The 114747-nt window shown below is 69.7% G+C and carries 94 protein-coding genes and 1 other RNA gene (2 of these 95 running past the window's edge); 49 read left to right on the forward strand and 46 right to left on the reverse strand.

The window, feature by feature from the left end; genetic code table 11:
* Together JYK02_RS02785 and JYK02_RS02790 are read right to left on the reverse strand one after the other, a co-directional pair.
* Window positions 1–759, reverse strand: partial view of a FecR domain-containing protein gene (locus tag JYK02_RS02785; protein WP_207048286.1) — the start only. The gene continues 1098 nt to the left of window position 1, outside the view; the window shows 759 of its 1857 coding nt (coding positions 1–759); the start codon lies at window positions 757–759; its stop codon lies off the left edge, out of view.
* Entirely contained in the window at window positions 746–1414 is a 669-nt protein-coding gene (locus JYK02_RS02790) for a sigma-70 family RNA polymerase sigma factor (protein ID WP_207048287.1), read from the reverse strand. The genes JYK02_RS02785 and JYK02_RS02790 overlap by 14 nt, the downstream gene beginning before the upstream one ends.
* A gap of 236 nt (window positions 1415–1650) precedes the next feature.
* On the opposite strand from JYK02_RS02790, the gene JYK02_RS02795 reads away from it, so the two are divergent.
* On the forward strand, window positions 1651–2844 hold the full coding sequence (locus tag JYK02_RS02795) for a Dickkopf N-terminal cysteine-rich domain-containing protein (RefSeq protein ID WP_207048288.1): 1194 nt from the start codon (window positions 1651–1653) through the stop codon (window positions 2842–2844).
* A gap of 17 nt (window positions 2845–2861) precedes the next feature.
* Here JYK02_RS02795 and JYK02_RS02800 read toward each other — a convergent pair whose 3' ends face one another.
* On the reverse strand, window positions 2862–3851 hold the full coding sequence (locus JYK02_RS02800) for a class I SAM-dependent methyltransferase (protein ID WP_207048289.1): 990 nt from the start codon (window positions 3849–3851) through the stop codon (window positions 2862–2864).
* A gap of 51 nt (window positions 3852–3902) precedes the next feature.
* Between JYK02_RS02800 and JYK02_RS02805 the strand changes: the two genes are divergently transcribed.
* The 4 genes from JYK02_RS02805 to JYK02_RS02820 all read left to right on the forward strand — a co-directional run bounded on the left by JYK02_RS02805 (window position 3903) and on the right by JYK02_RS02820 (window position 8306).
* Entirely contained in the window at window positions 3903–4664 is a 762-nt protein-coding gene (locus JYK02_RS02805; RefSeq protein ID WP_207048290.1) for a crotonase/enoyl-CoA hydratase family protein, read from the forward strand.
* A gap of 63 nt (window positions 4665–4727) precedes the next feature.
* A complete protein-coding gene (locus JYK02_RS02810; RefSeq protein WP_207048291.1) occupies window positions 4728–5873 on the forward strand; it encodes a cystathionine gamma-synthase in 1146 nt (381 codons plus the stop codon).
* Window positions 5874–5958: 85 nt separating this feature from the next.
* On the forward strand, window positions 5959–7782 hold the full coding sequence (locus tag JYK02_RS02815; RefSeq protein ID WP_207048292.1) for a discoidin domain-containing protein: 1824 nt from the start codon (window positions 5959–5961) through the stop codon (window positions 7780–7782).
* A 74-nt stretch (window positions 7783–7856) separates the two neighbouring features.
* Window positions 7857–8306: a MaoC family dehydratase gene (locus JYK02_RS02820; RefSeq protein WP_207048293.1), complete on the forward strand. Its 450-nt coding sequence runs from the start codon at window positions 7857–7859 to the stop codon at window positions 8304–8306.
* Window positions 8307–8320: 14 nt separating this feature from the next.
* Here the strand turns inward: JYK02_RS02820 and JYK02_RS02825 are convergent, their stop codons facing one another.
* Window positions 8321–8893 carry an FHA domain-containing protein gene (locus JYK02_RS02825; RefSeq protein WP_207048294.1) on the reverse strand — a complete coding sequence of 191 codons (573 nt, stop codon included), beginning with the start codon at window positions 8891–8893 and terminating at the stop codon, window positions 8321–8323.
* A 51-nt stretch (window positions 8894–8944) separates the two neighbouring features.
* Here JYK02_RS02825 and JYK02_RS02830 point away from each other — a divergent pair, with 51 nt between their 5' ends.
* The 3 genes from JYK02_RS02830 to JYK02_RS02840 all read left to right on the forward strand — a co-directional run bounded on the left by JYK02_RS02830 (window position 8945) and on the right by JYK02_RS02840 (window position 10355).
* A complete protein-coding gene (locus tag JYK02_RS02830) occupies window positions 8945–9403 on the forward strand; it encodes a hypothetical protein (RefSeq protein WP_207048295.1) in 459 nt (152 codons plus the stop codon).
* Window positions 9404–9554: 151 nt separating this feature from the next.
* Window positions 9555–9950 (forward strand): hypothetical protein, encoded by a 396-nt coding sequence (locus JYK02_RS02835; protein ID WP_207048296.1) that lies wholly within the window; start codon window positions 9555–9557, stop codon window positions 9948–9950.
* Between the two features lie 3 nt (window positions 9951–9953).
* On the forward strand, window positions 9954–10355 hold the full coding sequence (locus JYK02_RS02840) for a hypothetical protein (protein ID WP_207048297.1): 402 nt from the start codon (window positions 9954–9956) through the stop codon (window positions 10353–10355).
* Window positions 10356–10447: 92 nt separating this feature from the next.
* Here the strand turns inward: JYK02_RS02840 and JYK02_RS02845 are convergent, their stop codons facing one another.
* Window positions 10448–11815, reverse strand: coding sequence for a pyridoxal-phosphate dependent enzyme (locus JYK02_RS02845; RefSeq protein WP_171421367.1), 1368 nt, complete (start codon window positions 11813–11815; stop codon window positions 10448–10450).
* Window positions 11816–12076: 261 nt separating this feature from the next.
* On the opposite strand from JYK02_RS02845, the gene JYK02_RS02850 reads away from it, so the two are divergent.
* Entirely contained in the window at window positions 12077–13117 is a 1041-nt protein-coding gene (locus tag JYK02_RS02850) for an aminoglycoside phosphotransferase family protein (protein WP_207048298.1), read from the forward strand.
* A gap of 4 nt (window positions 13118–13121) precedes the next feature.
* A complete protein-coding gene (locus JYK02_RS02855) occupies window positions 13122–14150 on the forward strand; it encodes a nucleotidyltransferase family protein (RefSeq protein WP_207048299.1) in 1029 nt (342 codons plus the stop codon).
* Between the two features lie 18 nt (window positions 14151–14168).
* Here JYK02_RS02855 and JYK02_RS02860 read toward each other — a convergent pair whose 3' ends face one another.
* Together JYK02_RS02860 and JYK02_RS02865 are read right to left on the reverse strand one after the other, a co-directional pair.
* Entirely contained in the window at window positions 14169–14933 is a 765-nt protein-coding gene (locus JYK02_RS02860; protein WP_207048300.1) for a Stp1/IreP family PP2C-type Ser/Thr phosphatase, read from the reverse strand.
* An 84-nt stretch (window positions 14934–15017) separates the two neighbouring features.
* Window positions 15018–15386: a DUF192 domain-containing protein gene (locus JYK02_RS02865; RefSeq protein ID WP_207048301.1), complete on the reverse strand. Its 369-nt coding sequence runs from the start codon at window positions 15384–15386 to the stop codon at window positions 15018–15020.
* A 17-nt stretch (window positions 15387–15403) separates the two neighbouring features.
* Here JYK02_RS02865 and JYK02_RS02870 point away from each other — a divergent pair, with 17 nt between their 5' ends.
* The 5 genes from JYK02_RS02870 to rsmA all read left to right on the forward strand — a co-directional run bounded on the left by JYK02_RS02870 (window position 15404) and on the right by rsmA (window position 27193).
* Entirely contained in the window at window positions 15404–15907 is a 504-nt protein-coding gene (locus JYK02_RS02870; protein WP_207048302.1) for a tRNA (cytidine(34)-2'-O)-methyltransferase, read from the forward strand.
* Window positions 15908–15941: 34 nt separating this feature from the next.
* A complete protein-coding gene (locus JYK02_RS02875) occupies window positions 15942–22346 on the forward strand; it encodes a J domain-containing protein (RefSeq protein WP_207048303.1) in 6405 nt (2134 codons plus the stop codon).
* A gap of 143 nt (window positions 22347–22489) precedes the next feature.
* Entirely contained in the window at window positions 22490–25261 is a 2772-nt protein-coding gene (locus JYK02_RS02880; RefSeq protein WP_207048304.1) for a response regulator, read from the forward strand.
* Between the two features lie 44 nt (window positions 25262–25305).
* A complete protein-coding gene (tsaD, locus tag JYK02_RS02885; protein WP_207048305.1) occupies window positions 25306–26304 on the forward strand; it encodes a tRNA (adenosine(37)-N6)-threonylcarbamoyltransferase complex transferase subunit TsaD in 999 nt (332 codons plus the stop codon).
* 10 nt (window positions 26305–26314) lie between these two features.
* A complete protein-coding gene (gene rsmA / locus JYK02_RS02890; RefSeq protein WP_207048306.1) occupies window positions 26315–27193 on the forward strand; it encodes a 16S rRNA (adenine(1518)-N(6)/adenine(1519)-N(6))-dimethyltransferase RsmA in 879 nt (292 codons plus the stop codon).
* Window positions 27194–27201: 8 nt separating this feature from the next.
* Here the strand turns inward: rsmA and JYK02_RS02895 are convergent, their stop codons facing one another.
* Window positions 27202–27492, reverse strand: coding sequence for a hypothetical protein (locus JYK02_RS02895; RefSeq protein WP_207048307.1), 291 nt, complete (start codon window positions 27490–27492; stop codon window positions 27202–27204).
* Window positions 27493–27674: 182 nt separating this feature from the next.
* Here JYK02_RS02895 and JYK02_RS02900 point away from each other — a divergent pair, with 182 nt between their 5' ends.
* The 5 genes from JYK02_RS02900 (at window position 27675) to JYK02_RS02920 (ending at window position 31342) form a co-directional block, all read left to right on the forward strand.
* The gene (locus JYK02_RS02900; RefSeq protein WP_120527230.1) at window positions 27675–28316 is read left to right on the forward strand and encodes a deoxynucleoside kinase; all 642 of its coding nucleotides are present in this window, start codon (window positions 27675–27677) and stop codon (window positions 28314–28316) included.
* Window positions 28317–28489: 173 nt separating this feature from the next.
* A complete protein-coding gene (gene panB, locus JYK02_RS02905; protein WP_207048308.1) occupies window positions 28490–29398 on the forward strand; it encodes a 3-methyl-2-oxobutanoate hydroxymethyltransferase in 909 nt (302 codons plus the stop codon).
* Between the two features lie 2 nt (window positions 29399–29400).
* A complete protein-coding gene (gene panC / locus JYK02_RS02910) occupies window positions 29401–30255 on the forward strand; it encodes a pantoate--beta-alanine ligase (protein ID WP_207048309.1) in 855 nt (284 codons plus the stop codon).
* A gap of 17 nt (window positions 30256–30272) precedes the next feature.
* Complete coding sequence (gene smpB / locus JYK02_RS02915) at window positions 30273–30758, forward strand: SsrA-binding protein SmpB (RefSeq protein ID WP_014398822.1); 486 nt, start codon at window positions 30273–30275, stop codon at window positions 30756–30758.
* Window positions 30759–30793: 35 nt separating this feature from the next.
* The gene (locus JYK02_RS02920) at window positions 30794–31342 is read left to right on the forward strand and encodes a ClpXP protease specificity-enhancing factor SspB (protein ID WP_207048310.1); all 549 of its coding nucleotides are present in this window, start codon (window positions 30794–30796) and stop codon (window positions 31340–31342) included.
* 21 nt (window positions 31343–31363) lie between these two features.
* Here the strand turns inward: JYK02_RS02920 and JYK02_RS02925 are convergent, their stop codons facing one another.
* The 6 genes from JYK02_RS02925 to JYK02_RS02950 all read right to left on the reverse strand — a co-directional run bounded on the left by JYK02_RS02925 (window position 31364) and on the right by JYK02_RS02950 (window position 37832).
* Window positions 31364–33412, reverse strand: a complete 2049-nt coding sequence (locus JYK02_RS02925) for a protein kinase domain-containing protein (RefSeq protein ID WP_207048311.1) — start codon at window positions 33410–33412, stop codon at window positions 31364–31366.
* A gap of 31 nt (window positions 33413–33443) precedes the next feature.
* On the reverse strand, window positions 33444–33785 hold the full coding sequence (locus JYK02_RS02930; RefSeq protein WP_207048312.1) for a gamma-butyrobetaine hydroxylase-like domain-containing protein: 342 nt from the start codon (window positions 33783–33785) through the stop codon (window positions 33444–33446).
* Window positions 33786–33887: 102 nt separating this feature from the next.
* On the reverse strand, window positions 33888–35606 hold the full coding sequence (locus JYK02_RS02935) for an HD domain-containing phosphohydrolase (protein WP_207048313.1): 1719 nt from the start codon (window positions 35604–35606) through the stop codon (window positions 33888–33890).
* Window positions 35607–35632: 26 nt separating this feature from the next.
* Window positions 35633–36490, reverse strand: a complete 858-nt coding sequence (locus tag JYK02_RS02940) for a peptidoglycan-binding protein LysM (protein WP_207048314.1) — start codon at window positions 36488–36490, stop codon at window positions 35633–35635.
* The gene (locus tag JYK02_RS02945; protein WP_207048315.1) at window positions 36487–36897 is read right to left on the reverse strand and encodes a FecR family protein; all 411 of its coding nucleotides are present in this window, start codon (window positions 36895–36897) and stop codon (window positions 36487–36489) included. Before JYK02_RS02945 ends, JYK02_RS02940 begins: the two co-directional genes overlap by 4 nt.
* 131 nt (window positions 36898–37028) lie before the next feature.
* Window positions 37029–37832 carry a carbon-nitrogen hydrolase family protein gene (locus JYK02_RS02950; RefSeq protein WP_207048316.1) on the reverse strand — a complete coding sequence of 268 codons (804 nt, stop codon included), beginning with the start codon at window positions 37830–37832 and terminating at the stop codon, window positions 37029–37031.
* A 210-nt stretch (window positions 37833–38042) separates the two neighbouring features.
* Between JYK02_RS02950 and rimP the strand changes: the two genes are divergently transcribed.
* The 16 genes from rimP (at window position 38043) to purB (ending at window position 57237) form a co-directional block, all read left to right on the forward strand.
* The gene (gene rimP / locus JYK02_RS02955) at window positions 38043–38528 is read left to right on the forward strand and encodes a ribosome maturation factor RimP (RefSeq protein ID WP_207048317.1); all 486 of its coding nucleotides are present in this window, start codon (window positions 38043–38045) and stop codon (window positions 38526–38528) included.
* Between the two features lie 70 nt (window positions 38529–38598).
* Window positions 38599–40299, forward strand: a complete 1701-nt coding sequence (nusA, locus tag JYK02_RS02960) for a transcription termination factor NusA (protein ID WP_207048318.1) — start codon at window positions 38599–38601, stop codon at window positions 40297–40299.
* Window positions 40300–40316: 17 nt separating this feature from the next.
* On the forward strand, window positions 40317–40613 hold the full coding sequence (locus JYK02_RS02965; RefSeq protein ID WP_207048319.1) for a YlxR family protein: 297 nt from the start codon (window positions 40317–40319) through the stop codon (window positions 40611–40613).
* A 120-nt stretch (window positions 40614–40733) separates the two neighbouring features.
* Window positions 40734–43943: a translation initiation factor IF-2 gene (infB, locus tag JYK02_RS02970; protein ID WP_207048320.1), complete on the forward strand. Its 3210-nt coding sequence runs from the start codon at window positions 40734–40736 to the stop codon at window positions 43941–43943.
* Window positions 43944–44091: 148 nt separating this feature from the next.
* Window positions 44092–44694, forward strand: a complete 603-nt coding sequence (locus JYK02_RS02975; protein ID WP_207048321.1) for a DUF503 domain-containing protein — start codon at window positions 44092–44094, stop codon at window positions 44692–44694.
* On the forward strand, window positions 44691–45050 hold the full coding sequence (rbfA, locus tag JYK02_RS02980) for a 30S ribosome-binding factor RbfA (RefSeq protein ID WP_120523869.1): 360 nt from the start codon (window positions 44691–44693) through the stop codon (window positions 45048–45050). Before JYK02_RS02975 ends, rbfA begins: the two co-directional genes overlap by 4 nt.
* Window positions 45051–45060: 10 nt before the next feature.
* Window positions 45061–45924 (forward strand): tRNA pseudouridine(55) synthase TruB, encoded by an 864-nt coding sequence (gene truB, locus JYK02_RS02985; protein ID WP_207048322.1) that lies wholly within the window; start codon window positions 45061–45063, stop codon window positions 45922–45924.
* A gap of 1 nt (window position 45925) precedes the next feature.
* Window positions 45926–46255, forward strand: a complete 330-nt coding sequence (locus JYK02_RS02990) for a hypothetical protein (RefSeq protein ID WP_207048323.1) — start codon at window positions 45926–45928, stop codon at window positions 46253–46255.
* A 125-nt stretch (window positions 46256–46380) separates the two neighbouring features.
* Window positions 46381–46650, forward strand: coding sequence for a 30S ribosomal protein S15 (rpsO, locus tag JYK02_RS02995; RefSeq protein ID WP_014398807.1), 270 nt, complete (start codon window positions 46381–46383; stop codon window positions 46648–46650).
* 403 nt (window positions 46651–47053) lie between these two features.
* Window positions 47054–49210 (forward strand): polyribonucleotide nucleotidyltransferase, encoded by a 2157-nt coding sequence (gene pnp / locus JYK02_RS03000; RefSeq protein WP_207048324.1) that lies wholly within the window; start codon window positions 47054–47056, stop codon window positions 49208–49210.
* Between the two features lie 302 nt (window positions 49211–49512).
* Complete coding sequence (locus JYK02_RS03005; protein WP_207048325.1) at window positions 49513–50310, forward strand: hypothetical protein; 798 nt, start codon at window positions 49513–49515, stop codon at window positions 50308–50310.
* A gap of 11 nt (window positions 50311–50321) precedes the next feature.
* A complete protein-coding gene (locus tag JYK02_RS03010; protein ID WP_207048326.1) occupies window positions 50322–51332 on the forward strand; it encodes a M23 family metallopeptidase in 1011 nt (336 codons plus the stop codon).
* 75 nt (window positions 51333–51407) lie between these two features.
* Complete coding sequence (gene dut, locus JYK02_RS03015; protein WP_207048327.1) at window positions 51408–51863, forward strand: dUTP diphosphatase; 456 nt, start codon at window positions 51408–51410, stop codon at window positions 51861–51863.
* Between the two features lie 114 nt (window positions 51864–51977).
* Window positions 51978–54971 (forward strand): protein kinase domain-containing protein, encoded by a 2994-nt coding sequence (locus tag JYK02_RS03020; RefSeq protein WP_207048328.1) that lies wholly within the window; start codon window positions 51978–51980, stop codon window positions 54969–54971.
* Complete coding sequence (locus tag JYK02_RS03025) at window positions 54968–55927, forward strand: ABC transporter substrate-binding protein (protein ID WP_207048329.1); 960 nt, start codon at window positions 54968–54970, stop codon at window positions 55925–55927. Before JYK02_RS03020 ends, JYK02_RS03025 begins: the two co-directional genes overlap by 4 nt.
* Complete coding sequence (gene purB, locus JYK02_RS03030) at window positions 55924–57237, forward strand: adenylosuccinate lyase (protein WP_207048330.1); 1314 nt, start codon at window positions 55924–55926, stop codon at window positions 57235–57237. Before JYK02_RS03025 ends, purB begins: the two co-directional genes overlap by 4 nt.
* 28 nt (window positions 57238–57265) lie before the next feature.
* On the opposite strand, the gene JYK02_RS03035 is transcribed toward purB, so the two are convergent.
* Together JYK02_RS03035 and JYK02_RS03040 are read right to left on the reverse strand one after the other, a co-directional pair.
* The gene (locus tag JYK02_RS03035; protein ID WP_207048331.1) at window positions 57266–58222 is read right to left on the reverse strand and encodes a phosphoribosylaminoimidazolesuccinocarboxamide synthase; all 957 of its coding nucleotides are present in this window, start codon (window positions 58220–58222) and stop codon (window positions 57266–57268) included.
* 51 nt (window positions 58223–58273) lie between these two features.
* Entirely contained in the window at window positions 58274–58843 is a 570-nt protein-coding gene (locus JYK02_RS03040) for a hypothetical protein (protein ID WP_242588302.1), read from the reverse strand.
* Window positions 58844–58915: 72 nt separating this feature from the next.
* On the opposite strand from JYK02_RS03040, the gene JYK02_RS03045 reads away from it, so the two are divergent.
* The gene (locus JYK02_RS03045; RefSeq protein ID WP_207048333.1) at window positions 58916–59656 is read left to right on the forward strand and encodes an RNA methyltransferase; all 741 of its coding nucleotides are present in this window, start codon (window positions 58916–58918) and stop codon (window positions 59654–59656) included.
* Between the two features lie 37 nt (window positions 59657–59693).
* Here the strand turns inward: JYK02_RS03045 and JYK02_RS03050 are convergent, their stop codons facing one another.
* From JYK02_RS03050 to JYK02_RS03060, 3 genes are all read right to left on the reverse strand, one after another.
* The gene (locus JYK02_RS03050) at window positions 59694–59963 is read right to left on the reverse strand and encodes a vegetative protein (RefSeq protein WP_207048334.1); all 270 of its coding nucleotides are present in this window, start codon (window positions 59961–59963) and stop codon (window positions 59694–59696) included.
* Window positions 59964–60114: 151 nt separating this feature from the next.
* Window positions 60115–61353, reverse strand: coding sequence for a S1C family serine protease (locus JYK02_RS03055; protein ID WP_207048335.1), 1239 nt, complete (start codon window positions 61351–61353; stop codon window positions 60115–60117).
* 105 nt (window positions 61354–61458) lie between these two features.
* Window positions 61459–61752: a hypothetical protein gene (locus tag JYK02_RS03060; protein ID WP_207048336.1), complete on the reverse strand. Its 294-nt coding sequence runs from the start codon at window positions 61750–61752 to the stop codon at window positions 61459–61461.
* A 113-nt stretch (window positions 61753–61865) separates the two neighbouring features.
* On the opposite strand from JYK02_RS03060, the gene JYK02_RS03065 reads away from it, so the two are divergent.
* Genes JYK02_RS03065 through JYK02_RS03075 form a run of 3 tightly spaced genes read left to right on the forward strand, consistent with a single transcriptional unit; the run spans window position 61866 to window position 65357 of the window.
* Window positions 61866–62930, forward strand: coding sequence for a CFI-box-CTERM domain-containing protein (locus JYK02_RS03065; protein WP_207048337.1), 1065 nt, complete (start codon window positions 61866–61868; stop codon window positions 62928–62930).
* Window positions 62927–63505: a TlpA family protein disulfide reductase gene (locus JYK02_RS03070; protein ID WP_207048338.1), complete on the forward strand. Its 579-nt coding sequence runs from the start codon at window positions 62927–62929 to the stop codon at window positions 63503–63505. Before JYK02_RS03065 ends, JYK02_RS03070 begins: the two co-directional genes overlap by 4 nt.
* 10 nt (window positions 63506–63515) lie before the next feature.
* Complete coding sequence (locus JYK02_RS03075; RefSeq protein ID WP_207048339.1) at window positions 63516–65357, forward strand: GNAT family N-acetyltransferase; 1842 nt, start codon at window positions 63516–63518, stop codon at window positions 65355–65357.
* Window positions 65358–65360: 3 nt separating this feature from the next.
* Here JYK02_RS03075 and trxA read toward each other — a convergent pair whose 3' ends face one another.
* The 3 genes from trxA to JYK02_RS03090 form a co-directional block, all read right to left on the reverse strand.
* The gene (gene trxA / locus JYK02_RS03080) at window positions 65361–65687 is read right to left on the reverse strand and encodes a thioredoxin (protein WP_207048340.1); all 327 of its coding nucleotides are present in this window, start codon (window positions 65685–65687) and stop codon (window positions 65361–65363) included.
* Between the two features lie 96 nt (window positions 65688–65783).
* Entirely contained in the window at window positions 65784–66695 is a 912-nt protein-coding gene (locus tag JYK02_RS03085) for a LysR family transcriptional regulator (RefSeq protein WP_347402414.1), read from the reverse strand.
* A gap of 55 nt (window positions 66696–66750) precedes the next feature.
* The gene (locus JYK02_RS03090) at window positions 66751–67440 is read right to left on the reverse strand and encodes an Ig-like domain-containing protein (RefSeq protein ID WP_207048341.1); all 690 of its coding nucleotides are present in this window, start codon (window positions 67438–67440) and stop codon (window positions 66751–66753) included.
* A 163-nt stretch (window positions 67441–67603) separates the two neighbouring features.
* On the opposite strand from JYK02_RS03090, the gene JYK02_RS03095 reads away from it, so the two are divergent.
* A complete protein-coding gene (locus JYK02_RS03095) occupies window positions 67604–68047 on the forward strand; it encodes an FBP domain-containing protein (RefSeq protein WP_347402415.1) in 444 nt (147 codons plus the stop codon).
* A 36-nt stretch (window positions 68048–68083) separates the two neighbouring features.
* Here the strand turns inward: JYK02_RS03095 and JYK02_RS03100 are convergent, their stop codons facing one another.
* Window positions 68084–82147, reverse strand: coding sequence for a non-ribosomal peptide synthetase (locus tag JYK02_RS03100; RefSeq protein ID WP_207048343.1), 14064 nt, complete (start codon window positions 82145–82147; stop codon window positions 68084–68086).
* A gap of 220 nt (window positions 82148–82367) precedes the next feature.
* The gene (locus JYK02_RS03105; protein ID WP_207048344.1) at window positions 82368–84239 is read right to left on the reverse strand and encodes an OmpA family protein; all 1872 of its coding nucleotides are present in this window, start codon (window positions 84237–84239) and stop codon (window positions 82368–82370) included.
* 198 nt (window positions 84240–84437) lie between these two features.
* On the opposite strand from JYK02_RS03105, the gene JYK02_RS03110 reads away from it, so the two are divergent.
* Complete coding sequence (locus JYK02_RS03110) at window positions 84438–85460, forward strand: DUF3616 domain-containing protein (protein WP_207048345.1); 1023 nt, start codon at window positions 84438–84440, stop codon at window positions 85458–85460.
* Window positions 85461–85481: 21 nt separating this feature from the next.
* Here the strand turns inward: JYK02_RS03110 and JYK02_RS03115 are convergent, their stop codons facing one another.
* The 3 genes from JYK02_RS03115 to JYK02_RS03125 all read right to left on the reverse strand — a co-directional run bounded on the left by JYK02_RS03115 (window position 85482) and on the right by JYK02_RS03125 (window position 89540).
* The gene (locus JYK02_RS03115; RefSeq protein WP_207048346.1) at window positions 85482–87080 is read right to left on the reverse strand and encodes a M16 family metallopeptidase; all 1599 of its coding nucleotides are present in this window, start codon (window positions 87078–87080) and stop codon (window positions 85482–85484) included.
* On the reverse strand, window positions 87080–88444 hold the full coding sequence (locus tag JYK02_RS03120; RefSeq protein ID WP_207048347.1) for a M16 family metallopeptidase: 1365 nt from the start codon (window positions 88442–88444) through the stop codon (window positions 87080–87082). The genes JYK02_RS03115 and JYK02_RS03120 overlap by 1 nt, the downstream gene beginning before the upstream one ends.
* Before the next feature lie 88 nt (window positions 88445–88532).
* Window positions 88533–89540 carry a zinc-dependent alcohol dehydrogenase family protein gene (locus tag JYK02_RS03125; RefSeq protein WP_207048348.1) on the reverse strand — a complete coding sequence of 336 codons (1008 nt, stop codon included), beginning with the start codon at window positions 89538–89540 and terminating at the stop codon, window positions 88533–88535.
* A gap of 155 nt (window positions 89541–89695) precedes the next feature.
* On the opposite strand from JYK02_RS03125, the gene ssrA reads away from it, so the two are divergent.
* Window positions 89696–90059, forward strand: a transfer-messenger RNA (tmRNA) gene (gene ssrA, locus JYK02_RS03130).
* A gap of 51 nt (window positions 90060–90110) precedes the next feature.
* On the opposite strand, the gene JYK02_RS03135 is transcribed toward ssrA, so the two are convergent.
* The 10 genes from JYK02_RS03135 to JYK02_RS03175 all read right to left on the reverse strand — a co-directional run bounded on the left by JYK02_RS03135 (window position 90111) and on the right by JYK02_RS03175 (window position 99517).
* Window positions 90111–91601 carry a hypothetical protein gene (locus tag JYK02_RS03135; RefSeq protein WP_207048349.1) on the reverse strand — a complete coding sequence of 497 codons (1491 nt, stop codon included), beginning with the start codon at window positions 91599–91601 and terminating at the stop codon, window positions 90111–90113.
* A 343-nt stretch (window positions 91602–91944) separates the two neighbouring features.
* On the reverse strand, window positions 91945–92364 hold the full coding sequence (locus JYK02_RS03140) for a hypothetical protein (RefSeq protein WP_207048350.1): 420 nt from the start codon (window positions 92362–92364) through the stop codon (window positions 91945–91947).
* Window positions 92365–92534: 170 nt separating this feature from the next.
* Complete coding sequence (locus tag JYK02_RS03145) at window positions 92535–93380, reverse strand: DUF4365 domain-containing protein (RefSeq protein WP_207048351.1); 846 nt, start codon at window positions 93378–93380, stop codon at window positions 92535–92537.
* Between the two features lie 118 nt (window positions 93381–93498).
* Window positions 93499–94194 carry an IS630 family transposase gene (locus JYK02_RS03150; RefSeq protein WP_207048352.1) on the reverse strand — a complete coding sequence of 232 codons (696 nt, stop codon included), beginning with the start codon at window positions 94192–94194 and terminating at the stop codon, window positions 93499–93501.
* Between the two features lie 71 nt (window positions 94195–94265).
* Window positions 94266–94604: a helix-turn-helix domain-containing protein gene (locus tag JYK02_RS03155; RefSeq protein WP_207048353.1), complete on the reverse strand. Its 339-nt coding sequence runs from the start codon at window positions 94602–94604 to the stop codon at window positions 94266–94268.
* Window positions 94605–94811: 207 nt separating this feature from the next.
* On the reverse strand, window positions 94812–96053 hold the full coding sequence (locus JYK02_RS03160) for a C1 family peptidase (protein ID WP_207048354.1): 1242 nt from the start codon (window positions 96051–96053) through the stop codon (window positions 94812–94814).
* Between the two features lie 582 nt (window positions 96054–96635).
* Window positions 96636–97136 (reverse strand): hypothetical protein, encoded by a 501-nt coding sequence (locus JYK02_RS40890; protein WP_431603463.1) that lies wholly within the window; start codon window positions 97134–97136, stop codon window positions 96636–96638.
* A 117-nt stretch (window positions 97137–97253) separates the two neighbouring features.
* A complete protein-coding gene (locus JYK02_RS40895; RefSeq protein WP_431603464.1) occupies window positions 97254–97574 on the reverse strand; it encodes a transposase in 321 nt (106 codons plus the stop codon).
* A complete protein-coding gene (locus JYK02_RS03170) occupies window positions 97535–98248 on the reverse strand; it encodes a hypothetical protein (protein WP_242588304.1) in 714 nt (237 codons plus the stop codon). The genes JYK02_RS40895 and JYK02_RS03170 overlap by 40 nt, the downstream gene beginning before the upstream one ends.
* Before the next feature lie 297 nt (window positions 98249–98545).
* Window positions 98546–99517, reverse strand: a complete 972-nt coding sequence (locus JYK02_RS03175; protein ID WP_242588305.1) for a DUF3592 domain-containing protein — start codon at window positions 99515–99517, stop codon at window positions 98546–98548.
* Between the two features lie 180 nt (window positions 99518–99697).
* Here JYK02_RS03175 and JYK02_RS03180 point away from each other — a divergent pair, with 180 nt between their 5' ends.
* Together JYK02_RS03180 and JYK02_RS03185 are read left to right on the forward strand one after the other, a co-directional pair.
* Window positions 99698–100627 carry a pseudouridine synthase gene (locus JYK02_RS03180; protein WP_207048357.1) on the forward strand — a complete coding sequence of 310 codons (930 nt, stop codon included), beginning with the start codon at window positions 99698–99700 and terminating at the stop codon, window positions 100625–100627.
* 587 nt (window positions 100628–101214) lie between these two features.
* Window positions 101215–102228, forward strand: coding sequence for a ferritin-like domain-containing protein (locus tag JYK02_RS03185; RefSeq protein ID WP_207048358.1), 1014 nt, complete (start codon window positions 101215–101217; stop codon window positions 102226–102228).
* Here JYK02_RS03185 and JYK02_RS03190 read toward each other — a convergent pair.
* Both JYK02_RS03190 and JYK02_RS03195 read right to left on the reverse strand, forming a co-directional pair.
* Window positions 102150–104291, reverse strand: a complete 2142-nt coding sequence (locus tag JYK02_RS03190; RefSeq protein ID WP_207048359.1) for a M28 family peptidase — start codon at window positions 104289–104291, stop codon at window positions 102150–102152. The two genes, JYK02_RS03185 and JYK02_RS03190, sit on opposite strands and share 79 nt — an antisense overlap.
* A gap of 188 nt (window positions 104292–104479) precedes the next feature.
* The gene (locus JYK02_RS03195; RefSeq protein ID WP_242588306.1) at window positions 104480–105262 is read right to left on the reverse strand and encodes a helix-turn-helix domain-containing protein; all 783 of its coding nucleotides are present in this window, start codon (window positions 105260–105262) and stop codon (window positions 104480–104482) included.
* A 109-nt stretch (window positions 105263–105371) separates the two neighbouring features.
* On the opposite strand from JYK02_RS03195, the gene JYK02_RS03200 reads away from it, so the two are divergent.
* Window positions 105372–106307: an alpha/beta hydrolase family protein gene (locus JYK02_RS03200; RefSeq protein WP_207048360.1), complete on the forward strand. Its 936-nt coding sequence runs from the start codon at window positions 105372–105374 to the stop codon at window positions 106305–106307.
* Between the two features lie 254 nt (window positions 106308–106561).
* Complete coding sequence (locus tag JYK02_RS03205) at window positions 106562–106966, forward strand: hypothetical protein (protein ID WP_207048361.1); 405 nt, start codon at window positions 106562–106564, stop codon at window positions 106964–106966.
* A 37-nt stretch (window positions 106967–107003) separates the two neighbouring features.
* Here the strand turns inward: JYK02_RS03205 and JYK02_RS03210 are convergent, their stop codons facing one another.
* From JYK02_RS03210 to JYK02_RS03230, 5 genes are all read right to left on the reverse strand, one after another.
* Window positions 107004–108569, reverse strand: a complete 1566-nt coding sequence (locus tag JYK02_RS03210; protein WP_207048362.1) for a PQQ-binding-like beta-propeller repeat protein — start codon at window positions 108567–108569, stop codon at window positions 107004–107006.
* A gap of 91 nt (window positions 108570–108660) precedes the next feature.
* Complete coding sequence (locus tag JYK02_RS03215; protein ID WP_207048672.1) at window positions 108661–109329, reverse strand: TVP38/TMEM64 family protein; 669 nt, start codon at window positions 109327–109329, stop codon at window positions 108661–108663.
* Window positions 109329–109988, reverse strand: coding sequence for a hypothetical protein (locus JYK02_RS03220; protein ID WP_207048363.1), 660 nt, complete (start codon window positions 109986–109988; stop codon window positions 109329–109331). The genes JYK02_RS03215 and JYK02_RS03220 overlap by 1 nt, the downstream gene beginning before the upstream one ends.
* Window positions 109985–110551 carry a TetR/AcrR family transcriptional regulator gene (locus tag JYK02_RS03225; protein ID WP_207048364.1) on the reverse strand — a complete coding sequence of 189 codons (567 nt, stop codon included), beginning with the start codon at window positions 110549–110551 and terminating at the stop codon, window positions 109985–109987. Before JYK02_RS03225 ends, JYK02_RS03220 begins: the two co-directional genes overlap by 4 nt.
* Window positions 110552–110602: 51 nt before the next feature.
* Window positions 110603–111559, reverse strand: a complete 957-nt coding sequence (locus tag JYK02_RS03230) for an AraC family transcriptional regulator (protein ID WP_207048365.1) — start codon at window positions 111557–111559, stop codon at window positions 110603–110605.
* A gap of 159 nt (window positions 111560–111718) precedes the next feature.
* On the opposite strand from JYK02_RS03230, the gene JYK02_RS03235 reads away from it, so the two are divergent.
* Window positions 111719–112597, forward strand: a complete 879-nt coding sequence (locus JYK02_RS03235) for an NmrA family NAD(P)-binding protein (protein WP_242588307.1) — start codon at window positions 111719–111721, stop codon at window positions 112595–112597.
* A gap of 1 nt (window position 112598) precedes the next feature.
* Here the strand turns inward: JYK02_RS03235 and JYK02_RS03240 are convergent, their stop codons facing one another.
* Window positions 112599–112991, reverse strand: coding sequence for a RidA family protein (locus JYK02_RS03240; protein ID WP_207048367.1), 393 nt, complete (start codon window positions 112989–112991; stop codon window positions 112599–112601).
* A gap of 36 nt (window positions 112992–113027) precedes the next feature.
* Entirely contained in the window at window positions 113028–113963 is a 936-nt protein-coding gene (locus JYK02_RS03245; RefSeq protein ID WP_207048368.1) for a DMT family transporter, read from the reverse strand.
* 70 nt (window positions 113964–114033) lie between these two features.
* Here JYK02_RS03245 and JYK02_RS03250 point away from each other — a divergent pair, with 70 nt between their 5' ends.
* On the forward strand, window positions 114034–114747 hold the 5' portion of the coding sequence (locus JYK02_RS03250) for an AraC family transcriptional regulator (protein WP_207048369.1). The gene runs 72 nt beyond the window's last position; only the first 714 of its 786 coding nucleotides appear in the window; it begins with the start codon at window positions 114034–114036; its stop codon lies beyond the right edge, outside the window.

Raw genomic sequence — 114747 nt, forward strand, 5'->3', positions numbered from 1 at the left:
CGCATGCGACGCATTCACGGAGAGCCGTCCCTGCTGGACGGTCAGGTGCACGGCGTTCGACTCCGCGCGAGCGAACACCACGTCCGAGCCCGCCGACAGCCGCACCCGGCTCTCGTCCGGAAGCCGCAGCACCGCCGAGGCCTTCGGAGGCGTCCGCACCGCCATGCCCGAGCGCAGCCGCATCCCGGCCGCCAGCGCATGCTCAAGGCCAGTGGCCTCCCGCAGCACCGCGCCCGTGACGCGCTCCGCCTCCGTCGTGGACGCAGCCTCCGGCCGCACCGCGACCGCCTCTTGCTTCTCGGAAGCCAGCTCCGGCCGGGCCGCGACGGCTTCTTCTGCGGTGGGCCCCGGTTGACCGACGGCCTTCTCTCCAACCGGCGCGGTCTGCTGCGCGCCGGTCGCGATGACCGACGGGGCCTGCGCTCCGTCCTTCTTCCAGAGCGCACCGCCCAGCCACAGCACCAGCGCGACGGCACAGGCCCCCGCGAGCGTCATCGTCCAGGGCGACAGGAAGCGCGGCTCGCGCCGGGCCATCCGCTTCGCCGCCTCGGCCTTCAGCCGCGCCCCGGTCTCCTCCCACCGCACGGACGGCTCCACCGCGCGCGCCGTGTGCAGCAGCTCCCGGGTCTGCACCACGCGCTTCCACTCCGCCTCGCACGCGGCGCACTCCGTCAGGTGTGCCTCCACGCGGGCCTTCGCGGCCGCATCCAGCTCGCCGGCGGCCAGCGCCCACAGGGACTCGGTCTCATGGCCGGCCATGGGAACCTCCCACCGGCCGGGCGACGACCAGACGCTGCATGGCCTCGGTGAACTCCAATCTCGCGTGGTGCAGGCGGCTGCGCACGGTGTTGGCGGAGCTTCCCACGGCGAGGGCAATCTCGTCCGGGCTCATGCCGCACAGCTCGTGGTAGACGAAGACGATGCGCTTCTTGGGCTTGAGCTTCTCCAGCGCGGCCTCCACCAGCCGGGCCGCCTGACGACGCTCCGCGGCACGCTCCGGGTCCTCGCCCGTCGCCACCACCTCCGGCGGGTCCGCGAACGGGTCCTCCGGCCGGCGCCGCTTCCACCTCAGATGGCTGAGCGCCACGTTGGCGCACACCCGGTAGAGGAACGTCTTGAAGCGCGACTCGCCCCGGAAGCCCTTCACCGCCGTGAGCAGCCGCAGGTACGTCTCCTGGAGCAGGTCGTCCACCTCCACGCGGTTGCCCACCAGGTGGCGCAACGTGCGCGCCGCGTCCAGCTTCGTGGCTTCGTAGAGCTGCTCGAAGGCGGCGAGGTCCCCCTCCTGGACCCGCTGGACCAGCAGCCGCAGGTGGGCCTCGTCGGAGGAGGCCGGACCGCGCGCGCCCACCGCGCCCACGCCGGACTCCGGCGGGACCGCGGCCGCCCACGTGCGCGCTCCTCGGCTGAACACCAGGGCCTCTCCTTCAGGGCGACGCCGGACGTCCCCCGCCTCCAGGAACGCCCTCCAGTCTGTATCGGTGGTCCAGACGAGCACACTGCCTCCGTGCCCCTGGGTCTCCGGAGAGACGAAAAAAGATCAAAATTATTTGATCAATACGGCCCCTACTTGCGTCGAAGGCTCTCGAAATCGGATGACCCCCCCGGTGGCCGGTCCGGACCCATCCCATTCCTTTGGAGCCCCCACTCATGAGGAACACCACGCTTCGCGGCATGCTGTCCGTGCCGTTCCTTGCGCTGTTAGGCCTGCTGTCGGGTTGCATCCTCGAGACGAACGGCAACGGGTACTGGCCCGATGACGACTACGATTCCAGCTACGGCTGCTCCACCACGTCCGACTGTGGCTCCAACCAGTACTGTCACTCCGGCAGCTGCTGGGACCTGAGCTCGGACTCCCAGAACTGCGTCTACTCCAGCGAGTGTCCCGGCACGCAGATGTGCATCAACGGCTGGTGCGCCCAGTCGTGCTACCGCGACTCGGAATGTGGCGCGGGCGGCCGCTGCAAGGACAACTTCTGCACCACCACCGGCGGCACCGGCACGTCCGACGGCGGCACCAAGACGGACGGCGGCACCAAGACGGATGGCGGCACCAAGCCGGACGCGGGCACGTCTGACGGCGGCACGAAGCCGGACGCGGGCACGGACGGCGGCTCCGGCCCGGTCTGCCGGGTCAATACTGACTGCGGCACGGGCAGCTTCTGCGTCAACGGCACCTGCCGTCAGCAGTGCGATAGCGACGACAAGTGCGGCCCCGGCGGCGTGTGCTTCAACGGCCTGTGCCAGAAGCCGCAGACGGACCCGAACGCGTGCACCACGGAGGCCCAGTGCCCCAACGGCCGCGACTGCGTGAACGGCCAGTGCCGCGCGCCCTGCACCTCCACGACGGAGTGCTCGGCGGACACCAAGTGCGAGGTGGGCTACTGCCTGCCCATCCCGACGGGTGGCCAGTGCAAGGCCAACTGCGAGTGCCCGGCGGGCCAGGTCTGCACCAGCGGCCAGTGCAAGTCGCCGCAGCCGGACCCGGGCCAGTCGTGCCAGGCCAACTGCGACTGCCCCTCCGGCCAGGTCTGCAACAGCGGCTACTGCAAGACGCCGGTGCCGGACGCGGGCACGGGCAGCAACCTGTCCTGCACGGTGAACTGCGAGTGCCCGTCCGGTGAGGTCTGCACCAGCGGCAAGTGCAAGCTGCCCCCGGCGCAGCCGTCGCAGGACGCGGGGACCTCCGGCACGGTGTGCCGCGCCAACTGCGAGTGCCCGGCCGGCCAGATGTGCTCCAGCGGCCAGTGCAAGCCGGTGAACCACGGCTCCGGCAAGGTCTGCCAGGCCAACTGCGAGTGCCCGTCCGGCGAGCGCTGCCAGGACAACGTCTGCTGGCTGTAGCCGTCAGCGGCTGACGCTCACCGCGAGGGGGCCACCATGCGCCAGCAGCGGTGGATCTCCTTGCGGTGGAAGTCCTCGGGGATGGAGCGGGGGGTGAGCTCCTCCACCTGCTCCATGCCCCGGGTGGCGGAGTCCTTCAGTTCGAAGCCCAGGAAGTTGGTGGAGAAGTAGAGGACGCCTCCGGGGGCCATGAGCGCCCGGAGGTGTTCCAGCATGCGCACGTGGTCGCGCTGCACGTCGAAGGTCCCCGACATCTTCTTCGACGTGGAGAACGAAGGCGGGTCGCAGACGATGAGGTCGTACGTGTCCTCGCCGTGCTTCGCCTGGTCCTCCAGCCACGCCTTCGCGTCCGCGCGGATGAGCACGTGGCGCGGGTCCGCCAGGCCGTTGAGCACCAGGTTGTCCTCGGCCCAGTCCAGGTACGTGTTGGACAGGTCCACGCTCACGCTGCTCGCCGCGCCGCCCGCCGCCGCGTAGACGGTGAACGCGCCGGTGTACGCGAAGAGGTTGAGGAAGTGCTTCCCCTTCGCCTCGGTGCGCACGCGCGCGCGGGTGTTGCGGTGGTCCATGAAGAGGCCGGTGTCCAGGTAGTCGCCCAGGTTCACCCAGAACTTGAGGCCCTGCTCCTCCACCACCAGCCGCTCGCTGCCCTGGCCCACGCGCTGGTACTGCGAGCGGCCCCAGGGCTGGGGCGTATGCGTCTTCACGGAGATGCGCTCGGCGGGCACGCCCAGCACCGCGGTGACGGCGGCGAGCACCTCGTCGCGCTCCGCGCTCTCCGTGGAGCCCTTCGCGTGGGCCTTGCGGCGGGGGAACTCCACGACGTGGGCGTGGTCGCCGTAGACGTCCACGGCGTAGGGGTACTCGGGGATGTCCCGGTCGTAGACGCGGAAGGCGGTGAGCCCCTGCGCGCGGGCCCACTTGCGCAGGCGCTTCGCGTTCTTGCGCAGGCGGTTCTCGAACATGCCACCCGCGCCCTGCGGCTGCTGCGTGTCTTCGTCCGACATGGCTCCCCTCATATTGCAGGCCGCCCCGGGGGCGGGGGAAAACCGAGGCCCATGAGCGTGCGCGTCGAGAAGAACGGCCCCGTCACCACCGTCATCCTCCACCGGCCGGAGGTCCGCAACGCGGTGGACGCGGACTCGGCCCGGGAGCTGGCGGACGCCTTCCGTGCCTTCGACGCGGACCCCGACGCGCGCGTGGGCGTCCTGTACGGCGACGCGGGGACGTTCTGCGCGGGCGCGGACCTGAAGGCCGTCTCCGAAGGGCGCCTCCTGCGCCTGGAGCCGGACGGGGACGGGCCCATGGGGCCTTCGCGCATGCGGCTGTCCAAGCCGGTGGTCGCGGCCATCAGCGGACACGCGGTGGCGGGCGGGCTGGAGCTGGCCCTGTGGTGTGACTTGCGCGTGGCGGAGGAGGACGCGGTGCTGGGCGTCTTCTGCCGCCGCTGGGGCGTGCCCCTCATCGACGGAGGCACCGTGCGGCTGCCCCGGCTGATTGGCCTGTCACGCGCGCTGGACCTCATCCTCACCGGCCGTGCGGTCTCCGCTGGCGAGGCGCTGGGCATGGGGCTGGTCAACCGTGTGGTGCCGAAGGGTGGGGCCCGGGCCGCGGCGGAGGGACTGGCCGCTCAAATCGCCGCCTTTCCCCAGGCCTGCATGAACGCGGACCGGGCCTCCGCCTACGCCCAGGCCGACCTGGCGTTCGAAGACGCGATGCGCCAGGAGTTCGGGGGCGGGGTGGAGGTGCTCCAGACGGAGTCCATCCCCGGGGCCACCCGGTTCGCGAAGGGGGCGGGGCGGCACGGCACGTTCGACTAGGACGGCGCCGGAACAGGACGGGAGCGCTGCGCGGCCGGTGGGACTGTGTTAGTTCGCGGAGCCATGCGCTTCGACACGCTCGCCATCCACGCCGGCCAGGAGCCGGACCCCACCACCGGCGCCATCATGACGCCCGTGTACCTGACCTCCACCTACGTCCAGGACGGGCCGGGGGAGCACAAGGGCTACGAGTACAGCCGCACGCAGAACCCCACGCGCAAGGCGCTGCAGGACTGCCTGGCCGCGCTGGAAGGCGCGAAGTACGGCGCCGCGTTCGCGTCCGGCCTCGCCGGCACGGACATGCTGATGCACATGCTGGAGGCCGGTGACCACGTCATCGTCTCCGACGACGTGTACGGCGGCACCTTCCGCATCTTCGACAAGGTGTTCAAGCGCTCCGGCCTGAGCTTCTCCTTCGTGGACCTCTCCAAGCCGGAGAACTTCGAGGCGGCCATCACCCCGAAGACCAAGATGGTCTGGGTGGAGACGCCGACGAACCCGATGCTCAAGCTCATCGACCTGGGCCGCATCGCGGAGATCGCCAAGAAGCGCGGCATCCTGTCCGTCGCGGACAACACGTTCATGACGCCGTACTTCCAGAAGCCGCTGTCGCTGGGCTTCGACGTCGTGGCGCACTCCACGACGAAGTACCTCAACGGCCACAGCGACGTGGTGGGCGGCTTCGTCTGCACCAGCCGTGACGACATCGCGGAGCGGATGTACTTCCTGCAGAACGCGGTGGGCGGCGTGTCCGGCGCCTTCGACAGCTTCCTCGTGCTGCGCGGCGTGAAGACGCTGCACGTGCGCATGGACCGCCACGCGCAGAACGCGATGAAGGTGGCCCAGTACCTCTCCACGCACAAGCAGGTGAAGAAGGTCACCTACCCGGGCCTGGAGACGCATCCCCAGCACTCGCTGGCCAAGCAGCAGATGACCGGCTTCGGCGGCATGCTGACGTTCGACATCCACGGCGGCCTGGAGGCGGCGCGCACCTTCCTCAAGACGGTGAAGGTCTTCGCCTGCGCCGAGTCCCTGGGCGGCGTCGAGTCCCTCATCGAGCACCCGGCCATCATGACCCACGCCTCCATCCCCCGGGAGACGCGGGAGAAGCTGGGCATCGCGGACGGCTTCATCCGCCTGTCCGTCGGCATCGAGGACGCGCAGGACCTCATCGACGACCTCGCGAACGCGCTGGAGCGCGTGAAGTAGTCAGGCGCTCGCTCGCGCTCCAGGCAGCCTGGCCTGCCCTCCGGGGCAGGGGGAATGTTGGTTTGTACACAACGTTCTCGGCGCGATGCGTAACCGACTGCTTGTCTCCACCTGCCTCCTGGGCGCGTGGCTCGTAAGTGGCTGCGAGTCACCGCCTGCTCCCACCGACTCCGACTTCCCTCCGGCCGCCGCGCAGCCGGAGGAGCTCGCCGCGTCCAACTGCAACCAGCTCGTCACGAAGGCGGTGACGGCCAGCGGCGACGACGGCAACGTGCCCGCCAACACGCAGGACGACGACCTGTCCACGCGCTGGAGCGCGCAGGGCACGACGGGCGTCTGGCTCCAACTGGACCTGGGCTCCGCGCAGACGCTCACGGGCACCACCATCGCGTGGCACCGGGGCAACGAGCGCCAGAACCACTTCGTCGTCTCCACGTCCACCGACGGCGGCAGCTTCACCCAGGCGTACGCGGGTGACAGCGCGCTCAACGCGGCCGCGCAGACGGTGACGTTCTCCTCGCGCAGCGCGCGCTACGTGCGCATCACCGTCAACGGCAACACGGTGAACGACTGGAACTCCATCGCGGAGGCGCGGGCGTGCTCGGCCTCCGCGCCGCCGTCCACCACCGACTCCGGCGCCGCGCTGCCACGGCTGCCTTATCTCCAAAGCGTGAAGCAGACGTCCGCCATCGTGGCCTTCCGCACCGCCAGCAGCTGCAACCCCACGGTGCGCTACGGCGAGGGCACCAACCTCACGTCCTCCGTCAGCGCGAGCGTGACGGGCACGCGCCACGCGGTGAAGCTGTCCGGCCTGTCCGCGGGCCGCACCTACGGCTACGTGGTGGAAGCGTGCGGCAGCAGGACGGGCCTGCGCAGCTTCCAGACGTCCACGATGTCCACCGCCACCCAGGCGCACTTCACCGCGATGGGGGACTTCGGCACCGGCGGCAGCATGCAGGCGAAGGTGATGGCGGTGATGAACACGCCCGCGTGGCGCTCGGAGCTGCTGCTGGCGCTGGGTGACAACGCCTACCCGGACGGCACGGACGCGGAGTTCCAGGAGCACCTCTTCACGCCCATGGCCGGCCTGCTGCGCGAGGTGCCCATGTTCGCCACGCCCGGCAATCACGAGTACGTGACGAACCAGGCGCAGCCGTACCTGGACAACATGTACCTGCCGGCCAACAACCCCGCGGGCACCGAGCGCTACTACTCGTTCGACTGGGGCCCGGTGCACTTCCTCTCCCTGGACTCCAACTGCGCGGTGGGCCTGGCGTCCGCGGACCGGTGCACGCTCGCGGCGCAGAAGGCCTGGGCGGAGGCGGACCTGGCCGCGAACACGCGCCCGTGGACGGTGGCCTTCTTCCACCACCCGTCGTGGTCCAGCGGTGAGCACGGCTCGCAGCTCACCATGCGCCGCCAGTTCGGCCCGCTGTTCGAGAAGTACGGCGTGGACCTGGTCCTCACCGGCCATGACCACAACTACGAGCGCAGCAAGCCCATGTTCGGCGACGCCCTGGCCTCCAGCACCCAGCGCGGCATCCCGTACCTCGTCGTGGGCAGCGGCGGCGCCACGCTGCGGCCCTTTCCCTCCAGCCAGCCCGCGTGGACCGCGCTGCGCGACAACCAGTCCTATGGCTTCCTCGACGTCATGGTGGACGGCGGCACGCTCACGGCGCGGCTCATCACCTCCAGCAACACCGTGCGCGACACGCTGGTCCTCAGGAAGACGCTGCTGAAGGCCGCCACCCGCGTCCAGGCCAGCGCGCTCGAGGCCGAAGCCGAGGAGGCCCAGGACACGCCGCCGGGACCCACGGACGACCGCGCCGAGCCGAGGCAGCGCGGCCCCGTGCCGCCCGCGGACACCCTTGAGTCCGTGGCCGACCCGGAAGAGCCGCTTCCGCAGTAGCCGCGAGGCCCGCCGGAGGGTAGGGAAGGGCGGACTGAACCGCCGGCGGGCCCGGCACCCACAGAAGGGACACCATGCGCTACTTCGAGGACTTCCCCGTCGGCGAGATCATGGAGCGGGGGCCGTACGTGGTGACGCGCGAGGAGATCCTCGCGTTCGCGCGCCAGTTCGACCCGCAGCCCTTCCACATCGACGAAGAGGCCGCCGGCAAGAGCATCTACGGCGGCATCATCGCCAGCGGCTGGCACACCGCCGCCATCTGCCACAAGCTCCTGGTGGAGGGCCTGCTGGGGAAGGCCGCCGGCATGGGGTCCCCCGGTCTGGACGAACTGCGCTGGAAGAAGCCGGTGCGCCCGGGCGACACGCTCTCCGTGCGCATCACGACGCTGGAGGCGAAGCCTTCCGCGAGCAAGCCGGACCGCGGCGCGCTCAAGCTGGGCCTGGAGGTCGTGAACCAGCACGGCGAGGTGGTGATGACGGAGGTGGCCAACGCCCTCTTCGCCCGCCGCCCTCCGGCGACCTGAAGCTCGGTCGACGCTCAGCCGAGCTCCACGACACGGTCCGCCAGCTCCAGCCGCAGCCCCTCCTGCATGGGGACCCGCCACGTCTCACCGGGAGCGGGGCCTTCCAGCACCTCCACGACGTAGCAGGGGTGATGGCCGCCGCCCAACCTCACGCGCACGTGGTGGGGCGCCACGCCGGGCCGGTCCACGACGACCTTGTTGTCCGGGGCGCTCCCCACGGTGAGCCCCCCGTTCCAGACCTCGCGCCTGCCGCCGAGCAGCAGGCTCTCGAGGACCGTCCCGTCGTCCTTCGCGCGGATCGTCACCGGCACCCGGTACTGCTCCACGCGCCAGTAGACGATCGACGGGTCGAACGGCCGCGCATCCCCCCAGGCGAGCGTGCCCGCTTCCGCGTCCAGGCGGACCGTCGCGAAGTGCTCCGGGGAGCGCAGCCACTCGCGCAGCTCCGGGGTGAGGCCGGGGACGCGCTTCGGGTCCCAGTCGAAGAGGCAGGGCTCCAGGCTGGCCTCGCCCTCCATCCCGTCGCTGAAGCGGACGCGGACGACGTACGGCGCGACACAGCGGGCTTCGAGGATTATCGCGGCCATTTTGAGTTCCGGGGCTGACCTGGGTTAGCAATACGCCCAAAGGAGACTCCCATGTCCAAGCCCAACGAGGTGGTTCCTCCCCCGCCGGCGCCCAGCCGGCTGAAGCGTCCCGTGGAAGTGGTGCGCGCGGAGCTGCTGGCCGACGCGGACGTGAAGCAGCAGGCGGAGATGCTGAAGATTCCCGTCGCGCAGTACGTGGAGAAGATCCTCGACTACGCCATCCACCCGGACAAGCCGCCCCAGCTGGAGATCATCCCGGACGAGGAGCTGAAGGCGCGCGACCCGAAGATCGCCACGGTGGAGGAGATCGGCACCCACCTGCAGAAGATCATCGACGGGGAGATCGTCATCAGCCCCGCCCAGCAGCGCGACGGCTTCAGCAGCGACAAGGGCCATGATCGCTACGGCGCCGCGCTGGGGTCCTCCAGCAAGGGCGGCCAGACCGTGGCCCCCAAGCCGGGCGCCGCCGTGAACCCGGCCGACGCCAAGAAGGGCCCCATCCGGGGCTAAGCCGTTCCGCCAAGGCCCCGGAACTCCGGGGCTTTTTCTGGCAGGGGCCGGATAATCCGGGAACCGGAAACTTCTCCGGCGTCCTTCCGAGAATCCTACTGTCAGTCTCACTTCGAGGGCCCGCGCGGTCCTCCCCGAAAAGGATCAGACCATGGGTGGCATCGGCAAGGCTCTCGGCAAGGTGATGGACGTCGTCAAGCCGTTCGTGACGATGGTGAACCCGCTCCTCGGCGCGGCGATGTCGTTCGCCAGCGGCCTGATGCAGGGCAAGAACCCCCTCCAGTCGCTGCTGGGCGCGGCCACCGACCTCATCCCGGGCGGCGGCGTGTTCAAGAACGCGCTGGGCGCGTTCGCCAACTCCGGCCTGATGGACGGCGCGGGCGGCAACAGCCTGCTGTCCGGCGCGCTGAACCTGGCGACGGGCAAGAGCAAGGTCACGGACATCGTGGGCGACCTGCTCAAGTCCAACAAGAACCCGCTCACCAGCCTGGGCATGGGCAACGCGACGGAGCTCGCCGCCCAGAAGATGTCGACGTTCCTCTCCTAGTCCATGAAGCCCGTCCGCTTCGACCCCAAGGTCCACCACGAGCTGCTCAACCTGTGGCGCAAGCCGTGGGAAGAGACGATGACCCCGGATGCCCTTCCGGAGTACGGCTTCGTGGTGCCGGACAAGGCGGCGGGTTTCCTGTACCGCACGGACAGCTCGGTGGCGCTGATTGAAGGCATCATCGCCGCGCCCGGGTTGTCCAAGGAGGACCGCAACGAAGCGGTCAACGCCATCGTCGCCGCCGTCCGCGACGAGGCCCGGCGCCAGGGCTTCAAGCTGCTCCTGGGCTACTCGCAGCTGGACGCCATCAAGAACCGCGCGGAGCGCTTCGGCTTCATCCACGTAGGGCCGGGCTTCCACATGGTGGCCCTGGACCTGACGAAGCCGGACCCCGAAGGTCTCTGAGCACATCGCACCGCTGAAGCACGACGGGCCCGAAGGGAGGATTCGCTCCTCCTTCCGGGCCCGCGGTGTTTCCGGCCTCCGGCCGCTGCTCTTTAGGCGGCGGTGCGGTGCAGGTGATCGATGAGGTCGATCTTCGTGACGATGGCGATGACCGTCTCGCCGTCCTTCACCACGGCCACGTTGTCGCGCGCGAAGATTTCGCGCAGCCGGTCGATGCTGGCCTCGGCGGACACCGCGCCCTGGAGCGGGGCGACGATGGGGTCGATGGCGTCCTGGAACTTCACCTTGTTGGCGACCAGGGCGTTGAGCAGGTCGTACTCGTGCACCATGCCCACGGCGCGACCGTCGTCGGACACCACCGGCATCTGGCTGATGCCGTGGCTGCGCATCGTCTCCACCACGCGGTCCACGCGGTCACCGCGCTTGGCCGTCTTCAGCTCGCGGGGCTTCGCGCCGATGATGTCGCGCACGGTGCCGGCGCCCTTCTCCTGCATGAAGCCGTTGTCGCGCATCCACTCGTCGGAGTGGAACTTGCTGATGTAGCTGCTGCCGGAGTCCGGCAGGACGACCACGATGGTCTTCCCCTTGCCGACTTCCTTCGCCAGCTGCACCGCCACGTGCACCGCCGCGCCGGAGGAGCCACCCGCGAAGATGCCCTCCTCGCGAGCGAGCCGGCGCGCGGCGTTGAAGCACATGCGGTCATCCACCTGGCGCACGTCGTCCACGACCTTGAAGTCCATGGCGCCGCAGAGCATGTCCTCGCCGATGCCCTCGACCTTGTAGACGTGCGGCTCGGTGAGCTTGCCCGTCTTGAAGTAGCCCTCGTAGACGGAGCCTTCCGGATCCACGCCGATGTTCTTCAGGCCGGGGATCTTCTCCTTGAGGTACTTGCCGGCGCCGCTCATGGTGCCGCCGGTGCCCAGGCCGGACACGAAGTAGTCGAACTTGCCCTCGGTCTGCTGGAAGATCTCCGGACCCGTCGTGTGGTAGTGCGCCTCGATGTTGTCCGGGTTGTGGTACTGGTTCAGCATGAAGGCGCCGGGCGTCTCCTTGGCCAGCCGCTTGGACGTCTCGTAGTAGCTGCGAGGGTCCTCCGCCGGAACGTTCGTCGGCGTGACGACGACCTGGGCGCCCATGGCCTTCAGGCGGTTGATCTTCTCCAGGGACATCTTGTCCGGCATGGTGAAGATGCACTTGTAGCCCTTCACCGCCGCGGCCAGCGCCACGCCCATGCCGGTGTTGCCGGACGTGTTCTCCACGATGGTGCCGCCGGGCTTGAGCCTCCCCTCCCGTTCGGCCTTTTCGATGATGTAGAGCGCCATGCGGTCCTTGATGGACGCGCCGGGGTTCATGAACTCGCACTTCACGAGCACGGTGGCGTCGTTCGGACCGACGAGCTTGTTGAGCTTCACCAGCGGCGTGTGGCCAATGGCGGTGAGGATGTTCTGTTGGATGTCCATCGTGCGTGGCTTCCCGAAAAGATGTGGGGGTCGGGGCCTTATATGTGCTCCGCCCCGTCAGGGGGAACATGCCCGAGGGCACGGCCCTTCCTGACGCAGGATGCCGCGACCGGGCGGGGGTTTCTCCTGGGGGCTCCTCGTCGCGTAGGCGACAGGGCAGGCGTCCGCCGGGCATGTGGCCCACGCGGGCTTTGACCCGCCGCGCCGTGCCCCCGATACTCGCGGGCGCCGTTCCTTCCCCCTCTGGAGCACCCGCCCCCCATGGAACTTGAGGCCGCCCTTCGCGACCAGGTGGGACAGGCCATTGGCCGTCCCGTCCCCGATGCCCCCATCAAGAAGTTGAAGGGCGACGCGAGCAACCGCTCCTACTACCGCGTCGGCACCGCCCCGGACAGCTGGGTGCTGATGGTGATGCCGCCGGACGCGACGAAGAAGAGCGAAGAGGCCACGAAGGGCGAGCCCCCGAAGGAGCTGCCCTTCATCAACGTGCACCGCTACCTGGAGAAGCTGGGCGTGCGGGTGCCGCGCATCCTCCGCTACGACGAGCCCGCCGGCATCATGGTGCTGGAGGACCTGAGCGACATCACCTTCGAGTCCGCGCTGGAGGGCGGCCGCCACAACCAGGCGCTCTACACGCGCGCGGTGGACCTGCTGGCGAAGCTGCGCGTGCAGGCGGAGAAGCAGCGCGACCCGGAGTGCCTGGCCTTCACGCGCGCCTTCGACGAGGACCTGTACGACTGGGAGCTGCACCACTTCCGCGAGTGGGGCCTGGAGGCCTGGAGCGGCAAGCAGCCCACCGACGCCGAGCGCGCGGAGCTGGACGCCACGTTCCGGGACATCGCGAAGAAGCTGGCCGCCGCGCCGCGCGGCTTCACGCACCGCGACTACCAGAGCCGCAACATCATGGTGAAGGAGGGCGAGCTGGTCGTCATCGACTTCCAGGACGCGCTCCAGGGCCCTCGCCAGTACGACCTGGTGGCGCTCCTGCGCGACAGCTACGTGGAGCTGGACCGCGACTTCGTGGACACGATGCTGGACCGCTACATCGCCACGTTCGAGCAGGAGAGCGGGGAGAAGATCGACGCGAAGGAGTTCAAGGCGTTCTTCGACCTGCTCACCATCCAGCGCAAGCTCAAGGACGCGGGCCGCTTCGAGTTCATCAACCGCGTGAAGGGCAACCCGGGCTTCCTCGTCTCCATCCCCGCGTCGCTGCGCTACGTGAAGGCCGCGTTCGCGCGCCGGCCGGAGCTGTCCGGACTGCAGAAGCTGATCGCGAAGTACGTGCCCGAGCTGGCGGCCTGAAGCCATGAAAGCGATGGTCCTTTGCGCGGGCTTGGGCACGCGCCTGCGCCCGCTCACGGAGCGCTGGCCCAAGCCGGCCATGCCGTTCCTCGGCCAGCCGCTCCTGCGCTACCACCTGGCGGTGCTGAAAACCGCGGGGGTGACGGCGGTGGGCATCAACACGCACCACCTGCCGGACACGATGGCGGCGGTGGCCCGCGCGGAGTGCGAGCGCGCGGGGCTGCCCTTGCACGTCGTGCACGAGCCCGTCATCCAGGGCACGGGCGGCGGCATCCGCGGCCTGCGCGACTTCCTCTCCGGCGAGGACTTCCTCGTGTTCAACGGGGACATCCTCTTCCCGGTGGACCTGAAGCCCGTGGTCGCCGCGCACCGCGAGTCCGGAGCGGTGGCGACGATGGTGCTCTTGCCCATGCCGGAAGGGGAGAAGTACGCGGCGGTGGAGGCGGATGCGGGCGGGCAGGTGCGCCGCATCGCGGGCTACGGGCCGGGCGGTGAGGGCCTGAAGCCGTGGCACTTCACCGGCGTGCACGTGATGTCCCCCAGCGTGTTCGACTTCATGACCGCGGAAGGCCCCGAGGACATCAACCGCGAGGTCTACGTGCGGGTGATGCAGGCGGGGCTCGCCGTGCGAGGGCACGCGGTGGACGCGTACTGGTCCGACCTGGGCATGCCGTCGCGCTACCTGGCCACGGTGCGGGACGTGCTCGAGGGGCGCGTGCCGTTGCAGGCGCTGGGGAAGGACTCACCGCTGCACGGGCTGAAGGCCGGCGCGGCTGGGGCGTGGGTGCACCCGGAGGCCCGCGTCTCGGGCTCCGTGCGGGGGCCCGCGTTCGTGGGCGCGGGCAGCGCGGTGGACGAAGGCGCCACCGTGGGCCCGAACGTGTCCGTGGGCCCGGGCGCGCGGGTGGGGCAGGGCGCGCGGCTGGAGCGCTGCGCCGTGTTCGAGGAGACGCAGGTGGCGCCCGGTGAGGCGCTCACCGAGGTGCTCGCGTGGGGCCCGCACCGGGTGCCCGCGCCGCTCTCCGGCCGCTGACCGCGCGGGGCGCTGGCGTCAGGCGTTGTGCCAGCGCGCCAGCACGCAGGTGACGTTGTCGTTGCCGCCCGCCGCGTTGGCCAGGTCGATGAGCTGGCCGCAGGCCTTCTCCAGCTCCGGCGTGCGCGACAGGATGTCCTGCATCTGCGCGTCGGTGATCATGCCGCTCAGGCCGTCCGAGCACAGCAGGAAGACGTCGTTCTCCAGCGGATCCACGCGGGTGACGTCCACCTGCACCTGCTCCTTCATCCCCAGCGCGCGGACAATCACGTTCTTGTGGGGGAAGTTCTCAATCTCCTCCGGCGTGAGCTTCTTCGCCTTGAGGTAGTCGTTGAGCAGCGAGTGGTCCTCCGTCACCTGCTGGAGGATGCCGCCGCGGAAGAAGTACACGCGGCTGTCGCCCACGTGGCCCACGTAGGCCGCGCTGTCGGCGAAGTGCACGGACACGATGGTGGTGCCCATGCCCTTGTACTTGGAGTCCGTCGTGGCGCGCTCGAAGATGCGCGCGTTGGCCAGCTTGATGCCGGTGGACAGCCGGTTCTCATCGTAGTTGCGCTGCTTGTCCATCTTGAAGGGCCAGGTGGCGTCCTGGTCCTTGGACGTCATGCGGAAGAACTCACCCAGCTCGTCCACCGCGATGCGGCTGGCGATTTCACCGGACGAGTGACCGCCCATGCCGTCCGCCACGCACACGAGGTTCTCCTCGGTGAGCACGAGGTAGTTGTCCTCGTTGTGGTTCCGCTTCATCCCGACGTGGGTGCTGCCGGCGACCTCGATGCGCATGCGAAGGGACTCTTCCGGGGGGAGATGCGTGAAAATCGGGGCGCGACGTTAACAAAGCGCTCCAAAAGGGGTCAAAAACCTCTCTCAGGCCCCTGGGATTTCGCCCGGGGTGAAGACCAGGCGGTCGCCCTCCTGGGTGCCACTGGCCCCGAGGACGCCCGCGGGCAGCTCCAGCACGGAGCGGGCCTTGAAGTAGATGGACGAGGTGCGCCAGGGAGGCATGGCGGACAGTTGCTTGACGATGCGCCCTTCCGCGTCCAGGAAGGCGACGTCGATGGGGATGCGCATGAAGAAGGTGTGGATGGAGTTGCAGGGCTCGATGTGCATCCCGCCCCCCATGGGCAGCGAGGCGCGGCCCATGAGCCCCTGGAAGCGCTGGACGAAGGACTCGGCGCGCTCCGCGCGGTCCGCGAGCAGCCGCTGCCGTGTTTCGTTGGTCACCCTCCAGTGCATGTCCGGTGTTCTATCCCATGCTTGAGCCCCTGGCGTCCCCCCTGCACCTGGTCCTCGTGTCCCCTCAGATTCCGCCCAACACCGGCAACGTGGCCCGGCTGTGCGCGGTGACGGGCTGCCGGCTCATCCTGGTGGAGCCGCTGGGGTTCTCCATCGACGACCGGAACCTGAAGCGGGCGGGGCTGGACTACTGGGACAAGGTCTTCCTGAAGCTCTACCCGACCTACGACGCCTACGTGGCGGAGTACCCCCAGGCGCGCCGGTGGCTGTTCTCCGCCCGGGCGGAGACGTCGCTGTACGCGGCGCGGTTCGAGGCGGGGGACCACCTGGTGTTCGGCTCGGAGGTGACGGGGCTGTTGCCGGAGGTGATGGAGGGGGGGACGGGGACGCCGGTGACCATCCCGATGCTGCCGGAGCGCCGCAGCTTGAATCTTTCGACGTCGGTGGGGATTGGCGCCTACGAGGCGCTGCGTCAGGTGCAGCTGGGCACAGCGGCCAGGCAGGCACCGCCGTCGAATTGAGGGGCGGGCGGGACGGGCTACACTCCGGGGCAGAATGTCCGCCTCGCAGGTCGCCGAAGCGCTGTATGCCGCCCACAAGTCCCGAGCCACCGGCCGGCTGACGCTGCACGCCGGTGGACGCGAGTCCGCGCTGTGGCTGCGCGAGGGCGACCTCGTGGGGGCGCGGCTGGGCTTCGGGTACCAGACGCCGGCGCAGGCGCTCTTCCAGAACGGGCTGTTGGGCGTGGACGCCCTGGACGCGCTGTGGGCGCGGGGTGGGGCGGCGGCGCCGGACGAGGAGCTGCTGGAGGACAGCGGGCTGAAGCCCGCGGTGGTGCACGAGCAGCAGGTGCTGGCGCAGGTGCGCCGGCTGAGCGAGCTGGCGGAGCGCGCGGACTTCGAAGCGGAGGCGGTGGAGGCGGCGGGGGACTTCGCGCCCATCGCGGGCGTGCGCGTGGTGCGAGCCGCGCTGGAGCCCGCTCCGAGCGAGGCCGTGCCCGCGAGGGTCTACCGGTGTCCGGAGGTCGCGGCGTGCGAGCCGTGGCTGACGGATGCGTCGGAGCGCGGGCTGTTGGAGACGCTGGGAGCGTTCCGGAGGCCGGAGGCGCTGACGGGGGCGCAGCAGGCGCTCTTGCGCGTGCTGGAGCGCGAGGGCCGCATCGAGGCCCTGTCGGTGGAGGAGTGGGAGGAGCGCGAGCGGCTGCGGCGCGAGGAGGAGCTGCGGCAGGCGGAGGAGGAGGCCTGGGAGATTGAAGAGGCGCGCCGTCGCGAGGAGGCGGAGCGGCGCGTGGAGGAGGAGCGGCTCGCGGAGCTGGCGCGGCTGGAGGCGGAGCGGCTGGCGGAGGAGGCGAGGCTCGCGGAAGAGGCGAGGCTGGCGGAGCTGGCGCGCATCGAGGCGGAGCGGCTGGCGGAAGAGGCCCGGCTCCGGGCGCTTGAAGAGGCACGGCTGGCGGAGGAGGCCCGGCTTCGCGCGGAGGAGGAGGCCAGGCTCGAAGCGGAGCGGCTGGCGGAGGAGGCGAGGCTCGCGGAGCTGGCGCGGCTGGAAGCGGAGCGGCTGGCGGAGGAGGCTCGCCTTCGCGCGGAAGAAGAGGCGAGGCTCGCGGAAGAGGCGAGGCTGGCGGAACTGGCGCGCATTGAGGCGGAACGGCTCGCTGAGGAGGCGAGGCTCGCGGAGTTGGCGCGCATTGAGGCCGAGCGTCTGGCTGAAGAGGCTCGGCTGGCGGAACTGGCTCGCCTTGAAGCGGAGCGTCTCGCAGAGGAGGCACGGCTCGCGGAGTTGGCGCGCATCGAAGCGGAGCGTCTCGCTGAGGAGGCTCGACTCGCGGAGCTTGCTCGCATTGAAGCGGAGCGATTGGCGGAAGAGGCGCGGCTGGCTGAGCTCGCACGCATCGAAGCGGAGCGTCTGGCTGAGGAGGCTCGTCTCGCCGAACTGGCGCGCATCGAAGCCGAGCGATTGGCGGAAGAGGCGCGGCTGGCTGAACTCGCACGCATTGAAGCCGAGCGTTTGGCGGAAGAGGCTCGGCTCGCGGAACTGGCACGCATTGAGGCGGAGCGGCTTGCTGAAGAGGCCCGTCTCGCGGAACTTGCGCGCCTTGAAGCCGAGCGTCTCGCTGAAGAGGCGCGGCTGGCCGAAGAGGCACGGCTTCGTGCTGAGGAAGAAGCCCGGCTCGCGGAAGAGGCGCGGCTGGCCGAAGAGGCACGGCTGGCCGAAGAGGCACGGCTGGCCGAAGAGGCACGGCTGGCCGAAGAGGCACGGCTTCGTGCTGAGGAAGAAGCCCGGCTCGCGGAAGAGGCTCGGCTAGCGGAGGAGGCGCGGCTTCGCGCCGAGGAAGAAGCCCGGCTGGCGGAAGAGGCTCGGCTTCGGGCGATCGAGGAAGCGCGCCTCGCGGAAGAGGCGCGGCTTCGTGCTGAGGAGGAGGCGCGTCTCGCGGAAGAGGCCCGCCTCGCGGAGGAGGCTCGACTCCGCGCGATTGAAGAGGCTCGCCTTGCTGAGGAAGCCCGCCTCGCGGAAGAGGCACGGCTTCGCGCGGAAGAGGAAGCGCGCCTGGCCGAAGAGGCGCGGCTTGCTGAAGAAGCCCGCCTCGCGGAAGAGGCTCGCTTGGCCGAGGAGGCTCGCCTCGCCGAAGAAGCTCGGCTGCGTGCGGAGGAAGAGGCTCGTCTCGCTGAAGAGGCTCGTCTCGCTGAAGAGGCTCGTCTCGCTGAAGAGGCTCGTCTCGCTGAAGAGGCTCGTCTCGCTGAAGAGGCTCGTCTCGCCGAAGAGGCTCGTCTCGCTGAAGAGGCTCGTCTCGCCGAAGAGGCTCGTCTGCGCGCCGAAGAGGAAGCCAGGCTGGCTGAAGAGGCTCGGTTGGCTGAAGAGGCCCGGCTCGCCGAAGAGGCCCGCCTGGCCGAGGAAGCCGCTCGCATTGAAGCGGAGCGCCTTGCCGAAGAAGCTCGACAGGCGGAGGAAGCGCGCCTCGCGGAGGAGGCACGGCTGGCGGAACTGGCGCGCCTTGAGGCAGAGCGTCTCGCAGAAGAGGCGAGGCTTGCGGAAGAGGCGCGCCTGGCGGAAGAGGCCCGCCTTCGCGCTGAGGAAGAGGCGCGTCTCGCCGAGGAGGCTCGGCTAAGGGCCATCGAAGAGGCGCGCCTGGCCGAAGAGGCTCGGCTTGCGGAAGAGGCGCGGCTTCAGGCGATCGAAGAGGCCCGACTCGCAGAAGAAGCCCGGCTTCGCGCGGAGGAGGAAGCGCGCCTGGCTGAAGAGGCCCGGCTCGCCGAAGAGGCTCGCCTCGCGGAAGAGGCTCGTCTCGCGGAGGAAGCTCGGCTCGCAGAAGAGGCCCGCCTCGCGGAAGAGGCTCGTCTCGCCGAGGAAGCTCGGCTGCGCGCTGAAGAAGAAGCGCGTCTCGCCGAAGAGGCTCGCCTCGCTGAGGAAGCCCGGCTGCGTGCTGAAGAAGAGGCACGGTTGGCCGAAGAAGCACGGTTGGCGGAAGAGGCTCGCCTTCGTGCAGAGGAAGAGGCCCGTTTGGCTGAGGAGGCTCGCCTCGCCGAAGAAGCACGCCTCGCCGAAGAGGCACGCCTCGCGGAAGAGGCCCGCCTCGCTGAAGAAGCCCGGGTCCGTGCCGAGGAAGAGGCACGTCTCGCGGAAGAGGCTCGCCTCGCGGAGGAGGCCCGCCTCCGCGCGATCGAGGAGGCTCGGCTCGCTGAGGAAGCGCGGCTGGCTGAAGAAGCTCGCCTCGCCGAGGAGGCACGTCTCGCGGAAGAGGCGCGTCTGGCCGAAGAGGCTCGCCTCGCCGAAGAAGCCCGCCTTCGCGCCGAGGAAGAGGCTCGCCTCGCCGAGGAGGCTCGGCTCGCGGAAGTCGCGCGACTGGCTGAAGAGGCCCGGCTCGCGGAAGAGGCTCGGCTGCGCGCGGAGAAAGAGGCGCGGCTCGCGGAAGAAGCTCGACTGGCTGAAGAGGCTCGCCTTCGGGCTGAGGAAGAGGCGCGTCTTGCTGAGGAGGCTCGACTCGCCGAAGCAGAACGTCTCCGCGCGCTTGAGGAAGCACGGCTGGCCGAGGAGGCCCGGCTCGCGGAAGAGGCTCGCCTCGCCGAGGAAGCCCGGCTTCGTGCTGAAGGGGAGGCTCGCCTCGCCGAAGAAGCACGGCTGGCAGAGGAGGCGCGGCTTCGTGCTGAGGAAGAGGCGCGTCTCGCTGAGGAGGCCCGGCTCCGTGCGGAAGAGGAGGCTCGCCTCGCCGAAGAAGCACGTCTGGCCGAAGAAGCTCGCCTTCGCGCGGAGGAAGAAGCTCGCCTCGCGGAAGAGGCTCGTCTTGCTGAAGAGGCTCGCCTGGCTGAGGAGGCACGTCTCGCCGAAGAGGCGCGCCTGGCTGAGGAGGCTCGCCTCGCAGAAGAGGCGCGGCTTCGTGCAGAAGAGGAGGCCCGGCTGGCGGAAGAGGCTCGCCTTCGTGCTGAGGAGGAGGCTCGAGGAGCCGAAGCCGCTCGGCTCGCGGAAGAAGCACGGCTGGCCGAGGAGGCCCGGCTCGCGGAAGAGGCTCGTCTCGCGGAAGAGGCTCGTCTCGCGGAAGAGGCTCGTCTCGCTGAGGAAGCCCGGCTGCGTGCTGAAGAAGAGGCACGGCTGGCGGAAGAGGCCCGCCTTCGTGCAGAGGAAGAGGCCCGTTTGGCTGAGGAGGCCCGCCTCGCTGAAGAGGCTCGCCTCGCCGAAGAAGAGGCACGCCTGGCCGAAGAGGCCCGCCTCGCGGAGGAGGTCCGTCTTCGCGCGATCGAGGAGGCTCGGCTCGCTGAGGAAGCACGGCTGGCTGAAGAAGCCCGACTGCGTGCGGAAGAAGAAGCTCGCCTCGCGGAAGAGGCGCGTCTGGCCGAAGAGGCTCGCCTCGCCGAAGAGGCCGCTCAAATCGAAGCCGCTCGTCTCGCGGAAGAGGCGCGTCTGGCCGAAGAGGCTCGCCTCGCCGAAGAGGCCGCTCGAATCGAAGCCGCTCGTCTCGCGGAAGAGGCGCGTCTGGCCGAAGAGGCCCGGCTGGCGGAAGCTGCACGACTCGCGGAAGAGGCTCGACTCGCGGAAGAAGCCCGTCAGGCCGAACTCCTCCTCGTCGCGGAACAGGCCCGTGCCGCCGAAGCCGCTCGCATCGCGGAGGAGGCCCGCGCCGCCGAGGCGCAGCGCCTTTCCGAACAGGGCAAGCCCGCCCATCCGCCCTCACTCCCCCGGCGCAACCGCCCGGCCGCGCCCCCCGCGCCGCCTCCGGTCCTCGTGCCCGTCGCCGCGGCCCCGGTGGAGCCTGAACCGCTGTCGCTCGGGCCCGAGGACATCATCCTCACCGCGGAGCCGGAACCCTCCGCCCCGTCGAACTGGGCGGACTCCATCCCCGCGTCCCCCCGCGACGCCCTGGAACTGCCCGTCAGCGACAACACCTCCGCCCTGACCGAGGCCCGCAAGCGCGCCCAGGCCGCCCAGCTCCAGGACATGGCCGAGGCCCTGCGCCGCTCGGCCTCCGTGCCCCTGGACCCCTGGCTCACCGAGGAGTCCTCCCGCTTCCCCGTCGCCCCGCCCCCGGAAGCCGACCTCCCCCTCCTGGAGGTCGAGCCGGAGAGCTGGGGCGACATCGTCCCCGCCGCGGCGCCCCTTCCCGACACCCGCGCTCCCGCCCCGGACGCCCCCGTCGTCCCCGCCCAGGCCGCCCCCCAGCCGGACCTCTGGGCCGTCCAGCCCCCCAAGTTCCCCGCGTCCGCCACACCGCCCGTGCGTCCCGCCCGCGCCACCGAGGACGACCTGTGGCGCATCGTCTCCTTCGACGAGTCGAACGACCCCGCCCAGAACCTCACCGCCTCCTTCGAGGCCGCCCTCCAGCAGGTGGATGCCCACCTGGAAGCCCTCGTCCGCTCGGACGTCCGGTCGGTGGGGGACGCCAACGAATTCCTCGTCGAGGCCATCGTCGAGGCGACATTCGAGCCGCTGCCTTCTCCCCGCTCCACCGCGTTCCCCGGTGACAACGGAGGGGCTTCTGGCCAGACTGAGGACGAGCTGTCCGGTGACCTGGACGACTGGGATTTTGACGAGGACGACGTGGCGGCCGAAGACCCCTCCAACCCCGACGAAGCCTCCAAGCTCCGGCGCCAGCGCCTCCTGCGCCGCGCCATGGAGAACATGGGCACGCTCGGCGCCCGCCCCGTTCCCCCCGCCGCCGCCGCGAGCACCCCGGCCACGCCCGAAGCCGCCGCGCCGCCACCCGCCGCACCACCAGAGCCCCCCAAGCCCGACGAGGGCCGGCTCGCGCAGCAGATTGAGCAGCGCTACGCCGACATCCAGACGAAGAAGGACCACTTCGTCACACTGGGTGTCCCGCAGGATGCCTCGCGCGACCAGGTGAAGGCCGCCTTCCTGAGCCTCGCCAAGGTCTTCCACCCGGACCGGCTGCCCCCGTCGCTGCCGCACCTGGCGCCAAAAATCACGGCTGTCTTCGAGTCTATCCGCGAGGCCTACGAAGTCCTCCACGACGACACCCGCCGCAAGAACTACCAACTGGCCCAGCAGGGCGCGCAGGCCGCTCCCAAGCCCCCGGCCTCCACCGCCCGTCCCGGCAGCCCCGCCGCGGCCCGCGCGGACACCAACGCGGATGACCTCTTCCGCATGGGCGAGGTGTTCTTCCGCAAGCGCGACTTCGTCGCCGCCAGCGAGCACTACGAGCGCGCCCACGCCCTGGACCCCAAGCCCCTGTACCTCGCGGCGCGCGCCTGGGCCCTCTACATGGACCCCAGCCGCAAGGCCGACATGCCCCGCGCGAAACAGTGGATGGCGGATGCGGTGCGCGCCGACCCGAACTGTGATCGCGCCCACTACCAGCTGGGCGTCATCGCCCGCGTGGAAGGGGACATGGACCGCGCGGAGCGGCACTTCCGCGAAGCGGTGCGCGCGAACCCGAAGCACCTGGAGGCGAACCAGGAGCTGCGGCTCATCGACATGCGCAAGAAGAACCCACCCAAGAAGGGTCTCTTCCGCTGACTTGCCTGTCCTCCAGGGAGGGAAACGGCCGGTTTTCCGGACAGTCCCGCCCATTGACACACCTGAAAGCCGGACCCGATGCTTGCCCCCACGGGGCGCGTCCGTTGGATCCGCCGTCCCGCCCGTTTTGAAAGGCATGCCACGTGGCCAAGCAGCACCTGCTCCTCGTCGACGGTGACGCGAAGAGTCTGCGCGTGATGGAGGTCAGCCTGAAGAAGGCGGGCTTCTCCGTCACGACTGCGATCCACGGCAAGGATGCGCTGGAGAAGGTCCAGATCAGCCCGCCGGACCTCGTGCTCGCGGACACCAAGATGCCGGAGATGGACGGCTTCGAGCTCTGCAAGCAGCTCAAGTCCGACGAGCGCTTCAAGTTCATCCCCTTCGTCTTCCTGACGAACCAGAAGTCGGTCGAGTTCAAGGTGCGCGGCCTGGAACTCGGGGGCGACGACTACCTGACGAAGCCCATCTACATCAAAGAGATCGTCACCCGCGTGAAGATGATCCTTCAGAAGGCCGAGAAGGAACGCATCGAGAAGCGCGAGACGACCAAGGGTGGCTTCGCGGGAAGCCTCGCCGACATGGGCGTCGTGGACCTGGTCCAGACCTTCGAGATCGGCCGCAAGACGGGCGTCATCTCCATCCAGGGCGAGCGCACCGGCGTCGTCTACTTCAAGGAAGGCCGCGTCATCGACGCGGAGCTGGGCCGGCTCAAGGGCGAGAACGCCTTCTACCGCCTGCTCAACACGTTCGAAGGCCAGTTCGACGTGCAGTTCACCACGTTGGACCGCACCGAGCGCATCGAGGTCTCCACGCAGGGCCTGCTCATGGAAGGCATGCGCCGGCTGGACGAGTGGGGCCGGATGCTCGAGCAGCTCCCGCCGCTGGAGACGGTCTTCGAGATCGACTACCACCAGTTGGCGGACCGCCTGTCGGAGATCCCCGACGAGGTGAACGGCCTGTTGCGCCTGTTCGACGGCAAGCGCGCGCTGTCGCGCGTGGTGGAGGACTCGGACTTCGAGGACCTGGCCGCGCTGGGCATCATCAGCAAGCTGTACTTCGAAGGGCTGATCCGCGAGCTGGGCAACGCGCCGCTGGAGCCCGTGCAGAGCAGCAAGCCGGGCATCGAGCAGTGGCTGAACACCGCGCCGCCCATCCCCGTGGACGTCGCGCCCGCGCAGGAGGCCGCGCCCGCGGAAGCGCCTGTCGCCGTGGAGCCGCCGCCCGTGGAAGCGGCGCCCGTGGCGGAGGCCGCGCCCATCGAGGAGGCCCCGCCCGCGCAGCCGGAGCCCGTGGAGGAGGTCACGCCGGCGGTGGCGGAGGTGGCGCCCGCGCAGGCCGCCGCGCAGCCCGCGCAGGTGATCATCTTCCCGCCGCGCTCACGCCCCGGCGACGGCGCGCCGCCTCCGTTCGGACAGGAGGGCGTGGAGCCCGTGGTTCCGCCGCTGTCGCAGGAGGGCTCGGCGTTCCTGGTGGAGCCGCCCCCGGCGCACCGCGCGGTGGATCACGCGCGGCGCAGCCTGCTGCTTGACTGGAACCGCGTGGACACGGAGGGGCTGAGCTCCTCCAGCACCTGGGGCCCGGGTTCGCCCTGGGGCGCCGCGTCCCGCGCGCCCGCGCCTTCGCCCAGCCCGTTCGCCGCCGCGCCCGTGGCGGCGCCGGTGGAGCCGCTGCCCTCGCGTCCGCCCATCTTCGGTGGCGCCGCCATCGCGCCCAGCCCGCTGGCGCCCGTGCCGCCGCCCACGCCGGCCCCGCCGTCGTCCGAGGTGACGCTGGTCAGCGGGACGGAGCCGCATCAGGACGAGCTGCCGGTGGAGGAGGCCGCGCCGCAGCAGCTCGCGCTGCCGCCGTACCCGGGCCACGGCATCGTGCCGCCCCAGGTGGCCCCGGTGGCGCTCAACGTCGAGTTCCCCGCGACGACGCCCTTCGATTCGCAGCCGGCCCCCACCATGGAGCCGGTGGACACCGCCGCGCACGACGTGCCCGCGTCGGAGGCGTACTTCACGGAGCCCGAGCCCGCCGCGCCCGTGGCGAGCACTCCTGCGGCCCCCACGCCCGTCGCTGCTCCCGCTGCCGATTCCACGGCCTCCACGAAGCCCAGCGCGACGAAGCCCGCGCACGACGAGGACGACGCGGCGCTGATCGCCGCGATGAAGCCCAAGCGCACGGGCCTCTACGTCGCGGGCGGTCTGCTCCTGGTCGCGGCCGTGGCCGCGGTGGTCATCTCCAAGGGCTCGGGCAGCGCTGAGACGCCCAAGCCCAGCGACCCCAAGGTGACGCAGCCCACGCAGCCCGTGGACGCGCGCAAGCCGCCGGAGACCACGCCTCCGCCGGAAGTCACGCCTCCGCCCACGAAGACGGTGGACGCGCAGCCCGACGCGGGTGTCACCCCGCCGAAGACCGCCGTCACCCCCGCCCCCGAGGACGCGGGCACCGCGCCAGTGAAGACCGCCACGCCCGAGCCCGCCGCCGTCCCAGACGCGGGCGCCATCGCGGTCGCGCCCACGCCGCCTCCGGACGCGACGCCCGTGGCGCCGCCGAAGCTCACCTACGCGGACTTCATCAAGGACGGCCGCGCGGCCATGTCCCGCAAGAGCTTCAAGTCGGCCGTCGGCGCGTACCGCAAGGCGCTCGCGCTGGACAACGCCTCCATCGAGGCGAAGACGGGCCTGGGCATCTCCCTGGCCAACAACAGCAGCACCAGCGAGGCCGGCTACCGCGAGGCGGCGAAGCTGCTCCAGGACGTGGTCAAGGCGGAGCCCAAGAACGCGAAGGCCTGGTTCTGGCTGGGCAGCTCGCTCCAGTTCTCCGGCGATCAAACCCGAGCGGCCGAGGCCTATAAGAAGTATCTGTTCCTCGAACCGACGGGGAGCTCGGCGGAGGACGTGCGCGCACTGCTCAAGGGGATGGGCAGCTAGGCGGCCGGTCCGCTTTCCGCCTTCCCGTCCTTGCTGGAGTCGTCGTGCTCGTCCTGGGACTCGAAACCTCGTGCGATGAAACCGCCGCCGCCGTCGTGGAGGACGGGCGGCGCGTCCTGTCGGACGTCGTCTCCACGCAGGTGGACATCCATCGCCGCTGGGGCGGCGTCGTGCCGGAGCTGGCCAGCCGCAACCACATCGTCCAGGTGATGCCCGTCGTCCACGAGGCACTCACCCGCGCGGACAAGACGCTGGACGACATCGACCTCATCGCCGTCACGTCCGGCCCCGGCCTCATCGGCGCGCTGCTCGTGGGGCTCCAGGTGGCCAAGGGGCTGAGCCTCGCCACCGGCAAGCCCTTCGTGGGCGCCAACCACCTGGAAGGGCACCTGCTGGCCATCCGCCTCCTGGAGGACGCGCCCGCGCCGCCGTTCCTGGGGCTCGTCGTCTCCGGCGGCCACACCAGCCTCTACGAGGTGCGCGACTACGGGAACTACCGCCTCGTCGGCCGCACGCGCGACGACGCCGCGGGCGAGGCCTACGACAAGACGGCGCGCATCCTCGGCCTGCCGTACCCGGGCGGACAGCCCATTGATCAGCTGGCGCAGAAGGGCGACCCGGAGGCCATCCGCTTCCCGCGCGCGCTGCCGGGCGACAACCTGGACGTGTCCTTCTCCGGGCTGAAGACGTCCGTGCTCCACCACGTCCAGAAGCACGGCGTGCCGGAGGGCCAGGCGCTGCACGACCTGTGCGCGTCGTTCCAGGAGGCGGTGGCGGACGTGCTGTCGAAGAAGCTCGTCGCCGCGGCGAAGAAGCTGGGCCACCACCAGCTCGTCCTGTGCGGCGGCGTGGCGGCGAACTCGCGGCTCCGGGCGCTGTGCAAGCAGCGCGCGGAGGAGCGGGGCCTGCGCATGTTCCTGCCGCCGGTGCGGTTGTGCACGGACAATGGCGCGATGATCGCCGTCGCGGGATATGAAGCGTGGCGCCGCGGCTTGCGCGGTGACTTCCGCCTCGCGGCCGACCCCGCCTGGCGCATGGAGTAGGGGCCTGACAGTGGATTCTCCGCGCGACATCCTCAAGCGCCACGGCCTGCGGGCCAAGCACAGCTGGGGACAGAACTTCCTCGGAGACCCGGACGCGCTCCAGTCCATCGCGGACGCGCTCGCGCTGCGCGAGGGCGAGCCCGTGGTGGAGCTGGGCCCGGGCCTGGGCCACCTCACGCGCTTCCTCGCCGCCACCGGCGCGCGCGTCACCGCCGTGGAGCGCGACCGCGACATGGTGGCCGTGCTGGAGAAGGAGGCCATCCCCGGCGTGCGCGTGGTGTCCGGCAACGCCGCCACGGTGGACTTCGCCCAGGTGGCCGGCGCGCCGGAAATCGCGCTCGTGGGCAACCTGCCGTACCACCTCACCAGCCCCATCCTCTTCCAGGTGCTCGCGCAGCGCGCCCACATCTCGCGCGCCGTCTTCACCCTCCAGAAGGAAGTGGTGGTGCGGCTGGCCGCGGAGCCCGGCAACCGCGACTACGGCCTGCTGACGGTGCTGCTCGGCCTGCACTTCGACGTGGAGCAGGTGCTCACGCTGGAGGCGTGGCGCTTCCATCCGCCCCCGAAGGTGGACTCCGCCGTGCTGCGCCTCACGCGGCTCAAGCAGCCCCGTGCGCCGCTGGTGGACGAGGCCCGCTTCACGCGGCTGGTGAAGGCCGGCTTCGCGCAGCGCCGCAAGACGCTGATCAACTCGCTCAAGTCCGACAAGGGCCTGGCGACGCCGGAGGCCATGCTGGCCGCGCTCCAGACGGCGGGCATCGACCCGGGCCGCCGCGCGGAGACGCTGTCCCCGGAGGAGTTCGCCGCCATCGAGCGCGCCCTGGGCCCCGTCACCGCCATGGCGCCGCCGCCTCCGGACGCGCCGGAAGAGGGCTCTTCAGAAGAGTAGGGGAGACGTCAGCGCTTCTGGCCCAGCGCGGCCAGGAGCCCACCCTGCTGGGCGAGGAACGCGCGGAACTCGTCCTCGTCGATGCGCAGGCGCGCGAGCACGCCGCTGAGCACGTCGTCCACGGAGCCTTCCGGCCGGCGCTTCAGCTCGAAGGCCGTCTTGAGCAGGGCCACGCCATAGAGTGGATCCACGTCCACGGGAGGTGCGGGCGGGGCCGTGGCCGGACGGGCGGCGGGCGCCGCTTCCGTGGGCTCCACCAGGTCCACCACCGACGTCTTCACCCGCTGCCTGCCGCGCATCTGTGGCCCGCTGCTCCCGCTGCTTGCGTGTTCGCGGGCACCGTAGGGGATGACTCCGGAGCGCGCAAGGGTGGGATGGCCCGGCGAAAATTGCCGGATGCACGGGGGCATGGTTGTGTTATCCGCCCCCCGCGCGCGCATGTGTCCCATGCGTGGATTCCGGGGGCGGAGGCCTCGGGCCGATGGACCACCGCTACATCGTCGTCGAAGGCCCCATCGGCGTGGGCAAGACGAGTCTCACCAACCTCCTCACGGAGCGCCTGGGCAGCCGCCGCATCCTGGAGGTCGTGGAGGAGAACCCCTTCCTCTCCAGCTTCTACGCGGACCGGCAGAAGTTCGCGTTCCAGACGCAGGTGTTCTTCCTGCTGTCGCGTTTCCGTCAGCAGCAGGAGCTCTTCCAGCAGGACCTGTTCCGCGCCGTCACCGTGAGTGACTACCTGTTCGCGAAGGACCGCATCTTCGCCAACCTCACGCTGGCCTCGGACGAGCTGGCCCTCTACGACCGCGTCTTCGAAGCGCTGGGGCCTCGCGTCCCGCAGCCCGACCTGGTCATCTACCTCCAGGCCCAACTGGACGTGCTGCTGCATCGCATCAAGAAGCGCGGCCGTGAGTTCGAGCGGAAGTTCGACGCGGGCTACCTGGAGTCGCTCACGCACGCGTACAACGACTTCTTCGCGCACTACCAGGACACGCCCCTCCTCGTGGTGAACACGTCGGACATCGATTTCGTGCACAACGAGCAGGACCGCGAGGACCTGATGCAGGCCATCGCGTCCGCCAAGTCCGGCGTGCAGCACTACACCCCCCGGTCCCGCCGGGGCTGACGGCCGCCGCCTGGTTGGTTGCCTGGCGGGATGCGGTCATCCCCCCACGCGGCCCCGAGGGCGTTAGAGTGCATCCCCGTGGAACCCTGGCCTCCGGCGATCCCCCTGGGGACGGCGAGGGGCCTGACGCTCCACGAGGCTGTCCCACCCGTCTTGCCCACAGGAGGTGAACCGTGAAGGACAAGGTCACCATCCACACGCTGAAGCGCCTGAAGCAGTCCGGTCAGAAGATCTGCATGGTCACCGCGTACGATGCGACGTTCGCGCGCATCCTCGATGAGGGAGGCGCGGACGTGCTCCTGGTCGGTGACTCGCTGGGCATGGTCATCCAGGGCCAGGAGTCCACGCTGCCCGTCACCATGGACCAGATGATCTACCACTCGGCGGCGGTGAGCCGCGGCGCGAAGCGGGCGCACGTGGTGGGGGACATGCCGTTCATGAGCTACCAGGTGTCGCCGCAGGAGGCGGTGCGCAACGCCGGGCGGCTCGTCTCCGAAGGCAACGTGGGCAGCGTGAAGCTGGAGGGCGGCGCCGAGTTCGCCGACACCGTGCGCGCCATCGTCCGCGCCAGCATCCCCGTCATGGGCCACCTGGGCCTCACGCCCCAGTCCGTCCACAAGATGGGCGGCTATGTGGTGCAGGGGCGTGATGAAGACGCCGCGCGCCGCATGCTGGACGACGCGCTCGCGCTGGAGGCCGCGGGTTGCTACGCGCTGGTGCTGGAGGGCGTGCCGCTGGAGCTGGCGCGCACCATCACCCAGAGCCTGAAGATTCCGACCATCGGCATTGGCGCGGGCAAGCACTGTGATGGCCAGGTGCTGGTCTGCTACGACCTGCTGGGCATGAACCCGGACTTCAAGCCGAAGTTCGTCAAGCGCTTCGCCAACCTGCACGGGAACATCACGGAGGCCGCGAACACGTACTTCGCCGAAGTGCGCGCGGGCACCTTCCCGGACGAGGACCACAGCTTCAAGGCCACCAAGGGCATCCGGCTGGTGACGCCCACGCCCGTCGTGCCCGACGCGGAAGGCGCGGGCGAGGCCGCGGAGAAGGTCGGCGGCATCTACGGGGCTCCGGTCTAGCCATGGCCCCCCACGTCCTGCGCACCGTCGCCGAAGTGAAGGCCTGGGTCGCGTCCCTCCAGAAGGAGGGAAAGTCCCTGGCGCTCGTGCCCACCATGGGCTTCCTCCATGAGGGCCACGTTTCGCTCATGAGGGAGGGCGGCCGGCGCGCGGACGTGGTGGCCGCTTCCATCTTCGTGAACCCCACGCAGTTCGGCCCCCGCGAGGACCTGGCGCGCTACCCGCGCGACTTCGAAGGGGACCTGGCGAAGTGCGCGAGCGCGGGCGTCACGGCCGTGTTCGCGCCCGAGCCCGCGGCGATGTACCCCGCAGGTTACCAGACCTACGTGGAGGTCACGGAGGTGAGCCAGGGGCTGTGCGGCGAGCGGCGTCCCGGCCACTTCCGGGGCGTCGCCACCATCGTCACGCAGCTCTTGGCGCTGTTCCGGCCGGCCGTGGCGCTCTTCGGTGAGAAGGACTACCAGCAGCTCCAGGTCATCAGGACGCTCAACCGAGACCTGCACCTGGGCGCGGACATCGTGGGCATGCCCACCATCCGCGAGCCGGACGGGCTGGCCATGAGCAGCCGCAACGCCTATCTGTCCGCGGATGAACGCCGCCGGGCGCTCGCCCTGTCGAAGGGCATCCGGGCGGCCCAGGCCCTGCTCGCCTCCGGCACCCGGGACACGGGAGCGCTGGTGGAGGCCGCCCGCCGTGAATTGCAGGCAGCGGACCTCCGGGAGGACTACGTGGAGGTGCGGGACGCGGGGACGCTGGCACCCCTGGTCACGGTGGCGCCCGGACAGACGGCGCGCATGCTGGTGGCGGCCTTCTCGGGCACCACGCGGCTCATCGACAACATGCCGCTGGCCGGTTAGGAGACCCGGGACACGTTATGGCCGCTGGAAAGTCGAAGGGTGTGGGTGCGGAGCCGGGGGTGAAGCTCATTGCCGAGAACCGGCGTGCGCGCTTCGACTACACGGTGGACGAGAAGATAGAGGCCGGGCTGGAGCTCACGGGGAGCGAGGTGAAGTCGTTGCGTGAAGGAACGGCCAACCTGTCGGACGCCTACGCGCTCCAGAAGGGCACGGAGCTGTTCCTGCTCAACGCCCACATCGGCTCCTACAAGGCGGCCAGTGTCTTCGACCACCTTCCCACCCGGGGCCGGAAGCTGCTGATGCACCGGGCGGAGATCGACCGGTGGACGGCGAAGGTGCGCGAGCGCGGTTACTCCATCATCCCGCTCGTGCTGTACTTCAGGAAGGGGCGGGCCAAGGTGGAGCTGGGCCTGTGCCGCGGCAAGACGCACGAAGATCGCCGCCACGACATCAAGGAACGGGAGACGAAGCGGGAGATGGACCGGGAAGTGCGCCGTCGTTGAGGGCGCGCCCGCAATTCCCCGCCGGACAGGCTGGAATGGACAAGAAGGTTTCCGACAAGAAGGAGCGGCTGCTGGCCGCGCTCGACCAGGGGATGGTGATGATCCACCTGGACGCGCGCCGCCCCGGCGTGCTCGTCCCCGCCAGCCTCCGAGGCGAAGCACACCTGCGCCTCAACCTCTCCTACCGTTTCGAGCCACCCGACCTCACGGTGGGTGAGTGGGGCGTGCGCTCCACGCTGAGCTTCTCCGGTTCGCGCTTCACGGTGGCGGTGCCCTGGTCCGCGCTGTTCGCCATCGCCAGCCACGTGACGAAGGAGTTCTGGATGTACCCGGAGGAGATGCCGCCGGAGCTGCTCCAGCAGCCCCCGGGGGCGTCGGCGGCCTCCGTCGCGCGTCCGCCGCCGCCCGCGCCCGTGCCCGTCGCCGCTGAAAGGCCCCGCGCCTTCCTGCGCGAGGTGCAGGCCGAAAGGACGGACGAGCCGGAGACGCGCCCGGAGGTGGCCGCGCCGCCACCGCCGCCCGAGGGGGGCCCCCCGGAGGAGCCGCAGCCGCCGCGCCGTGGCCACCTGCGGCTGGTGAAGTAGACCCGCCGAGGCGGCGCTTCGTCAGCGCTTGAGTTCCGCCTCCACCTCCGCCTTCCGCCCGCCCATGAACGTGCCCGTCCAGGGGCGGTAGCCGCGCAGCTTGAGCTGCACGGAGATGGAGCGCGAGGGGTAGGTGTTGTCCATCGCGAGCGGCGTCACGCCCACCTCCACGCCATCCACCAGGACGGTGGCGCCGGAGGGTTCGCTGCGGATGGACAAGAGCGGCGTCGGAGCCCCGAGCGCGTGCATCACCTGCGCTTCGTAGCGGGGCCACAGGTACAGCGCGCCCGCCGCGAGCACCCCCGCGATGCCGAACAGCGCCACCGCCAGCCCCCAGCGCCGACGGGGACGGGAAGCGGCCACGGGTTCGAACTCCCAATGCGGAGTCTCCTCCGGACGGGGCGCGCGCTCCTCCAGCTCCAGGTCGCCCTGAGCCGCCTGCCGGATGTTGGGCCGGTTCACCCGCTCCGACTCGTCCACGTCCGACAGGGACTGCGTGGCCAGCGCGGGCGCAGCCGCCGGAGCCTGGGCCGCGGGCGCATTCACCCGGGGCCGCGCGGAAGAGGCCGCCGCGTTCCCCTGAGCAGGTGAGGACGCCGCAATCGCGTGAGACCGTCCGGACGCGGTGGACTCCGCACCACGCGCTGCCGCGGGACCAGCGCCCGCCGTCCGTGCCGTGGCCGGCTCCGCACCACGCGCTGCCGCGGGACCAGCGCCCGCCGCTCGCGACGCGGCCGCGCCCACCGGAGGCCGCGAAGGACCGGGCCCCGCTCCTCGGGGAGCCACGGGCTCGGCGCCGGGCCACGCAGGCTCGCTCGCGGAAGGCCCACGCGTGCAGGACTCACAGGGCGACTCCGGTGACTCCAGGGCCGAGCCACACAGCGCACAGGTGTGGACCACGGCGCCGGACGCGGACAGCGAGACGCCTCCCACCGGAGGGCTCCACGGCTCCTCTTCCTCCGCCCCCACGGGGATGGCTGACGCGGGCGCCTTCCACGGCGCGGACGAAGCACCGGCGGCCCCGCCGCCATAGGCCACCGTGGCCGACGCGGCGCTGGACGCGGACGGAACCCGCCCCGTGTCCATGCCTTCGCGCGGCGACGTGGTCATCACGAACGACGCGGACGTCGACTCGGGGGCCTCCGCCAGGGCGGCCCGGGCCACGTCCCCCACGGACATGGGCAGCCGCACGCCGCGCAGGAAGGTCGCCAGCGCGTGCGACGACGCGGGCTCGCCCGTCGTCGCCAGCCAGCGCGCCAGCGCCTCCGACACGTCCTCCGGCTCCGGGAAGCGGCCCGCCGGGTCGCGCGACAGCATGCGCAGCACCAGCGTGGCCAGCGACGCCGGCACGTCCGGCAGCGACGCGGGCGCGCGGTTGAGGATGGAGTACGCCACCGCCATCGGCTCCGCGGATCCACCAAATGGGTGCTGCCCCGCGAGCATCTCCGCCAGCAGCGTGCCCAGCGAGAACTGGTCGCTCAGCGCCGTGGCCGGCTCGCCCCGCAGCACCTCCGGCGCCGCGTAGGGCACCTTGCCCTTGAACGCCCCGGGCTCCGTGCGCGACAGGCCCGCGAGCCGCGCGATGCCGAAGTCCGTGACCTTCACCTCGCCTTCGCGCGACACCAGCAGGTTGGACGGCGACACATCCCGGTGGGCCGTCATCACCACCTGCCCGCCGTTCTGGCGCCGGTACGCGTGCTGCAATCCCGCCTGGGCCTGGCTCGCGATGAACACCGCCAGGTGCGGAGGAATCCGCAGCCCCTGGCGCGTCACCGCGCGCATCAGCGCGCCCAGGTCCCAGCCGTCCACCAGCTCCATCACCAGGAAGAGCCCTTCCGCGCTCTCCCCCACGTCGTGCACGGTGACGATGTTCTGGTGCTGCAGCAGCATGGCCAGCCGCGCCTCGGAGACGAACATGCTCGCGATGTCCGTCTCGCGCGCCAGGTGCGGCAGCACGCGCTTGATGGCCACGGTGCGCTCGAAGCCCTCCGCGCCCTTCGCCACCCCCAGGAACAGCTCCGCCATGCCACCCGTGGCCAGCGGTTGCAGCAGCCGATAGCGCGACGTCACGAGGACCTCCGGTAGGGCGCGGTGGGGCGCGTCAGCCCTGCGACTGGGTGATGTCGCGCAGGTGCTTCCACGGGTAGATGCCCGTGTTGTGCTGGTCGCTGAAGAGGAATGCGAGCGCGTAGTTCCCCACGGGCTGCATCTGCAGCACGCGCAGGTTCGCGGGCACCTGCGAGGGATCCAGCGTGCGCTTCGCCGTCCACTCGTCCACGCACGCGGCGCACGGGCACTGCTGACGCAGCACCTGCGCCGTGGCCGTCGTCGTCACGCCGTCGTCCCACGTCAGCGTCAAAGACTCGCCGTCCGCGGACAGCTTCGCATCCGTCGCGCTGACGGGCTTGGGCGCGGGCTTGATGCGATCCCAGAAGTTGCTCACCGGTCCACCTTCCAAAGCTTGAGGCAGCAGCCCCTCCCTACCATCCTTCCGGCGGGGTGGGGTGGCTGCCGCGAAACCGGCGAGGGCCCGGGGCGCGGAGCTTCAGGAAGCCAGCTTGACGGGCTGCCGGTGGCCTTCCAGCCGCACGCCCCGCTGGGCCAGCACCGCGCGCAGGGCCACCACCACCTTGGGGTCCAGCTGCGCGCCGCTCAGGTTGTCCAGGATCTCCATCGCCTTCTCCAGCGGCATGGCCTTCTGGTAGGGGCGCGTGGAGGTGCACGCATCGAACGTGTCCGCGCACGCCACGATGCGCGCGAGCAGCGGGATGGACTCGCCCTTGAGCTTGTCCGGGTAGCCCGTGCCGTCCCAGCGCTCGTGGTGGTGGCGCACGCACGCGCGCACCGAGCCCAGGAACGTGACGGGTCCGATGATGGCGTCGCCAATGGCGGGGTGCTCGCGCATCGTCGCCATCTCCTGGTCGGTGAGCCGGGACTGCTTGCAGAGGATGTTCTCCGCGATGCCAATCTTCCCGATGTCGTGGAGGATGCCGCCGTACTGAAGCTGCCGCAGCTCGCGCTCGGTGAGCTTCAGCTCCTTGCCAATCTCCACCGCCACGTCGCCCACGCGCTGGCTGTGGCCGCGCGTGTACGCGTCCTTGGAGTCGATGGAGTTGGCCAGCGCGACGATGGTCTCCAGGTAGCCCTTCTCCAGGCTCTCGTAGAGGCCGCGCGTCTCCATGTCGTACGCCATGAGCTGCTTGCTCATGTAGTTGAACGTCTGGGCCAGCTCCCCCAGCTCGTTCTTCTGCTTGAGGTGCACCTCCACGCCGAACTTGCCGCGCGCCAATTCCAGCGACGTGGCGATGAAGGTCTTCAGGGGCTGCGTGAGGTTGCGCGAGAAGATGGCCGCCAGCACCAGCGCCACCAGGATGGCGCCGCCCAGGCCCAGCAGGATGCGCCGCTCCATGGTCTCCACCTGGCGGTAGGCGTGCTCCACCGGCTGCTCGGACACGATGGCCCAGCCCGCCTCCGGCAGCACCGAGTACGCGGACACCACGGCGTCTCTCCCCTCGCCGAAGTTGCCCACGTGGAACAGCTCCGTGTCGGGCGTGCCCTCGCGCTGCTTGAGCAGGTGCGCCAGGGGCAGCCGGTTCGATACGTCGTCGCCCACCGCGCCCAGGTCTCCGCCGCCGGTGATCAAGCGGCCGTGCCGGTCCGCCAGGTACGCGAACCCCGTGCTGCCCACGCGCTCCTGCGCCAGCATCTGCCGCAGGCCCGCGAGCGTCAGGTCCGCGGCCATGTAGCCCTGCACCGGGTCGCCCACGGGGAAGGCCAGCGTCACCACCGGCCCGCCGTTGCCTCCGCCCTGGGACGCCACCACGTCCGAGTAGCGCACCCCGGTGAGCCCTTCATCCAGCAGGGCCCGCGCGCGCTCCTCGTGCTCCGCCACCGCGCTGGGCGCCATGTCGTGCACCGCGAAGGCCTGCAGCCCCGGAAGCCGCTGCTTGTCCGCGCCGAACACGGTGAGCGCCAGCACCTCCGGGCGCTGGTTGAGCACCGCCGCGATGTGCAGCTTCTGCGTGTCGCGCGGGAGGGTGAGGAAGCCGCCCGGTACGCTGGACAGCCCCACCACCATCTCCGTGGGGTCCTCCAGGTAGCTCTCCGCCTTGAGCCGCAGCTGCTTCACGCGCTCCTGCGCCAGCTCCTGCGCGTCGCGGATGAGCAGCTCCCGGGTATGGGACACCGACAACCAGCCCACCATCAGCGTGGGGATGATGCTGACCACGAGCATCAGGAGGAGGATGGCTTTGAAAAGTCGCACGGCGGTGGCTCCTCGCGGACGGGCGGCTACTTCTGCCAGCCGTTCTTCACCTTGACGTTGAGTTCGAGCGATTCCGCGGCCAGCTCGAAGCGCCGTGTCTGGGAGGGCAGGGACCGCCCCTGCTCCGGACTCACCGCCGTCACCGTCCAGCGATAACGGCCCGCGGGCAGCGCCGGCAACGTCCATTGCCGCGCGGCCACCACCGAGCGCACCGGCGCCGGTGCCGCTCCACCCTCCACCCCTTCGGAGACGACCTCCACCTCGTAGCGCGTGGCGCCCGTCACGGCCGCCCACGACAGCGTCACCGGCCCCAGCAGCGCCGCCCCGGACGCGGGCTTCAGCACGAGGCGGGCCTTGTCCGCGGGCAGCTCCAGCCGCGGCGCGCCCGGCGGCTCCGGCAGCACGGTGCCCTGCTGCACGCGCACGGACTCGCCCTTCGCCAGCACGCGCGTGGCGTGCTGCGCCTCCACGGTGACGGGAGGACCCTGGCGGTGGGTGACGGTGGTGGTGCCGCCGTCGTGGTCCACCTCCACCGTGAAGTTGGACGGCTGGGGCGGGTTGAGCAGCGCCCACGCCTCGTCCGCCTTGTGAAGCGCGTCCGCGTAGCGCGCGGCCCGGTAGTGCGCCTCCGCCTCCTGGAGACGGGTCTCGGCCTCACGCCGGCGCGCATCGTCCGGCGCGGCCTTCACCGCCGCGCGCGACATCTCCAGCGCCTTGAGCGCCGTCTGCGGCTCCGTGCCGGGCGCCTTGCGCGGTCCTGGCGTGGCGGCGCCTCCGGGCAGGGGAGCGCCTTCCGGTGGCTCGCGCACCACCGTCGCCGTCGGAGCAGTTGACGGCACCACGGACAGCCCCATCCACGCGCTGAGCCAGAGGGCGGCCTTCATTGGAATTCAATCTTCCTGCCCGCCCGGACGGTGGCGGATGGGGTGGTGACGGACAGCGACTGGGTGGCCGGCTTCTCGAGGGTGGCGTCCACCCGTCCCCTCAGGACGGTGACGTCCGTTCGAAGCTTGCTCTCCGCGATTCCCACCAGGGAATCGCCCCCCAGGTGCAGCGTGCTCCCATTGGCGAACACGATCTGGGCGCTGGCCCCGGCCTCGGTGCGGACCTTGTCGTTTTCGTAGAGGGGCAGCTCGTCGCGCGCGGGGCTCCACTCGTCCGCCACCGCGCGTTTGATCTGCACGTCCCCCGTCAGCTCCCGCAGGTGCGCGCGCGCGACCGGCGGCGGCAGGGGCGCCTCGGTGGGCCCACGGGGCTTCTCATCGGCGGTGCAGCCGGGAGGAAGGGCCATGAGTGCGACCGCGAAAAACAGGGGAGGCCAGCGTCGTCCATTCACCAGAGGGGTCTTCCTGAAGGCCCACTCTAACTGGGAAAAGCCGCGCCGGAAGAGGCCCCCGCCCCATCCCGCTCACGGGCGCCTGCCTAGTCCAGCCGCCGGTGCGCCAGGCACGGCAAATTCCGCCGGATGCGTGCCTGGAGCTCCGGGTCCACCGGCGCCAGCGCCAGTCCCTCGCCCTCGGAGGCCCGCGCCGTCACCAGGCCCCACGGGTCCACCACCATGGCGTGGCCGTACGTCAGCCGCTGCGCCGAGTGCCGCCCGCCCTGGGCCGGCGCCAGCACGTACGCCTGGTTCTCGATGGCGCGGGCGCGCAGCAGCACCTCCCAGTGGTCCTTGCCGGTCATCATCGTGAAGGCCGCCGGCACCGCGAGCAGCGTGGCCCCGTCCTTCGACAGCCGGCGGTACAGCTCCGGGAAGCGCAGGTCGTAGCAGACGCTCATGCCCAGCCGGCCGACCGGGGTGTCCACCGCCACCACCTCCGTCCCGGGCGCCACCGCCGCGGACTCCTGGTAGGTGGCCCCGTCGCCCACGTCCACGTCGAACAGGTGCATCTTCCGGTACACGGCCAGCCGGGCGCCGTCCGGGCCGAACAGCACGCTGGTGTTGTAGAGCCGGCCGCCGGGCGCTCCCTCCTCCAGGATGGAGCCCGCCAGCAGCGTCGTCTTCGTCCCCCGCGCCAGCTCCGCCATCCGGCTCAGGGTCGGGCCGTCCAGCGCTTCCGCGGCGGAGGGGCGCTCGGGCTCCGGACCCATCCAGGAGAAGTTCTCGGGCAGGCCCACCAGGTGGGCTCCCAGGGAGGCGGCCTGGCGCACGAGGCGCGTGGCCACGTCCAGGTTGTGGGCCTTGTCCGCGGTGGACACCATCTGGGCGGCGGCGATGAGGTGCATGGGCGCGTTATAACGCCACCGGCGTCACTCGGAACCCCTGGGAATCCTTCAATCCCGGGGGGCGTTTGACCCGGTGCCTCGGGGTGTGTCCTTCCTTTACACCCCGAGGGGGCGTGTGTTACGGACGCCCCGACATTTTTCGAACGCATCACATCGAAAAGTGGGCCGCCGTGCCCGCTTTTCGCGTTTTTGGAGACCTGTTTCCTGGCCATGGAGTCGAAGAACATCAAACAGACGGTGGAGGAGAAGGCAGCGGCGCTGCTGGACCCCATCGTGGCGAACGAAGGCCTGGAGCTCCTGGACGTGGAGTACGTCCGTGAGCGCGAGGGCTGGGTGTTGCGGCTGTTCATCGACAAGCCCGGTGGCCGGGTGGGACTGGAGGAGTGCTCCCAGGTGTCGCGCGCCGTGGATCCGGTGCTCGACGTGGAGGACTTCATCCCCCAGGAATACAACCTGGAAGTGTCCAGCCCCGGGGTGAACCGGCCCCTGAAGAAGCCGGGACACTTCGAACGGGTGAAGGGGCAGAAGGTCAAGGTGAAGACCTTCGGCCCGCTGGGCGAGCCTCCGCGGAAGAACTTCAGCGGCACGCTCACCGATGTGGCGGCCGACGCCATCTCCGTGGACGTGGAAGGGGGCGGCGTGTTCGTCATCCCCTTCAAGGACATCGCCAAGGCCAATCTGGAGTTCGAGTTCTAGAAGCCCACATACAGGGGACCCTGTTCGCGCCAGGGCCGCCCGTGGACCCATTTTCGGAGAAGACAAAGCCATGCCCACGCCCGCCAACCCGGCAGTCAACCTCAACCTCGTCCTGGATCAGGTCGCCAAGGACAAGGGCATCGAACGGGCCGTGCTCATTGCCACCCTCGAGGACGCGATGAACACCGCGGCCAAGAAGCACTTTGGCCAGGACCGCAACCTGGAGGCCAAGTACGACCCGGAGAAGGGCGTCGTGGAGCTCTTCCAGGCCATCACCGTGGTCGCGGAGATCACCGACCCCGTCCAGGCGGTCAATCAGATCACCATGGACGAGGCCCACAAGAAGGGCATGGAAGTGGAGCCCGGCGACGAGCTCGTCTTCCAGATCTTCTACCGGGACGAGGACGCCGCCGAGGCGAAGGCCCAGGACGACCAGTACGGCGACATCCTGCGCCTGAAGACCTTCCGCCGCGGCTTCGGCCGCATCGCCGCGCAGACGGCCAAGCAGGTCATCCTGCAGCGCACCCGCGACGCCGAGCGCGAGAACGTCTTCAACGAGTACAAGGACCGCAAGAACGAGATCGTCACGGGCATCGCCCGCCGGTTCGAGCGCGGCAACATCGTGGTGGACCTGGGCCGCGCGGAGGCCGTGCTGCCCGTGCGCGAGCAGGTCCCGCGTGAGACCTACCGCCCCGGCGACCGCGTCCAGGCGTACGTGCTGGACGTGCTCCGTGAGTCCAAGGGCCCGCAGATCGTCCTGTCGCGCGCGTCCGTGAACCTGCTCACCAAGCTTTTCGAGATGGAGGTGCCGGAGATCGCCGAAGGCATCGTCGTCATCGAGGCGGCGGCGCGTGAGCCCGGTGGCCGCGCGAAGATCGCCGTGTCCAGCCGTGACTCGGACGTGGACCCCGTGGGCGCGTGCGTGGGCATGAAGGGCAGCCGCGTGCAGGCGGTGGTGCAGGAGCTGCGCGGAGAGAAGATCGACATCGTCCCCTACGACGAGGATCCGGCGCGCTTCGTGTGTTCGGCCCTGGCCCCCGCGGAGGTCAGCCGCGTCATCATCGACGAGGCGAACCACGCGATGGAGCTCATCGTCCCGGACGACCAGCTGTCGCTGGCCATCGGCCGGCGCGGCCAGAACGTGCGTCTGGCGGCTCAGCTGACCGGCTGGAAGCTGGACATCAACAGCGAGAGCCGCGTGCGGGAGATGCGCGAGTTCGCCAGCCGTTCGCTGGGCGCGCTGCCGGGCGTCAACGAGATGCTGGTGGAGACGCTCTACGCGCACGGCTTCCGTCAGGCGCGCGACGTGGCGGACGCGAACGCGGAGGTGCTGGCGCAGATCCCCGGCATCGACCCCACCCGCATCCCCTCCATGCAGGAGGAGGCCAAGAAGCGCATGGTGGAGGACCAGCAGGAGCTGTCGCGCATGGACTACGAGCGCGAGCAGGCCCGCCTGGCCGAGGCCCGCCGCCACCCGGACGAGCTGTCCCAGCCGGAGCGCATGGCGCGCGTGCGCGGCGTCGGCGAGAAGACCATCGAGCAGCTCATCCTCGCCGGCTACCGCACGGTGGAGGACATCGCGAACGAGAAGGACCTCACCCGCCTGGGTGACGTGCCGGGTGTGGGCATCAAGAAGGCCCGCCAGCTGAAGAGCGCGGCGGAGAACTACCTGGTGGAAGAGGCGAAGCTGCGCGCGGAACTGAACGCGGAGCGGGGGCTGCTGGCTTCGGCTGGTGGCTCGGAGGGCGCTGAAGCGGCCAAGGCACCGTAACCACAGGGGGTCGGGAGATGCGCCGCGAAACCAAACGGCCCGGGACACATCCCACGGAAATCACGACGTCAGGTCCGGTCCGGACCTGCGTCGGGTGCGGTTCGCGCAAGTCACAGGCGGAACTCACCCGGTTCGTGGTAGGTCCCCAGGGCGGCGTGGTGGCGGACAGGCGGCGGAGGCTGCCAGGGCGGGGGGCGTACCTGTGCGGTGCCGGTTGTCTGACGGCAGCGCTCAAGCGTAAGGCGCTGGGCAGGGCCTTCCGGGGCAAGGCGGGGCAGGTCGACCCGTCAGCACTCGGACAGGCTTGGGAGTGAGGGCGGGTGGGTGGAGAGGTTGCGGGGAGAGGTGGCTGTTAAGCACCACTCGCACACAATTTCGGCTTTGGACTAGGGTGCTCGGCCTCGTCGCTGGCGGAGCAGAAGGCCAATCAAGGTATGTCGAAGAAGCGCGTTCACGAAATCGCCAAGGAGCTCAAGAGCCACGGGATTGAGCTCGACAACAAGGAGGTCGTGACCGAGCTCGCCGGGCTGGGTTACGACGTCAAGAGCCACTCGTCCTCGCTGGATGACGATCAGGCCACCGCCGCGGTCCAGAAGATCCTGGACAAGCGCAAGCCGAAGCAGGCCGCCCCGCCCGTCGCCGCGAAGGGATTCGTGGTGCGCCGCAAGGTCGGTCCTCCCGCGGGCACGTCCGCCCCGGAGAGCCAGGACGCCTACGCGCAGAACGAGCAGGCCTACGAGCCGGAGCCCGCGCAGGAGCCGCAGGCCGCCGCCCCCGTGGAGCCGGAGCCGCAGCAGGCTCCCGCCGCCGTGGAGCCGCCGCCCGCCGCCGTGGAGCAGGCCCCCGTGGCCCGCGCCCCGGAGGCCCCGGCCGTGACGGCCGCGCCGCCGGAGACCCCGGCCGCCACCCCCACCGCCGCAGCCCCGGAGGCGCCTACCGCGCCCGAGGCTCCGGCCGCTCCGCCTGTTGCCGCAACCGCCACCCCGCCCGTGACGCCGCCGTCCACCCCGCCTCCCGCGGCCGTGGTGGAGACGCCCCGGGCCGCCGAGCCGACCCCGGCCACGGCGACACCGCGCAGTCCTACGCAGGAGAGTCCCCGCTTGCCCAACCCCCCTACGCGCTCGCCGGTCCCGCCCACCGCACGGACGCCTTCTTCCACGTCGACGTCCGCGACGGTCATCTCCCGAGGTCCCGGTTACGTGCAGCGTCCGGGTTCCACGGGCGGGCGCCCTGGTGGGCCGCCGGGCAGCCGTCCGGGGGGTCCGGGTGGTCCCGGCAGTCGTCCGGGTGGGCCCACGGGTCCGGGCAGCCGTCCTGGCGCGCCCATGCAGGGGGGCCGTCCGGGCTCGCCGCCCATGAACCGTCCGGGAGCGCCCATGCAGGCGCGTCCGGGCCAGACGGGGCCGGTGCGTCCGTCCTCGCCTCCCACGGCCGGTGGCACCGGGGCTCCGGTGCAGCCGAGCGGCCCGACCATCATGGTCGGCGGCGTCCCGCACGCCCAGGTCGCGCCCACGCCGGGCGCCCAGGCGCGCCCCACGGCCACCCAGGCCGTGGTGATTTCGCGTCCGCTCATCCAGGTCCGCCGCGTCACGCCCACCACGACCCAGGCCAAGCAGTACCCCATGGCCCCGGGCCGCACGGCGCTCGGCACGGAGAAGCGCGAGTACAAGGTCGTCCCGGATCACCTGGGCCGCGGCCGCGAGCTCGTGGACGTCTCCAAGAACAAGGAGCGTGGCCAGCGCAAGCGCACGGGTCCTGAGACGACCAGCGTTTCGAAGCAGGAGCTGTCGGACATGGTCTGGGGCCGCATCCAGATCCCGATCCGCGGCAAGAAGCGCAAGCCCACGAAGAAGGGCGCCAAGACGCAGATCACCCAGATGGCCGAGGAGAAGAAGGTCATCAAGCTCCAGGAGGGCATCAGCGTCTCCGACCTGGGTCAGCGCATGGGCATCCGCACCGCGGAGCTCATCAAGAAGCTGATGGGCATGCAGAAGATGGCCACGGCGAACCAGATCCTGGACGCCGACACCGCGGAGCTCATCGCCAGCGACTACCACTGGAAGGTCGAGCGCGTCGGCTTCGAGGTGGAGGACTACCTGCCGGAGGTGGAGGCCAAGGCGGAGGACGAGCGTCCCCGTCCGCCGGTGGTCACCATCATGGGCCACGTCGACCACGGCAAGACGAGCCTGCTGGACGCCATCCGCCAGGCCAGCGTGGCCGCGGGCGAGGCGGGCGGCATCACCCAGCACATCGGCGCGTACAGCGTGTCCACCGCGCGCGGCGACGTCACGTTCCTGGACACCCCGGGCCACGAGGCCTTCACGTCCATGCGCGCCCGTGGCGCCAACGTGACGGACATCGTGGTGCTGGTGGTGGCCGCGGACGACGGCGTGATGCCCCAGACCATCGAGGCCATCAAGCACGCGAAGCAGGCGGAGGTGCCCATCGTCGTCGCCATCAACAAGATGGACGTCCCGGGCGCCAACCCCGACCGCGTGAAGAAGGACCTCGCGAGCCAGGAGCTGGTGCCGGAAGAGTGGGGCGGCGACACCATCATGGTGCCCGTCTCCGCGAAGACGAAGATGAACCTGGATCTCCTCCTGGAGAACCTGGCGCTGCAGGCCGAAGTCCTCGAGCTGACCGCCAACCCGGCGCGTCCGTCCGTGGGCGCCATCGTGGAAGCGAAGCTGGAGCGTGGCCGCGGTCCCGTGGCCACGGTGCTGGTGCAGGAGGGCACGCTCAAGCTGGGCGACGCCATCGTCACCGGCACGCACTACGGCCGCGTCCGCGCCATGAACAACAGCCGCGGCGAGTCCGTGAAGGAAGTGAAGCCGGGCTACTGCGCGGAGGTCGTCGGCCTGTCCGGCGTGCCCACCGCGGGTGACGCCATCAACGTCGTCTCCGACGAGAAGGCGGCCAAGCAGATCGCCGACCACCGCGGCATGAAGGAGCGGCAGGCGGAGCTCAGCAAGGTCAGCCGCGAGTCCCTGGACCAGCTCTTCGCCAAGACGAAGGCGGGCGGCGGGCCCAAGGAGCTGCGCGTCATCATCAAGGCGGACGTGCAGGGCTCGGCGGAGGCCGTGCGCCAGGCGGTGGACAAGCTCACCACGCACAAGGTGCGGGTGGTCATCATCGACGCGGGCGTGGGCGCCATCACGGAGACCGACGTCATGCGCGCCGCCGCTTCCAAGGGCGTCGTGCTGGGCTTCAACGTGAAGCCGGAGTCGGGCGCGGAGGCCGCGGCCAAGGCGCAGCAGGTGACGCTGCAGAGCTACTCCATCATCTACGAGCTCATCGACGGGGTTCGCACGGAGATGGAGGGCCTCCTGGAGCCCATCCGCACCGAGCGCAAGCTGGGCCGTGCGGAGGTGCGCAACACCTTCAACGTGCCGAAGCTGGGCACCATCGCCGGCGCGGCCGTCCTGGACGGCGTGATGAAGCGCGGCTCGTTCGTGCGCCTCATGCGCGAGAACAAGCAGCTCTTCTCCGGGAAGATGGCGTCGCTGCGCCGCTTCAAGGACGACGTGAAGGAAGTCGCGCAGGGCTTCGAGTGCGGTATCGGCATCGAGAACTTCAACGACCTCAAGGCCGGCGACATCATCGAGGCCTACGAGATCGAGGAGACCCGGCAGAGCCTCTCGTAATCCGCAGAGGCAGCGCCTCTCGGAATCCTTGAGAGGCGCACTCGACGGACCTCGGGGAAGGCCCCACCTTTCCCGGGGGATGGACGACGAGTCGGCGGGGCCTGGCGCGCAAGGAGCGTCCGGGCCGCTGCCGTCCTGGGGGACCTCTATGTTCGTCGGTGTCGCACGCCTCACCCTCCAGATTCCGGAGAGCGCCTCGCTGAAGTCCAAGCGGCAGGTGCTCCGCCGGGTGACGGACCGGGTGAAGGCCCGCTTCAACGTGGCCGTCGCGGAAGTGGACGACCAGGACCTGTGGCAGAAGGCGTCCGTGGCCCTGGCGGTCGTGGGCAACGAGCGCCCGCACGTGGATGAGCAGCTGGAGAAGATCATCCACTTCATCGAAGAGATGTACGTCGCGCCGCTGATGGCCCGGGAGACGGAGATCCTCGCCTTCGGGGACACGCTCTATTCCGACAACCGGCCCACGGGCTTCCGCGCCCCGGCGAAGGTGCCGGCGCCGGAGGACGAGGACGCCCACCTGTCCCCCGAGGACGCGCACGCGCACTCGGAGGCGGCCATCGCCCGGTTCCTGCGCAGCGACCGCTCGCTGGCGGAAGCGGAAGGGCTGGGCTCGTGGGAGCAGCGGCACGAGGGCGCGGGCCCCGGGCCCGGACCGTCCCGCCCCACGGGTGACGGTGGAAGCTTGACGCTGGACGACGCGCGGGCGAAGGCCCGGGCGCTGCGCAACCCGCGAGACTGGGAGAAGAAATGACGACGCATGCACGACCCGAGCGCGTGGGGCAGGAAATCCAGGCGGCCATTGGCGCCCTGCTGACGCGGGGGGAATTGCGCGACCCGCGCATCGGCTTCATCACCATCACCGGCGTGAAGGTGTCGCCGGACCTGCGGGTGGCGAAGGTGTTCTATTCGATGCTGGGCACGGACCAGGAGAAGGCGGACACCCAGAAGGGCCTGGAGGCCGCCAAGGGCTTCGTGCGCCGCGAGGTGACGTCCGCGGTCAACCTGCGCGTGTCGCCGGAAATCTTCTTCGCCTTCGACGCGTCGGTGGGCGAGGGCGATAAGATCGACCGGCTCCTGCGCGAGGTGCGCGGCAAGGAAGGCTGGTAGGCCCCGCTTCATGGACGGCGTTCTCGTCATCGACAAGCCCCTGGGTCCCACGTCCTTCGACGTGGTCCGTCAGGTGCGCGGCCTGTTGAAGGTGAAGAAGGCGGGCCACACGGGCACGCTGGACCCCATGGCCACCGGCGTGCTGCCGGTGTGCCTGGGTGAGGCCACCAAGGTGGCCGGCATCATCACGGAAGGCGACAAGGCCTACGACGCCGTGGTGCGGCTCGGAATCGAGACGGACACCCAGGACGCCCAGGGCAAGCCCACGGCGGAGGCCCCGGTGCCCCCGCTGACGGCGCCGCTGCTGGAGGCCGTGCTGTCCCGCTTCCGGGGCACGTTTGAACAGGTCCCGCCCATGTACTCGGCGGTGAAGGTCGCCGGGAAGCGGCTCTATGAACTGGCGCGCGCGGGCGAGGAAGTGGAGCGGGCCAGCCGCACCGTCACCGTGCACGAGCTGGTGCTGCGCGACTTCTCCGCGGACCGGCTGACCCTGTCGGTGCGGTGCACGAAGGGCTTCTACGTGCGCACGCTGGCGTACGACCTGGGCCGCGCGCTGGGCTGCGGGGCGCACCTGGAGGCGCTGCGGCGCACGATGAGCGGCCCCTTCACCCTGGCGCGGGCGCTGCCCCTGGGGGACCTGGCGTCCCTTTCGCGCGAGGCCGTGGCCGGGCGGCTGGTGTCGCTGGCGGACTCGCTGACGGACCTGCCCGCCGTCCGGGTGAACGCGGACGAGGCGCGGCGCGTGCTGCACGGCGTCCCCGTGGAGGTCGCCCCCGTGCCGGGCCGGGTGCGGGTGCTGGGCCCGGATGACGCGCTGCTCGCCATGGCGGAAGTGGTGGGCGGGCGGCTGCGCTACCAGCGGGTGTTCAACTGAAGTGGCCACCCGGACCCATGACATCTCCGTGAGCGTGGCCCCGGGCCTGCGCGGCGCCTTCGACGGGCGGCGCGAGCTGTCCCTGGGCGTCCCCGCGGCGGCGGGCATCGGCGACGTGGTGGAGGCGCTCCTGCGGCTGTACCCGCGCACCCGGCAGTTCCTGGCGGGTGACGGCGGCGAGCCGGGGGGCCTGTACCTGCACGTGGCCATGAACGAGGCGACGGCCCGGGAGCTCTCCCCGGGAGGGGGCGGAATGCCGGGCGGCTGCCGGTTGTACGTCTTCGCACTGTCCCGACCCCCGAAGGGCGGACGGACGGGCGGCGAAGGTTGACCCCCCAGGGGGTGAAGCTTATAAGCGGCCCGCTCGTTAGAAGGACCATGAGGCCGGGTCTGTACCCCTCCGCGGACCCAGGCGGCACGAGCGGTCACCCCGGAGCGGGATTCAGGAAGAAGCCCATGTCGTTGCATCAGGAACGCAAGAGCGAGCTGGTCACGAAGTTCCGCACCCACGAGTCCGACACCGGCTCGCCCGAGGTGCAGGTGGCGCTGCTGTCCGAGCGCATCAACATGCTCACCGAGCACTTCAAGACCCACAAGAAGGACCACCACTCCCGCCGCGGTCTGCTGAAGCTGGTCGGTCAGCGCCGCCGCATGCTGGACTACCTCAAGTCCAAGGACGTGGCCCGCTACAAGAAGCTCATCGAGGGCCTCGGCATCCGCAAGTAGTCCTCGAGCAGTGACCGGGGCGCTGGCACACCACCAGCGCCCCGCGCATTTGGGCAGCACGCAGCACGGTTTCAGAACAGAAGCGCGGACGTGGGAGAAGGAGTGGGCGAGGGAGTGGTGGAGGCGGGCTCTTTTGGTTTCCGTTCAGACCGGCCGACCTGAGGTCTTCGGGGTCGGCGGGTGTGATCAGGGATCAAGAGGTCTGGTCCATCCCTCCGGCGCTCCGCAACGGAGCCCGTTTCCGCAGTACAGGCAGCGTTCGTCTGGCATGTGCCTGCTTCAGGCCCTGGCGACCGCTCAATCCCAGAGGGCCCCTTTCCGGGCGGCTCCTGCCCCACGCACGTGGGCAGGCCGCGGCTGGCAAGGGCCTTCGCACGCGAAGCAGGCACAGAGGCCACACGACATGTTGAAGAAGAGCGTCAAGATTGGTGAGAACGAGCTGAGCATCGAGACGGGCCGCCTGGCCAAGCAGGCCGACGGTTCCGTGGTGGTCCGCTACGGCGACACCATGCTGCTCGTCACCGCGGTGAGCGCGCGGGAGAAGAAGGACGTCGACTTCCTGCCCCTCACGGTGGAGTACCAGGAGAAGCTGTACTCGGCGGGCCGCATCCCGGGCAGCTACTTCAAGCGCGAGGGCCGCCTGACGGAGAAGGAGACGCTGGCCTCCCGTCTGGTGGACCGCTCCTGCCGTCCGCTGTTCCCGGAAGGCTACGCCTACGAGACGCAGGTCATCGCGTCCGTCATCTCCGCGGACCCGGAGAACGAGGGTGACATCCACGGCATCACCGGCGCCTCCGCGGCGCTGTGGGTGTCGGACATCCCGTTCAACGGCCCCATCGCGGGCATCCGCGTGGGCCGCGTGGGCGGCCAGTTCGTGGCCAACCCCACCGCGAAGCAGCGCGAGCAGAGCGACCTGGACCTCGTCATGGCGGTGAGCCGCGAGGCCATCGTGATGGTGGAGGGTGGCGCGGAGGAGGTCAGCGAGGCGGACATGGTGGCGGCCCTGGAGTTCGGCCGTCAGAACGCCCAGCCCGCGCTGGACCTGCAGGACCAGCTGCGCACGGAGCTGAAGAAGCAGGTCCGCTCCTACGAGAAGCCCGCCACCATCGACGAGGGCCTGCGCAACCAGGTCCGCGAGCTGGCGCTGGAGGGCGTGAAGGCCGGCTACGCCATCAAGGAGAAGGGCGCGCGCTACGAGGCGCTCTCCAAGGCGAAGAAGGCGGCGATCGCGGCGCTCAAGGAGAAGCTGGGCGCGGAGTTCACCCCGCAGGTGGAGAAGCACGCCAAGCAGGTCATCGAGGACCTGAAGTACGACCACATGCGTGAGCTCACCGTGAACGGTGGCCGCATCGGTGACCGTCCGCACAACGTGGTGCGCTCCATCACCAACGAGGTCGGCGTGCTGCCCCGCACGCACGGCAGCGCGGTGTTCACCCGCGGCGAGACGCAGGCCCTGGTGGTCGTCACGCTGGGCACCAGCGAGGACGAGCAGCGGCTGGAGCTGCTCAGCGGCCAGGCCTTCAAGCGGTTCATGCTGCACTACAACTTCCCGCCGTTCAGCGTGAACGAGACCAAGCCCCTGCGCGGCCCCGGCCGTCGCGAGGTGGGTCACGGCGCCCTGGCGGAGCGCGCGCTGCGCAACATGATTCCGGCCAGCGACTCGTTCCCCTACACCGTGCGTCTGGTGTCGGAGATCCTCGAGTCCAACGGCTCGTCGTCCATGGCCTCCGTGTGCGGTGGCACGCTGGCGCTGATGGACGCGGGCGTACCCATCAAGGCGCCGGTCGCCGGCATCGCCATGGGCCTGGTGAAGGAGGGTGAGAAGATCGCCATCCTGTCCGACATCCTCGGTGACGAGGACCACCTGGGCGACATGGACTTCAAGGTCTGCGGCACGACCAAGGGCATCACGTCCATCCAGATGGACATCAAGATCACCGGCCTCACCACGGAGATCATGAGCCGCGCGCTGGAGCAGGCGCGTCAGGGCCGCGAGCACATCCTGGCGGAGATGGCGAAGACGCTGAGCGCTCCCCGCAAGGAGATCAGCCAGTTCGCGCCGCGCATCACGACCATCCAGATCCGTCCGGAGTTCATCAAGAACGTCATCGGGCCGGGCGGCAAGGTGATCAAGGACATCATCGCCCGCACGGGTGCCGCGATTAACATCGAGGACACCGGCCGCGTGGACATCGCCAGCGCGAACGGCGAGGCGGTGAAGGCCGCCATCGCGATGATCCAGGCGCTCACGCGCGAGGCGGAGATCGGGAAGATCTACACCGGCACCGTCCGGAAGATCGCCGAGTTCGGCGCCTTCGTGGAGCTGTTCCCGGGCACCGACGGCCTCATCCACATCTCCGAGCTGTCCGACAAGCGCGTGAAGAGCGTGTCGGACGTGCTGACCGAGGGCGACGAGGTGCTGGTGAAGGTCGTCAGCATCGACAAGACGGGCAAGATCCGCCTGTCGCGCAAGGAGGCCATGGCCGAGCGCGCCACCGCGCAGGGCACGCCCCCCGCGGCCGCCGCCCCGGCCGCCCCGGCGCCGGACGCGAAGGCCTGAGTCCGGCCCCCGCGTAGCGGCCCTCCGTGAGGAAGGCCGCTGACCGGAAAACGCCCCGTCTCCTCCCGCCTCCGGGCGCGAAGGGGCGGGGCGTTGTCGTTGGGGTTGAGAAGACGAGAACGGCCCTGGGCCCCCGTCGGCGGCGCGGCTCACGAACTGGTCCGACAGTCGGACCAGTTGGGCGGCTCCGGGCGGGCGGAGGCTTCGGGTGGAACACTCGGCGTTTTCGCCCTGGGGCCCTGGAGGCTTAAAACCCCGGGAGGGCTTCCCGCGTTGATGGGGGACCGCCCCGGAGGCGCTCCATGCCGGCCCACCCATCCAGCTCCTCGGAGCCCTCGAGCAGCTTCCTCACGGACCTGTCCCGGTTCCTCGGGGCGTTCCGCTGGGCGTTCATGCCGCTGGGTCTGCTCGCGCTGGTGGCGGTGGGCGTGCACGCGGCGGCGGACACGCTGGATGACCGGCTGCTCACGGCGGTGGACCGGTTGGACTCCGCGTTCGATGCATGGGTGGGCCAGTTCCCCGCGACCGCGTCGATGGTGGACTGGGTCTCCCTGGAGACGCGCACCCGGCTGGCTCGGGCCCTCGCCTTGGGTTGGGAACTGGCGGCGGACCTGCTCCTGGCGCTGCCGGCGCTCGGCTACCGGGAGGTGGAGGCGTCGCGGCCCGTGGAGCCCTGGCGTCCGGTGACGGCGTCCGCTTCGGAGGCATCCTCATGGAAGGCGCTGCTGCGGCGCTGTCTGCGGCGGCCCACTCCGATGCGGTGGGTGCGGCCGCTGGCCACGGCGGGCGTGGTGCTCGCGGGCGCGTGCACGGTGGCGCGGCTCGTCCAGGGCACGGTGTACCTGTCATGGCGGCCGCTGTTTGGCGACGTTGGCGCGGACTGGGCGGCCCGGGGGCTGGCGGTGGCGGCGCTGGTCGGCGTGAGCGTCTCGCTGGGCTGGCGCGCGGTGCTGCGCAACCTCCAGCACGCGGACGCGGCGTGTGAAGCGGCGGGCCCCCGGCGGGCATGGACTCGCGGGCTGGTGGGGTGCCTGCTGGTGGCCCCGCTGGGACTCGCGGCGGCGTGGGACGCGGCCCCGGTGCTGTCCTTCCTACGCTGAGGCCCTGACGCATGTTCGCTCGACGCGCCCGGGGACTGCTGGACTTCACCTTCGCGCTGCTGTGCGTGTGGTGCGCGTACCACCACACGCCCGCGGGCGCGCTCCTGCGGCGCGCGGGGGCCTGGGCCTTCCATACGCGCACCACGGCCCGGCCGCTGCTCGCGTACTACGACGGCGTGAGCGGGACGGCGGTGCCCGTGCCGGCCGCGCTGCCCGCCGCGCTGCTCACGCGCGTGCCCACGAGCGCGGAGGCGCTGGCGTGGGGGACGCACTCGGCGCTGAAGGCCCTGGATGCGAAGGCCCGCGAGCCCGCGCTCGCGCTGGCCCGTGCGGAGGGCATCGACCCGGAGTCCCTGGTGGATCCGGTGCGCGGACCCGTGGCGACGCGGCGGCTGCTGGACGCGCTCGCCGGGGACTTCCCGTCGGAGGAGGCGCGGGTGACGGCGGTGTTCGCGGGGCGGGTGCCCGCGCGCTTCGCGCTGGAGCGGGTGGGCGCGGAGGGTGGGGCGCTGAGCCTGGAGCGCCTGGCGAAGCAGCTGCCCCCGGGCTTCGAGGGCTCCTCCGTGGGCGCGGCGCAGGCGCTGGCGCTGTCCACCGCGCTGATGCTCGGGTGGCCGGTGTCGGAGAGCGCTCCGGTGACGAGCCCCTTCGGCTACCGCGTCCACCCCACGCTGCGCACGCGCCGGATGCACACGGGAGTGGACCTGGCGGTGCGGACGGGCACGACGGTGACGGCGGTGGCCGCGGGCGTGGTGCGCCGCTCGAGCGAGGATTCCGTCAACGGCCGCGTGCTGGTGCTGGACCACGGCCGGGGCGTGACGACGGCCTACTGCCACAACTCGGAGCTGCTGGTGAAGGCGGGCACTCGGGTGGAGAAGGGGCAGGCCATCGCGCTGTCGGGCAGCACCGGCCGGTCCACCGGGCCGCACCTGCACTACCAGCTGGAGCTGGCCGCCCGGCCCGTGGACCCGTTCGGGTTCCGCACCGCCCTGCGCACGGCGGACGGCGCGACCGAGCTGTGAGGGCAGGGGGCATACGACCCGTGACGTCGGGGTCAGGAAATGGAGGGGGGGCGGGGTGCGTGTTACGGCGGGGGCATGGACCCCTCGCTGACCGTCCCCGTGCGCCGGGTGCGCTCGCATCCGGACCCGCTGCCCCTGCCGCGCTATGAGACGGAGCTGGCCGCCGGGATGGACCTGCGGGCCGACATCGACGCGGAGTGGGTCCTCCAGCCCCTGGAGCGGATGGCGGTGCCCACCGGGCTGGCGTTCGCGCTCCCCCCGGGCTTCGAGGGGCAGGTGCGGCCCCGTTCCGGGCTGGCGCTGCGACATGGGGTGACGTGCCTCAACTCCCCCGGGACGGTGGACGCGGACTACCGGGGGGAGGTGCAGGTGCTGCTCGTGAACCTGTCCAACACCCCCTTCACCCTGCGTCGGGGGGACCGGGTGGCCCAGCTGGTGGTGGCCCCGGTGACGGCCACGGCCCTGCGCGAGGTGGACGTGCTGGAAGTGACTTCCCGGGGTGACGGCGGTTTCGGGTCCACGGGCCGCTAGCGGCCCGGCGCGCAACGTCGTTCCTCAATGGCTCCGGAGCGGGCAGAATGGAGGCCCCCGGCCGTCCGCCGGGAAGGCCGCCCCCCCGCGGCCCCGTTCCGGAGTTTCACTGCTTTGCTCTGCTACCGCTGCGGCAGCCATGTCCCCGATACGAGTGAAACCTGTGCCACGTGTGGCCAGAAGTTCGACGCGGCCGCGCGCCAGGCGGCGGGGGCGGCGCGCCGGAGGGGAGCGGAGGGCGCGCCCTACAAGCCGGGCGACGTCGTCGCGGACCGCTACGCCATCCAGGAGGTCGTCGGGTCGGGGCCGCTGGGCTTCGTCTTCCGCGCGCAGGACCAGGCCATCGACGTGGAGGTGGCGCTGAAGGTCATCCAGCCTCGGCTGGTGCAGCAGCCGGAGGAGCGCACGCAGTTCGCGCTGTCCATGCGGGTGGGCAAGAAGCTCAACCACCCCAATCTGGTGCGCGTGTACGAGGAGGGCGTGGACGGGGACCGGCCCTTCTTCACGATGCAGCTCCTGGAAGGGCTCACGCTGCGCCGGATGATGGAGCAGCGCGCGGCGAAGGGGCAGCTGTTCTCGCTGAAGGAAGTGGAGCCGCTGCTGGCGCAGATGGCGGCGGCGCTGGACGGGGCGCACCGCTTCGGGCCGCACTCGGACGTGAAGCCGGAGAACGTCTTCGTGCTGCCGGACATGCTGAAGGTGTCGGACTACGGGCTGGGGCTCGCGGTGCCGCACCTGCCCTTCGTGCAGGCGCAGAAGGGGCACCGGGCGGCGGCGTACATCGCTCCCGAGTACGTGAATGGCGCGGAGCTGGACACGCGCATGGACGTGTACTCGCTGGGCGTGTTGATGGGCGAGATGGTGACGGGGCTCTTGCCGGAGGACGGCGGGGTGCCCGAGGTGTCGGTGCGGCATCCGGACCTGCCGCCCGCGTTCGAGTCCCTCTACCGGCGCGCGCTCAACGTGAACCCGCTGGCCCGTCCGAAGTCGGCCGGTGAGCTGCACGCGGAGTTCGCGGCGCTGGTGCAGCGGCACCCGGCCGCGGCGTCGAGGCAGCGCGCGGTGCCGCCGACGGGGGCACTGCCCGCGGCCGCGGTGGCCGCGAGGGCGGCGAACAAGCCGCTGCCGCCGGTGCCCACGGGCATGTTGCCGGTGGCGATGGCGCCCACGCCCGCCGCGCCCATCCCCGCGCAGGACGATGCGCCTCCGCCGGATGCGACGCAGCCGCTGGACGCGGCGACGCTGGCGGCCATCCTGGGGTCGAACGCGCAGGCGCTGGACTACATCACGGGCCCCGAAGCGCGCTCCGTGTCCGACGCGGCGACGATGCAGGAGATGCGCGCGGTGGCGCCGCCGGGCCGCAAGGGCGCGGAGGCGGCGCAGGATCCGAGGCTGCTGGGACAGGCGCCCGACGCGGCGACGCAGCAGGAGCCTCGGGCGTCGGCCAAGGCTGGCGAGCCGGTGATGCGCATCTTCGCCAAGGCGGAGGAACCGTCGTTCCCGGCGGATCCGCGTGGAGCCCGCTCCGCGGAGGGTGAGGGCCGCTCGGGTCGTGGCGGTGACGCCGCCGGCGACGGGCGTGCGGGGCGTGGCGAAGCGTCCGCCAGCGACGCGCGCTCCAATGGCCGTGGCGAAGCCGCTGTGGCTGACGGGCGCTCCGGTCGTGGTGAAGCGTCGAGCGAAGGCCGCTCCAACGGTCGCGGCGAAGCCGCGTTGAGCGAGGGCCGCTCGGGTCGTGGTGAGTCCTCATCCGCGGGTGCTCGCGGCGAGTCTTCATCGGGCGATGCACGCTCCAACGGTCGCGGTGAATCCGCGTCGAGCGACGGGCGCTCCGGGCGCGGTGAGTCCTCCTCTGGCGACCTTCGCTCCACCGGCCGTGGTGAAGCGGCCTCCAGTGACGGGCGCTCGGGGCGCGGCGACGCGTCCGGCGATGGGCGCTCCGGACGCGGCGCGGATGCATCCGAGGGCCGGTCCAGCAATCGCAACGCGGATGCATCCGCCACGGAGTCACGGTCCGGCCGGGGCTCCGACGACGACGAACCTTCGGAGTCCCGCTCCACCAGCCGCGGCGGCCGCAACCCTCGGGCCTCGGGTGCGGTGTCCTCGGTGAACGGTCGCGGCTCGGAGCAGTCCTCTCCGCGTGCCCCTCGGGCCTCGGCGGCGCAGGGCGCGGTCCGTTCTTCCGGTGTCCAGGACACGAACTCCACCGGCGGACGCTCGCGAAAGGGCGAGCCCCCTCCCGACGTGTCGGGTGTCCGCTCCTCCGCGCGCCGGTTGCCGCCGTCGGTGTCCGGACTGCACACGCTCCCCACGACGCGGGCCACGCAGGTGAAGCCTCCCCGCTCCGGCCCCAGCTCGATGATGTGGATGATCATCCTCGCGGTGGCGGGCGTCGTGCTGGGCGCGGGCGGTGGCTACCTCTACCTGCGCCTGCGTCAGGCCCAGGCCGCGAAGAACAGCCCCACGCCCGCCACGCCCGGCCCGGCCGCCGCGACGGGCGGCATCATGGCCGGAGGGGACCACTGTCCGGACGGCATGCGGCTGGTCAGCGGCGGCAGCTTCAAGAAGGGCGCGTCCCCGGAGGACCTGCAGGCGTCCGGCTCCACCGACGAGATGCGCATGGACAGCGTCATGGTGGACTCGTTCTGCGTCGACGAATTCGAGTTCCCCAACAAGTCCGGCCGCAAGCCCAGCGTCAACGTGACGTGGCTCGACGCGAAGTCCTCCTGCGAAAACCTCGGCAAGCGCCTGTGCTCCGAGGACGAGTGGGAGAAGTCCTGCAAGGGCCCCGGCAACGCGCGCTTCTCCTCCGGTGACGAGCAGGCGCAGGCAGCCTGCAACACCGGGACGACCGAAGGCCCCGCGAAAGCCCTGGCGGCCTCCGGAACGAACCCGGCCTGCCGCTCCGGCTACGGCGCGATGGACCTGTCCGGCAACGCCGCCGAGTGGACCGCCTCCAACTACCCGGACACCGAGGACCGGCTCATCAAGGGCGGTGCCTTCAGCACGCCCGGCGACACCGCCCGGTGCTCCGCGCGCCGGCGGGGCGCCGTGTCGCAGAAGGCCCCCGACGTGGGCTTCCGCTGCTGCCAGAACGTGCTGCGATGACGACCCTCCGGAGGCTCGCGCTCCTCACGCTCCTCCTGCCCGCTGCCGTCCTCGCGCAGGCCTCGCCGCGAAGCGCCGCCAGGCCGCGCGTGGTGGCCGTGAAGTCCTCGAGCCTGGCGCCGTACGCCTCCTTCCTCGCCGGCTTCACCGCCGAGGCCCGCGCGGACGTCACCGAGCTGACCCTGGAGGAGAGCCCCACGGAGGCCGCGCGCGTCTTCAAGGCGCTGGCCGCGCAGAAGCCCGCGCTGGTGCTGGCCCTGGGGCCGCTGGCCGCCAACGCCGCGCGCCGCTCGCTGGGCGAGGACGTGCCCGTGCTCTTCGCCATGGTGCCGTACCACGAGAAGTACGGCCTGGAGGCGCCCAACGTCACCGGCATCGCGCTCACCAGCGACTTCGCCCCGGAGTTTGCCGCGCTCAAGGCCGTGGCCCCTTCCGCGAAGCGCGTGGGCATCCTGCATGACCCGCGCTCCTCGGCGGGCGCGGTGGCGCAGGCCCGCTCCGCTGGCGCGGCCCTGGGGCTCACCATCGTCCCGCTGGCCGTGGAGGCGCAGGAGCGGGTGGGCGAGGTGCTGGAGGGCGCGGCGGGGAAGGTGGACGGGCTCCTGATGGTTGCGGACAAGACCGTGGGCAACGCTTCCGTCGTCCAGGCGCTCATCGCCTTCAGTGCCTCCCGCAAGGTGCCGCTGGTGGCGCTCACGGCCAGCCAGGTGAAGGAGGGCGCGACGCTGGCCCTCGCGCCGGCCCCGCTGGCGCTCGGTCAGCAGGCGGGGAGGCTGGCCAGTCGAATCGTCCACGAGAAGGTCGACCCCGGCGCGCTGGCGGTGGCGCGGCCCGAAGGCCTGGACCTCTCGTTCAACCTCACCGCCGCGAAGAAGTCAGGTCCGTCCTGTGACGTCGCGCTGGAAGTGCTCCGGTTCGCGGCGCGCCGGGACTTTGCCGTGAAGGTCTACGAGTGATTCCACGCTACAGCCGTCCCGAAATGGCCTCCCTCTGGTCCGACGTCGCCCGCTACCGCCGCTGGCGCGACGTGGAGCTCGCCGCGCTGGAGGGCATGGTCGCGCAAGGCCTCGCCCCCAAGGACGCGTTGGCGGACTGCCTCGCCCGCGCCGGTGACTTCACCGAGGCGGACGCCGCGCGCATCGAGGAGATCGAGCGCACCACCAAGCACGACGTCATCGCCTTCCTCACCTTCGTGGAGGAGCGCGTGGGGCCCAGCGCCCGCTGGCTGCACCTGGGCATGACGTCCTCGGACGTGCTGGACACGTCGCTGGGGCTCACCCTGCGCGACAGCGTGGACCTGCTCTTGAAGGGCATGGACCGCGTGATGGCCGCGGTGGAGAAGCGCGCCTTCGAGCACAAGCACACGCTGCAGATGGGCCGCAGCCACGGCATCCACGCGGAGCCCATCACCTTCGGGCACAAGCTGGCCATCTGGTACGACGAGCTGCGCCGGGGCCGCACGCGCCTCTTGCACGCGCGCGACACCATCGCCGTGGGCAAGATTTCCGGCGCGGTGGGCACGTTCGCGCACCTGCCGCCGTCGGTGGAGGAGCACGTCTGCCAGAAGCTGGGCCTCAAGCCCGCGCCCGCCTCCAGCCAGGTGGTGCAGCGCGACCGGCACGCGGAGTTCTTCACCGCCATCGCGCTGGTCGGCGCGAGCCTGGAGAAGTTCGCCGTCGAAATCCGCCACCTCCAGCGCACGGAGGTGCGCGAGGCGGAGGAGCCCTTCACTCCGGGACAGAAGGGCTCCAGCGCCATGCCGCACAAGCGCAACCCCATCCTGTCGGAGAACCTCACGGGCCTCGCGCGCCTCTTGCGCGGCTACGCGGTGAGCGCCATGGAGGACGTGGCGCTGTGGCATGAGCGGGACATCTCGCACTCCTCCGTGGAGCGCGTGATTGGCCCGGACGCCACCGTGCTGCTGGACTTCATGCTCCACCGCTTCGCGGGCCTGGTGGAGAACATGCGCGTCTACCCGGAGCAGATGAAGAAGAACCTGGACCTGCTGGGCGGCGTGGTGAACTCGCAGCGCCTGCTGCTGGAGCTCGCGCGCAAGGGCATGGACCGGCAGGCGGCGTACGTCGTCGTCCAGCGCAACGCGATGAAGATGTTCGAGGAGGGCGTCGACTTCCGGCAGGCCCTGCTCAACGACGCGGACCTGGCCAAGATGATGACGCCCGAGGAGGTCTCCGACTGCTTCTCCCCGGGCTACCACACGCGCCAGATGGACGCGGTGTTCCAGCGCGTCTTCGGCCGCGCCAGCTAGCAGCGCGCGGCCGTGACGGGCGAGGGGGCTAGAGGTAGCCCTTCGCCCGCAGGTTCCCCTCGATGCGCGAGTGCACGTCACCGGGCGTCAGCGAGAGCGACGTGCCGGTGATGCGCTCGTAGGCGGCCACGTACTTGGTGGCCAGGTCCACGCGCACGTCGTCGGGGATCGCGGGCAGCGCGCCGTGGCCGGAGAAGTTCCGCTCGCGGATGAGCCACTGGCGGATGTTCTCCTTGTCCAACATCTTCTGGTCCTCGCCCCTGGCGAAGCGCGCCTCGTACTCGTCCGCCACCCAGTAGCGGCTGGAGTCCGGGGTGTGCATCTCGTCGATGACGAAGAGCTCGTCGCCCACCTTCCCGAACTCGTACTTCGTATCCACCAGGATGAGGCCGCGCGTGCGCGCCCACTTCTGGCCCTCCAGGAACAGGCCCCGGGCGGCCTCCGTGATGCGGGCCCAGTCGCGCGGCGTGGCCAGCCCGCGGGAGAGGATTTCCGCCTCGGAGATGGGCTCGTCGTGCTTGCCGTACTCGGCCTTGGTGGACGGCGTGAGGATGGGCGTTTCGAACGCGCTGTCCTTGCGCAGCCCTTCGGCGAAGGGGACGCCGTAGGCGGTGTGCGTGCCCTTCTCGTAGTCGCGCCACAGGCTGCCCGTGAGGTAGCCGCGCACCACCACCTCCACGGAGTAGGGCTGGCAGGCGCGCGCCACGGTGACGTTCGCGTCGGGCACGTCCAGGACGTGGTTGGGGACGATGTGCTTCGTGCGGTCGAACCAGAAGGCCGCCAGACGGTTCAGCACCTCGCCCTTGAAGGGGATGGTGGTGAGCACGTGGTCGAACGCGGAGAGGCGGTCGCTCGTCACGAGGATGAGCGTGTCGCCCTTGCGGTACGTGTCGCGAACCTTGCCCTTGTAGGGCGTGCCGAGCGACGGCAGGTCCGTCTGGCGAAGCGTGTGGGTGAGTTGCGCGTGGAGGGCGGAGGTGTTCACGTCGGAGGCGCCTCGAGGCCCCAGCGGGGCCAGCTCATGAGGCGCGCGACTCTACTGGAGGCCCGCCGCCATGGAAGCAGGACCGTAGGCGGATGCCAGATAGAGGAACGCCGGGTTGATCCGCAGGATGCCGTCCACGTAGGCGACCGCGTACGGCGCGCCCGCGGCACGGTCCACCTGCACCGCGCCCTCCGGCTGGATGTCCCAGAGCGCCAGGAGCGTGCGCGCCACCAGCTCCGCGGCCTCGCGCTCCGACAGGCCCTGCAGGCTCTCCCGCCGGTCCTCCGGCCAACGGTCACCCGTCCGCGCGTCGAAGACGAACTGGAGGCCGCTGCCCGCGTCCGGCGGCTGGAGCAGGTCCGCGCGGGACTCGAAGCCCGGCGCCGCGACGAACTCGTTGCCCTGGATGATGGGGAAGAGGGCCACGCCCTGCGCGGACTGCCCGGCTTCCTGCTCCGACTGGCGGGCAATCTCCCGGAAGAGCTCCAGGCGGACGGCCGGGGACTCGAACTCCACCACTTCCGGCGAGCTGCTCAGCGCCTGCCGCGCCGTGAGCGACGGACGCACGGGCGTGCCCGCGCCACCGCACGCGGTGGTGAGGAGCGACAGCGACAGAAGCAAGCCAGGGACCCAGCGACGCATCACCGGGAATATACCGATCACGCGGACGCACCACCAGCTAAACTCCGGGGCATGCGTCCAGGTGCGGAGCTGACTGTCGTCCTTCATCAGACCCGTTCACCCGACAACCTGGGTGCGGTCTGCCGGGTCATGGCGAACTTCGGTTTCGAACGTCTCATCCTCTCGGAACCCGTGGTCCAGGACTTCAGTCTGGCGGAGAGGATGGCCGTGAAGGGCGGCCACATCCTTTCGGGCATGCGCGTCGTCCCCACCCTGGCGGAGGCGCTGGAGGACTGCGTGTACGTGGTGGGCACCACCTCACGCACCCAGGTGGAGAAGCGCGCCCCTCTGACGCCGGAGGACGCGGCGCGTCGGCTGGCGGAGGAGAGCACGCGGGGGCGGGTGGCGCTGCTGTTCGGCGGCGAGCAGCGGGGACTGTCCGACGAGGACCTCACCCACTGCCAGGACCTGCTCGTCATCCCCACGTCGGACGTGCAGCCGTCCATGAACCTGGCGCAGTCCTCCGCGGTGCTCCTGTACCTCTGTCACCGGCAGGGGCTGACGGATGCGCCCGCGCTGCCCCAGGAAGAGGAGGCCGGCGCGCGGCTGGGGACGCTCAACGCGCTGAGCGGACGCATGCGCGCGGCGATGCTGGCGGCGGACTTCCTCAACCCGCAGGCGCCGGAGCACGTGCTGCATGAGCTGGAGCGGACGTTGATGCGTGCGCGGCTGACCCAGCGGGAGGCGGAGCTGTGGCTCAACGCCTTCAAGCATCTGGGCCGCGCCGTGGCGCCGGGCAACTCCCGCGGGTGAGGCAGGGGGCCGGCGCCACGAGAACAGCCGGGGCGACTCAGGCCGCCGCGTCCTTCTTGTAGGTCTCGGCGTAGTGCTTCTCGCACAGGCCGCCCTTCAGCACCTTGGTGCGGCACTCCGGCTTGGAGCACACGCGGTAGCGCGAGTGGGGCAGCTCGCCCTGGCGCCACTTCTTGAAGTGGAAGAAGCAATAGCTCTTCGCACGGTAGGGGCGCTTGCAGCCCTCCACGGTGCACGCCTTCTTGCCGCTGCCCTTGGCGGTGCGCGGCCAATGGGTGAGCTTCGTCGTCTGGGTGGCCTCGGCCATGGTACGGACTCTCCTGCGAATCGATGCTTGGAAGACCCGCGGCGCCACCTGTGGGTGGATCCGCCACGATGTGAAGGCGGACGGTGTATCGCCGGGTTTCGCGGAACGCAAGGAGCCTGGAGACCCGGCAGGGCCCCGGAGGCCTCATCCGTCAGGGAGCGGCCAGGCCTTCATCGGCCTTGGGAATGCCTCCTGAGCGGCCGGACTGGGTGCGGGGAACCGGGGAGAGCAGCTCCTCCAGGACGGAGCGGGCCCCGGCGGAGCGCTCGCCCGGCGCGCTGCCCGACGCCAGGGTGGCCGGAGGGGCTTCCACCAGGGGCAGGTCCTCCAGCTTCACCTTCACCGTCATGGGGCGGCCCAGCCGGCGCAGGTTGAGCCGGATGTGCTGACCCACGCCGCGGGCGGCCACCTGCCAGCGCAGGGTGTGCGCCCGCTCCACGGACAGCCGGTCCATGTTCAGGATGACGTCGCCCGTGCGCAGGCCGGCGCGGGCCGCGGGGCCGTCGTCCACCACGTCCGTCACCACCACGCCCCGGCCGCGCGGGTTCAGGTTGAACGCCTGCGCCACCTCCGGGGAGAAGTCCTGCACGCTGATGCCCATCCACCCCCGGCGCATGCGGCCGTGCGTCTTGAGCTGCGGAATCACCGTCTTCGCGATGTCGATGGGGATGGCGAACCCGATGCCCTGGCCGGACACGTTGACGGCGTTGGCCACCGCCACCACGTCGCCGTGCAGGTCCAGCACCGGCCCGCCGGAGTTGCCCGGGTTGATGGAAGCGTCGATTTGAACGTAGTCGAAGTCGCCGTCGCGGCCGTTGGGCGTCACGTCCGTGCGGCCCAGGTAGCTCACCACGCCCACCGTCACGGAGTGCGCCAGCCCGAACGGGTTGCCGATGACGACCACCCAGTCCGCGATGCCCACGTGGGACGCGGACGCCAGCTTCAGCACCGGCAGCTTCCGGGGCGCGTCCACCTTGAGGAGCGCGCAGTCCGTGCGCTCGTCCTCGCCCACCACCGTGGCGGGGAACTCCTCCACGTAGCCGTTCGCGCTGCGGATGGAGATGGAGACTTCGGACGCCCCGTCCACCACGTGCGCGCTGGTGAGGATGTAGCCGTCCGGATGGATGATGAACCCGGAGCCGATGCCGCGCTGGGGCTCCTCGCCGGGGGCCACCTCCGCGCTGTCCTGGCGCGTGGTGATGGACACCACGGCCGGCATGGCCTTCCGGGCCACGTCACTGATGTTCGAGTGCTGCCGGGACACCGCGCGGTTGCGCGACTCCAGCCACAACTTGCCACCGGGCGTCCGTGCCGCGGCGCTGCCTGCTGCTCCCAGCGCGCACGCCAGCACCGCCACCCTGATGACGCCCCCGACCTGCGTCCAACCCATGGGCCCGCCTCTCCACCACCGTCCAACCCAACGCCCCGGCGCAACCTAGTCACGGGGTGGGGCGGGCGGAAGGGGGTGGAGCGCGATCAGCGCCTAACGCTTCGCCTAACGCTTCTTGGCGATGATGTCGTTGATGGCCGCCCGGTCCTCGGCGGTGATGCGCTCGCGCGGGCCCGGGCCCGAGGCGTTGGCGGACTTCTGGGACACGGCGCCCTTGGCGCTCTCCATCGCGTCCTCCACGCTGCCCTTCACCCTGTCCATCGTGGAAGGGTTCACCGAGCGCTTCCAGGTGCGCTCCATGTGCTCCAGCGGCGAGCGGCCGCCCACGTTGCCCCGCGCCAGGAAGACGCCCAGACCCACCGCGCAGGTCGTCCAGACCAGGAACTTCAACACGCCCATGATTCACATCCTCCTACGTCGTCTTACATTGACCCCGGCCGCATGGCGAGTTTCCTGACAGGGGGCTCCGGAGTCGCTGACAGGGGGCCTGGGGGCCCTTAAGGTCCACGGGCTTGCAGCCCGAAGAACTCATCAGGGCCGCCCAGACGCGGGCGGCGGGATTGGACGTGGGGCGGGGGGACGCGGCGCTGGAGCGCGTGCGGGCCCAGGCCTCGGCCTTGTTCGTGAAACTGCCGGAGCCCCCGGTGTACCGGCGGGCGGAGGACCCGTCGCGCAAGGCGGCCCAGGCCCTGCTGCCAGAGATGGAGCGGGTGCTGGCGGAGGCCTTCGCGGTGGCCCGGGAGCCGGCAGTGTCTCCGCTGGTGGACCGGCTGGTGGCGGCCCTGCGCGCGCACGCGGAGGCGCTGGTGCACACCGCGGACGGCCGGCTGGAGGCGGCGGAGCTGGCGTGGCGCCGGGCCCAGGAGCTGGAGCGGGCCGCGCACCCCACCCGGCAGATGGTGGGGCAGCCGTCGCGGCCGCCGCCGGTGTTCGACAAGGAGAGCGGCCAGTCCCGCTACGACCCGCGCAACGCGCCCCAGGCGACGGTGAAGCTCATCTGCCCCAACACGGGCTGCAAGCGCCTGGGGGACTACGCCTTCGTCCCGACGCACGCCTACCACCGCTTCGTGTGCCCGGCGTGCCGGGTGCCCTTCCTGGCCTACTTCGGGGAGCTGAAGGCGCTGGAGGTGGAGCACCGGCGCAGCTCCAAGCGCTACCTCTTCACGGTGGACGAGGTGGGCAGCGCCGTCACCACGCGCATCGACTTCGAGGAGGCGTCCGGGCAGGACTTCCCCGCGGCGCGGCGCGACCTGCTGGCCTTCCTCTACACGGAGCAGCGCGAGCTGAAGGCCGTGGTGAACATCACCAATGGGAAGCTGATGTGGGTGAGCCCCGCGTCGTCGTGCTTCGTGGTGACGGCGGCCTTTGGCGAGGGCGCGCCGGAGCTGGTGGCCTTCCGGGCGTTCCGGGACGACGTGCTCAGGAAGAGCCGGCTCGGCCAGGGGTTCATCGACGGGTACTATCATTTTGGCCCTCCGCTGGCGGCGTGGGTGGTGCGCCGGCCGCGGGTGAAGGCCGGGGTGCGCTGGGCCCTGACGCGGGTGCACGGCCGCCTGACACGGAGGGAGCGCGGATGACACTGCAGGCTGGAACCGAGGGGACGAAGCCGCCGGGCGCGCGCGGGGACCGCGCGAAGACGGCGCTGTCCGTGGTGGCGGTGCTGGGGCTGGCCGCGCTGGCCTTCCTGGGCGTGCGCGAGGCGCAGCGGGCGCGGCTGGTGCCGGACGGGGCGTCGCCGCCGTCCTTCCAGATGACGAAGCACGCGGGCGGCTCGCTGGCGCTGTCGGACCTGAAGGGTCAGGTGGTGATGCTCGACTTCTGGGCCACCTGGTGTCCGCCGTGCCGCGAGGAGATGCCCTCCCTGGTGAAGCTGGCCAAGGAGTACGAGTCCCAGGGGCTCGTCTTCGTGGCGGCCAGCCGGGACGACGGCCCCACGGCGCCGCAGGAGGTGGACTACTTCCTCCAGCGGTTCCAGCCGGAGCTGCGGCCCTACGTCGTGTACGCGGACGACGACGTGGCGCGGGCCTTCCAGGTGAACGCGCTGCCCACGCTCTACTTCCTGGACCGGGACGGCAAGGTGATGGACGCCCAGCGCGGCATGCTGTCCGAGGACGGCCTCCGCCGCCGCATCGAGCGCGCCCTCAAGCGGTAGAGTGGGGGGCATGACCCTCTACGACGCGGCCACCGTCGACGCTTGCACCTGGCCGCAGACGCCGGAAGCGCGGCTGGCGCGCGACTACTTCGTCCCGCTGATGAAGCGTGGCAGCACCACCTTCCTCAGCGACCGCACCACCCTGCAACTGGTGGCGATGGACGACCTGCGCATCCCGCTGGCCATCAACGAGGCGGAGTACGGCAACTCGCCGCTGCACTCGACGTGGGTGCGCTACATCGGCCTGCCGGTGGCGGCGGTGACGGCGGAGACGTACGGCGCGGCGCGCGCGGTGGTGATGCGCGGGGCCATGCGCACGCTGGGCGCGATGCTGAAGGCGGCGCGCATCGACAAGTGCGTCTACGTGGACCACTGGGGGCTGCTGCGCAACCTCCACGCGCGGCTCGATGAGGCGCAGGTGGAGCGCCTCACCGCCTTCCTGGTGGAGCAGTTCCCGGGGCACGCCATCCTGTTCCCCGCCATCAACCCCGCGAGCGCGTCGCCCCTGCTCAACACGCTGGCCGCGAAGGACTACGGCTTCGTGTACGCGTCGCACACGCGCATGACGCTGCCCACGCAGGAGGTCAGCCGGCAGGTGCGGGAGAACCGGCGCCGCGATGGGCGGCTCCTGGAGGCCGCGGGCTATCGCATCGTGGACGGGCGGGAGATGCCCGACTGCGCGCCCCGGCTGCGGGAGCTGTACCGGTCGCTCAACGCGGACAAGTACCACTCCTCGCTGGACTACACGGAGGAGCTCTTCGCGTGGACGCTGCGCGAAGGCCTCTTCCAGTACCGGCTCGCGGTGAAGGACGGGCGCGTGGATGGCTTCTACGCCACGCACACCAGCCAGGACGTCGTCTGGTCCCCCATGTTCGGCTACGACCTGGCGCTGCCGCAGGAACTGGGCCTGTACCGGGGGCTCGTGCACCGGCTCATGCAGGACGCGCTGGAGGTGGGGCTCACCATCGAGCTGGGCCCGGGCGCGGATCCGTTCAAGAGCCTGCGCGGCTCCCAGCCGGTGCCCCGGTGGACGGCCTTCCACGTGAAGCACCTGTCGGGCTTCCGCCAGTACGCGTGGCGCACGCTGCAGCGCTACGTCAACGGCGGGGTGCGGCCGGCCGCGAACGCGATGCTGAAGAAGATCGACGGGGATGCCGCCGTCGGCTTCGGTCCCCTCACGCTGCCCTTCACGCCGCCCACGGGCCAGACGCCCATGGACTCGGCCCGGGCGCTGCGCGAGCAGGTGGACGCGCTGGAGGCGGCGCTGGAGTCCGCGGCGCGGCTGGAGGGCGAGGCCCGGCTGCGCGAGCTGTCGCCGCTGTCGCAGAAGCTGCACAACTGGGCGCAGCCCATGCCCCGCGTGGTGGCCCTGCGCGAGCGGCTGACGCGGCTGGAGCAGGAGGCGCGCCGCAAGCCCGCGCAGGCCGCGACCCCCGTGAGCGTGTCTCCCGCGGATCAGGCCCGCCAGCTGCTCCAGGACGCGACGCGCTGGGGTTACACGTCGCTCGTCGCCGCGCACCTGGGCGAGGTCCCGGCCCCGCACCTCAAGGCGCTGGTGGAGGCGCTGCGGCGCGACCTGGTGGGGATCGTGGGCGTGGTGCTCACCGCCACGCGCGGCGACAAGGTGGTGCTGGCGACGATCGCGAGCGACGCGCTTCGCAGCGTGGGCATGGACGCGGGCCAGCTCATGGCCCAGGCGGCGCCCTGCGTGGAGGGCAAGGGCGGCGGCTCGCCGGAGGTGGCCTGGGGCGGCGGCTCGCGCGCGGACGGCGTCGAAGCGGCGCTCAGCGCGACCCGGCACTTCGTCGAGTCGCGGCTGGCCACCTGGACACCGTCCGGCGGCGTCGGCTGAGCGTCAGAGGACCTGGCGCACGGCCTCCTCCAGCTTCGCCTTCGGCACGGCGCCCACGACCTGCTTCACCACCTTCCCGCCCTTGAAGAACAGCAGGGTGGGCATGGCCCGGATGCCGTACTGCTCGGGCGTCTTCGGGTGGTCGTCCACGTTGAGCTTCACCATCTTCATCCGGCCCTGGTACTCGGCGGCCAGCGAGTCGATGACCGGCGCGATGACCCGGCACGGCGGGCACCAGGTGGCGGTGAAGTCCACCAGCACCGGCTCCTGTGACTCCAGCACCTCGCGTTGGAACTCCGCGTCGCCCAGCTCGATGACGTTGCCAGCCATGTCCCATCCTCCCTGCGGTTCGTGTGCAGGGGATGTAACCGTGGGCGGCGACGGAGAGGAGCACCCCGCGCGGGACGCATTGTTCCGCCAGGAGCCCTATTCCTCCTCCCACGGGAGCGCGGCGCCGCGCGCGGACAAGAGCTTCAGGAAGGCGCGCACCTTGAGGGGCAGCTGCCGGCTGCTCGGGTAGACGGCGAAGATGGGCAGGCCCGGGGGCGTGTCCGCCGCGAGCACCGGGACGAGCAGCCCCGAGCGCACGTCGTCCGCCACGAGCGATGCCGCCAGCCGCACGATGCCCAGCCCCGCGCGCGCCGCCGCCTGGCCCGCGCGCTCGCTCGGCACGCGCAGGCGGCCCGTCACCGGCACCGTGCGCGCGCTCCGGCCCTCGCCGAAGAACCACACCTCGTCGGTGCCGGACTCGGCCAGGAGGATGCACTCGTGGGCCGTCAGCGCTTCGGGTGTCCGGGGCGTGCCGTGGCGGCTCAGGTAGCTGGGGCTGGCGTAGTAGCCCGTGCGCACGCGTCCCAGCCTGCGCGCCATCAGCGACGAGTCCGCGAGCGGCCCGGTGCGCAGGGCCAGGTCGTACTCCTCCGCGATGAGGTCCACGTGCGTCTGCGCGAGCGACACCTCCACGCGCAGCCGGGGCTGGTGCAGGAGCAGCTCCGCGATGACGGGGGTGAGCAGTTCGCCCAGCAGGGACAGCGTGGCGATGCGCAGCGTCCCCTGGGGCGTGCCGCGCGACTCGCTGACGGCCGCGTTCACCTCGCGGGCTTCGGCGACCAGCCGTGCGCAGTGCGCGTGGTACTCGCGGCCTGCCTCGGTGAGGCGGAGCCTGCGCGTGTTGCGCTCGAGCAGCCGGATGCCCAGCCGCTCCTCCAGGGCCGCCAGCCGGCGGCTCACCGTGGACTTGCGCAGGCCCAGGCGCTCCGCCGCGGAGGTGATGCTGGCCGCCGCCACCACCTCCGCGAAGAGGAGCATGTCATCCAGCAGGGGCGGGTTCGCGGCCACGAGGGCGGAGCCTATGCCCCGGCTGGAGCGGGCGCGAGCCTCTCGCGCACGGCCGTCAGTCGTTGGCCGCGCCCGCGAGGATCCACGAGCGCACCAGGACGTTCAGGCCCGGGTGCTGATCAAAGTACTCCGGCTTGCCGGCGGGCATGCGGGCTCCGCACCCGGTGCCCTCCATCTTCCGCACGAGCGCCGAGTTGTCCGGGTCGCCGGGCACGACGCGCTGGAGCGTGCCGCAGGCCCTGGCGGTGACGTTGATCAGGCTGGCGTAACTGCTCTCCGCCGCGAGGCTCAGGCTGCCGGCCTTGCCGTGGCACTTCGTGCACTCCACGGAGCCCCACAGGGCCTGGACGTCCGCGCCGTAGCGCGGCACCGACACGGGCAGGGTGACGGTCCGCACCACCGGCGCGTTCACGCCATCCGAGACGCTCACGGAGAGGGTGAACGCGGTCTGCGCGGCCACGGCGGGCGAGTACCACTGCGCGCTCGGGCCGGTGCTGTCGCCCACCCAGGTGCCCGCGGTGCCCGGCTCGCCCTGCGTCCAGGTGTAGGTGAGTGGGTCGCCGTCCGGGTCGCTCGCGGTGACGGTGAAGGTGCCGGTCGCTCCGGCCACCAGCGACGCGGGCGCGGTGATGGCATCGCTCACGGTGGGCGGCGTGTTGGGGGTGGGCGAGGCGTCATCGCCACAGGCGAGGCCTCCCAGCCCGAGGACCAGCGCGGGCAGCAGGCGGCGTATGGGAAGGTGCATGGGGGACCCTCTGAACACGAGTGCCCCCCAAACTGGCGTCCGATGGTGATTTCAACCCAGTGTCCGGAAGGGTTGGACAAAATCAGGCTGACGCACGTTCAGGATGTTCTTGAAGGCAGGCAGGGAAGCGAACGCCATGTTCAGGATCGAGTCAGAGAAAGAGTTGCTGCGCGCATTCCGCTCCAGGGATCGCAAACACGTCGAGCTGCCCCACGGCACCCAGCTCCCGCTCTTCGTCCGGGACTACTTTGCGTGGGTGGATCCGTATGGGGTGCGGGTCTTCCTGGTGTTCGTCGCTCCCGGCGGCAAGCAGCCCACGGGCATCGCCTTCCGGAGGGATCAGCAGGGGGACCCGGCCCTGGCGCCCAACATGTGTGATTGGTGCCGGACGTCCACGGACGCGGAGATTGGCCTGCTCACCACGGATGTGGACTCGAAGCGCCGGGTGGGCGTGAACCTCTGCCTGGATTTGCGCTGTGGTGAACGGCTGGAAGCCCAGGCGGACCGGTCCGGCCGCAGCGTCCAGGACGACATCGCGCAGCTGATTGAACGCATGGCGCGCTTCGCGACCGAGGCTCTGGGGTACGAGCCCGGGGCGGACGTGTGAGGCGCGGGCCCGCGTCCGGGCCCGCGCTCCTTCGCGCTACAGCGCCCGCAGGTGGTGGAGCAGTCGCTCCGCCACGGTGGAGGCGTTGGGGGCGCTCAGCATCGTGTAGTGGTCGCCCGGCACCTCGTACCGGGTGACGGGCCCCGTGAGCCACGTGCTCCAGTCCGGTTCCCCGGAAGCGGTTGGCGCCGTGGCGGCCCGGAAGAGCAGCGTGGGCCCCGAGTAGCCACCACCGGGCACGTAGCCGCGCTGCGCGTCGTAGAGCCTCGAGTGCAGGTCGAACAGGCGCGCCGCGCCGTCCAGGTCCAGGCCCAGGCCCAGGTCCTTCGCGGGCGAGCTCCGGAGCTGCTCCAGGACGTAGGCGAGTTGCCCGCGTCCTTCCAGGCGTCGCAGCCGGTCCAGGTCCAGGGACAGCTCCTGCCAGGGCAGCCCGAGCGTCCGGGCGAAGAGGGCCAGCATGCCGAGCGGGTCGGCCGCGGGACGGGGCTGGGGCGTGGGCACGGTGGAGTCCATCAGGGCCAGCAGCTCCACCTGTTCTCCGGTGTGCTGGAGCTGACGCGCCATCTCCAGGGCGACGAGCCCACCGAAGGACCAGCCTCCCAGCAGGTACGGCCCATGTGGCTGCACGGCGCGGACCTGGGACAGGTAGTCGCGTGCCATCGCTTCGATGGAAGCGGGAGGCAGCGCGCCGCCGTCCAGCCCCGATGCGGACAGACCGTAGACGGGCCGGTCGTGACCGAGCTGTCGGATCAGCTCCGTGTAGCCGAGCACGCTGCCGCCACCGCCATGGACGAGGAAGAGGGGACGCGCGCTGGAGGTGCCCGCGTCCAATCGCACGAGGTTGGGGGGAAGCGCGGTGGCTTCCTGCCGCATCCGGTGCGCCAGCTGCTCCACGGTGGAGTGCTGGAAGAGGGCGGCCATGGGGAGCACCTGGCCCGTGTGTTCGCGGATGGCCGCGACGAGGCGCAGGGCGAGCAGTGAGTGGCCACCGAGGTCGAAGAAGCTGTCGGTGACGCTGACGCGAGGCACGCGCAGCACCTCCGCGAAGGACCGTGCCAGCTGTTCCTCCAGCGACGTGCGGGGCGCGACGTAGGCGCCGTCCGAGGCCGGGGAGTAGGGCGCGGGGAGGGCCTTGCGGTCGACCTTGCCGTTGGCCGTGAGGGGCAGGGCGTCCAGGCGGCTCACGGTGGAAGGCACCATGTAGTCGGGCAGCCGCTGCTTGAGGAATGCGCGCAGCTCGGCGACGTCGAGGGACGCGGGAGCGACGACGTAGGCGGTAAGTCGCTTGTCGCCGGGCACGTCCTCACGGGCCATGACGATGGCCTCGCGCACGTCGGAGTGGGCCAGGAGCGCGGCTTCGATTTCAGCCAGCTCGATGCGGAAGCCCCGCACCTTCACCTGCGCATCCGCGCGGCCCAGGAACTCCAGCACGCCGTCCTCGCGCCAGCGGCCGAGGTCGCCAGTTCGATAAAGGCGGGCACCTGGAGTGGAAGAGAAGGGATGGGGGACGAAGCGCTCCGCGGTGAGTGAGGGCTGGCCCACGTAGCCGCGGGCAAGGCCCTCTCCGCCGACGTAGAGCTCGCCCTGCACGCCCGGAGGGACGGGCTGGCCGGAATCATCGAGCACGTACACCTGCGTGTTGCCCAGGGGGCGGCCCAGCGGAACGGCAGTGCCCACCTGGGAGGCCTGAGTGAAGCGATGGCTGGTGGCGAAGACCGTGGTCTCCGTGGGGCCGTAGCCGCCGGTGACAGGGACGCCCAGTTGCTCCAGCACCTTGCGGACATGGGGAGCGGAGACGACGTCGCCACCGGTGAGCACCTGGCGCAGCGAGCGAAGCGCGGGCAGGTGCGAGTCCACCACCTGGGTGAAGAGGCCGGAGGTGAGCCATAGCGTCGTCACACCATGGCGCACCAGCACGCGCTCCAACTCATGCGGATCCGTCGGAGGGTGGGGAGGGAAGACGGCCAGCTTCGCGCCATGCAGCAGCGCGCCCCACACTTCGAGGGTGGAGGCGTCGAAGGCGAGAGGCGCCATGAGCAGCAGCGTCTCGTCAGGGCCGAAGCGGGCGTAGTCGACACCGAAGAGGGTACGGAGCACGGCCGCATGAGGCGTACCGACACCCTTCGGCCTGCCGGTGGAGCCGGAGGTGAAGTCGATATACGCGAGGCTCAGGGGTTGAGCGCTGGAAGGAGGCGCATGCATGGGCATGGCACCCAGTGACACCTCCTCCAGCACCACAGGCAGCGCGCCCTCGTGAGGCAGCTTTGGCAGCAATGCGCGAGACGTGAGGAGGACGCGGGGACGGGTGACCTCCACCATCGCGGTCAGCCGCTCATGCGGATACGCCGGGTCCAGGGGCACGTAGGCCGCACCGGCCTTGAGGATGGCGACGAGCGAGACGACCAGCTCCAGCGAGCGCTCCAGCGCCACCGCCACTCGCGAGTCCGTGCCCACTCCCAGCGAGCGCAGGTGCCACGCGAGCTGATTGGCGCGCTCCTCCAGTTGCCGGTACGTCAGCCGCGCATCACCGAATTCGACGGCGACCTTCTCAGGGAAGCGGGCCACCACGCGCGCGAAGACCTCTGGCAGCGTGGCGTCGCGCGGGAACTCGGAGGCGTTCGTGCTCCAGTCCACCAACACCTGCTGGCGCTCCGCTGACGTCAGCAGCGACACGGAATCCAGCGACGCCTCGGGCCGGGCAACGAGCCCTTCCGCCAACATGCGGAAGTGCTCCGCCATCCTTGCCGCCGTGCGCGGCTCGAACAGCGCGGTGTTGTAGCCCAGGGTCCCCGTGAAGCCTTCCGGTGACTCCGCCAAACTCAACTCCAGGTCGAACTTGGCGGTGGTGTCCTCCACGTCCAGCGGGTGCAGCTTCAGTTCATCCGTGCGCAGTGCGCGCGGGCTGTCGCTGTCCCGCAGGGTGAAGAGGACCTGGAACAAGGGACTGCGGCTCGAATCGCGAGCGGGCTTCAGCTCCTCCACCAGCCGCTCGAACGGCAGGTCCTGATGGGCATAGGCCCCCAGCGCCGTCTCCTTCACCCGGCGCAGCAACTGGCGGAACGAACCCCGCCGGTCCACCCGGGCGCGCAGCACCAGCGTGTTGACGAAGAAGCCGACCAGCCCCTCCAGTTCGCCATGCTCACGGCCCGCGATGGGCGAGCCAACGGCGAAGTCCTCCTGGCCGGAGTAGCAGGACAGGAGCACCTGCCACAGGGCGAGCAGCGCCATGAACGGTGTGGCGGCCTCCTGCTGACAGAGGGCCTTGAGCCTCCGCGAGCTCTCCCCTGACAGGCGCACGGGCACCTGGGCACCCTGATACGTCTGCACGGAGGGACGCGGCTTGTCCGTGGGCAGCTCCAACGCCTGCGGAGCACCCGCGAGCTGCCGCTTCCACCACCCCACCTGCTGCTCCAGCACCTCGCCCTTCAGCCAGTCCCGCTGCCACGCCGCGAAGTCCGCGTACTGGAGCGCCAGCGGCGGCAGGGACGACGGCTGTCCTCTCGAGAACGCCGCGTAGAGCGCTCCCAGTTCCTCGACGAGGACGCGGTTGGACCAGCCGTCCGAGACGATGTGATGCAGCGTGACGAGCAGCACGTGGCGCTGTTCGGACAGGCGCAGCAGCGAGGAGCGCATCAGGGGCGCACGCGTCAGGTCGAAGGGCCTCAGCGCCTCCTCCAGCGCGAGTCGCCGGACCTCCGCGTCCTGATCCGCAGCCGGCAGTGAACGCAGGTCCACCCGAGAGACGGTCAGCTCCGCCTGCGCATGCGGGTGCTGGACCGGCTCACCGTCCTCGCGAGCATGGAACGTGGTGCGCAGCGCTTCGTGACGGTGGACGAGCTCCCGCAGGCCACGAACCAGCGCCTCGGTGTCCAGAGGACCATCGAGCCGCAAGGCAGCAGGGATGTTGTAGTGGACGCTCCCCGGCTGGAGCCGGTCGAGGAACCACAAGCGCTGCTGCGCGAAGGACAGCGGCAGCGGCCCGGTGCGAGCCACCGCCACCAGCGGCGGACGCGGCACCGCTTGCCGGTCAAGCAACGCGGCTTCGACCCGCGCGGCCAGCGACTCCACTGAAGGCGCCTCGAACAACGCGCGCAGCGGCAGCTCCGCGCCCGTCTCCGTGCGCACGCGCGACACCACCTGCGTCGCGAGCAGCGAGTGTCCACCCAGCGCGAAGAAGTCGTCCCTCACGCCCACCCGGGGCACTCGCAGCACCTGCGCCCAGATGGCCGCCAGCCTCGCTTCCGTCTCGGTCCTCGGGGCTTCGTACGTGCCGCCGGACGTGGGCGCCTCTGGTTCCGGCAGGGCCTTGCGGTCCACCTTGCCGTTGGCGTTCAGCGGCAGCGCGTCGAGCACCACCACCGTCCCCGGCACCATGTACTCCGGCAACCGCTGGCGCAGGTCCGTCTTCAACGCCTTCGTCTCCACCGACGCGCCTGACTTCGGCGCCACGTACGCGACGAGCCGTCTCTCCTCGCCCTCTCCCTTCGCCACCACCACCGCGTCCTTCACCGCCGCATGCTGGCGCAGCGCGGATTCGACTTCGCCCAGCTCGATGCGGAAGCCGCGCACCTTCACCTGGAAGTCCACGCGGCCCAGGTACTCCAGCACGCCGTCCGCGCGGTAACGGACCCGGTCCCCCGTGCGGTACATCCGGCTGCCCGAGGGTCCGTGCAGTTCCGGCACGAACCGCTCCGCCGTCAGCTCCGGCCTCGACAGGTAGCCGCGTGCCTGCCCTTCGCCCGCCAGATACAGCTCGCCCGCGACGCCGATGGGCACCGGTTGCAGGTTCGCGTCCAGGACGTACGCCCGCGTGTTCGTCAGCGGCCGGCCGATGTTCGGCACCTCGTCGCGTCCCACCCGCGAGGCCGTGGAGTACGTCGTGTCCTCCGACGGGCCGTACAGGTTGTACAGCTTGCGCACCGTGGGGATGGCGTACACCTCCTTCGCCAGCGTCTCCGGCAGGGCTTCGCCCGCCAGGTTCACCACGCGCACGGAGGGCGGCACCGCGCCCATCTTCACCAGTTGCGCCATCGCCGACGGCACCGTGTTGATGAGCGTGACCTCCGCCTCCGGTTTCGCTTCGGCCAGGGACAGCGCGTCTCGCACCACCACCACGCTGCCGCCGCGGACCAGCGGCGCGAACAGCTCGAAGACCGACAGGTCGAAGTTGAGGCTCGTCGCCGCGAGCACCGCCTGCGTCTCCTCCTCCGTGAACGTCTCGGTGGCCCAGGCGAGGAACGCCACCGCGTTCCGGTGCGTCACCGACACGCCCTTGGGACGGCCCGTGCTCCCGGACGTGTAGATGAGATACGCCACGTTCTCCGGGTGCACTCGCGCCGGGGGCGCCGTCGCGGGCTCGTGCTCGAGGTCCGCGCCCCGGTCCAGGCACACCGCCTGTGCCGTGAAGGCGGGCAGGGACACCAGCAGGTGCGAATGCGCCACCAGGGCCGGGCTGTTCGCGTCCTCCAGCAGCCAGCCCAGGCGATCCTTCGGGTAGCGCGAATCCAGCGGCACGTACGCGCCGCCCGCCTTGAGGATGCCCAACGTGCCCACCACCACGTCCACCGTGCGCTCGACGCACAGGCCCACGCGGGACTCCGGTCCCACGCCCAGCTTGCGCAGCCGGTGGGCCAGTTGGTTCGCCCTCGCGTCCAGTTCCCGGTACGTCAGCCGCTGCGAGCCGCTCACGACCGCGACGGCGTCCGGCATGCGCCGGGCCTGGGCTTCGAAGAGGGACGGAATCGTCGCGTCGCGCGGGTACTCCGCCTGCGTCTGGTTCCACGTCACCAGCAGTTGGTGACGTTCGTCGGCCGTGAGCATGGGCAGCCGGCCCACGGCTTCGTCCGGCTTCGCCACCGCGGCCTCCAGCAGCGTGCGCAGGTGCTCCACCATCCGGGCGGCGGTGGAGGCTTCGAACAGGTCCGTGCGGTAGCTCAGCGCGCCCTGCAGGCCCTGGGGCGTCCGAGCCAGGGAGAGGGTGAGGTCGAACTGCGTCGTCTGCTCGGCCTGCTCGAGAGGCAGCAGCCGCAGCGGCGCGGATCCGACGGACTGCGACAGCGCCGGAGCATTCTGGATCGCGAGCAGCACCTGGAACAGGGGCGAGTGGCTCAGGCTGCGTCGAGGTTGCAGCTCCTCCACCAGCTTCTCGAAGGGAGCCTCCTGGTGCTCATAGGCGGCGAGCGTGGTGGCGCGCACCTGGCCCAGCAGCGCGCGGAAGGAAGCCTTCGCATCGACGTGCGTGCGCAGGACCAGCGTGTTGACGAAGAAGCCGATGAGCCCCTCCGTGTCCTCGCGAGTGCGGCCCGCGATGGGCGAGCCCAGCGGGATGTCCTCCTGGCCGGAGTAGCGCGAGAGCAGCACCTGCCATGCCGACACCAGGCCCATGAAGAGCGTGGCGCCCTCGCGCTGGCATAGCGCCTGGAGGGCCTCCGTCAGCGCTCCCGACAGGTGCACGGGCACCTGCGCGCCACGCTGGGACTGGATGCGCGGGCGCGGCTTGTCGGTGGGAAGCTCCAGCAGCGGAGGCACACCGGCGAGCTGACGGCGCCAGTAGGCCAGGTGGTGCTCCAGCACCTCGTCCTTCAACCACGCGCGCTGCCACGCCGCGTAGTCGACGTACTGGACGGGAAGGGGTGGCAGCGGCGACGGCTGGCCCGAGACATGGGCGCCGTAGAGCGCGGACAGCTCCCGCACGAGCACGCCCATGGACCAACCGTCGGAGACGATGTGGTGCATGTTCAGCCACAGCACGTGCGTCCGGGCGTCCAGGCGCAGCAGTGCCGCGCGCAGCAGGGGCCCGCGCTCCAGGTCGAACGGGCGCAGGGCTTCCTCTTGCAGCCGCTGCTTCACGACCTCGTCGGGGACCGCGCCCAGGTCCACCGTCTCCAGTGCGAAGGGCAGCGTGGGGAGGATGACCTGGACGGGCTCACCGTCCCGCGAGACGAAGACGGTGCGCAGGGATTCGTGGCGGGCGATGAGTGAGGCGAAGGACCGCTCCAGCGCGCCCACGTCCAGCGCGCCTTCCACGCGCAGGGCCAGGAAGAGGTTGTAGGCGGCGCTGCCCGGCTCCAGTTGATCCACGAGCCACAGCCGCTGCTGCGAGAAGGACAGGGGCAGCGGCCCCGTGCGAGCCACGGGGACAAGAGGCGGCGGGGGCGGCAGTGCCACCACGCCACGGCCGCGCAGCGCGCGGAGGACCTCGCGGGCCCGCCGGTGCGCCTCCGCCCAGGTGAGCCGGGTGCCCCCATGTCCGAAGGCAATCAGGTCCGGATGCAGCCGGGCCTGCGCCTCGATGAGCCCGTGCAGGGACGCGTCCTCCGCGGTCGTGGCGCCGGGCTCGCTCCAGGTGCGCGACAGCAGTTCGCGCTCCTCGAGCGTGAGCATGGGCAGCGCGGAGAGGCGGTGCTCCGGCGCGTGGACCGCACTGGCCAGCAGCGTGCGCAGGTGGCTCACCATGCGGCTCGCGGTCGCCGGGTCGAAGAGGTCGGTGTTGTATTCGAGCAGGCCCTTCAATCCGGTGGCGGTGTCGTTGAGGGCCAGGGTGAGGTCGAACTTCGCCGTGCCGCCCCGGGGCTCCAGCGGGTGGAGGCGCAGGCCCGTGGTCAGCGTCTCCGGCATGGGCGCGTTCTGGTACGCGAGCATCACCTGGAAGAGCGGCGTGCGGCCGGCGACGCGCTCCGGGCGCACGGCCTCCACCAGCTTCTCGAAGGGCACGTCCTGGTGCGCATACGCGCCCAGGGCCACGTCGCGCACGCGGGACAGCAGCTCCCGGAAGGTCGGGTCGCCGTCCAGCTTCGTGCGCAGCACCAGCGTGTTGACGAAGAAGCCGATGAGCCCTTCGAGTTCCGCGTGGTGGCGCCCCGCGATGGGCGAGCCGACGGTGATGTCCTCCTGGCCGCTGTAGCGCGAGAGCAGCACCTGGAACGTGGCCAGCACCACCATGGAGGGCGTGACGCCTTCGCTCCGGCAGAGCGCCTGCATCGCGTCCGACAGCTCGCGCGGGAACAGGAAGGGCACCACCGCGCCCCGGAACGTCTGCACCGCGGGCCGAGGCCGATCCGTGGGCAGCTCCAGCGCCTTCGGTGCACCCTGGAGCTGCGCGCGCCACCAGCCGAGCTGGGCCTCCAGTGCCTCGTCGCGCAGCCAGCCTCGCTGCCAGACGGAGAAGTCCGCGTACTGCACGGGCAGCGGCTTCAGTTGCGCGGTCCGGCCCTCGACGTGCGCGGCATACAGCGTGGTCAGCTCCTGGAGGAGCACGCCCATGGACCAGGCGTCGGAGATGACGTGGTGCATGGTCAGCAGCAGCAGGTGGTGACGCGCGCTCATGCGCACCAGGAGGACGCGCCAGAGTGGGCCGGCTTCCAGGTCGAAGACCTGACGGGCCTCGTCATCAAGCACGGAGCCGAGGACGTGCTCGGCATCGGGTAGGGCGCTCAGGTCCATCCAGCTCGCGGGCAGCGAGGCGGCCGGGGCGATGACCTGCACGGCGCCGGACGCGTGCTCACGGAAGGTGGTGCGCAGGGACTCATGCCGCTGGAGCAGGTCCCGCAGTGCGCGTGCGAGCGCGGGAACGTCGAGGGCTCCTTCGAGCCGCATGACGAACGGCAGGTTGTACGCGGTGCTCTCCGGCTCCAGCTTGGAGAAGAACCACAGCCGCTGCTGGGCGAAGGACAGGGGCAGGTCGCCGTCGCGAGGCACCGGCTTGAGCGCGGGCACGGACAGGGCAGGGCGCACCGGGCCCTGGGACTCCAGGCGGCGCGCGATGGCTTCCACGGTGGGAGCCGCGAAGAAGTCCGCGATGGACAGCTCCGCCTGGAACGTGCGCCGGATGCGCGAGAGAACCTGCGTGGCGCTCAGGGAGCTGCCGCCCAGCTCGAAGAAATGATCCTCGGCGCCGACGGTGCCGGACTGGAGGACCTCTTCCCAGAGCGTGGCGATCCGCTTCTCCGTGTCCGTGCGAGGCGGGCGCGTCCGGGCACGGGTCTGGAACGTGGAGGGATGGGGCAGGGCCTTGCGGTCGACCTTTCCGTTGGACGTGAGGGGCAGGGCGTCCAGGCGTCCCAGGACGGAAGGCACCATGTAGTCAGGCAGCCGCTGCTTGAGGAACGCGCGCAGTTCGGCGACGTCGAGGGACGCGGGAGCGACGACGTAGGCGACGAGGCGCTTGTCGCCGGGCACGTCCTCACGGGCCACGACGACGGCTTCACGCACGTCGGAGTGGGCCAGGAGCGCGGCTTCGATTTCAGCCAGCTCGATGCGGAAGCCCCGCACCTTCACCTGCGCATCCGCGCGGCCCAGGAACTCCAGCACGCCGTCATCCCGCCAGCGGCCCAGGTCGCCGGTGCGGTAGAGGCGAGCGCCTGGAGTGGAAGAGAAGGGGTTGGGGACGAAGCGCTCCGCGGTGAGTGAGGGCTGGCCCACGTAACCGCGAGCAAGGCCCTCTCCGCCGACGTAGAGCTCGCCCTGCACGCCCGGAGGGACGGGCTGGCCGGAATCATCGAGCACGTACACCTGCGTATTGCCCAGGGGGCGGCCCAGCGGAACGGCAGTGCCCACCTGGGAGGCCTGAGTGAAGCGGTGGCTGGTAGCGAAGACAGTGGTCTCCGTCGGTCCATAGCCGCCAGTGACAGGGACGCCCAACTGGTCCAGCACCTTGCGGACATGAGGCGCGGAGACGACGTCACCACCGGTGAGCACCTGGCGCAGCGAGCGAAGCGCGAGCAGGTGTGAGTCCACCACCTGGGTGAAGAGGCCGGAGGTGAGCCACAGCGTCGTCACACCATGGCGCACCAGCACGCGCTCCAACTCGTGCGGATCCGTCGGAGGGTGGGGAGGGAAGACGGCCAGCTTCGCGCCATGCAGCAGCGCGCCCCACACTTCGAGGGTGGAGGCGTCGAAGGCGAGAGGCGCCATGAGCAGCAGCGTCTCGTCAGGGCCAAAGCGGGCGTAGTCGACACCGAAGAGGGTACGGAGCACGGCCCTGTGAGGCGTCCCAACACCCTTGGGCCTGCCAGTGGAGCCGGAGGTGAAGTCGATATACGCAAGGCTCAGGGGTAGAGCGCTGGAAGGAGGCGCATGCACAGGCAGCGCATCGAGCGCCACCTCCTCCAGCACCACGGGCAGCATTCCCTCATCCAGGACGCGGCTTTTTTCCGTAGGCGCCAGCGCCGCCACGGTCAGCGTCTTCTCATCCGGGACACGGTCGTGAGCTGTGGACCCCAATACCACCGGCTGCATCCCGTCACGTGGGGCACGGTCCTGAGCCGTGGTCACCAGCGCCATGGGTAGCGTCTTCTCACCGGCGACGTGGGCTTGAGCTGCGGCTGTGCGCGGAAGCGCGGATTCAAGCCCGTGAGGCAGCTTCGGCAAGAGCGCACGTGAGGTGAGGAGGACGTGGGGACGAGCGTCCTCCACCATCGCCGTCAGACGCGCCTGCGGATACGCCGGATCCAGCGGCACATAGGCCGCACCGGCCTTGAGGATGGCGACGAGCGAGACGACCAGCTCCAGGGAGCGCTCCAGTGCCACCGCTACCCGCGAGTCCGTGTCCACGCCCAGCGAGCGCAGGTGCCACGCGAGCTGATTGGCTCGCTCCTCCAACTGCCGGTACGTGAGCCGCGCATCCCCGAACTCGACGGCGACCTTCTCCGGGAAGCGCGCCACCACGCGCGCGAAGACCTCTGGCAGCGTGGCGCCGCGCGGGTACTCAGACTCCGTCGCATTCCATTCCACCAGCACCCGCTGGCGCAGCTCGGCCGTGAAGGGCGCCACAGGGTCCCGTGGCTGCTCCTTCCACTCACGCGCGACGTCCTCCAGCGGAACCGTGGGCACGGCCCGCGTGCGGGACTCCTGCGACTTGCGCGGCGCCGGGACCGGTTGCCCCTTTCCCGCGAGTGCCTCGTCAATCAGGCGGGCCACCGCCTCCAGCGAGGGAGACTCGAACAGGCGCCGGAGCGGCAGCTCCACCGAGAAGGTCTGGCGAATCCGGCTGAGCGCCTGCGTGGCCAGCAGCGAATGGCCGCCCAGGTCGAAGAAGTGATCGTTCGCCCCGACGCGCGTGACGCCGAGCAGCTCCTGCCACAACCCCGCCAGACGCTGCTCGGTGGGCGTGCGTGGCGCGACGTACTCCCGAGGATCACTCCCCGCCAGGTCCGGAGCGGGCAATGCCTTGCGGTCCACCTTGCCATTCGTCGTGAGCGGAAGCGCGGGCAGCACCACCACGGCCGAAGGCACCATGTACTCAGGCAGCGCGTCCTTGAGCGCCGCCCTCAGCTCGGAACCCTGAGCGGTGACACCGTCGCGGAGCACGACGTAGCCCACCAGCCGCTTGCCAGCGGGCCCGTCCTCGCGCGCCAGCACCACCGCGTCCCGCACGGGAGACAGCTTCGCCAGCGCGGCCTCCACCTCGCCCAGTTCGATGCGGAAGCCACGCACCTTCACCTGCGCGTCCGCGCGGCCCACGAACTCCAGCGTGCCGTCCTCGCGCCAGCGCACCACGTCGCCCGTGCGGTACAGCCGTGCACCTGCTTCGCCAGAGAACGCATCCGGCACGAAGCGCTCGGCCGTCAGCGCGGGCCTGCCCGCGTAGCCGCGAGCCACGCCCACGCCGCCCAGGTGCAGCTCGCCCTTCACGCCCACGGGCACGAGCCCGCCCCGGGCATCCAGCACATACACACGCACGTTGGCCAGCGGCCGGCCGATGGAGGGCACGCGTCCGTCCGCCGTGCACTCGGTGAGCGTGGCCATGACCGTCGCTTCCGTGGGGCCGTACGTGTTCACGAACGTGCGGCCCGGAGCCCAGCGCGCCACCACCTCCGGGGGCAGCGCTTCACCTCCCGAGATGACGGTGCGCAGCGCGGGCAGTCCTTCCGGCGCCGTGGCCGCGAGCGTCGCGGGCGTGAGGCTGATGACGGTGAGGGCCTCATCGCGCAGCAGCTTGCGCAGCGGCTCGCCGGGCATCAGGTCTTCCAGCGGTGCCAGCACCAGCGTCGCGCCGCTGCACAGCGTGGTGAAGATCTCCTCCACCGACAGGTCGAACGACAGGCTGGCGAACTGGAGGACGCGGCTGCCCGGCCCGATGCCATACGCAGTGGCTTCATGTGCAACCAGGTTGCACACGCCACGGTGTTCGATGGCGGTCCCCTTCGGAGTACCCGTGCTGCCCGACGTATAGAGCACGTACGCCAGATTCCGGGGCCCCACGCCGGAGGCCGGAGCCAGGACGCTCTCCCCCGCGAGCCCGTCCCGCTCCGCATCCAGACACAGCGCCCGCGAGCGCATCCCTTCCGGAAAGCGCTCCAGCAGCGGAGCCTGCGTCACCAGTACACCCGCGCCGCTGTCCTCCAGCATGAAGGCCAGTCGCTCACGCGGCAGCAGCGGATCCACCGGCACCCAGGCGCCGCCCGCCTTGAGGATGCCCAGCAGCCCCACGGCGACGTCCAGCGAGCGCTCCACGCTCAAGGCCACCCGGGCCTCCGGTCCCACGCCCCGGCGCCGCAGCGCATGAGCGAGCTGGTTGGCCCGTGCATCCAGTTGCGCGTACGTGAGTGACCTTCCCTGGAACTGGACCGCCACGGCATCCGGCGTCCGCTGCACCTGCGCTTCGAAGAGCGAGTGCAGACACCGGTCCTCCGGGAAGGGCGCGGCGTTCCCGGCCCACTCGCGCTGGACCCGCATTGCCTCGGCGGCGTCCATCAGCGGCAGCTCGGACACGCGCAGGCCCGGATCCGCGACCACGCCCTCCAGCAGCGTGCGCAGGTGCGCGAGCAGCCGCTCGATGGAGCCGGGGTCGAAGAGGTCCGTGTTGTACTCCGCCGTGAGGCGCATGCCCTGCTGGGGCAGCTCCATGGCGATGAGCGACAGGTCCGTCTTGCTGGTGCGGCTGTCCACCGGCTGCGCGTCCAGCACGAGCCCCGGCAGTTGCAGCGGCGGCAGGGGCGCGTTCTGCAGCGTCAGCGCGACCTGGAAGAGCGGATTGACGCTCAGCTGGCGCTCCGGCTTCAGCGCGTCCACCAGCTTCTCGAAGGGCACGTCCTGGTGCGCGTAGGCCTCCAGCGTCGTCTCCTTCACGCGGGCGAGCAGCCCCCGGAACGACGGCTGCCCGGACAGGTCCGAGCGGAAGGCGAGGTAGTTCGTGAACAGGCCGATGAGCCCTTCCAGCTCCACGCGGCCACGGCCCGCCACGGAGGTGCCCACCACCACGTCCTGCTGGCCGCTGTAGCGCGACAGCAGCACCTGGAAGCCCGCCAGCAGCACGCCGAAGAGCGTGTTCCCCTCCGCGAGCGCCAGCGCCTTGAGGGACTCCACGAGCGGTACGGGCAGCATCGCGTTGATGCGCGCACCGCGTCCGGAGGGGACCGCGGGCCGGGGCCGGTCCGTGGGCAGCTCCAGCACCGCGTCCGGATCCAACCGCTCGCGCCACCAGCCCAGGTGCGACTCCAGCACCTCACCGCGCAGGGACTCCCGCTGCCAGGCGGCATAGTCGCCGTACTGCATGGGCAGCGGCGGCAGCGGTGAGGGCTTCCCTTCCGCGAGCGCCGGATACAGCGCGCTCAGCTCGCGCACCAGCACGCCCATGGACCAGCCGTCGGTGATGATGTGGTGCAGCTTGAGCAGCAGCACGTGCTCCAGCGCATCCAGCCGGTACAGCACGGTGACCAGCAGCGGTCCCTTCTCCAGGTCGAACGGCTGGCGCGCCTCGTCCGTGAGCAGGCGCTGCAACTCGGCCTCCCGCGCGGAGGCGGGCAGCGACTGGAGGTCCACCACGGGCAGCGCCAGGTCCAGCGTCGGCGCGATGTGCTGCAGGGGCCGTCCGTCCTGCTCGATGAAGGTGGTGCGCAGCGGCGCGTGACGCTTCACCAGCGCCTGGAGGCTGGCGCGCAGCACGGCCACGTCGAGCACGCCGGAGAACCGCACGCGGACCGGGATGTTGAAGGCCGCGCTGCCCGGGCTCAGCCGGTCCTGGAACCACATGCGTTCCTGGCTGAAGGACACCGGCGCATGCGTGGGCCGGACTTTGGTGCGCAGCAGCTCCGCCAGACGCGCGCGCTTCTGCTCCGGCGTCAACCCCGCGCCGTTACCTTCCGTCTCAAATGTCCCCATGTTTTTGAGAATAACCCGTCAGCAACGGGGGCTGGGTGAAACCCGGCCTCGGCGTTATTCCCGGTTATTTCGACGCGGCGCACCCGGCAGGATGCGCCATGAAACAAGGTGACGAGGTCTCGAAACGGGGCATTTTGCCCCGGCCCTCCAGCCACCCTGCACAAAAACAAAGGCAGTGATTTGGGACGGCCCGTGCACCGGGCCGTCCCAACGGACCGCGTTACTTCTTGCCGGCCGGCTTGCCCGTGTCCGGCGGCGGCGCACCCGGTCCGGGCACGGGCTCGGTGCCGGGCGGCGGCGGCTGGCCATTGGGCACGATGGTCTCCTTCGGGCCGGTTTCGATCTCCGACTTCACCAGCTTGAAGTCCACGCGCCGGTTCTTCGCGCGGCCCAGGGCCGTGTCGTTGGTGGCGATGGGCCGGTCGAAGCCGAAGCCCTGCGACGTGAGGCGCTTGCGGTCGATGCCCTTCTTCACCAGGTAGTCGAGCACCGACTTCGCGCGGCGGTTGGACAGGTCCACGTTGAGCTGGCGCGAGCCCTTGTTGTCCGTGTGCCCTTCAATCTGCACCGGCCCCAGCGTGGGGTTCTTCGCCAGCACCGTCGCCACCTCGTCCAGCAGCGGGTACGACTGCTTCTGGATGACCGCGGATCCGGTCTCGAACAGGATGTTGCCCTTGATGCGGATGCGGTCCGACTCCACGACCACGTAGGGCGGAGCGTCGTACGGGCAGCCGTTGTTCTCCGGCGGGCCGGCCACGTCGGGGCAGTCGTCCTCGCCGTCGGGAATCTCGTCGAAGTCCGTGTCCGGGCAGCCGTCGAAGTCCTTCGGGCCGGGCACCGTGGGGCACTTGTCCAGCCGGTCGACGATGCCGTCGCCGTCGGTGTCCTTGTCCGGCTCCGGCGGGCAGCCCTTGGTCTCCTGCGGGCCGGCCTTGCTGGGGCACGCGTCGTCGCCGTCGGCGATGCCGTCGCCGTCGTTGTCCGGATCCGGGCAGCCGTCCTCGTCGCCGAAGTCGTCCTTGTCCTCGGGCTGCGTCGGGCAGCGGTCGCGCACGTCGGGCACGCCGTCGCCGTCCGAGTCCGGGCCCTCGTCCTTGAAGGTCTTGTCGTAGCGCACGGCGAGCATGACCCGCAGGGCCTCGCGGCCGTAGCCGGTGGTGGCGTTGAGGCCGCGGCCCACGTCCAGCTCCACGCCCCAGTCGCCCCACACCTTCGCGCGAGCGCCCACCAGCAGCTCCCACGGCGTCTTGAGCGAGGCCGCCTGGTCGAAGTTGAAGGGGCGTGCCAGCGGCGTGCGCAGGTGCATTTCCGCGGTGGCCTTCACCTCGCGCAGCCGGCTGATGTCCGGCAGGTCCACGATGCCGCCCGCGCCCAGCGTCAGTTCGTCGTCCACGCGCAGGTTGAGGTACTGCGCCGCGGGGCGCAGCAGCACGCCCGCGTTGCCCAGCACGCGCACGGGCCCCAGCTTCTTCTCGATGGCCAGACGCGGGGCGAACACCACGCCGCGCTCACCCGTGAAGCTCTGCGCGCTGCCGGTGGGCAGCCGCACCTCCGTCACCACCGCGAGCCCCAGCGGGAAGCGGTCCGGGTTCAGCAGGCTCACGCGCGGCAGCAGGCGGATGTCGCCCATCGTGGTGCCGCTTACGCCCGCGGCGCCGGGGAAGTCCGGCGAGTTCAGCGCCTCGCCCAGCAGCGAGAAGTTGTCGCCCTGGATGAGGGTGACGGGCAGGTCCACGCCCAGCTCCAACCGCTCCAGCAACTGGTAGGAGAACAGCAGGTGCGCGTCCAGCCGGTAGGGAATCAGGTCCCCCAGCTTCTCGTCGCCCAGCTTCAGGGCGAGGATGCGCCAGTTGAAGTCCAGCAGCAGCGCGCCCCGGTAGCTGCCCACCGGTTCCACGGTGGCGCCTTCCAATCCGATGCCGCTGGACTGCGCGGCCGTCGGTTTCACCGGGACGGCGTCGAAGCCTCGGGAGAAGGGGTCGGGCTGAGCGTGGGCCGCTGCCGTGGTGAGCAGCAGGCCCAGGACCGCGAGTCGCAGGGCCGCGCTGCACGCGGACCGGCTCCACGAAGGTACGGAGTCGGGGCATTGCATACCGAGGCTCTTACCACCCACCCACTCTCGCCGGAAGAAAACCCACCCCCCGGCGTGCGAGCTACAGCCTCATGCCATTTCTACAAATCCCGGGCGTGAGCGGATCCGCGCCACACCCTGTCGGTTGGGACACACTTCCTGGAGGACCACCGGTTTCCGAGCGCGCGTGACGCCGCACGAGCAGCGAGAAGAAGGGCCATGAACCGGTGGCTCCTGTGGGGTTGTGTCCTGGTGGCGGGCTGCGGCGCGCGCGAGGCGAACGTGCGGCGCGAAGCCCCGCCCGCGGTGGTGGGCGTGCCCGCCAACACGGTCGTCTTCGAGGGAAGCTGTGACGCGTCCGGCGCGGTGGAGCTGGGCCACGGCCTGTTCGTCGTGGCGGACGACGAGGACAACATCCTGCGCGTCTACGATGCGAGGAAGGGCGGACGTCCGCTGCGCACGGTGGACCTGACGCCGTCGCTGGAGCTGCCGGTGAAGAAGAAGCCACCGGAGACGGACATCGAGGCGGGCTCGCGGCTGGGCAACCTGGCCTTCTGGCTCACGTCGCACGGCCGCAACAGCTCCGGCAAGAAGCAGCCCGCGCGCCTGCGCTTCTTCGCCACGGGCGTGGAGGATCCGGAGCACGTCCAGCTCGTGGGCCAGCCGTACACGCAGCTGCTGGAGGACCTGCTCGCCGACCCGAGGCTCGCGCCGTATGGGCTCGCGAAGGCGGAGCCGCTGCCGCCCAAGGAGCCCGGCGGGCTCAACATCGAAGGCATGACGGCGATGCTCGACGCGCCCGGGATGCTGATTGGCTTTCGCAGCCCGCTGACGGAGGGCAAGGCGCTGGTGGTGCCGCTGCTGAACCCGGAGGCGGTGGTGCGTGACGGAGCCTCCGCGCGCTTCGGACCGCCCCGGCTGCTGGACCTGGGCGGGTTGGGCATCCGCTCGCTGTCGTCGTGGCGGGGGCGCTACCTCATCATCGCGGGGGCCACGTCCTCCGAGGCGAAGTCGCGGCTCTTCACCTGGAAGGGCGGAGACGACGCGCCGGCGGAGGTGACGGCGGTGGACCTGTCGGGCGTGAACCCGGAGGCGTTCTTCACGCCGGACACGTCCGGCGACATCCTGCTGCTCAGCGACGACGGCACCGTGCAGGTGGAGGGCGTGGAGTGCAAGCGCCAGAAGGATCCGGCGCTCAAGCGCTTCCGCGGCGTGTGGACGGCGTTGCCGGAAAGCCCCTGAGCGCCGGAAGGAGCGCGGACCTCAGCGCTCCATGAACTCCGCGGCCGGGAGGATCTGGACGGCGTCCGGACGCACCGGGAGCTTCTGCTGGAGGATGATCTCATCCAGCTTGAGCAGCTCCGGCGGCTTGGGGGACGCGTAGGTGATGGGCGACGGCGCGCCGGACTTCAGCTTCTGCGCCAGTCCCTGCGCGTCCTCCGTGACGAACACCAACGCCAGCTTCTCTGGCTGAAGCTGCCGTTTCACGGCGGCCTGCACGGACTGCGGCGTCATCGTCGTCAGCGCGGAGCGGTAGGCGTCCAGGAAGTTCGGCGTGCCGTAGTAGAGCGAGTCGATGGCGTAGCCCAGCCGGCGCTGGTCGGTCTGCTCCCACAGGCGCGTGTAGCCCTGGAGGAAGCCGCGCACCAGGTCGAAGCGCTCCTGCGTGAGCGGCTCCTTCGACATGCGCTCCAGGAAGTACACCGCGCCGCGCGTGGCGAACACGCCGTTGGCGGGCACCACGGGGCGCAGCCAGATGGACACGTCCTGCTGGGTGCGCACCAGGTTGGTGCGGTTGAACGTGCCGTTGCCCCGGTCCTCGATGAAGTGCTCGGCGTAGGCGTAGTCGCCGTAGTTGAGGCCGCGCTGCTCACGCAGCTCGTTGAAGAGCACGCCGATGAACTGGCGGTGCTCGCCCAGGTTCGACAGCGCGAACGCCACCGGGAAGAAGTCCGGGTCGCCCCGGCGCATGGGCGTGACGAAGCCCATGCTCACGGCGGTGGAGAGCGTGGGCTTCTGGAGGATGAGCGTGCGCCCGGCCGACGACTTCACGGTGGGCAGCTCTACCCGGGGCGCGCCCTTGGCGGGCAGCGCGGAGAGGCGCGAGGTAATGGTCTGCTGGAGGTTCGCGTCCACCGGGCCCGCGAGCCCGATGACCAGCCGGTCCTGCGTGAAGACGCGGCGCGCGTGCGCCTTCACGTCCTCCAGCGTGAGGGACTGGAGCCCCTGCACGGTGCCGCCGGTGAAGTGGGCGTACGGGTGCCCCGCGTAGAGCAGCGCGTCCAGGCCCACCTTGCCCAGCGTCTCGTCGTCCTCGCTGCGCAGGCCGTTGCGCACGGCATTGAGCGCGTTGGCGCGCAGGCGCTCGAACTCCGCGGGGTCGAAGCGCGGCTGGAGCAGCGTGTCCGTGAAGAGCAGCAGGAACGCGGGCAGGAAGTCCTGGTGGACGCGGCCGGAGAGGGTGGTCATCTCCTTGTCGGTGAAGACCTTGAGCTCCGCCGCCATGGGGTAGAGCGCTTCCAAAAGCTGCGCGGCGGTGAGCTGCTGCGTGCCGCCCTCCGCCATCAGCTTCGCGGTGAGGGCGGTGAGGCCCTCCTTGCCCTTCGGGTCGTCGATGGAGCCCGTGTGGAAGACGAGCCGCAGGCTGACGAGCGGCGTGTCCCCCCGGGCCTGCACGACGAGGTGCATCGGCGGCGGCTGCTTCAGGGGCACCGCGGGCACGTCGCCCGGCTCGGGCTGCGGCGGCGTGGGTTCCCCGGGCGGGTTGTCCGGCGGGTTCTCGGGAGAGGGCTTGTGGTGGGCGCAGGCGGCAAGGGACAGCGCGGCGGCCAGGACGAGCGACACGGTAGCGCGGGTCTTCATCACGGCGTCCCTCCGGCAGCGACGGCCTTGGGGGTGAGGGTGAGGACGGTGAGGTTGGCGTCCTTGAGGTACTTCCTCGCGAACAGGGTGATCTGCTGGGGCGTCACGCTGCCCAGCTGCTTCAGGTAGCTGGCGAGCGCGTCGGGGCGGCCCATCACGCCCGCGTAGAGCGCCAGGTCGATGGCCACGTCGCGCGGCGTCTCCAGGTCCATCAGGAGGCCGTAGCGCAGGTGGTCCTGGATGGCCTTCAGGCGCGCGGCGTCCACGGGGGCACCCGTCACGGCCGTCACCTCGCGGCGCAGCACGGCGTCCACGGCGGCGCGGTGCTTCTCGTCCTGGAGGGTGGCGTCGATGGGGAAGAGGTACGGGTCGCGGTGGGGCGTGGTCCAGACGTTGATGGACTCCACGTACTGCTTCTCCAGCACCAGTTCCTTGTACGCGGGGCTGGTGTCGCCCACGAGGTACTCGGCGAGGATGGCCTGGATGGCGGCGTCGGCCGTGTCCGCGCGGGCGGCGGGCGTGTGCCACGCGAGCACGTGGCGCGGCTGGGTGGGCTGCGGCCAGTCCACGTGGACGGAGCGGCCCCGCGTCTGCTCGGGCTCGACGGGGATGGTGACGTTGGTGGGCTGGCGCTGCCACCCGCCGTAGGCCTTCGTCACCAGGGAGACCACCTGCGCGTCGTTGAAGTCACCGACGATGAAGAGGGTGGTGTTGGCGGGCGTGTACCAGCGCTCGAAGAACGAGCGGCTGTACTCATACGCCTTGGGCATCGCCTGGATGTCTTCATAGAAGCCGAGCGTGGTGTGCTGGTACGTGTGGCGCGTGAAGGCCGTCTTCGCCAGCGCCTCCTCCAGCTTGAGGTCCGGGCCCGCGGCGTTCTTGTGGTACTCGCCCAGGACGGCGAGCGCCTCCGTCTGGAAGGACGGCTCGGAGTACTCCAGGTTCTGGAAGCGGTCCGCCTCCAGCGCGATGAGCTTCTCCAGGCCAGCGGTGGGGCCGTACACCTGGTACACGGTGATGTCGTCGGTCGTGAACGCGTTGTCGTCGAAGCCGTAGCCGCCGAGGATGTGCTCGCGCTGGCCCTCCGGGTTCGCCTTCGTCCCCTTGAACATCATGTGTTCGAAGAAGTGGGCGAAGCCGGTGCGGCCGGGCTCCACCTCGTTGCGGGACCCCACGCGCACGGCCGTCACATACGCCACGATGCCGGGCGAGTTGAACGGCACGCGCACCACGGTGAGCCCGTTGGGCAGGCGCGTGGTGTTCAACGTGTAGGGGAAGAAGCGGGAGGCGTCTGGAGGCGGCTCGGCGGATGCCGGGAGCACCGGCATCAGGAGCAGCAGCAGGAGGGGCAACAGGCGGCGCATGCGCGGACCCTTTCAGTGCTGGGAAAGGGCGGGACGTTACGCCGGAGGTAGGGCGGCAGGTGTGGCTTTTCCGCGCGCGTGTCAGGCCTCACACGGTGATGACGATCTTCCCGAAGTGGCCGCCGGACTCCATGTACTGGAGGGACTCGCGGGCCTGGGCGAAGGGGAAGACGCGGTCGATGACGGGCCGGGTCTTCTCCCGGGACATGGCCTTGAGCATGTCCTCGAACATCTCGCGGCTGCCCACGTAGGTGCTGACGACGCGCAGGTGCTTGCTGCCGGTGGCGGAGGTGTCCGGCTTGCCGGGGGCACCCGTGAGCAGTCCGATGAGCGCGATGTGTCCGCCCGCCTTGGTGGCCGCGACGGAGCGGGGCAGCGTGCCCGCGCCGCCCACCTCCAGCACGTGGTCCACGCCCTGGCCGCCGGTGAGCGTGAGGACCGCCTGCTCCCAGTCCTGCGTCTGGCGGTAGTTGATGAGCCCCTCCGCGCCCAGCGCCTTCGCGCGCTGGAGCTTGTCGTCCTGGCTGGAGGTGATGATGACGCGGGCGCCAAGGAGGCGCGCGAACTGGAGCGCGAAGATGGACACGCCGCCAGTGCCCTGCGCGAGCACGGTCTGCCCGGCCTTGAGGCCGCCCTGGGGGACGAGCGCGTTCCAGGCGGTGACGGCGGCGCAGGGCAGGGTGGCGCCCTCCTCGTAGGAGAGCCAGTCCGGGAGGAGGGCGAGCCCTTCCGCGTCCAGGCAGACGTACTCGGAGAGGACGCCGGGGACGCTGCCGCCGAGCGCATGGGCGACCCGCTCCGGGGTGCGCTCGCCGTCGGTCCAGGTCTGGAAGAAGGTGGGGGCGACGCGGTCCCCGGGCTTCACGCGGGTGACGCCGTGGCCCACGGCGACGACCTGGCCGGCGCCGTCCGAGCAGGGGATGAGGGGGAGCTTGAGGCCGGGGTAGGTGCCGCGGGTGATGATGAGGTCGCGGTAGTTGAGGGAGACGGCGTGGATGCGGACGAGCGCCTGGCCGGGACCCGGTTGGGGCTGGGGCTTCTCCACGAGGGTCCAACTGGAGGAACCGGTGGTGTGCTGGAGCTCGTACGCCTGCATGGGGGAGTGCCTCCGGGGGCTTGCCCGGGGGGCAAGCAGGGAAGGGGATGTTGCCGGAGCGACCCGCGAGCAATCAGGAGGATTGACGGAGGGCGTTCAGCGGTTAATGTAGGTCGAGTGCGGAGCAGTGGTGGCCGCATGACGTACATCGAACCGGGGGCGACCTGGCTTCGACGGGGGCAATGACGTTCGAGACGCGTGCCGAGCTTGTTGGGTGCTCGTAAAACTTCCGACAACAACACAAAAGCCAACGACAACGTTGAGCTCGCGCTGGCTGCCTAACTAGCAGTCTCTAGTGCGCGGTCCCCCTGCTCTCGGTCCGTGGGGTGGGGATGGGCCGTCATAATGCGGACTGGCTGCCAAGGGTGCCTGGGCCCGAGGTGACGAGATCTTTCCAGGACCGGCATCCGGTATCCCGTCCGTGGGAGCCCGGGTGACGTAGCAAATCGCGGACTACGCACGTAGGGTCGAAGAGCCGACGGCTTTCGGACGAGGGTTCGATTCCCTCCGCCTCCACAGTGAAAGAGCCTGGCAATCCAGTACGGGTTGCCAGGCTCTTCCTTTTCCGGGCTACTTCTTCACTTCGCGGCCCACGGTGATGGCGAAGCCCACACCGCCCTGCTCGCCGACCTCGTCACCGGTGGCTTCGGACTCCGAGTGCTGGACGACCTGCATCTCGAAGGTCTCCGTCTTGTCGCCTACGTCGGCCTCGAAGGTGACGGTGGCGTGCGCCTCCGCTCCCGGCTCCAGTTCCATGTCCATGAGCCGCGCGCCCTCCACGTGGGTGATGCGCACCAGCCCCTCTCCCGCGATCTCGAAGCCCGTGCCGCGGCGGCTCCACTTCGCCCACAGCGCGTCGTCCAGCTTGAGCAGCACCTTGCCGCGCTCGAGGAAGGAGGCTTGGCCGGGCGCCGGACGGACCTCCAACTCCAGACGCGACGGGCGCTGCGCCAGCACGTTGAGGACGCGGAAGTCGAACGACGCGGCCGGCCGCAGCGGCGACAGGTTCACGACGTTCACGTTGCGCCACGCCAGGTTGTTGTTCTGGGCGGTGGACACGAGCGTGTTGGAGCCGGTGACCAGCGGGAACGTGATGGGATCATTGGGCCCCACCCAGACCGCCAGCAGGCAGTAGTGGCCCGGGGCGGGGACGGAGGTCCACGGCACCTGCACCTCGGTGACTCCCACGGGGATGCTGACCGGGACGGTGTTGATGAGGGTCCAGCTGGTGGGCCAGACGGCCGCGCCTCCGGAGGCCGTGTAGTAGACCCGCAGGGTGCCGGACGTGGGAGTCGGCGTGGGGGCGGGCGGGGTGCCCACGTTGTTGAGGCTCACGTAGACGAAGTTCGTCTGGCCGAACTCCGGGTTCTCGTTGCCCACGCAACCGGCGTTCTGGCAGACGCGGATGTCCGGGCTCATCCAGATGGGAGTGGACCCGTAGGAGCCCGGTTCCACGCCCACGTCGCCCGGGATGTCGCGGATGAAGACGTCCTGGCGGCAGCGGGTGATGACGAGCGTGGCGGAATCCACCGCGCTGTCATCCTGGACGATGACGTCCAGGTAGCCCTGCGCGTTGAGCGTGGGCAGCAGGTTGGTGCCGGTGCCCGGCAGCGAGGCCAGGTTGAGCGCCACGACGCCGGTGCTCAGCCAGGGGATCCCCAGGTTGGCGAGCGACTCCCCCCAGCCCGGAGCGGCGAAGGTGCCGGAGGGGTTCACGAACCACAACCCCATGCTGTCGTTGCTGCCACCGTTGCGCACCGTCATGCGCAGCGTGGCCCCGCAGATACGGCCGCCGGTGGCGTTGAGGTTGGAGAAGGTGGTGGCGAAGTAGCGGTCCGCGCCCTGATCATCAAACGGGCGGATGCCAGGGATGGAGTAGTTGGCGGCGACCCAGGTCTGCAAGCCCGGGCTGGGCGACACGGGCTCCGTGGGCAGGGTGAAGTTGTCCGCGATGCCCTGCGTGTACGTCTGCGCGCCAGCCGCGCCGCTCCAGGCGAGCGCGAGCACCGTGGACAGCTTCAGGACGGACCCCAGGAGGGACCGGTGACGGGGGTGGTTCATGCGTTCCTCTGTCTTTGAAGGGATGCAGTGGACGCGGCCTGAACGGTAGGACTGGGAAATAACAGGCCCGGAAGAACGCCATCGGGAAGAGAACCGCGCGGACAAAGGTAGAGCAAGATTGGTGCCCGTGATTGTTCAGATTGAGGCGTGCGCCTGGGAATGGCTTGGATTGAGACCCATTCGGCTACACTTGGTGCATAGATGTGGCGCGGAGGGTTACGGGCGGAGGGGAATGGCGTGCCTATACCGGGCACCGTTCTGCATGTCCTGCCGCTGAGGAGATGCTTATTGATGCATCACTAACGCTGTTGGCCATTGATGCGCGACGCCGATGCGAAGTCCGCTACGTCGCGCCTGCGGACTTGCTGGCCAATGCGGTGGATGAGCCGCGGGCCGATATCGACTCCTTGAGGCTGAACCTGCTGTAGTTCGCCACGAGTCGGCACTTCTGCGACCCGGGCCACCTCCCGTGGAAAGGAAGGTTCCGGTTTGTGTCGTCCATGAACTTTGCGGACAGCTCCTGCTCCTCGGCGCCGGCCTGGCCCATGACGAAGGCCTTGAAGCGTCCGCCGCCGTTCTTCTTCGCGTCGGAGAGGTTCCCCACGTAGGAGGCCACCGTGCCAATGCGGCTGGGCTCGCTGGCGGGCTGCGTCCGCTCGGCGGACACCACCTTCAGCTCAGCGATCGCGGACAGGCCCTTGAATCCGTCCTTGGTGCGGATGGACTGCACCTCCAGGCGGTAGTGCCGGCCGACCGTGAACACCAACTGCGAGTTATGAGCACCATGCCCGAAGCATTCAGTTACAACGAGTGGCGAGAATTGGCAGGCTTCGAGCCGGATTCAAACCGGCCGGGCTATCCTCAACCGCTCCCCGGACAAACTCATAACGGGGCTGCCGCATTTCGGCACGAAGTCGAAAAGGTAGTGGCAAACTATCGTTTTCTCGAGCGGCGCTGGTGAGTTTTCAAGGTCGGCTCCAGCATCCCCTTTTGAATAAACTCTCGGATGGCCTCTTTGTTGAGAATTATATAATCAAAAGCATCGGTCATGCATATGAGGACAGGGGACGAGAGAGGGCCCATAGCTTTCTCGGAGGCCCAGTATAGCAGCGAGAGAATCACTGCGCCGAGGCGTGCTCCCTCTTCGTCCTCGTCCTTCTTTATTATTTCTGAGTCCTTGGCGTTTTGGTACAACTCATAGAGCTTCGGATTGATGTAGAGATCAGGTGGGTTCGCTATTGCAGCTCCCAGAAGCAGTAGCATTTCCACGCCTAGAATGAGTCGGTCGTGTTCTGCTTGATTTTTGCGCTCCGAGCTGGCGGCATCGTCGTTGATGATGTCGTTTTTCACGACGATTAATCTCTCGAAGTGTCTCCCCCAAGCCGTCCAGATGATACTGCGACCACTTTCTTCGTTAAGGAGTTTGGTTGCGCTGAATTCTAGTTTTATGGTTTCTTTGTCGTAGTCGGTGTTGAAGGGCGTTGCTTTGGGGGGGCTTGGGTATGTGTAGTATCCAATGTTGCTCTTGAGATCCCAAAGTGCGATGATCACCAAGTCGGATGAGCGAGACCATTTAAGCATATGGTCGTAGCTGACTTTCCATTCGAGATTCCCGTTTTTGTTCTTGAGCCTCTCTGGGTTCTTGGTGCCCTTGACTTGGGCCAGTATGCGAAAATGTTGAACCTCGTCTTCAAATACGGGTTGGATTAGAAGGTCTTCGCCATAGTCTTGCTTTATTTGTTCGCATGCGCACCCAAGCGCTGTGAATAGGCTGATCACGCGATTCTGGGCCTCGTCGGCGGTTCGATGTGCTTCTGTGCGTTTAGGCATAGGCTGGGTGGCGTTGGTACGTATGGTGTGAGAGTGGTTTCTGCTGACACTTGCCGATTTACGATAGCTAAGGGGCGCCACAGCTGAAAGTTCCCCCCATTTGACAGGTGTGCACAAACCGATTCAGAAAGTCGCCGACTCGTCGCTCAGAAGGGCTTGCTCCCGGAGGGCGGTGAAGGACCGAAGGTTTACACATTCCGAGCGACAACGGTGATCGCGGCGGTTGAGGTGGGTAGCCGCAGTATGAGAACCAAGCGGCTGGGGCCTGCGGTAGCACGGTCGAGATTGCCTCGCGCATGGCCTGGATGAGAGCGGCATGGGTTCGCGCGCCGATGGCCCGCAGGCGCGTCTTCACCTTCAGCCAGCAGGACTTGATGGGATTGAGGTCGGGGCTGTAGGGCGGCAGGAAGAGGAGATGAGCCTCGCGACTGCGGATGAGCGCCTCGACAGCGGGTCGGTGATGAACACTGAGGTTGTCCATGACAACCACGTCGTCGGGCTTGAGAATGGGTAACAGCCCCTCTCGTACATAGGTCTCAATGCGTTCACCATTGGTGACGCCCTCGAAGGTCAGCACGGGCCCCACTCCTTGCAGCGTGAGGTCCCCAATAATCGTGAGCACCTGCCAACGACCCAGAGGGACATAACCGCGTGCGCGCGCCCCTCGCCGAGCACGACCGTATCGGCACATCATGCTGAGGGTGGCCGCGGTTTCATCAATGAAATGGAGGCGCGACGGCTTCAGTTCAGCGGCCTTACCCAAGTACCGCCTTCGCGCGTGGCGATTCTTCGCCAGGCGCCGCTCGGAGGCGAGGAGCGACTTTTATTATGCGTCTAGCCGATTCGGCGGAATGCACGTCCCATGGTGAAGCGGCTCACCCGTACTCCGGTCGCCTCGGCGTAGGCATCCGCAATCTCCTGGGTCGTGCTGTCGGGCTGGGCATCCAGCAGTCGCTTCACCTTGGCCAAATCGCCATCCGGTATTCGGTAGTGAGGCCGGGGTCCGGTACGCGTTGGCGCGATGGAGTGGGTGCGCTTCCAGCGGCCGATGAGCCGATCCACTGTCGCGACCCCTACTTGAAACCGACAGGCAATCTCTTCCCACGTTCCCTCGTGCGCCAGGTACGCCTCAAGAATGCGTTGCCTCAAGTCCATCGAGAGTGGTGCGCCCATGGCCTCAATTTATGGGCTCCAGCGCAGACCTTCTTGCTTCGATGCCCTGGGGCGGACCACTCCAGGGCTACGCTTCTTGCTTCGCTCGATCAGCCTCTCTGAGCACCGTTGTAGGCTCGCAGCATTGAGCTGCTCGTGCGGAGGCCCTACCTATCCTGCGATAGGTAGGGCCTATATCAACCGGTCAAAAACCTCTGTTCCGGTATGTTACTGCGGCGCACATGGGAATTTTGTCACCTTCAGTTCAGAACGTCCAATGGCTACCCCATTGGCATATATGTATACGATATATGCAAGTTCAGGTGACCCGCTATCCTCTCTGCTAAACATCTCACTTGGCTGTGCGTAATCACCCAGGGATTCGCAGGAGATTTTTTGTGCAAAGCGTTTTGATCCTGAATTGGTGATAATGCTGCTCCACAATTCACGATGAAGTGGTAACAGTTCGCCTTTTTTCATTAGATCGTTCAAAAAGAAGAAAGCCTCAAAGTCGACGGACTTGTTGATGAGTGAGGCCGGGAACTTGGCGTTGATGCTAGCAACTAAAGATTCGCTGTCATCCAAGTTCACGTACTCAAGGCGCAGGTCAGAAACCGTTGCATCAGTGAGCGAACCGCCCAGAATGGCGGATTGTGATCCTGAAACAGGGGTGAGTGCTACGCTTTTGGGAGTGTTTTCTCTCTTGATTGTGAAAATATAGGCTTCGCGAGCAGTGCCTTCAAATAGTTCGTAGGATATCCATCCGAACCCTCCAATTCCCCACCCAGCGCCTTGAGAGTTGAATATTTTGTATGCCTTGAGGTCGTCGTCATAGCCAACTATTAACACGGCATGGCCGTCCGTGCGCTCTGCCGTGGTCAGGGGTGTAATGCCTTTGTGTGCATAGAATGAAGGTCCGACATCAAGGCCAACAACTATCGGAAGACCATCTTTCAGGAAAGCTTTGACGTCAGAGCGGCTCCGTGGCTCAATTCTTCGCTTGGGATAAACTCTGTTTCTTGTTGCCTCGACATGAGTTGCTGCGTCGGGTTTGGTGCATGAGAGGGGATCGTACGGGAATCTTGATATGGATACGCTTCCTTTCCCCGAAAGTATATTTACCCCATCCAATAGACGGCTGCCGCCATTGCATCCTGGGCCTTGTTTTATATTGTTGTAAATAAACGACGGGCTCATTGGTGTGCTGCCGTCAAATCGATAATAAGACGCCATCCCATAGCCTACGGCCCAACCCACGCAAGACGGCTGGTCGCCTTGATCGCCAGGCGGAGGTAGCTTGGCTGAAAGATCGACCTTTCGAGGTAGCTCGACCGAAGCGCCTCCAATGGGGGCGTATGTCAGTGGTACAGCCTTATAATCCTTTTCGTCAGCGGCAATGAATCCACTGCCGAGGGCTGCAGTTCCAGCTATGGTGAGGATTGCAAATGCTATCCGCTGTGTGTTTTTCATATTGACTTCCTCAGGCCAAAGGTGAAGACAGCACTGCTCTTGTCGGGAATGTCAGTGGAAAGGGAAATACTCCCGCGCCAACCCAGTCCTATTCCGACCCAATCCATCACCGTTACAACGGGCAGTACGTCGATAGCGAAGTATTCAGGGCCTGCGCGGTTCGAATCGGCGTCAGTAAGCAGTCCTTGCAGGTAAAGGTCCAAAGAGAGAAACGACTGCGTTGCTGTCCAAAACGCAGGCTTCCATCGAACCCCGTAACCAACGCCCGGTGCGACTCCAATGCGGTATGACCGGTTGGAAAGGTCAATCGAAAATACGTCAACTCCGACACTAGGGCTAAGCGTGAGCCAGTCGCCCAACTTGCGATCAGTTGTTCCTCCAAGCGGCCGCTCAAGATGGAAAACCAATGGTTGCGCTACCGACGCACTGCTGAGAGTTACGAGCAACACGAATACGTAACGACTCATCTATCCCCCCTGCGAGATGGGTTTACTGGGAGCAAAGAACATGCAAGTGCTCAATGTCAAGTGCCTAACAGCCCCTTGGCAGTGTAGGCAAATCAAAGCCACAGGCGCGTCGCAGTCAGCAGGACGAAGGTGAGAAATTTGACTGTGCGCTTGTCGTGGCGCATCGCCTCTCGCTGAGAGCGCTTGTCTTTCCAATGAGGCACTTGACGAGGTTGCGCTGGCTGTTGGTCTTGCGGTCGAAGTGGGCCAGCTGCCGCTGGTCGCGACGAGTGGTAATGACGGGGCGGATGCGGTGCGCATGGTTCCCGCGATGCACGCGCCGATGGTTGTAGCCCTTGTCGCCGACGATGGCTGCGGGGCACAGCTGCGGACGCCTTGGCCCGACGATTCGAGGCACGATGCTTCGATTCATGACGTGCTCGAAGGCGAGCGACTCATCCCGCTCGCCTGGCATCAGGGCGAAGGCGATGGGCCGCCCATGTCCTTCCGCCCGGACAATGAACTTGGTGGAGGACCCACCCTGACTGCGGACTAACGCTTCGTCGGCCCCCCTTTTTTGAGGCTGCCCGCGAGCACCCGCCGCGTGCGGATGCGCCCGGATGACAGTGCCGTCCACGTGATGCAGGGCCCAATCGAATTCGCCGTCTTGCTGCGCTTCGGCCTGCAGTTGCTGCAGGACGTGCTCCCAGCCGCCGGCACGTGTCCAGCGCTTGAAGCGGCTGTATACCGTCGTCTATCGCCTATAGCGCTTGGGCATGTCGCGCCAGGGGCTGCCCGTGCACAGCACCCAGCAGATGCCGCCCAAGACGCGCCGGTGGCTCTGTGCGGGTCGTCCGACCCACGGCTTTTCTGGAGGTAGCAGAGGACTCATCCGCTTCCACTGCACCTCCGTCAGGTCTCCTCGATGGGGTGCAATACATCGGTAACTGGCAGCCCCTCGATGTCTGTGCCTGCACGATCTAGGCGAAGAATACAGGCGCCACCAGCCTTGCTGGGAGCCATAGCTCGGAGTCGCTAGTAGGAGCCCCAGCGAGAAGGGAGGGGACCACTCCACTGCGTTTGGGTTCCTGGGGTCGTCAGCGGTGTATTGCCATTGATGCGCATGATGCTGGAGTTCGCAGTGAGGTCGGACCAGTTCACGGCGATGTTGCGGCAGAATCGGTCGCGCGCGAGCCCTGTGCTGGGGTCGTGCACGCATGGGGTGGCATCCCAGACGCGGTCTGATTGCAGGCGCTGGACGGCGGCGACGATGTTGGAGGGCATCTCCCCGGACTCTCGGACGAAGGGGACGCCGTCGACCGGCGCGCCCTTTGACGACAGCAGTTCGAACACCTTGCCGGAGTAGCTCAGCGAGCCTTGCATGCTGAAGTCCCAGGCACTGGCGCTGAAGGGCTGGGTCTGTCCACAGGAGGCCGGGTTGCCGGGCGCGTCGGTGCAGGAACCTCCGAGGTGGAGCACCAGCACGGCGCCTGTCTCCACCGTGTAGCCCTGGGGGAAGGTGAAGGCGAAATCGGAGTTGGTGAGTTCCTGGAGGGAGATACCGGTCAGTGTCCCGCCGCTGACGGCCACCAGTTCGATGAGATCTTGCGGGACGTCGGGATTGATCTCGGTGATGCGGAGTGAGGCTTCCGGCGGAGGCCCACCGCCATCAGGGATGCCTGCATCCGAGGCTCCGGCATCCGGGATGCCCGCGTCATTGGATCCCGCGTCGGAAGTGCCGGCGTCCACGCCCGAGTCCTCCGGGCCTGCGTCCCGTGTCCCCGCGTCTGGCGAAGCGGCCTGAACGCAGCGTTCCTCCATGCAGACGATGTCGGGGCCCCGGGATGCACAGTCACTGGTGTCCGTGCACTCAGGGGAGGAACAGGCGGAGACGAGCGGGAGCAGGGCAAGGGCTGCGAGTCGCGGGCGAAGCATGGAGAGGAACCTGGATGAGTTGTTGGAACTGGGGCAGGAGCCGCGGGCGGACCATAAGCGAAATGGAGATGAGCCTCGCTGCCCGTGATGCGCAAGAAGGCCCGCCGTGCTTCAGGCGGAGCGCCGCTCTCCCGTAGCTGCCTCTCCCACCTTGAGGTGCGTTCGCAACCAGCTTGCCAGCGCCTCCGCCTCCTCCTGGCTGCTGAAGCTGGCGATGTCTTCCTGGCGCTCCCCTCCGTCGGCGGTGGAGAGCTCGAGCGTGGGCTGGTAGCTGGTCACCGGTCGCCCCTTGTGCTGGCGCACCTTTGTTTCAACCTGGAGCGACCGCACGTCGCGCCACTGGATGTCGAGCCGTTGCTTCCGCTGGGAGAAGGGTGGCAGGGACAGGCTTCGTGCCTGGGTGTGGAGGCGCAGGTCGTAGTGCCCGGACTTCAGCCGTACTTGCGTCCACCGCCCGGCGAACACACCGCAGGCGATGATGACGCCCCAGGCGGCGACGCCCACGGGCAGTGGTGCGGTGAGCGCCCCGGTGGCGGATCCGAGCACGAAGCACCCCAGGGCGGCGCAGCCCAAGGCCACGAACACCCGGTTGATCGGCCAGGGCCCATTGAGCGTCACGCACTCGCTGCCGTCCTCCCGGAAGAAGGTGGACAGGAGCGGCGGCTGCGGCTTCCAGCCCCGCACCACCATGGTGCCCAGCCAGAACGCCACCAGGTTGAAGGGCATCAGCATCATGAGCAGGAACAGCTCCAGGCTCCCCAGCCCCGGCTGCAACAGCGCCTCCAAGGGCTGACCGGGCCGGTAATACACGGGGACGCTCGCTCCAAGCGGGGCTCGCGCCACCACGTCGTCCGCGTACCCGGAATCACTCGAACGGAACGTGGCGAAGCGGTACTTGCTGCCCTCGTAGGACTGCCCGTCGACGGAGTAGGTGTAGGCCAGCTTCGGCTCGTACTTGATGCCCTTCGAGCGCACCGTCTCCACCTCGCTCCGGGTGATGGTGCCCTGCACGGTGGGCCAGCTCGACGCCTTCACCTGACGGACCATGTCGGCGCAGGCCAGGACGTCAATGGCCCCCGTCATGGCCGCCCACGGGAGGAGGAACAGGAGCAAACCGAGGGACCCGACCGCACGAGAAGACATGCCCCCAGTCTACAGGGACGCCCCGGAACGAACGAAGCAGGCCCCCGACCGCGTGACGGTGCCCACCCAGACTGCGACCCCGGGGCTGTCACTTCCTCCTGGGGCTCGTAGAGTGCTCGGGTGACGTCCCCACCTGATGACTCCGGCCGCCTGAATGACGGCTACGTCTACCGCGAGCGGATTGGCTCCGCCTCCGTGGGGCGCACCGCGCTTGCCCACCTGACGGACGCGTACCGGCACTCCACCGAGGAGGAGTGGCGTGCTCGCTTCGCTCGCGGCGAGGTGCGGCTGGAGGGCTCCATCGCGACCGGCGACGAGGTGCTGCGGGTCCACCAGGAGCTGTGCTGGCACCGGCCGCCCTGGCGGGAGGGGGAGACGCCAGACGGCTTCGAGCTGGTGTACGAGGACGCTTCGCTGCTCGCGGTCATCAAGCCGAGCGGGCTGCCGACGATTCCCTCCGGCGGCTTCCTCAAGAACACGCTGCTCTCGTTCGTGCGGTTGCGCTGGCCGGAGGCCTCCGCACTTCACCGGCTGGGGCGGGCGACCTCTGGGTTGGTGCTCTTCTCCCGCACGCATGATGCCGCCGCGAAGCTCTCCCGCAACTGGCGCGAGGGCGACGTGGAGAAGCGCTACCGGGCGCTCTCGGATGGGGTCGCGGCGCAGGCGTCCTATGACATCCACACGCCCATCGGGCTGGTGCCGCACCCATTGCTGGGGTCGGTGCACGGGGCGACCGAGAAGGGCAAACCTTCACACAGCCACGCGGAGGTCCTGGAGCGGCGTGACGGTCAGACCCTGTTCGCGGTGCGCATCCACACGGGCCGCCCCGAGCAGATCCGCATCCACCTGGCGTCCATCGGCCATCCGCTCACGGGGGAGCCGCTGTTCGCCTCGGGAGGTCTGCCTCGTGAGCGCGAGCCGGGCCTGCCCGGAGAGGGAGGCTACCTGCTCCACGCGGAGACGCTCGCGTTCACGCACCCGCTCACGTCGGAGCGACTGCGGCTGCACGCGCCACCTCCGGCCGCCTTGCGAATGGCGACGGAGACCTGAGCACCGGGCCTTCAACGTCAGACATGGCTGTTCCCGGAATCTGCTTGCGTTCGGGATGGGCCAAGGCGCAACGTGAATGCCTCACCTGATGGGAGGGCTCATGAGCCAGCTTTTGAAGTGCCTGCTGGCTGCCTCCGCTGTCTTCACCTTCGCACCGGTTACTTCTGCCTCCGCGCAGTCGTGTGAGACCGCCTGTACCTGCGCGACTCCCTGCAACTTCACCTGTCAGCACGACCAGGGTGGGGTGATCACGTGTGGAAGGTATGGAGCAGATTGCATCGGCAACTGCTTCAGCCCTGAACCCTCGGAGTCGGTGGCCACCCGGGATGAGGCTGCGCGGGAAGATACGTCCGCGCAGGTCTGCAGCGAGGAACCCCCGGAGTCGGAAGCTTCCGCCTCCGTCGAAAGCTGAGCTGACCGGAGCGGGAGCCCACCGTGCAGCGCGATGCACAGGTGGGCCGCCCCTTGCACATCCTGGACGACCGTCCTTCTCATGCCGCATGGCGGCATGCAATGGCACATGGGTTGCTGTCTGCCCATGGTATCGAGGTGGTTCGAAAGGGGTGTGCAAGGTGGAGCTCGTCGTAATGATTGGGTTGATCATCCTCATCATGGGGCCCGTGTTCTTCGTGATGGGGATCGTCTACTTGAGCAGGGGCGACAAGGTCGCAGGGAGCATCATGTCCGTCGTGGGCGCCACGACGATGGGGCTCTTGTTCTGGGCCTATAACGTGATCAGCCACACGAACTTCTCGAAGGGGCGCGTGCTGCGTCTCAAGGGGCGCGCTCGCGTGGCCCGTCGAACCCTCGGAGAGGGCTGGGCGGACGAGGCCTCTCCTCAGCTGGAAGGGCTCACGCCGTATCAGCGGACCGTGCTGGGGGAGGCCTGGATGTACTCCGCGGGCATGGAGCACGCGTCCATCCCTGCCTTCGCGAAGCTGTCGCTCAAGCTCTCCGCCCTGGGCGCGCCCTCGGAGCTGCTGGAGGCGTGTCACCTGGCGGCCCTGGACGAGGTCCGCCATGCCCGGCGGTGCTTCGCGCTCGCTCGGGCCTACTCGGGGCTGCCGTGGAGCGCGGGCGCGATTCCGGAGCTGGGCCAGGAACGTCCGCAGCGTCCCATCTCGGATGACAGCGACGAGTGGTCCCGGCTGGTGCGCGGGTCGCTGCTGGATGGATGTCTGGGGGAAGGGCTGGCCGCCAGCGTCGCCGCGGAAGCGTCACGGCGGGCCTGCGACCCCGTCGTGCGGGAGACCCTGGCGGTCATCGCCGAGGATGAGGAGCGGCACGCGGAGCTGGGCTGGGACGTGCTGGCCTTCGCGCTGGAGCGGGGCGGCGGCAAAGCCAGACAGGCGCTGCATCAGGCCCTGGACGCGCTGGACGAGCAGCGGACGCCCGCGCTCCCCCGCATCCCGGGCGTCGACGAGGACTTCCTCTCGCGCAATGGCCTGCTGCCCCAGGCGGAGCTGGGACGGCTGATGGAAGAGTGCCTCCAGCGGACGCGGGCTCGGGCCGAGGAGTGGACTCAGCGCCCGCGCGTCATGATGCCGCCCTGCTCCAGCAGCCCGAACAGCTCCAGCAGCGCGTCCACGGGGATGACGTAGCCGTACTCGGCGTAGGCCGCGTCGCGGATGCCCGCCACGGAGCGCTGGCCGTCGGCGTAGCTCGCGACCGCGTCCGCCAGTTGGTAGAAGCGCAGCTCGCTCTCTCCCTGCTCCCGCAGGGCCGCGGCCGCGGCGGTCATGGCGGCCTTCACCGTGTCCATCCGGGCCTGCGACCCGGGGACCGCGGGGAGCTGCAGCTCGTCGAATGAGGCGAGCTCCTGGCCCTTCACGCGACGCGGAACGAAGGCCCGCGCCCGGCGCTCGGCTTCGCTGGGGGCGGGCTCCTTCAGGGACACGCCGCGCGTCTTGGCGTCCGCTTCCAGGCGCTTCAAGGCCTGGGACTCGGCGTTCTCCAGGGTCTTGATCATCGCCTTCACCGGCTCGGCGGGCGCGCCCAGGGCCTGGCAGGAGCGCAGGGCGTCTCGTTCACGCTGGTAGCCGGTGCGCACCGCGGCTCGGGCCAGACGGACGAGGCCGGGCAGCTGCGCGGCGGGCGTCCCGGCCAGGTCTCGTCGGGCCCGGAACTCGTCCTCCGCCGTGCGCTTCACTCCGTGCACCGCCACCAGACGCGCGAGCTCCAGGGCGCCCGTGCCCTCGGCCCACGCGGCGACGGTGATGGAGGCCAGGCCCGCGAAGGCGGTGCGGTGCAGCTGGGTGGGGTCCACGTTCTCCGGCCGGTCTCCGCTGGTGTGGTAGCCGTCATCGGGCCACGTGGAGAAGGCGACGCCGGGGATGCCGTGGTCGTTGAAGAGCTGGTGATCCGAGCCCCGGCTGTAGCGCTCCATGTGGGCATCCAGCGGATCCTGTGAGCCCGTCACGGATCCGATGCGGAAGTCCTTCCTCGGCGGATAGGCCACGCCGTTGAAGCGGTTCATGAAGGCCACCGTGGACTCGGAGACGGCGTTCACGAAGCTGCCGTTCCAGTCCGGGGTGTAGGAGATGAAGAAGCGTGAGTGTGAGCGCGTCAGGCTGGCGCCGAGCATGTCGAAGTTGAAGTGCGCCACCCGCCGCACCGGATCCGCGCCGTGATGGGCGAACCACTCGCGGGTTCCCTCGAACTCCGGCAGCCACAGCACGCGCAGGGCGCGCACCGGCGGTGGCAGCACGCCCCGGCGGATGAGCGTGGTGTATGTGCGCACCAGCTCCAGCAGTGTGGCGGAGCCCGAGGCGTTGTCGTTGGCTCCGGGCTTGTAGTGGTCCAGGTGGCCCGTGAGGACGATCTCCTCCCCTGCGAGCGTCCCGGGGATGACGCCACTGACGATGCTGAGATGTCCCGTGGGCTCCTGGGTGGCGACGCTGACGTCCACCTTCACCGGGCCCTCGCGCAGCTGGGCGCGCAGCTCGCGGCCCTGCCGGTCCGACACCATGAACAGGAAGGGCGTGCGCATCCCCTGCGGAATGAGACGCCGGGGGACGGCGGCCCAGCCCACCTGATCCGGGAAGTCGCCGTCCATGCGGTGGGCTTCGTTCCAGGGCGGCGTCGAGTAGGACGACACCACGCCCACGGCGCCGAACTTCACCACGGCATTGCGCAGCGTGGCCGCGAGGTGGCCCCGGCTGAGCACCACCTTGCCCTTCACGTCCTTGCCCGCGTAGTCGGCGTCCTGGGTGCCCAGCCCCACGTCGACCAGCTCCAGGTCCTTGCCCTCGAAGCTGCCACTGCCGGACGCCAGGGCCATGGGTTGGTCGGCGTAGGACGTCACCCGGTAGCGGTGGGGGCCGGCCACCCACAGCTCGCCGTGCGTGGCCCGCCACTGGGGGCCCTCCTTCATCGCCTCCAGGCGGACGTCCTGGAGGCCCGCGGCCTCGGCGGCGGCCTTCGTCCAGGCGGCGGCCTCCGTGTAGCCCTCCAGGCTGTCCCGGGCGATGAGCGACAGCCGCTGGACACTGTCATGGATGCGGTCGCCCGAGCTCTCCTGGATGAGGGCTCGCACCACATCGTCCCGGAGTACCAGTCCGGTGGTGGGCGAGATGGGCCCCAGCGGGGACGTGGGCGCCTGGGCGGAGGCGCTGAGCGCGGCGAGCACCGCGAGGAGGGCGACGGGCAACGGGCGGAGGAGCATGGATGGCTTGGGACCATATCCCCCGCGGCTCCCATGGGCGCTGGGAACGCCGTGCCGATTCACACGGCGATGACTAGGTTGCCGCCATGCCTGTCATCTTCTTCTCCAACAAGCTGGGCTGCGCGGGCAGCATCCTTGCCTCCGTGGCGCTGAGCGCGCTGCTCTACTTCCTGTTCATGCGGGGCTGATCAACACCTCGCGCCCCGGCCTGGCTCCGGCGGTGCCACCGGACGCTTCAGGAAGGCCCCCGGCGTGAGCCCGACGAGCTCCCGGAAGTCGGCGATGAGGTGCGCCTGGTCGTAATAGCCCGCGTCCACGGCGATGCGTCCCCAGTCCCTGGAGGTCGCCGTCATCTTCACGGCGCGTTGCAGGCGAACGGTCCTCGCGAAGTCCTTGGGCCCGATGCCGACGTTCTCCGTGAAGGCTCGGCGAAGGTGCCGCGCCGTGACGCCCAGCTGCTCCGCCACGGTCTCCACCCGGACCGCGTCTCCTTCCAGCAAGCGGATCGCGCGGCGGGCGAGCCGGGCCGAGGCCGGCTCGAAGGTCTGGTGGGTCCGCAGGGCAATCCCACGGGAGAGCCGGTCCAGCACCTCCGGCAGGCTCCGCGCCGACAGGAGGTCGAAGCAGAGGTCGCTGCCCGGACGGCCCCAGAGGTCTTCCAGCGGGACGATGCGGTCCGTCAGCGCGTTCGCTGCCACGCCCAGGAGCGGCACCGCCCAGCCGGGCTTGAACTGGAGGATGAGCGCGCGCACGACTTCAGGGGCGTTCTTGAACAGCGCCTGGGTGCGCGGGCCCACGACGCAGAGGTCCCCTCTCCGGCCCTCTTCGAGCACTCGAAAGACAAGCGTCGTTCTCCCGTCGGGCAACCGTTCGTGCCGTGCGTTTCCCTCGACGGGCACGAGCGTGTGAACGTCCTCGACGAAGCGGGAGAGCGAGAACGTCGGGGCGGCGGACTCCAGCGTGCGCGGCATCCTCGTACTCTGGCGCGTTCATGGCGGTCGTTCAATCCGGCGTTGAAGGCGCGCGGAAATGTCCGGTCCTTCCAATCGCAGAAAAGGGGCGGGCGGTACGAAGACAATCATGAACCAGCCCACTCCGACGCCCGTCCTCTCCCTCAGCCCCATCGTCCTGCCAGCCCCCGGCCGCGCCGTCGAGCTCCAGCTGCGCGTCTCCGCGCCCGTGACCGGAAGCAACCTGCCCATCCTCCTGCTGTCCCACGGCCACGGTCGCTCCAACCATCTCTCGTCACTCAACGGCTACGCTCCGCTCGCGCACTACTTCGCGGCACATGGCTTCGTCGTCATCCAGCCCACGCACCTCGACTCGAAGACGCTCTCGCTCGGCCCGGATGCTCCGGATGCGCCCCTGTTCTCGAAGTCTCGAGCCGAGGACATGACGCGCATCCTCGACCAGTTGGATGTGATTGAGCGTGCCTTCGTCGGGCTCGCAGGACGCATGGACCGGAGCAGGGTGGCCGTCATCGGTCACTCCATGGGTGGGCACACCGCGAGCCTGCTGCTTGGCGCGCGGTACAAGGACGCTCACGACGGAACGGAGGTGAACCGCTACGAGCCGCGGATCAAGGCTGGCGTGCTGCTCGCCGCGCCCGGCAGGGGAGGGGATGCCCTGAGCAGGTTCGCGGCCGAGAACTACCCCTTCTTCTCGACCACCGACTTCTCCACGATGACGACGCCCGCGCTCGTGGTCGTCGGCGACAAGGATGCCTCGGCCCACCTGACCGTCGCGGGCCCCGCCTGGCACGCGGATCCCTACTTCCTGTCCCCTGGCCCCAAGTCGCTGCTCACCCTGTTCGGCGCGGAGCACGGGCTGGGCGGAGTCTCCGGGTATGACGTCGCCGAGACCACGGATGAGAGCCCCGAGCGGGTGGCCGCCGTCCAACGCCTCACCTGGGCCTACCTCCGCACCGCGCTCCATCCCGGAGACTCCGCCTGGCAGGAGGCCCAGGACGCACTGAAGGGCACGGCTTCACCGCTCGGTCGGATTGAAGCCAAATGACAGTCGTCCTTGAGCGTCATGCGGTTTTCCCGTAGTCTGCCTTCAGCCCGGCCCTGGGTTGTGGCGCGAACCGCCACACTTTGGCCGAACTTGTGGCGGAATCCGTCACGGATAGGGTTATCCTGGAATCCTGCTCATTCTGGGAAGTGTCTGGGAATACAATGGCATGCGCCGTGAAGGCTGTTCTTTCGCTCCCCTGAAGGGGGCCGGGCCCCGATCCCCCAACCTCGGGCCCGCTGAAAGGAACAGCAGACATGAGCCTCAACGCACTCCGTAAGCCCTTGGCCACCCTCGGTGTGATGTTCGGTCTCCTCCTCTCGACCCAGGCCCAGGCGGTCATCATCATCCGGGGTCGCGATGGCGGCTGTCGGCTCTGCATCGGCAGCTGGCACACCTGCGAGGCGCTCTGTGGCGCCAAGGCCACGCAGCTCAGCGGCTACAGCCAGCACATGGCGCTGGAGCTCTCCGACGGCAAGGTGGTCGAGGGCGACTCCCTCTCCATCTCCGACGTTGACGGTGGCACGGCCGTCGTGGAGATGCTGTCGGGCGACCAGCCGGTGTTCAAGGAGCGCGTGGACCTGGAGAAGACCGCGCTGCGCGACCTGGAGAACGGCCAGATCAACACCCTGGACAAGCTGGTCGGCCTGACCTGCCAGTAGGCCCCGGCCCTCTGTGCCGTGACGGGTTCCCGGCCCGTCACGGTGCTGGGATGGAGAAGGCGCGCAGCTGTCCCGAATAGGGATGCACCAGGATGAGCCCGCGCCCCACCGTGGGCGCGGCATACGTGGGTCCTGTGATGTCGAAGCGCTGGACCACGGCTCCGGTCCGGGCATTCAGCAGCTCCAGCCAGCTCTTGCTGCCATCGCCCGCGTTGGACACCACCACCAGCACCTCGCCCAGGGCAGGCATGCCCGCGAAGACATATCCCGGCGTGATGTGCTTCCAATGCGCCGCGCCTGTTCCCGGCTCCAGCGCGACGACCGAGCCCGGCTCCCCGTCCGGGGTGGTGCCTCCGGCAGCGTAAAGCCAGCCATGCGCGAACGTGGGCGCCACCAGGCTGCCCTGGCCCTGGAGGGGATCCGGTCCTCCGGCGGCAAGCTGATGGGTCCACACAGGGCCCGCGGAGATGGCACCCCGCCGGAACACATACAGCTTCCCATCCTTGTTCGCGGCGCCCACCAGGCGCGTACCGTCAGCGGCGGTGAAGAGGGTAGGGGAGGCGCCAAAGTCACTGTTGGCCTCTGGGCCCGGCCCCGGGTTCTGCCAGTGCCCGAGCACCGCCAGCGTGTCCGCGTCCAATTCCAGCAGGGACTGGGCGTTGGGGACCTCGGACAGGGGCTGTCCCACGGGGTCTCCCGTCGTGACGTAGAGCCTCCTCGCCGCGGCATCCACGGCAATGCTGCTCCACACCGCGGCCCCTGGCCGGTCCGCCTCGGTGAGTGTGAGCGAGCGCGTGGCCCCCGTGGCCAGCTCCACGGAGATCACCCTGCCGGGGATGTGATGGCAGGTGAAGATCGCCGCGACGCCCACGTACAGCCGGCCCAACTGCGGGGACGCCGCGGGAGAGGACTGGATGAACTCGGGAGGATCCTGGGTCGTGGCCACGGGCCAGGCCTGCACCGGGTTGCCAGTCGACGGATCGAGCGCGTGCACCTTTCCATCCGGTGACGCCGCGTAGAGCAGGCCGTCCACCCAGGCTGGCGCGGCCCAGAATCCCGGCCGGAGCGGATGGTCCTCGCACGGGTCCGTGAAGGCGTAATCCAGATTGCGTTCCCAGCGCCGTGCGCCCGTGCGCGCATCGAAGGCGAGCACCTTCGCCTCCAGGCCCGTGGTGACGTAGACCGTGTCGCCCACGATGAGCGGCTGGGTATAGCCCTCGGGGCCCGCGTCGGCGGTCCACAGAGGTGTCACGGCCGCGGCCTGGGCCAGCGTGAAGGTGCCCTCGTTGATCCACGTGCCTTCGGGGCCGGAGCGGTATTGCGTCCAGTCCCCGCCGCCTGCCGGCCCGAACGTCCCCGCGTCCATGCCGCTGTCCGGTGTGCCCGCGTCGGTGCCGCTGTCTGGCACTCCTGCGTCGGTACTGCTGTCAGGCACCCCTGAATCCGTGCCGCTGTCCGGCGCACCCGCGTCCGTGCCGCTATCTGGAATGCCCGCGTCGGTGCCACTGTCCGGTGTTGGAAGGGTGGGCGAGTTCGGCTTGGAATCCGAGCAAGCCGACAACAAGAGAAGCCCCACCAGCAGACCGCCGAATCGCCGATTCATGAACGCCACCCTCCGGTGCCGTCACCTTCGCGACCGGAACTCCAGCTGTCCTGGGATGTCGGTTCGTGCCGTCAGGAACCCAACGGAGCGCTCAAGCCAGGCGACGACACTGCTCGCGCATCCGGACGAGCGCGACAACGAGCAGTGAAGCGATCAGCAGGCCGGCGAGGATGGGCCACGCCGCGGGCTGCATCTTCCCTGACGCATCGAACATCTCTCCGCCGAGGTAGCTGACGAACAGGAGGGGCGGGACGTAGCCCAGGAGCGAACCCCAGAAGTGGGTCCAGAACCCTACCTTCGACACTCCGAGGAAGGAGTGCAGCACCTGCGGCATCCAGAGCAGCAGGCGCAGCAGGAAGACGGTCTGGAAGGCGTTCCGCTCGAGCGCTTCGTCGTACTTGCGGAGCCGTGCCGGGATGCGTGCTGAGACCCAATCCTTCGCGACGAAGCGCGCGAACGAGAAGCCGACGACGCTGGCGGACATCGTCCCGACCATCGAGAGCACGAACGCCATCTGCCATGGCCAGATGAGCGGCGCCGCGACGATGAAGACCGTCCCGGGCACTCCGAATGGCTGAAGCACCGTATAGGCAATGACAAACGCGAGATATCCCCACGCCCCCAGCGCGACGAGCGTCCGGGCGAGGGTCTTCGGGTCGGCGGCCTGCGTGAAGATGCCCAGGTGCCAGGCGAGCCCGAAGGTGACGAACACCAGCAGGACCGCTCCGAGCTTCGCGTACCGCGCCGTGCGCGGTGTCATCACGCCAGGGCTCCGACCCGGTTGATGTCCGCGGACTCGAGGATGAACCGATCGGCCCGCCCTTCGACGACGCGCAGCATGGCTCGCCCCAGCCGCTCCGACGTCGTCGCCACGGACGGGAAGATCCGCAGGACGAGCGGAAAGACCGGCCTCAGTAGGACGAGGCCTGCTTGATAGAGCCGCACGCGGCTCTTGATGCCGGGTCCAGGCCGGATGAAGCCGGGTCTGACGGCGCCCGCGTGCCGGAACGGCATGGCCTGGAGCGCACCCTCGACACGCTGCCGCACGCGGGCCCACATCGAGTTCCCACCTGCGCCCGCGGCGGAGCAGTAGCAGAAGGAGAGCCCGGGATTGAGCCGCAGGAGGGCGCGGGCCCAGAGGAGCGTCAGCTCCTCGGTCACCCTGGCGTAGGCCGCCTCATCCAGCCCGATCGAGCTGATGCCCACGGCCCAGATGCAGGCGTCGTAGCCGACGAGCTGGTCCTCCACGGCCGCGAAGTCGAAGAGGTCCGGCAGGAGCAGCTCCCGCAGCTTGGGATGCTCGACGCCGCATGGGCTCCGCCCGACGCTGAGCACGGACTCGACCTCGGGGGCATCGAGTGCTTCGCGCAGGGCCCCTGCGCCGACCATGCCGGATGCTCCCAGGAGGATGATCTTCATGAGCGTCGTCCCTTCTCTTTCGTGGGCGGAACGAAACGCTCCGCGAGGATGCGCAGGCGCCGTTCGAGCACCGCCGTCTTGGGTTGGTCCGCGAGCAGTCCATCAAGCGACAGCAGGAAGACCTCCGCCCGCTCCTCGTCCCCCAGGATGGCCGTCACGCACTGGAGCGCGACCTTGTGGTGGCGCGCATCAATCTCGGGGTCCAGCCGCTCACAGACGTCCTGGAACTCAGCCCCCATCGGGGCCGCGACCATCTCGGACCAGGGCTCGAGCAGCAGCAACCGGCAGACGTTGATCAGGCGCTCGTAGGGACTGCCCGGGCCGGCGGCGGCCTCCCTCGCTTCGGGATGCAGCGCCAGCAGCCAGTCCGTGAAGACGGCCGTGTAGAGGTCTTCCTTGTCCTTGAAGATCCGGTAGAGCAGCGTCCGGGAGATGCTCGCGCGCTTCGCGACGTCCTCGAACGACGTCTTCGCGAAGCCGAAGTTCAGGAAGCACCACCGTGCGGCGAGCAGGACCTTCGAGCGGCGCTCCGCTGCCTCTTCCTCGGTCATCGCGGCTGGCATGCGGTACGTTGTGACATGCCATGTTCCGATTGTCAAAACGTGCCGGATGCCTCAGCGAAGCTCCGCGTCGCGACGGAACGTGCCGGGCGCGACGCCGAGACAGCGCTTGAAGGCCCGGCTGAAGGCGGCCTCGGACTGGTAGCCGAGGCGGCTGGCCACGTCCGCGATTCCCGCGTTCTCCTCTCGCAGCAGCGACGCGGCGACCTGCATGCGCCAGTGCACCAGGTACTGCATCGCCGGCATTCCGACGCGCTGGGTGAAGCGTGCCGCGAAGGCGGAGCGTGACATCGCGGCCTCCTTCGCCAGCGCCGCCAGTGTCCACTCGCGCGCGGGGTCGCGGTGGATGAGCACGAGCGCGCGCCCCACCTGCGGGTCCTGGAGCGCGCCGAGCCAGCCCGTGCGTGCCTCCGGCGCGTTCGCCAGCCAGGCGCGGAGGGTCTGGATGACCAGGATGTCCGCCAGCCGGGTGACCACTGTTTCTCCACCGGGACGCAGCGCCTCGGCTTCCGCCGCCATGAAGCGGAGCGTGCCGTGCAGCCACTCCGGGTCCGGCGTCTGGGCCGCGGCGACGTGGATGACCTGGGGCAGCAGGCCGACGAAGTGACGCGCTGTCGGATGGTCGAAGCGGACCGCGCCGCAGACCATCTTCGTCATGGCGCCGGCACCTCCATGGCGGAGGACCTCATAACGGTCGCTGAGGATTTCGCGCGGCAGGTCGAACAGCGGGTCAGCGGAGATGCCGGGCTCGCTCACCAGCGTGTGGCGGAGCCCCTGACGCACCAGCGCGAGGTCCCCGGCCTTCAGCAGGACGCGGTCGTGGCCCTCCACTTCCAGCCAGCCCTGACCCGATGTCACGACATGGAACATCATGCACTCGGGAATCGCTGGCAGCGCGAGCCCCCAGGGTGCGGTGAACTCGGAGCTGCAGCAGAACGCCCCGCGCATGCGCAACAGGTGCAGCGCTTCGCCGAGCGGATCCACCGAGCGCCAGACGTCCCGTTCATCCATGCGGTTGAGTCTGGAGGACCCAGGCGCGCAGCGTCCAGCGGCCTGGACGTTCGAGCATGAATCCTGGACCTGCTGTCATTGAGAGCGCTCCGCGTCGCGCCGATATTGGACGGCATGCACACCACCCGTTCAGAGGCAGGTCGCGGAATGATCGTCGTCATGGGAGCCACCGGTCGTACCGGCAGGAGGGTCGTGGAGGGATTGCTGCGCGCGGGCGAACAGGTGCGCGCCATCGGACGTTCGGAGGCATCCCTGGCGGCGCTGGCCCGCGCAGGCGCGGAGGTCCGGGTCGGGGACTCCAGCGACGCGGGCTTCCTCACGGAGGCGTTCCGGGGCGCGAGCGCGGCCTACACCCTGTTGCCGTATGACCTCCGCGTGGAGGACTACCGCACGCAGCAGGCCCGCATGGGCGAGGCCGTCGTCACCGCCGTGCGTGAGGGCGGGGTGAAGCACGTGGTCGCGCTGAGCAGCGTGGGCGCGGACCAGGGCGTGGGCACGGGCCCCGTCGACAGCCTGCATGCGCAGGAGGCGCGACTGCGCACGCTCACGGGTGTGAACGTGCTGGTGCTGCGCGCGGGGTCGTTCTTCGAGAACTTCTTCGACGTGCTGCCGGTCATCCGACACCAGGGCGTCACCGCGGACGTCGTCGAGCCCGAGCGTCCCGTCCCGATGATCGCCACACGGGACATCGCCGACGCGGCGGTGACGGCGCTCCGTGCTCGGGACTGGAGGGGCTTCGTGGTGCGCGAGCTGCTGGGCCCCCGCGACTTGAGCTACGCCGAGGCGACTCGCATCCTCGGGGAGCGCATCGGCCAGCCGGGGCTGCCGTATGTGAAGCTCCCTCCGGACGACATGGCGGGAGCGCTCGTCCAGGGCGGCTTCTCGGAAGACCTGGCGCGCCTCTACGTGGAGCTGGCCCAGGCCATCAACGACGGGCGCGTCCGTTCATTGGAGGGACGCACGCCGGCGAACACCACGCCCACGCGCTTCGAGGACTTCGCCGACGAGCTGGCCCGCGCCTACGCGGCGATGGCGTGAATCAAGGCACGTAGGCGATGCAGTCAATCTCCACGCGCAGGCCGGCGTCGGGGAGCGCGGACACCTGCACGGTGGTGCGCGCGGGCCGGTGGCCGGCGAAGACGCGCTCGTAGACGGCGTTCATCCGGGGGAACTCCTGCATGTCCACCAGGAAGACGCCGCAGCGCAGGACGTGCTGGAGACTGGAGCCTCCCGCCACGAGGATGCGCTCCAGGTTGCGCAGCACCTGCTCCGTCTGCGCTTCGATGCCCTCGGCCTGTACGCCGGTGGCGGGGTCCGTTGCCGCCTGTCCGGAGATGAAGAGCAACTGGCCCAGCTGCATGCCGGGAGAGTACGGACCCGCGGGCTTGGGCAGTCCAGGCGCGACGATGGGCTGATGCTTCGCTGACGTCATGGGCTTCTCCTTGGATGGGCTCAGGTCTTCATCCAATCACGTCGCGCCGGGCTTCAGCGCGGATGCGGAGCGCAAGAGCCCGGCGCCGCTCACGATGAGGATCCCCGTGAGGACCAGCACCGCGCCCACGGCGAAGGACAGGTCCGCCTGCTCGTTCAGCACGTAGATGCCCGCGCTGACGCCGAACAGGGGCGTCATGAACGAGAAGACAGACAGGTTGGACGCGAGATACCGGCGCAGGAGCCAGAACCACGCGAGGTAGCTGGCGAAGCAGACGATGACGCTCTGGAAGAACAGGCTCGCCCACGCCACGGGCGCCATCGTGATGGGACCGGCCTGGCCTGTGAGCAGGGCCACCGGGAGCAGTATCGCGACGCCACCCACCAACTGGTACAGCAGCGTCTGCGTGGGCGGCGCTTCGGACAGCGCGGAGACGCGGATCGCCACCGTGGTGGCGCCCCAGGCCAGGCCCGCGAGCAGCCCCAGCGTGTCGCCCAGGAGCACGCCCGGGCCAAGGCCCCCATGGAGCCAGCCGCCGCCAAAGGCCAGCGCGATGCCCGCGAAGGCCACGCCAATGCCCAGCCACTGCGTCCGCTTCAGCCGCTCGGAGGGCACGAGCCAGTGCAGCCCCAGCGCCGAGAAGACCGGCGCCGTGTAGAGGAAGACGCCCATGTGCGAGGCGTGCGTGTGTCGCAGCCCCTCGCCCACGAAGAGGAACTCCAGGGAGAAGAGCACGCCCACCAGCATGCCGGCGCGCCACGGGCCCCGAAGCAGCAGCCCGCGCTCGCCCCTCAGCCAGCACAGCAGCCCCACGAGCAGCGCGGCCACGCCCGAGCGCAGCGCCATCTGCATCATCGTCGGGACATGGGGCGCGGCCAGCTTCACCGCCACCTGCTGCATCCCCCAGATGGCGCACAGCACGACCATGGTCGCGAGCGCGAAGCCGTCCGCGGGTTTCCGTTGAACGCTCATGACTTCATGGTGCGCATGACGGGGCTGATGGATATAGCGAGATTCCGACAACCCATGCCGAGAAGCCGCCATGGCGAAGCAGCTCCAGGTTCCCTTCACCTCAAAGCTTCCACACCCCGTGTACTTCCGTGCGGCGAGCCTGCCCGCGGCGGCGAGCTATCCGCAGCACCGTCACCCCTGGGGTGAGTTCGTCTACGCGTTCAGCGGGGTGATGGAGCTCAAGCTGGCGGGCAGCCACTACCTCGCGCCGCCGCAGTACGGCATCTGGCTTCCGCCCGACCTGGAACACCGGGGCATGAACCGCTTCGAGGCGAGTCACTGCTCGCTCTACCTCGCGCCCGAGTGGTGCCGGGGCCTGCCCAGGACAGCGTGCGCGATGGCGGTCAGCCCGCTGATGAAGTCCCTGATGGAACACCTGCGCGCCCAGGACCTGGCTCGGCCACGTACCAGCGCCGAGCGGCGGTTGTTCCGGGTGCTCATCGACCAACTGACGCTGGCCCCTGCGCACGGCAGCTACCTGCCCATGTCCGATGATCCGCTCCTGGAGCCGGTCCTCACGGCGCTGGAGCAACATCCGGAGGACGAGCGCTCCCTGGCGGAATGGGCCAAGGCGCTGCACACCACCGAGCGCACGCTGGAGCGGCGCTGCCAGCAGCAACTGGGGCTGTCGTTCAGCGAATGGCGCCAGCGGCTGCGCGTGGTCAAGGCGCTCGCGATGCTGGAGCAGGGACACGCGGTGGAGGCCATCGCGCTGGATCTGGGCTACAGCAGCGCGTCCGCCTTC

The sequence above is a fragment of the Corallococcus macrosporus genome (assembly GCF_017302985.1).
Taxonomy (GTDB): Bacteria; Myxococcota; Myxococcia; order Myxococcales; family Myxococcaceae; genus Corallococcus; species Corallococcus macrosporus_A.

What these genes read in the sequence shown, in the direction of transcription:
- JYK02_RS03200 (WP_207048360.1), top strand. Translation starts at nt 105,372, where the DNA reads ATGAACCAGCCCACTCCGACGCCCGTCCTCTCCCTCAGCCCCATCGTC.
- JYK02_RS03110 (WP_207048345.1), top strand. Translation starts at nt 84,438, where the DNA reads ATGAACCGGTGGCTCCTGTGGGGTTGTGTCCTGGTGGCGGGCTGCGGC.
- JYK02_RS03005 (WP_207048325.1), top strand. Translation starts at nt 49,513, where the DNA reads ATGCCGGCCCACCCATCCAGCTCCTCGGAGCCCTCGAGCAGCTTCCTC.
- JYK02_RS03115 (WP_207048346.1), bottom strand. Translation starts at nt 87,080, where the DNA reads ATGAAGACCCGCGCTACCGTGTCGCTCGTCCTGGCCGCCGCGCTGTCC.
- JYK02_RS02965 (WP_207048319.1), top strand. Translation starts at nt 40,317, where the DNA reads ATGCGCCGCGAAACCAAACGGCCCGGGACACATCCCACGGAAATCACG.
- JYK02_RS02825 (WP_207048294.1), bottom strand. Translation starts at nt 8,893, where the DNA reads ATGGCCGCGATAATCCTCGAAGCCCGCTGTGTCGCGCCGTACGTCGTC.
- JYK02_RS02875 (WP_207048303.1), top strand. Translation starts at nt 15,942, where the DNA reads ATGTCCGCCTCGCAGGTCGCCGAAGCGCTGTATGCCGCCCACAAGTCC.
- JYK02_RS03245 (WP_207048368.1), bottom strand. Translation starts at nt 113,963, where the DNA reads ATGAGCGTTCAACGGAAACCCGCGGACGGCTTCGCGCTCGCGACCATG.
- JYK02_RS02900 (WP_120527230.1), top strand. Translation starts at nt 27,675, where the DNA reads ATGGACCACCGCTACATCGTCGTCGAAGGCCCCATCGGCGTGGGCAAG.
- rpsO (WP_014398807.1), top strand. Translation starts at nt 46,381, where the DNA reads ATGTCGTTGCATCAGGAACGCAAGAGCGAGCTGGTCACGAAGTTCCGC.
- JYK02_RS03205 (WP_207048361.1), top strand. Translation starts at nt 106,562, where the DNA reads ATGAGCCTCAACGCACTCCGTAAGCCCTTGGCCACCCTCGGTGTGATG.
- JYK02_RS03060 (WP_207048336.1), bottom strand. Translation starts at nt 61,752, where the DNA reads ATGGGCGTGTTGAAGTTCCTGGTCTGGACGACCTGCGCGGTGGGTCTG.
- JYK02_RS02920 (WP_207048310.1), top strand. Translation starts at nt 30,794, where the DNA reads ATGGACAAGAAGGTTTCCGACAAGAAGGAGCGGCTGCTGGCCGCGCTC.
- rimP (WP_207048317.1), top strand. Translation starts at nt 38,043, where the DNA reads ATGGAGTCGAAGAACATCAAACAGACGGTGGAGGAGAAGGCAGCGGCG.
- JYK02_RS02975 (WP_207048321.1), top strand. Translation starts at nt 44,092, where the DNA reads ATGTTCGTCGGTGTCGCACGCCTCACCCTCCAGATTCCGGAGAGCGCC.
- JYK02_RS02845 (WP_171421367.1), bottom strand. Translation starts at nt 11,815, where the DNA reads ATGGACATCCAACAGAACATCCTCACCGCCATTGGCCACACGCCGCTG.
- JYK02_RS03075 (WP_207048339.1), top strand. Translation starts at nt 63,516, where the DNA reads ATGACCCTCTACGACGCGGCCACCGTCGACGCTTGCACCTGGCCGCAG.
- JYK02_RS02795 (WP_207048288.1), top strand. Translation starts at nt 1,651, where the DNA reads ATGAGGAACACCACGCTTCGCGGCATGCTGTCCGTGCCGTTCCTTGCG.
- JYK02_RS03050 (WP_207048334.1), bottom strand. Translation starts at nt 59,963, where the DNA reads ATGGCCGAGGCCACCCAGACGACGAAGCTCACCCATTGGCCGCGCACC.
- JYK02_RS03045 (WP_207048333.1), top strand. Translation starts at nt 58,916, where the DNA reads ATGCGTCCAGGTGCGGAGCTGACTGTCGTCCTTCATCAGACCCGTTCA.
- JYK02_RS03195 (WP_242588306.1), bottom strand. Translation starts at nt 105,262, where the DNA reads ATGCCGCGCACGCTGGAGTCCGCCGCCCCGACGTTCTCGCTCTCCCGC.
- JYK02_RS03220 (WP_207048363.1), bottom strand. Translation starts at nt 109,988, where the DNA reads ATGAAGATCATCCTCCTGGGAGCATCCGGCATGGTCGGCGCAGGGGCC.
- JYK02_RS03210 (WP_207048362.1), bottom strand. Translation starts at nt 108,569, where the DNA reads ATGAATCGGCGATTCGGCGGTCTGCTGGTGGGGCTTCTCTTGTTGTCG.
- JYK02_RS02835 (WP_207048296.1), top strand. Translation starts at nt 9,555, where the DNA reads ATGGGTGGCATCGGCAAGGCTCTCGGCAAGGTGATGGACGTCGTCAAG.
- JYK02_RS03055 (WP_207048335.1), bottom strand. Translation starts at nt 61,353, where the DNA reads ATGGGTTGGACGCAGGTCGGGGGCGTCATCAGGGTGGCGGTGCTGGCG.
- pnp (WP_207048324.1), top strand. Translation starts at nt 47,054, where the DNA reads ATGTTGAAGAAGAGCGTCAAGATTGGTGAGAACGAGCTGAGCATCGAG.
- JYK02_RS02840 (WP_207048297.1), top strand. Translation starts at nt 9,954, where the DNA reads ATGAAGCCCGTCCGCTTCGACCCCAAGGTCCACCACGAGCTGCTCAAC.
- JYK02_RS02950 (WP_207048316.1), bottom strand. Translation starts at nt 37,832, where the DNA reads ATGCACCTCATCGCCGCCGCCCAGATGGTGTCCACCGCGGACAAGGCC.
- JYK02_RS03155 (WP_207048353.1), bottom strand. Translation starts at nt 94,604, where the DNA reads ATGGGCGCACCACTCTCGATGGACTTGAGGCAACGCATTCTTGAGGCG.
- JYK02_RS02815 (WP_207048292.1), top strand. Translation starts at nt 5,959, where the DNA reads ATGCGTAACCGACTGCTTGTCTCCACCTGCCTCCTGGGCGCGTGGCTC.
- infB (WP_207048320.1), top strand. Translation starts at nt 40,734, where the DNA reads ATGTCGAAGAAGCGCGTTCACGAAATCGCCAAGGAGCTCAAGAGCCAC.
- JYK02_RS02855 (WP_207048299.1), top strand. Translation starts at nt 13,122, where the DNA reads ATGAAAGCGATGGTCCTTTGCGCGGGCTTGGGCACGCGCCTGCGCCCG.
- JYK02_RS02895 (WP_207048307.1), bottom strand. Translation starts at nt 27,492, where the DNA reads ATGCGCGGCAGGCAGCGGGTGAAGACGTCGGTGGTGGACCTGGTGGAG.
- nusA (WP_207048318.1), top strand. Translation starts at nt 38,599, where the DNA reads ATGCCCACGCCCGCCAACCCGGCAGTCAACCTCAACCTCGTCCTGGAT.
- JYK02_RS02810 (WP_207048291.1), top strand. Translation starts at nt 4,728, where the DNA reads ATGCGCTTCGACACGCTCGCCATCCACGCCGGCCAGGAGCCGGACCCC.
- JYK02_RS03235 (WP_242588307.1), top strand. Translation starts at nt 111,719, where the DNA reads ATGGGAGCCACCGGTCGTACCGGCAGGAGGGTCGTGGAGGGATTGCTG.
- dut (WP_207048327.1), top strand. Translation starts at nt 51,408, where the DNA reads ATGGACCCCTCGCTGACCGTCCCCGTGCGCCGGGTGCGCTCGCATCCG.
- JYK02_RS03225 (WP_207048364.1), bottom strand. Translation starts at nt 110,551, where the DNA reads ATGCCAGCCGCGATGACCGAGGAAGAGGCAGCGGAGCGCCGCTCGAAG.
- JYK02_RS02850 (WP_207048298.1), top strand. Translation starts at nt 12,077, where the DNA reads ATGGAACTTGAGGCCGCCCTTCGCGACCAGGTGGGACAGGCCATTGGC.
- JYK02_RS02800 (WP_207048289.1), bottom strand. Translation starts at nt 3,851, where the DNA reads ATGTCGGACGAAGACACGCAGCAGCCGCAGGGCGCGGGTGGCATGTTC.
- JYK02_RS02945 (WP_207048315.1), bottom strand. Translation starts at nt 36,897, where the DNA reads ATGGCCCTTCCTCCCGGCTGCACCGCCGATGAGAAGCCCCGTGGGCCC.
- JYK02_RS03185 (WP_207048358.1), top strand. Translation starts at nt 101,215, where the DNA reads ATGATTGGGTTGATCATCCTCATCATGGGGCCCGTGTTCTTCGTGATG.
- JYK02_RS03010 (WP_207048326.1), top strand. Translation starts at nt 50,322, where the DNA reads ATGTTCGCTCGACGCGCCCGGGGACTGCTGGACTTCACCTTCGCGCTG.
- JYK02_RS03240 (WP_207048367.1), bottom strand. Translation starts at nt 112,991, where the DNA reads ATGACGTCAGCGAAGCATCAGCCCATCGTCGCGCCTGGACTGCCCAAG.
- JYK02_RS03230 (WP_207048365.1), bottom strand. Translation starts at nt 111,559, where the DNA reads ATGGATGAACGGGACGTCTGGCGCTCGGTGGATCCGCTCGGCGAAGCG.
- JYK02_RS02805 (WP_207048290.1), top strand. Translation starts at nt 3,903, where the DNA reads ATGAGCGTGCGCGTCGAGAAGAACGGCCCCGTCACCACCGTCATCCTC.
- panC (WP_207048309.1), top strand. Translation starts at nt 29,401, where the DNA reads ATGGCCCCCCACGTCCTGCGCACCGTCGCCGAAGTGAAGGCCTGGGTC.
- JYK02_RS02940 (WP_207048314.1), bottom strand. Translation starts at nt 36,490, where the DNA reads ATGAAGGCCGCCCTCTGGCTCAGCGCGTGGATGGGGCTGTCCGTGGTG.
- JYK02_RS03100 (WP_207048343.1), bottom strand. Translation starts at nt 82,147, where the DNA reads ATGGGGACATTTGAGACGGAAGGTAACGGCGCGGGGTTGACGCCGGAG.
- JYK02_RS03190 (WP_207048359.1), bottom strand. Translation starts at nt 104,291, where the DNA reads ATGCTCCTCCGCCCGTTGCCCGTCGCCCTCCTCGCGGTGCTCGCCGCG.
- rbfA (WP_120523869.1), top strand. Translation starts at nt 44,691, where the DNA reads ATGACGACGCATGCACGACCCGAGCGCGTGGGGCAGGAAATCCAGGCG.
- JYK02_RS03125 (WP_207048348.1), bottom strand. Translation starts at nt 89,540, where the DNA reads ATGCAGGCGTACGAGCTCCAGCACACCACCGGTTCCTCCAGTTGGACC.
- JYK02_RS03070 (WP_207048338.1), top strand. Translation starts at nt 62,927, where the DNA reads ATGACACTGCAGGCTGGAACCGAGGGGACGAAGCCGCCGGGCGCGCGC.
- JYK02_RS03160 (WP_207048354.1), bottom strand. Translation starts at nt 96,053, where the DNA reads ATGAAAAACACACAGCGGATAGCATTTGCAATCCTCACCATAGCTGGA.
- JYK02_RS03090 (WP_207048341.1), bottom strand. Translation starts at nt 67,440, where the DNA reads ATGCACCTTCCCATACGCCGCCTGCTGCCCGCGCTGGTCCTCGGGCTG.
- JYK02_RS02870 (WP_207048302.1), top strand. Translation starts at nt 15,404, where the DNA reads ATGCTTGAGCCCCTGGCGTCCCCCCTGCACCTGGTCCTCGTGTCCCCT.
- JYK02_RS02865 (WP_207048301.1), bottom strand. Translation starts at nt 15,386, where the DNA reads ATGCACTGGAGGGTGACCAACGAAACACGGCAGCGGCTGCTCGCGGAC.
- JYK02_RS03120 (WP_207048347.1), bottom strand. Translation starts at nt 88,444, where the DNA reads ATGCGCCGCCTGTTGCCCCTCCTGCTGCTGCTCCTGATGCCGGTGCTC.
- JYK02_RS02820 (WP_207048293.1), top strand. Translation starts at nt 7,857, where the DNA reads ATGCGCTACTTCGAGGACTTCCCCGTCGGCGAGATCATGGAGCGGGGG.
- smpB (WP_014398822.1), top strand. Translation starts at nt 30,273, where the DNA reads ATGGCCGCTGGAAAGTCGAAGGGTGTGGGTGCGGAGCCGGGGGTGAAG.
- JYK02_RS03105 (WP_207048344.1), bottom strand. Translation starts at nt 84,239, where the DNA reads ATGCAATGCCCCGACTCCGTACCTTCGTGGAGCCGGTCCGCGTGCAGC.
- JYK02_RS03135 (WP_207048349.1), bottom strand. Translation starts at nt 91,601, where the DNA reads ATGAACCACCCCCGTCACCGGTCCCTCCTGGGGTCCGTCCTGAAGCTG.
- JYK02_RS03175 (WP_242588305.1), bottom strand. Translation starts at nt 99,517, where the DNA reads ATGACGGGGGCCATTGACGTCCTGGCCTGCGCCGACATGGTCCGTCAG.
- JYK02_RS02860 (WP_207048300.1), bottom strand. Translation starts at nt 14,933, where the DNA reads ATGCGCATCGAGGTCGCCGGCAGCACCCACGTCGGGATGAAGCGGAAC.
- truB (WP_207048322.1), top strand. Translation starts at nt 45,061, where the DNA reads ATGGACGGCGTTCTCGTCATCGACAAGCCCCTGGGTCCCACGTCCTTC.
- JYK02_RS03025 (WP_207048329.1), top strand. Translation starts at nt 54,968, where the DNA reads ATGACGACCCTCCGGAGGCTCGCGCTCCTCACGCTCCTCCTGCCCGCT.
- JYK02_RS03215 (WP_207048672.1), bottom strand. Translation starts at nt 109,329, where the DNA reads ATGACACCGCGCACGGCGCGGTACGCGAAGCTCGGAGCGGTCCTGCTG.
- trxA (WP_207048340.1), bottom strand. Translation starts at nt 65,687, where the DNA reads ATGGCTGGCAACGTCATCGAGCTGGGCGACGCGGAGTTCCAACGCGAG.
- JYK02_RS02830 (WP_207048295.1), top strand. Translation starts at nt 8,945, where the DNA reads ATGTCCAAGCCCAACGAGGTGGTTCCTCCCCCGCCGGCGCCCAGCCGG.